This is a genomic window from Pseudomonas sp. GW822-FHT02D10, assembly GCF_058802345.1.
This window is the reverse complement of record NZ_JBXAOB010000011.1, coordinates 57,324-172,666: the sequence shown is the minus strand read 5'-3', so window position 1 is coordinate 172,666 and position 115,343 is coordinate 57,324. Positions and strand designations below refer to the sequence as shown.

The following is a 115,343-nucleotide window of genomic DNA, read 5'->3' as shown; positions in this document are numbered from 1 at the left end:
CAACCGTGGCAAGACTTACACCGCCGTACGTTACACCAACAAACAAGGCAACAGCAGCTACTACACGGCCGACGGTAACAGCATGCGCAAGGCGTTCATTCGTACGCCAGTGGACTTCGCCCGTATTAGCTCGCGCTTCTCCATGGGCCGCAAGCATCCAATTCTGAACAAAATTCGCGCGCACAAAGGCGTCGACTACGCAGCGCCTCGCGGCACGCCAATCAAGGCTGCTGGTGACGGTAAAGTGCTGCTGGCCGGGCGCCGCGGCGGTTACGGCAATACCGTGATCATTCAACACGGCAACACCTACCGCACGCTGTACGGCCACATGCAGGGCTTCGCCAAAGGAGTCAAGACTGGCGGCAACGTCAAGCAGGGTCAGGTGATCGGTTATATCGGCACCACCGGCCTCTCCACCGGTCCGCACTTGCATTACGAGTTCCAGGTCAACGGCGTTCACGTCGACCCGCTGGGCCAGAAGCTGCCGATGGCCGATCCGATCGCCAAGGCCGAGCGCGCGCGCTTCCTGCAACAAAGCCAACCGCTGATGGCGCGCATGGAACAAGAGAAAGCCACCCTGCTGGCTTCGAGAAAACGCTAAGCCATGGCGCTCTATATAGGTGTGATGTCCGGTACCAGCCTTGATGGCCTGGACATTGCGCTGATCGAGCACGCGGCGGCGATCAAGCTGATCGCCACGCACTACATTCCCATGCCCGAATCCTTGCGCGCCGAGCTACTCGGCTTGTGCGCCAGCGGACCGGACGAGATCGCCCGCAGTGCCATCGCCCAGCAAAACTGGGTGAAACTGGCCGCCCAGGGCATCAGTACCCTGCTCGCAGATCAACAGCTGAAACCGGACGATGTGCGGGCTATCGGCAGCCACGGCCAGACCATCCGCCACGAGCCTGCACGCGGTTTTACCGTGCAAATCGGCAACCCCGCCCTGCTGACCGAGCTGACTGGAATCACCGTCGTCAGTGACTTCCGTAGCCGCGACGTGGCTGCTGGCGGGCAAGGCGCGCCGCTGGTTCCAGCGTTTCATGAAGCCTTGTTTGAAGAGCGCAGCGGCAATCGTGCGGTCCTGAACGTCGGCGGTTTCAGCAATCTCAGCCTGATCGAGACCGGCAAGCCCGTCTCGGGCTTTGACTGTGGCCCAGGCAATGTCCTGCTGGACGCCTGGATTCACCAGCAACGCGGTGAAACCTTCGACCGTGACGGCCAGTGGGCTGCAAGCGGCACCGTAGAACCCGTTCTGCTGAAAGCGTTGCTCAGCGATCCGTTCTTCCTGACCAAGGGCCCCAAAAGCACCGGCCGCGAAGTGTTCAACCTGCAATGGCTAACACAACATCTGGCGCGCCTGCCTGCATTTGCAGCGCAAGATGTGCAAGCCACGTTGCTCGAGCTCACGGCGTTGACCATCGTCGAGTCGCTGCAAGCCGCACAAGCCGATTCGCAAGAGCTGCTGGTCTGTGGCGGTGGCGCCCATAACGCAACGCTGATGGCACGGCTCGCCAGCCTGCTACCAAACACCAAGGTCAGCAGTACCGCGGCTTACGGCGTAGACCCTGATTGGGTCGAAGCCATGGCCTTCGCCTGGCTGGCCCATTGCTGCCTCGAAAACATCCCGGCCAATCGTCCAAGCGTCACCGGGGCTCGCGGCTTACGCGTCCTAGGCGCCATCTATCCCGCCTGAACACCAGGCAGCAAAACGCCGCAGGGCCGTGAAGCCATGCGGCGCTTAGTGATGCTGTGAGGTGCGATCAGATCGAGAAGGACGAGCCGCAACCACAGGTCGTGGTGGCATTCGGGTTCTTGATCACAAACCGCGAACCCTCCAGACCTTCCTGATAATCCACCTCGGCACCTGCCAGGTACTGGAAGCTCATCGGATCGACGACCAGGCTCACGCCTTCGCGCTCGACGATGGTGTCGTCATCGGCCACTTCTTCATCGAACGTGAAGCCGTATTGAAACCCTGAACAACCGCCGCCCGTAACGAATACGCGCAGCTTCAAGCGATCATTACCCTCTTCATCGACCAGGCTCTTCACCTTGTGCGCGGCACCGTGGGTGAATTGCAAAGCCGTGGGGGTGAAGGATTCGACGCTCATGCTGACTATCTCCCGGCGTTACGCCGCCATAATGCGTGATGACGCGCATTATCCGCTTCTCCCAGAAAATCGGTCAACTATTGTTACGGTATATCAATCAACACAATTGTCAGCCCGGAATACAAAAAGGCCCGTTAAAAGGGCCTTTTTGCTGAGCAGGATAAAACCTTACGGCAGCATGCCTGCATGGGACAGGCCCAAGCGCTCGTCCAGACCAAACAGGATGTTCAGGTTCTGCACCGCCTGACCCGACGCACCTTTGACCAGGTTGTCGATCACCGACAGCACCACCACCAGATCGCCGTCCTGTGGGCGATGAACCGCAATACGGCAGACGTTGGCGCCACGCACGCTACGGGTTTCCGGATGGCTGCCAGCCGGCATGACATCGACGAACGGTTCGTTGGCATAGCGCTTTTCAAACAGCGCCTGCAAGTCTACAGAGCGGTCAACCACGGTTGCATAGAGCGTGGAGTGAATGCCGCGAATCATCGGCGTCAGGTGCGGAACGAAGGTCAGGCCAACGTCCTTGCCGGCAGCGCGACGCAGCCCCTGGCGAATCTCAGGCAAGTGGCGATGCCCTTTGACGGCATAGGCCTTCATGCTCTCGGACGTTTCGGAATACAGCGAACCGACACTGGCGCCACGGCCAGCACCGCTGACACCCGACTTGCAGTCAGCGATCAGGCGCGAAGTATCCGCGAGACCTGCTTCGAGCAATGGCAGGAAACCCAGTTGCGTGGCGGTTGGGTAGCAACCCGGAACCGCGATCAGGCGCGCTTGCTTGATCTGCTCGCGATTGACTTCCGGCAAGCCGTAGACCGCCTCCTTCAGCAGTTCTGGAGCACCGTGCGGCTGGTTGTACCACTTGGCCCACTCATCAGCGTCCTGCAGACGGAAGTCCGCCGACAGGTCGATGACCCTGGTCCCGGCCGCCAGCAGTTCACCCGCCAATGCATGCGCTACACCGTGCGGAGTGGCGAAGAACACCACGTCACAGGCACCGAGGGTTTTGATGTCCGGAACGCTGAACGCCAGGCCGTCGTAGTGACCTCGCAGGTTCGGGTACATGTCGGCAACAGCCAGGCCTGCCTCGGATCGGGAAGTGATCACTACCACTTCAGCTTGCGGATGCTGTGCCAACAGACGCAGCAATTCGACACCGGTATAACCCGTGCCGCCGACGATACCGACCTTGACCATAAACCTGCCCTCAACGAACCCACTGGAAAGCCGTCGATAATAGGGCGCGCACCGCCCTGCGACAACCGTCAAGGTGACGTACGGAGGCCCGAGCCTCTACTATTCGGGCTACCGTGAACCTGGGAATAACCAAAAATGCTTTATCTGTGGCTCAAAGCGCTTCACATCATCAGCATGGTCTGCTGGTTTGCCGGCCTGTTTTACCTGCCGCGCCTGTTCGTTTATCACGCACAGAGTGAAGACAGCATCAGCAAGGAACGCTTCAGCGTCATGGAGCGCAAACTGTACCGCGGGATCATGGGCCCGGCGATGATCGCCACGCTGGCCTTCGGCATCTGGCTGATCAGCCTCAACCCCAGCGCCTACTTCGGCCAGGGTGGCTGGATGCACGCCAAGTTGACTCTGGTAGTGATCCTCATCGGTTACCACCACATGTGCGGCGCGCAGGTAAAACGTTTTGCCCGTGGCGAAAACACCCGCAGCCATGTCTTTTATCGCTGGTTCAATGAAGTACCAGTTCTGATATTGCTGGCTATTGTCATTCTGGTCGTCGTACGGCCGTTCTAATCCTAATTAGTCGCAACTTATCGGGGTACTTCCAATGTCGTTGCCCGCTTTGCTCGAACAACGTTTGCGTTTGCCTGTCGTGGCAGCGCCGATGTTCCTGATTTCCAATCCGCAGCTGGTGCTTGCGTGCTGCCGTAATGGCGTGGTCGGCAGCTTTCCAGCGCTGAACCAGCGTGAAAGCAGCGGCTTCAAAGCCTGGCTGGAGGAGATCGAAGCGGGCCTGGCACTACTGGAGAACCCGGCTCCCTATGCAGTGAACCTGATCGTTCACCACAGCAACCCACGGCTGGAAGCGGATCTGGCGATCTGCATCGAGCATAAAGTGCCGATCGTCATCACCAGCCTTGGTGCGGTGAAGGAGCTGGTCGACGCAGTGCACAGCTACGGCGGCCTGGTATTCCATGACGTGACGACCCGTCGTCATGCGGAAAAAGCCGCCGAGGCTGGGGTCGATGGCTTGATCGCCGTTGCCGCAGGCGCCGGTGGCCACGCCGGGACCTGGAGCCCGTTTTCGCTGATTGCCGAGATTCGTCAATTCTTCGACAAAACCCTGCTGCTGGCCGGCTGCCTGAACCACGGCCATGAGATTCTCGCTGCGCAACTGCTCGGTGCGGATCTGGCCTACTTCGGCACACGCTTTATCGGCACCACCGAAAGCCATGCACCTGAAGCGTATAAGGAGATGCTGCTGACCTCCAGGGCCGCCGACATTGTCCACACACCAGCGGTGTCTGGCGTTCCGGCAAGCTTCATGCGCCAAAGCCTGATCAACGCCGGTTTTGACGTAGACGCGTTGCAAGGCAAGGGTGAAGTCAACTTCGGCTCCAAGCTCAAACCCTTGAGCGATGAAGCCAAAGCCTGGAAAACCGTCTGGTCCGCCGGCCAGGGCGTGGGCAAAATCGACGACCTGCCGAGCGTCGATCAACTGGTCGCACGGCTGGACGCCGAATACCGCAAGGCGCAAGAACTCGCAGCCCAACTGCCCAAACGCTGGCCGCGATAACGCACAAGGTTTGGCCAGCCGATTCCGGCTGGCTTAAACTACAGAGCACCGACCAAAGACTCGCGACAAGGATGCCCGGCATGAGCGAAAGCCGTTTCAAGATCGTCTTCGACGGAGCCCTGCTTCCGGGTGTCGACACCACCACTGCGAAACTCAATCTCGCCCAGCTGTTCAAAAGCGACGTCTCGGCCATCGAACGCCTGTTCAGCGGAAAGCCTGTCGCGCTTAAGCGCGACCTGTCCCACGCAGACGCTCAGACTTACCTGAATGCCCTGTCGAAAACCGGCATCGATGCACGCATCGAAGCCGAACCGTCGATCGAGCTCAATCTGACCGACGTTCACGAATCAACGCCTCCCCCTTACACGCCCTCCACACTCGGCGACAACGAATCACCTTATAGCCCTCCTCGCGCACCCGTTGGCGAAGCCCTGCCAGAGTTTTCCGAACTCAAGGTGTTCGGTGTGCAGGGGCGTATCGGCCGCCTGCGTTATCTCGCCTGGTCATTGGTAGCGCTGCTGATCATTGGTGCTATCGCTGGCATTTTTGGACTCAGCCTGTTGGCCGGCAATCAAATGGTGCTGAGCGCAATTGTTTGTGTCGTCGCGTTCGTGGCGTACCTCTACATAAACATCACCATCAGCGTGCAACGGCTGCACGATCTTGGCTGGTCCGGCTGGCTGTGGTTTCTGAACCTGGTGCCCTTTATCGGTAGCCTGTTTCCGATCGCGTTGGCAGCGCTGCCAGGAAACATCGGCCCGAATCGCTATGGCGCGCCGCAGCCACCTAACAGCACGGCCGTTAAAGTCCTTTGCGGGCTGTGGCTGGTGGTGATCGCAGTGGTCGTGGTCGGTGCGCTTGCCGGTGGCCTCAGTACTATTACCGAAGAATACGAAAGCACCTCGACCAGCCGTTATGAAAGCAGTGAGTCGGCTGACGCGATTGAAGCAGACGATGCGGCGAAAGCAGCTCAGCCCCCTGTAGACTATGAGAAACAATAAACGCGCTCGGTTCCTGTGACATCTCTGTCCACAGGCCGCGAGCCGTTGCGATGGAGAACTGCATGACCCGTTACGCTCTGATCACTGGCGCTTCCAGCGGCATCGGCCTGGCCATGGCCGAAGCGCTGGCGCGACGTGGCCGCAGCCTGATTCTGGTGGCCCGCCAACGTGATCAGTTGGAAAGCATCGCAATCGAACTGACCCAGCGTTTTGGCGTCGAGGTACTGTTCCGCGCCTGCGATCTGGGCGAACCGCTGCGCCTGTCCGGCTTTCTGCTGGAACTCGAAGAGGGTGACCGCGAGATCGACCTGCTGGTCAATTGCGCCGGCATCGGCACCTGCGGCCCGTTTCTGGCTCAGGACTGGATGACCGAACAAGACTTGATCGAAGTGAATATCCTGGCCCTGACTCGCCTGTGCCACGCCATTGGCAACAGCATGGCTTTGCAGGGCGGCGGACAGATTTTGAACGTCGCATCGATGGCGGCCTTCAATCCAGGCCCGTGGATGAGTACCTACTACGCCAGCAAAGCGTATGTACTGCACTTCTCCGAAGGTTTGCGGGTAGAGCTGAAAAAATGCGCGGTCAAGGTTTCGGTCCTTTGCCCCGGCCCGACACGCACGGCGTTTTTCCGCACCGCACAACTGGACGCCGACAAACTGGCCAACAGCAAACTGCTGATGAGCCCCGAGGAAGTGGCCCTTTACACGGTGCGTGCGCTGGAGAAGAACCGCGCGATCATTATTCCCGGGCGCCGCAATCGCTGGCTCGCACTCTTGCCGCGCTTCGGCTCGCGCTGGCTGACCCGAACCATCGTGGGCATGGTCAACAAGGCGTATTGCCCGCGCTGAGCGCTCAACCACGTAAAAGTCTGGGCTCGGGACTGCTCCCTTCAGTACACTCAGCCCGGACCAACACAATGGAGAAACAGCTGTGGATACTCTGTTCACCAAGATCATCAACAGAGAAATACCTGCCAGGATCATTTACGAGGATGACCAGGTCCTGGCCTTCCACGACATCGCCCCGCAGGCACCGGTGCATTTTCTGGTAGTCCCGAAAAAACCGGTACGCACCCTCAACGACCTCACCGAGGACGACAAGGCACTGGCCGGACACATTCTGTTCACCGCCCAACGCCTGGCGCTGGAACTGGGCTGCGAAGAAGGCTTTCGCGTGGTCATGAACTGCAATGAATTGGGTGGGCAGACCGTCTACCACATTCATATGCACGTGCTGGGTCAGCGTCAGATGCACTGGCCGCCGGGCTGATTGCCAGATAGCTAAAAGATCGCAGCCTTCGGCGGCTCCTACGGACGGATGAAGTGTAGGAGCTGCCGAAGGCTGCGATCTTTTGCTTTAGGTGCAAACAACCGACATGACCCAGCGCAAACCTTCCCCGGCCGATTGCGGTAAACTGGCCGCCGAGATTCCTCCCGGAGGTCAGCATGACTACCCAACGTCACTACTCGCCGATTGACCGTCTTCTGCTGCAAGCCGACACCGCGATGCGTACTTTACTGCCCTTCAGTGGCCAGCCTTATCGCCCGTCGCCGGCCATCGTGCAGCCAGAGGCGAAAATGAGCGACGAAGACACCCGCCACGTCGCCGGCCTGATGCGCATCAACCATACCGGTGAAGTCTGTGCCCAGGCGCTGTACCAGGGCCAGGCACTGACCGCCAAGCTTGCGCAAGTGCGGGAGGCCATGGAACATGCGGCCGAAGAAGAGATCGATCACCTGGTCTGGTGCGAACAGCGCATCCGCCAACTGGGCAGCCACACCAGCATTCTCAATCCGCTGTTCTACGGCATGTCGTTCGGTATTGGCGCTGTCGCCGGGTTGATCAGCGACAAAGTCAGCCTCGGTTTCGTTGCCGCAACCGAGGATCAGGTGTGCAAACACTTGAACGAACACCTTGAGCAACTGCCGGCCGAAGACGAAAAGTCCCGGGCCATTCTCAAGCAGATGCGCATCGACGAAGAGCAGCACGCCGAAAGCGCGCTGGACGCTGGAGGTTTTCGCTTCCCGGCGCCGGTGAAATTCGGCATGAGCCTGATGGCCAAGGTCATGACCAAGAGTACTTACCGGATCTGACGGTTACGTCGTTCGATAGGGCCTCTTCGCGAGCAAGCTCGCTCCCACAAGGGTTCTGCGACAGCAATAAAAAAGGCGACTACCGCAAAGTAGTCGCCTTTTTTGTACTCGAAAATCTTAGCTCGACATGTTGCGAGCGTAGAAGATCTCAAGCATTTCGTGTTTCACGCGCTCAGTAACCTGAGTGCGTTGTTCCGTCGACAGATTGCTGGTGGCGTCACCGAACAGGTAGTTATCCAGTTCGAAGTTCTTCAGCAGCATTTTGGTGTGGAACAGGTTTTCCTGGAGCACGTTCACGTCGGTCATCTGGTAAGCGTCGCAAGTGTCGTCGGAGAGGTAGTTCTGGATCGAGTTGATCTCGTGGTCGATGAAGTGCTTTTTGCCTTCAACGTCACGGGTGAAACCGCGCACGCGATAATCCACGGTGACGATATCCGAATCGAACTGGTGAATCAGAAAGTTGAGCGCCTTAAGCGGTGAAATGACTCCGCACGTCGACACGTCAATGTCCACACGGAACGTCGCGATACCATCCACCGGATGGATTTCCGGGTAGGTATGCACCGTGATGTGGCTCTTGTCGAGGTGGGCCAGGATGATTTCGGGTATCGGCCCCGGAGATTCTTCGATCTGACTGTCGGTCGGCGTCACCGGCTCTTCAGAGATCAGAATCGTCACGCTGGCGCCCTGGGGTTCATAGTCCTGACTGGCGATGTTCAGGATGTTGGCACCAATGATATCGACAACTTCTGTGAGGATCTGCGTCAGGCGCTTGGCGTTGTACTCTTTATTGATGTACTCAACGTAAGCCTGCTGGTCTTGCGGGGTTTCCGCGTAGCAGATGTCATAGATATTGAAGCTCAAGGTCTTTGTCAGGTTATTGAACCCATGGAGCTTGAGTTTGCTTTTCACCGTTTAAGAACTCTCTATGTATGCGGCCGGGCCGCGTGATCCAGCATGCCCGTCAAATGCGAACAACGCACCTGCGTAGGACGGTTAACACCTCTTCGCGATGGCGATTTTGGTTGTCTGTTCGGGTGGGCGATCTGTCGGCTGACCGATCACTGCCCTGAAAAAAGTGGCGCATTATGCAGACCTGGGCCAGTGATCGCCAGAGTCTGCACTGCATTTATGATAGTTGAATGTCGATTCAACCGAGTTCGATGATTTCGTAGTCGTGAGTGATGGCCACACCGGCCGCACCGAGCATGATCGACGCAGAGCAATACTTCTCCGCCGAGAGCTCAATGGCCCGCTTGACCTGGGCTTCTTTCAGCGCCCGGCCCTTGACCACAAAGTGCATGTGAATTTTGGTGAAGACCTTGGGATCTTCGGTCGCACGCTCGGCTTCGAGGAACGCCTCGCAGCTTTCCACGGCCTGCCGGGACTTCTTCAGAATGCTGACCACGTCGAAATTGCTGCAACCGCCCACGCCGAGCAGGAGCATTTCCATCGGCCGTACACCCAGGTTCCGACCGCCGGCATCAGGCGGACCGTCCATGACCACCACGTGACCGCTGCCGGATTCACCGAGGAACATGGCTTCGCCAGCCCATTGGATGCGTGCCTTCATCGCCAAGACTCCACTGTTAAAAAAGGGTCGCCAGCTTAGCACAGGGCTTTCGATTGACAGTGGCTGGCAACAGCGCAAGCAACACACTTACAGCATTGATAAATTCTCGAATAACGACGGAATGTGTCTGCTAAGCTGGCGCCAATTCCATGGCGCATGGCCAGCTTTATATCGAAGAAAAAGATCGCAGGCTTCGCCAGCTCCTACAAAAAGCCAAACCACACCGTGCAGTCTTTTCGGGATACAACCATGGTTGCTATTACCCCAACACCCAAAATCAAGAACCTCGACAAGTTGTTGATGCATTGCCAGCGTCGTCGTTATCAGGTCAAGAGCAACATCATTTGCGCAGGAGATCGTTCGGATACGCTGTTTTTCATCATCAAGGGTTCTGTCACCATCCTCATCGAGGACGACGATGGCCGGGAAATGATCATCGCCTACCTCAATGCCGGGGACTTCTTCGGCGAGTTGGGCCTGTTCGAACAAGCCGGGCAGGAACAGGAGCGCAGCGCCTGGGTTCGCGCCAAGGTCGAATGCGAGGTGGCCGAGATCAGCTACTGCAAGTTCCGCGAGCTCTCCCAGCAAGACCCGGACATTCTCTATGTGCTCAGCGGCCAGATTGCCCAGCGCCTACGCAATACCACACGCAAGGTCGGCGACCTGGCGTTCTTCGACGTCACCGGCCGGGTTGCGCGCTGTTTGCTGGAGCTGTGCAAACAGCCTGATGCCATGACGCACCCGGACGGCATGCAAATCAAAGTTACCCGTCAGGAAATCGGCCGGATCGTCGGTTGCTCGCGGGAAATGGTCGGTCGCGTGCTCAAGGACCTGGAAGAACGCAACCTGGTCGACGTCAAAGGCAAGACCATGGTGGTGTTCGGTACTCGTTAAGCCGACATGACCTCGGCGAGCATTTGCCGATACAACGTGTCCAGCCGCTCGATGGCGTCCGGGGCGGCGAATTGTTCATGCAGGGCGATGTGGCTCTGCGCGCGAACCCGCTGCTCCAGACCGCAAGCCTCGTTAAACCGATTGACCGCCTCAACCATCGACTCCCGCTCGTCGTCCAGCAACAGTGCTCCGTGCACCAGCCCCACCGGGCGCTGACCACCCTTGCTCTGGCGCCAGCGCTGAGCGGTGCCGACCATTTTTCGGCCGTCGAGATTGACGTTGAAACGCCCATCACAGAAAGCACCCTCGACTTCACCCAATGAAGGCTTGCCGCCGAGCTCCGTCAGCAGCGCACAAATCGGATCGCACAGACGCCGATAAGCGGTTTCGATCCGACCGTGATCGCCTTCACTACGCGGAGGTGCATATACCAACGCGATATTGATCGTCGCTGCTGACTGCGGCACCGGCTCACCGCCGGTTTCACGCAACAACACCGGCCAGCCATTCGCCGCCGACGCCTCGCAGGCAGCCTCGAATCCTGGCAAACGGCTCAAACGCCGTGGCATGACCAGCGCGCGATCGCTCGGTTGCCAGAACAACAGGCCAAACTCCTGGTCGCCGGCACATACCGTCGCCAACAAATCCTGCTCGGCGCGCAGACCGGCTTCGACGGTCAAGGCTATGGGTTGAGTCATGGCAGTGCGAATCCTTTGCGGTGGATACAAAAAAGCCGGCAACGCCGGCTTCTTCATTGAGTCAGGTTCAATCGAGTGTAGAACCGCTGACCGCTACGCCACGCTCTGGAAAGAACAAGCGTTGCAGTTCAGCTCCCGGATTCTCGGCGCGCATGAAGGCTTCGCCGACCAGGAACGCATACACCTCGCTGATTTCCATCAGCTCGACATCGGCACGATTGAGGATGCCACTTTCAGTGATGACCAGGCGGTCGCGCGGGATGCGTGGCAGCAGATCGAGCGTGGTTTCCAGGCTGACATCGAAGGTGTGCAGATTGCGGTTGTTCACGCCGACCAGCGGAGTATCGAGGGTTTTCAAGGCCCGCTCCAGCTCGTCACCGTCGTGGACTTCTACCAGCACATCGAGCCCCACACTTTTGGCGACGGCTGCCAGCTCGGCCATTTTCACGTCATCCAGCGCGGCAACGATCAACAGCACGCAATCGGCGCCCAGCGCCCGGGCTTCGACGATCTGATAAGGATCGATCATGAAGTCCTTGCGAATCACCGGCAGCTTGCACGCGGCACGCGCCTGTTGCAGGTAGAGGTCGGCGCCCTGGAAGTAATCGATATCGGTCAGCACCGAGAGGCAAGTCGCCCCGCCCTTCTCGTAGCTTTTGGCGATTTCGGCCGGGACGAAGTTCTCACGAATCACGCCTTTGCTCGGCGAAGCCTTCTTGATTTCAGCAATCACCGCCGGCTGCTTGAGTTTGGCCTGGGCCAGCAGCGCCTTGGCAAAACCACGCGGTGCATCGGCCGCCTTGGCCAGTGCTTCCAGTTCGGCAAGCGTTACGCGAGCGCTGCGCTCGGCCACTTCCTTGACTTTGCGGGCGAGAATCTTTTCCAGAACCGTCGGTACACTCATGCCTCATTCTCCACTCTGAATACCGCGGTAAACGCACCCAACTCTTCAAGTTTTTCCCGCGCAAGGCCGGTGTGCAGCGCGTCATGCGCCAGGGCAACACCCTCTCTCAGGCTGCTCGCATGATCAGCGGCGTACAGCGCCGCACCGGCATTGAGCACAATCATTTCTGCGGCTTTCTGACCGTACTCGGTTTTGCGGCGCCCCAAGGCATCGCGAATCAGTTCGAGCGAGGCCGCCGGGCTTTCCACCGCCAGACCGTGCAGGCTCTGGCTCTTCATGCCCAGATCTTCAGGCTCGACCCAATACTCGCTGATCTGGTCATCCTTCAATTCCGCGACAAAGGTTGGCGCCGCCAGACTGAACTCGTCCAGACCATCCTTCGAATGCACCACCAGCACATGTTTGCTGCCCATACGTTGCAAGACTTCGGCCAGCGGCCGGCACAACGCCTGACTGAACACGCCCACCACCTGATGCTTCACGCCGGCCGGATTCGTAAGCGGGCCGAGCATGTTGAACAAGGTGCGCAGGCCGAGATCACGGCGCGGGCCGGCAGCGTATTTCATTGCACCGTGATGGGCCTGGGCGAACATGAAGCCAATGCCGACGTTGTCGATGCAACGCGCCACTTGAACCGGCGTCAGGTTCAGGTAGATCCCGGCCGCTTCCAGCAAATCGGCGCTACCGCTTTTGCCCGATACTGCACGGTTACCATGCTTGGCCACGGTGCAACCGGCCGCCGCCACCACAAACGAAGAAGCCGTCGAGACGTTGAAGATGTTTGCACCGTCGCCACCGGTGCCGACCACATCGACAACACCGTCGAGGGTTTTCAGCTCGACCTTGTCCGCCAGCTCACGCATGACCGAGACGGCGCCGACGATCTCGTCGATGCTCTCGCTTTTCATGCGCATGGCCATCATGAACGCGCCGATCTGCGCGTCAGTGCATTGCCCGGTCATGATTTCGCGCATCACATCGCGCATTTCATCAGTACTCAGGTCCAGGTGGCCGACGATACGGCTCAGGGCAGTCTTGATATCCATGGAAAGTCCTTAGCGCGTGCCGCCGGTTTGTTTGAGGAAGTTGGCGAACAGCTCGTGGCCCTGCTCGGTCAGGATCGACTCGGGGTGAAACTGCACCCCTTCGATGTTCAGTGTCTTGTGGCGCAGGCCCATGATTTCATCAACCGAGCCGTCTTCGAGCTGAGTCCAGGCGGTCAACTCCAGGCAATCAGGCAAGGTTTCGCGTTTAACGATCAGCGAGTGATAGCGGGTGACCGTCAGCGGACGGTTAAGACCTGCGAACACGCCCTTGTCCTCGTGGAATACCGGGCTAGTCTTACCATGCATAACCTGGCGGGCACGCACGACATCGCCGCCAAACGCCTGGCCGATGGACTGATGGCCCAGGCAGACGCCGAGAATCGGCAGTTTGCCGGCGAAATACTTGATGGCTTCGATGGACACGCCGGCTTCGGTCGGGGTGCATGGACCGGGGGACACGACGATACGCTCGGGTTTGAGCGCTTCGATTTCGGCAATGGTCAGCTCATCGTTGCGCACAACCTTGACCTCGGAGCCTAGCTCACCGAGGTACTGCACAACGTTGTAGGTAAAAGAGTCGTAGTTATCGATCATCAGCAACATGGTTTGAAACCTCTTGAATTCACTGACTTTTGAGACGGCCTTCGAATGATTTACCCGCAGTCTTGCTGCGCTCAGTCAGTTGCTGGAATGGAACCGGCAAAAGCGGCATTTCATACGGGTAAAGAAGGCAAACGGGTACAGGTCCGGCCGGGCCGGCAGAGAAAGTTCAGGCGCGCCAACGCCAACGGGCGTGGGCCTTGATGACTTGATCCAAGAGTTTGCTGACGATCAACACGGGGAAGGTCTCATTCATACGTTCCCGCACAGTAACTTAGCTGAGCAGAGGGTGCAATATGGCGCAGCGCAAGCAATCGATGCGGCCTTTAGCCATAGCTAAAACGCAAAAGTTTTTGGTACTGTCGTTCCGCCCACTACAACAATAAATAAATGGACTTGCTCATGATCAAACAGACGAAGCTTGTACCGCTCGCCGGTTGCCTTCTTGCAATGGCCTGCGCCCAGGCGACTGCAGCACCCGCCCCCTATTCGAAATTCATTGTCTTTGGCGACAGCCTGAACGACGCCGGGCAGTTTACCGATACCGGGGGGCCCGCCGGCTCTACATTGCGCTACACCAACCGTGTCGGCCCGACTTACATGGATGGCAGCGGCGAGGTAAAAGCCGCCAACTCGACGCAATTGCTGGGGGGTAAACTGGGATTTTCGCCTGACCAAACGGCCGCTTCCACCTCGGCAGCCCGTGCCAGCCAAGGCCTGCCAGACGGCAACAACTGGGCGACGGGCGGCTACCGCACCGATCAGATCCTCGACTCGATCACCACCACATCGGACACCGGTGAGCGCAGTCGGCCCGGTTATCTGCCGAGCAACAATTTTCGCGCCGACCCGAACGCGCTCTACTACCTCTCCGGTGGCGGCAACGACTTCCTCCAGGGCCGGGTAACGAGCCTCGACCAGGCCAACGCCGCAGCCGACCGTTTGGTCAGCAGCGTGCAAACACTGCAACAGGCCGGCGCCAAATACATCATGGTCTGGCTGCTCCCGGACATTGGCCTGACCCCGGCGATCAACGGCAGTCCGCTCCAGGCCTTTACCTCCCAACTCAGCGCCCAGTTCAACACCGAGTTGGTCAGCCAGTTGCAGCACGTCAATGCCGAAGTCATCCCGCTCAATATTCCGGTACTGCTCAAAGAGACCTTTGCCAACCCGGCGCAGTTCGGCCTGGCCACCGACCAGAACCTCACCGCGACCTGCTTCAGCGGTGACAGCTGTACCGAAAATGCCAAGTACGGGATCAACAGCGCCACGCCGGATCCGACCAAGTTGATCTACAACGACTCGGTCCATCCGACCGAAGCCGGGCAACGCCTGATCGCCGATTACGCGTTTTCCATACTGGCAGCCCCTTGGGAACTGACACTGTTGCCAGAAATGGCCCACGCCACCCTACGCGCGCACCAGGATGAACTGCGTAACCAATGGCAATCCGACTGGGAAAACTGGCAAACCGTCGGTCAGTGGCGTGCGATTGTCGCCGGTGGCGGCCAGCACCTGGATTTCGACGATCAGCGCAGCGCAGCCAGTGCTGACGGCAACGGTTACAACCTGAACATCGGTGGCAGCTATCGTCTCAACGAGGCCTGGCGCGTTGGCGTTGCCGCCGGTTTCTATCGCCAGAAGCTGGAAGCGGGCAACGACGACTCGGAGTACAAACTCAACACTTACATGGGCACAGCGTTCGCCCAGTATCAGCAAAACCGCTGGTGGGCTGACGCGGCAATGACTGCCGGGCATCTGGACTACGACAATCTCAAACGTAAATTCGACCTGGGCGTGAACGAGCGCAGTGAGAAAGGCGATACCAGCGGCACTGTGCTGGCCATCACCGGTCGCCTGGGTTATGACATTGCCCAGCAGGCAAGCAGCCCTTGGCACTTGTCGCCATTTATCAGCGCCGACTACGCCAAGGTGCAAGTCGATGGCTACTCGGAGAACGGTAACGACTCTACTGCTCTGACGTTCGCTGACCAGAAGCGCACCTCCAAACGCCTCGGCGTCGGCTTGCAGGGCAAGTATCAAATCACCCCGCAGACTCAGGTGTTCGGTGAATTCGCCCACGAACGCGAATATAAGGACGACACCCAGGACCTGACCATGAACCTCAACAGCCTGCCCGACAACCATTTCACCCTGCAAGGCTATACCCCGCAAACCAACCTGAACCGCCTGAACCTGGGTGTCAGCCAGAAGCTGACCGCAGACCTGGCGCTACGGGCCAGCTACAACATTCGCAAGGATGACGACTTTACCCAACAGGGCATCAACGTGGGTCTCAGCCTGGACTTCTAAACCGCAGGCAATAAAAAACGCGGCGCCCTCACAGGCGCCGCGTTTTTTATGGTGGTGAATTCCTTGTGGGACCTCAGGCGTCTGGGGTTTGCTCAGCCAGGGCCACGGCGCGGAACATGGCGCGGCGCTTGTTCAGGGTTTCTTCCCATTCCAGCGCGGGCACCGAGTCCGCCACAATGCCGCCACCGGCTTGCACATGTAGCTCGCCGTTCTTGATCACCGCGGTGCGGATCGCAATCGCGGTGTCCATGTTGCCGTTCCAGGCGAAGTAACCGACCGCACCACCGTAGACGCCACGTTTGACCGGCTCCAGTTCGTCGATGATTTCCATCGCGCGAATCTTTGGCGCGCCCGACAACGTACCTGCCGGCAGAATCGCCCGCAGCGCGTCCATCGCCGTCAGGCCGGCTTTCAACTGGCCAGTGACGTTGGAGACGATGTGCATCACGTTGGAATAACGCTCGATGACCATTTTCTCGGTGAGTTTCACCGAACCGATCTCCGATACACGGCCGGTGTCGTTGCGGCCCAGGTCGATCAGCATCAAGTGCTCGGCGATTTCCTTGTCGTCCGACAGCAGGTCTTCTTCAAGCGCCCGGTCAGCTTCCTCGGTGGCACCGCGTGGGCGGGTGCCGGCGATCGGGCGCACGGTGATCAGGTTGTCTTCGACCCGCACCAGCACTTCTGGCGAGCTGCCAACGACGTGGAAGTCGCCGAAGTTGAAGAAGTACATATAAGGCGTCGGGTTGAAGCAGCGCAGCGCGCGGTATAGATCGATCGGCGCAGCCTTGAAGTCGATGGACATCCGTTGCGACGGCACTACCTGCATGCAGTCACCGGCGAGGATGTACTCCTTGATGGTGTCCACCGCCCGCTCGTAATCGTCCTGGGTGAAACTGGAACGGAACACCGGGTCAGCCGCTTGCTGCTTGCTGAAGTCCAGGCCGCGACGCGGGGTGATCGGCTGGCGGAGTTTTTCCAGCAGTTCTTCCAGACGCGCCTGACCTTGCTCAAAGGCGTCTTCCTGCGACGGGTCGGCCAGCACGATCGCGTGCATCTTGCCGGCCAGGTTGTCGAACACTACTACCGCATCGGAGACCATCAGCAGAATGTCCGGCACGCCCAGCGGGTCCGGGTTCGGGCACTTGCCCAGACGCTTCTCCACGTATCGCACACAGTCATAACCGAAGTAACCCACCAGCCCGCCATTGAAGCGCGGCAAACCGGCAATGGTCGGCACGTTATAGCGCGCCTTGAACGCTTCGACGAAGGCCAGCGGGTCTTCGACATCGTGGCTTTCCACCTCGGTGCCATCGACGGTCACGCTGACGTGGTGATCATGCACCCGCAGCACCGTGCGGCACGGCAGCCCGATAATCGAGTAACGGCCCCATTTCTCGCCGCCCTGCACCGACTCCAGCAGATAGGAGTTGGGCTCGTCGGCCAGTTTCAGGTAGATCGACAACGGCGTGTCGAAGTCGGCAAGGGTTTCGCAGGCAAGCGGGATGCGGTTGTAGCCGGCAGCGGCCAAACGCAGGAATTCTTCGCGGATCATGAGGTGCCTCGTGGCTTGAGGGTCAAACGGTCAGGTGTGCAAACGCGCCGGATAGCCGGCCAGGATCATGTCAGGCGCGCCAACGCCAGCGGGCCAGGGCCTTGATGACTTTCATCCAGAGTTTGCGAGTGACCACCACGATGGAATTTCCAGGAGGGGATTGAACAGCGTCGGGCAACGTTATCTCAGCGGCCGGATCCAGGCAACCGGGAATTAGCTTGCGCAGATCGTCGATCACCAGCGCCGGCGACTCTTCGGCAATCGGCCGGCCATGGTTATACCCATAGCTCAGGGCTACGCACTTCACGCCTGCCGCCTTGGCCGCCAGCACGTCGCTGCGCGAGTCGCCAATGAACAACGATTGCGACGCCGGAATGTTGGCCATTTTCATCACGAAAAACAGCGCCGCCGGGTCAGGTTTTTTCTGCGGCAAGGTGTCGCCGCCGATGATCCAGCGAAAGTAGCGGCCGATTTTCAGCTGATCCAGCAACGGCGCGACAAAGCGCTCCGGCTTGTTGGTGATCAGCGCCATTTCGACGCCCTGCTTGTGCAGCCACTTCAGGGTATCGCGTACGCCGGGGTAGACCACCGTCAGTTCATGGCCGTCCGCGTAGGCTTCCATGAAAATCTCCAGCGCGTGCTCGGCCTCGACATCATCGACACTCGCGTGGTCGATACTGCCCGCCAGAGCGCGACGGACCAGCACCGGCGCACCGTTGCCGACCCACTCGCGCACCGCGTCGAAACCGGCCGGGGCACGCCCGAGTTTGAGCAGCATGTTATCCACAGCCACTGCGAGGTCCGGAACCGAATCGATCAGCGTGCCATCCAGATCGAACATCACCAGCCGCGGCAGACACCCCGGGAACAGCTGCTCAAAACCACTCATGAGCGAGCCAGAGCCAGTTCGGAACGCATCTTTTCAATCACTTCCTGGTAGTTCGGCGCATTGAAGATGGCCGAGCCGGCGACAAAGGTGTCAGCGCCAGCAGCAGCGATTTCACGGATGTTGTTCACGTTCACGCCACCGTCGATTTCCAGACGAATGTCGCGGCCCGACGCATCGATCATCGCACGCACTTCACGCAGCTTGTCGAGGGTACCGGGAATGAACTTCTGCCCGCCAAAACCCGGGTTGACGCTCATCAGCAGGATCATGTCGACCTTGTCCATCACGTACTTGAGCACGTCCAGCGGGGTCGCCGGGTTGAACACCAGGCCAGCCTTGCAACCGCCTTCGCGGATCATTTGCAGGGAACGGTCGACGTGCAGCGTGGCTTCCGGGTGGAAGGTGATGTAAGTCGCGCCGGCGTCGATGAAGTCGCCAATGATGCGGTCTACCGGGCTGACCATCAGGTGCGCGTCGATCGGCGCGGTGATGCCGTACTTGCGCAATGCCGAGCAGACCATCGGCCCGATGGTCAGGTTTGGCACGTAGTGGTTGTCCATGACATCGAAGTGAACGATGTCGGCGCCAGCGGCCAGGACGTTGTCCACTTCCTCGCCCAGGCGGGCGAAGTCAGCGGAGAGAATCGACGGAGCAATAGCGAAGGGCTGCATGACGCACCTTTTTTGAGCAGAATCACGATGGCGCGCATTGTATACCTCATGCTTTGACGCGCGCACGGTAACCGCGATGATTGGACCAGGCCCTAATAGGCCGCTCGATAGATCTTCTCGATATCGGCGGTGCTCAATTTACGCGGATTGTTGCGCATCAATCGCTCGATTCCCGCGGCCTCCACGGCCATCGCCGGGATGGCGTCTTCCGGTACGCCGAAGCTGCGCAGGCCCTGGGGAATTTCCACTGCGGCACAGAGTCGCGCCATCGCCTCGACGGCTTTATCCGCCGCCTCATCAGCGCTCAACCGCGCGGTTTTCACCCCAAAAGCTTCGGCGATATCCCGCATGCGCTCGATGCACGCCATCTTGTTCCAGGTCATGACATACGGCAGCAGCAAGGCGTTACTCACACCGTGCGTAATGTTGAAACGTCCACCCAGCGGATAAGCCAAGGCATGCACCGCGCCGACCCCGGCGTTGCCGAACGCCATGCCGGCCATAAGGCTGGCGGTGGCCATGTCTTCACGGGCCTGCACGTTCGAAGGGTTGGCGTAGGCCTTGGGCAATGCCGTGGCGATCAGCTTGATGGCGCCGAGGGCCAGCGCGTCGGTGATCGGCGAGGCGTTCAGCGACAGGTAGGACTCGACAGCGTGCACCAGCGCATCGATGCCAGTGGCGGCCGTCACGCTGCGGGGGCAAGTCAGGGTCATTTGCGGGCTGACCAGTGCTACGTCCGGCAGCAGGTAATCACTGATGATGCCCTTTTTCAGCTGCGCGACCTTGTCGGTAAGCATCGCTACGTTGGTGACTTCCGAACCGGTGCCGGCGGTGGTTGGAATCGCAATCAGTGGCGGACCTTTGCGCGGCACCTGATCGACACCGAACAAGTCCTCGAGCGCACCGTGGTAACCGGCATAGGCTGCAACGCTTTTGGCGATGTCGATGGCACTGCCGCCACCGAGGCCGATCAGACCGTCATGCCCGCCGTCGCGGTAGACGCGCATGCAGTCCTCAACGATGGCGATTTCCGGGTCTGGCAACACCCGATCGAAAATCTCGTACGTGCGTCCACCCAGTTGCGCCAGCGCCAGCTCCACAGTGCCGGACTTGACCAGCGCCGCATCGGTGACAATCAGAGGGTAATCAACATCCAGACGGGTCAGCTCGGCGGCCAGCTGCTCGATGGCACCTGTGCCGGTGAGCAATTTGTGAGCGATTTTGAAAGAGGAAATACCCATGTGCGCAGCCTCTTATAAATAGGGGAGCTGGGCACAATAGTAGCTGGGGATTGGGGTTTGTCTGTTATTGCGCAAATGAATAGACGGAAACACGCGTAGGAGCTGCCGCAGGCTGCGATCTTTTGACTTTGTTTCTTGAAGATCAAAAGATCGCAGCCTGCGGCAGCTCCTACAGGAAGCCGGTTTTGCCAATCGTTCCCAAGCGCGCGGGAACGATCATTACCGACGGTCAGACCTGCGCGGTACGCAGTTTCTCGCTGCGGCCACGCAACCATTCCAGGGTCAGCAGCAGGAACACCGAGAATGCGATCAGCAGCGTCGCGGCGGCGGCGATGGTCGGGCTGAGGTTTTCGCGAATACCGCTGAACATCTGCCGCGGCAACGTCGCCTGCTGGGGGCCGGCAAGGAACAACGTGACCACCACCTCATCGAACGATGTCGCGAAGGCAAACAGCGCCCCTGAAATCACCCCCGGTGCGATCAACGGTAACGTCACACGGCGGAACGCCGTCAGTGGTGAAGCCCCAAGGCTCGCGGCAGCACGCACCAGGTTCTGGTTAAACCCCTGCAACGTCGCCGACACGGTAATGATCACGAACGGCACGCCCAGCACCGCATGCACGACAATCAGCGAAACAAAGCTGTTGCCAAACCCCAGCGGAGCGAAGGCCAGGTAACTGGCCACACCGATGATCACCACCGGCACCACCATCGGCGAAATCACCAGCGCCATCACCAGCGCCTTGCCGGGGAAGTCGCCACGGGTCAGGCCAATCGCCGCCAGCGTACCGAACACCATCGCCAGCACCGTCGCCGCCGGGGCGACAATCATGCTGTTCTTCAGCGAGCGCATCCATTCGGCCGACGCAAAGAAGTCCTGGTACCAGTGCAACGAGAACCCTTGCAGCGGGTAGACCAGAAAACTCCCTGAGTTGAACGACAGCGGGATGATCACCAGCACCGGCAAAATCAGGAACAACAGGATCAGCCCGCAGAGCGTGCGCAAGCTGTAGAACCACACCCGCTCGACGGGCGACATATAAGGACTCAGCATTTCGATTCTCCCCTTAGCTCAAACGCAGGCGGCTCGCGCCTACCAGCCAGCTGTAAATCAGATAGAGCACGATGGTCGCCAACAGCAGCAGCCCACCGAGCGCGGTCGCCATGCCCCAGTTAATGCTGGTGTTGGTGTAGAAGGCGACGAAGTAGCTGACCATCTGATCGTTCGGGCTGCCGAGCAGCGCCGGGGTGATGTAGTAACCAATCGCCAGGATGAACACCAACAGGCAACCGGCGCCGACACCGGCATAGGTCTGAGGGAAATACACCCGCCAGAAGCTGGCGAACGGATGGCAGCCCAGCGAGATCGCCGCACGCATGTAGGTCGGCGAGATGCCTTTCATCACGCTGTAGATCGGCAGAATCATGAACGGCAGCAGGATGTGCACCATCGAGATGTAAACCCCGGTGCGGTTGAACACCAGTTCCAGCGGCTTATCGATGATGCCCATGGCCATCATCGCGCTGTTGATCAGCCCGCCCGATTGCAGCAAGACAATCCACGCCGCCACTCGCACCAGAATCGAGGTCCAGAACGGCAGCAGCACCAGAATCATCAGCAGGTTGCTTTGACGCGACGGCAGGTTGGCCAGCAGGTACGCCAACGGATAGGCCAGCACCAAGCAGATCGCGGTGATGATCAGGCCCATCCAGAAAGTCCGGGCAAAGATCTCGAGGTAGATCGCCTGATCGGGAGTCGCCGGGGCGATTTCGCCGAGGTCGTCGATTCGGTGGTCGACCGCCGCCAACAGATAATACGGCGTCAGGCTGCTGGTGTTGCGGCGGACCGCTTGCCAGTAGGCCGGGTCGCCCCAACGCTCATCCAGCGCTTCAAGCGCGTCTTTATACGAGGCCGGTTCAGTCTTGAACGGCAGCGCTCGCGCGGTTTTGGTCAGCAGGCTGCGATAGCCGGCCAACTCCATGTTCAGTCGCTTGGACAGATCGCCCAGGCTTTGATTCTTGCGGGCATCGGCAAGGTCCTCGCTGGCAGCCTTGAAGACCGGATCCGCCGGCAAGCCTCGACCATCCCAGGTGGCAATGGCCGCCACGGTGCGCGGCATACCGCCGACCACTTCCGGGTTACCGACACTTTTGTAGAGCAGCGCCACGATCGGCACCAGAAACACCAACAACAGAAACAGCACCAAGGGCGCTATCAAGGCCTGGGCCTTCCAGCGGTTGACCCGCTCGGCACGCGCAAGGCGCTGCTTCAAGGTGCGATTGGTGCCCTCGTTCAGGGGAACGGCGATGGCCATGGCGAACTCCGAAAATCTTTGATCAATCGTTAATGTGGGAGCGAGCTTGCTCGCGATGGCGCCTTAAAATTCAACATTGATGTTGACTGACACATCGCAATCGCGAGCAAGCTCGCTCCCACAGGTGGGCGAGCCCACCATCGCAGGGTTGTGGTTACTTCGCAGCCCACGAGTTGAAACGCTGTTCCAGTTGCTCACCGTTGTCAGCCCAGAAGCTGACGTCGATCTGTACCTGGTTGGCGATGTTTTCCGGGGTGGTCGGCATGTCTTTCAGAATGTCTTTGGACAACAGCGGTACGGCTTGGGTATTGGCTGGGCCGTAGGCGATGTTTTCCGAGTAGGTTTTCTGCTGCTGCGGCATGACCGAGTACGCGATGAATTTCTTCGCGGCTGCTGCGCGGGCCTTATCCAGGCCTTTTGGAATCGCCCAGGCGTCGAAGTCGTAGATGCCGCCGTTCCATACCACTTTCAGGTTGCTTTCTTTCTGCACGGCAGCGATCCGGCCGTTGTAGGCCGAGCTCATGACGACGTCGCCGGAAGCCAGGTACTGCGGTGGTTGAGCGCCGGCTTCCCACCATTGAATGCTTGGCTTGAGCTCATCGAGTTTCTTGAACGCGCGGTCCTGACCATCTTTGCTGGCCAGCACTTTGTAGACGTCTTTCGGCGCAACGCCGTCGGCCATCAACGCGAATTCCAGGGTGTACTTGGCGCCTTTACGCAGGCCACGTTTGCCCGGGAATTTCTTGGTATCCCAGAAATCCACCCAACTGGTCGGTGCGCTTGCCAGTTTGTCGGCGTTGTAGGCCAACACGGTCGACCACACGAAGAAGCCCACGCCACATGGCTGGATGGCGCCCTTCACGTAGTCTTCGGACTTGCCGAACAGCGCCGGGTCGAGCGGCTCGAACATGTCTTCGTCGCAACCACGGGACAGTTCTGGCGATTCAACTTCGACCAGGTCCCAGGACACGCTCTTGGTGTCGACCATGGCTTTGACCTTGGCCATTTCACCGTTGTATTCACCGGCGACGATCTTGCCGTTGCCCGCGGCTTCCCACGGTGCATAGAAAGCCTTGACCTGCGCCGCCTTGTTCGCGCCGCCAAACGACACCACGGTCAGGTCCGGGCCGGCCATTGCGTGCGCTGCGCCCATCATGCCCAGTGCGAGGGCGGTGAATTTCAGGGATCTCAACATTTATTGTTCTCTCCACGTGCAGGGTTGGTGTTGGTGAAACAGGGGGCGATCAGTTCGCCTCTAGAAGTGGGTCGAGCGCGCGAACGTGTTCGACCTGCCAGCCAAGCGGTACCACGTCTCCGACCGCCAGCGCCGGATCGAGCTCAGCGATGGGCTGTTTCACGAAGAAGTCGGTCTTGCCACAGACTTCCAGGCGAACACGGACGTGGTCGCCCAGATAGATGAATTCCGCCACCCGCCCTGAGAAGCGGTTGACGCACGATTCGCTGGAACCATTAAGGCTCACACGCTCTGGACGAATGGACAGCGTCACTGGCTCGCCGGTCTTGCCGACATTCACCGCCAGCGCTTCGACCTTTTCACCACGCCCCAGCTCAACCACGCAGCGGTCGCCGGTGTGGCTGTGCAAACGGCCGTTGAGACGGTTGTTTTCGCCGATGAAGTTCGCGACGAAGGTGTTTTTCGGCTTTTCATAGAGCTCGCGCGGTGGCGCGATCTGCTGGATTTCGCCTTGATGGAAGACCGCCACGCGGTCGGACATGGTCAGGGCTTCGCCCTGGTCGTGGGTCACGTAGACCACGGTCACGCCGAGGCGCTGGTGCAGGTGTTTGATCTCCATCTGCATGTGTTCACGCAGTTGTTTATCCAGTGCACCCAACGGTTCGTCCATCAGCACCAGTTGCGGTTCGAACACCAGCGCCCGGGCCAGTGCCACACGCTGTTGCTGACCGCCGGAAAGCTGCGCCGGATAACGCTGAGCGAATGCGTCGAGCTGAACCATGCTCAGCACGCGCTTGACCCGGTCACTGACGTCGCTTTTGTTCAGGCCGCGCACGGTCAGCGGGAACGCGAGGTTCTCGGCCACCGTCATGTGCGGGAACAATGCATAGTTCTGGAACACCATGCCAATGTCGCGCTTGTGCGGCGGCACGTTGTTGATCGCACGTCCGGCCAGCAGGATTTCGCCGGCGGTCGGCGTTTCAAAGCCGGCGAGCATCATCAGACTGGTGGTCTTGCCGGAGCCGGACGGCCCGAGCAAGGTGAGGAATTCGCCTTTGCGAATCTCCAGGTTGAGGTCTTTGACGATCAGGTTCTCGCCGTCGTAGCTCTTTTGCACTCCACGAAAGCTGACCAGAACATCACTCGCCCCAGCGCTTGAATCGACCTCGCTCATACCCACACCTTTTTTGTTGATGACTGCTGTGGACTAAGCCTAGTGGACGCTGGGGACCACGCAAATCGGGGTGCAGGAGAGAATCGCCTCAGCCGGATGGAAGGCTGGGGGTAGGGATTTCCCTACAAGGATGGCGGGCATGGATATGTCGATGAACGATAGCGGCAAGCATCAAGCTGCAAGCCACAAGAACCGGCAAAAGCCCAGTTGCAGACATGTCGCAAATGGATACGCGCCCCCGTAGGAGCTGCCGAAGGCTGCGATCTGTTGGCGGCCTCAAGATCGCCGAAGATCAAGATCAAAAGATCGCAGCCTTCGGCAGCTCCTACGGGGGCGGTGGTGTCAGAGGAGCTTGTGTTCCATCGCGTACTTCACCAGTTCGGCGAGGGAGGTGATGTTGAGTTTCTGCATCAGCCGCGCTTTGTGGGTGCTGATGGTTTTGCTGCTCAACGCCAGTTGCTGGGCGATGTCGTTGACGTTGGCGCCTTGGGCCAGGCGCTCGAACACCGAAAACTCGCGCTCCGAGAGCAACGAATGCAGTGGCCGCGAATCCGTCAGGCCGACTTCGAAGACCATTCGATCCGCCAGTTCCGGGTCGATGTAACGCCCGCCCGCCGCGACTTTGCGAATCGCCGTCAACAGCAACGCCGGGTCGCTGTCCTTGGTCGCATAACCGGCAGCGCCGACCTTCAGCGCACGCGCAGCCATTTGCGCCTCGTCATGCATCGACAGCACCAGAATTGCCGGCGGATTGTTCAGTGCGCGAATCCGTGGAATCGCCTCCAGCCCGTTAACCCCGGGCATGGAGATATCCAGCAACACCACCTCGCAGGGAATGTGGCGCAAGGTCTCGAGCAGTTGCTCGCCATTGCTCGCCTCCCCCACCACCAGCAAATCCTTGGCGAGGCCGATCAATTGTTTGATGCCTTCACGGACGATGGTGTGGTCTTCGGCTACCAGTACACGGATCACGCAGTCTTCCTCATCAAAGGGTTGAACGAGTTTTCAATCCAGCGGCACACGTACGCTCAAGGTCGTGCCTTCACCCGGTTCACTGTCCAGCGACAACTGGCCGCCCATGATCAACACCCGCTCGCGCATGCCGACCACACCAAAGGATGTCGGCCTGCCCGTGGGGGCGACAAAGCCTACGCCATCATCGCTGACCGTGAGGCACAACTCGTCGCCTTCCAGCACCAGTGTCAACTCAACAGTATGCGCCTGCGCATGGCGCATGACATTGGTCAGCGCCTCCTGAAGAATCCGGAACAGGCCGATGGCCTTGGCGTCGCTGAGGGTCGGCAGGTTGTCCGGCACTTGCACCAGACACGGGATCTGCGTGCGCGCCTCGAAACGCCGGGCCTGCCACTCGATGGCCGACGCGATCCCGGCGTCGAGAATAGGTGGGCGCAAGGCCGTGGCCACGTCCCGCACCAGCTGGAACAGCTGGGCGATCAGGCGCTTCATGCTATTGAGACGGTCACTCAAGCCCGGATCGAGCTCGGCGTAAGCCAGTTCGCACATCGAGGTTTCCAGCTTGAGCACCGTCAGCATCTGGCCCAACTCATCGTGAACTTCCCGGGCAATCCGGGCCTTTTCCTCTTCGCGCACACTTTCCAGGTGCGCAGACAGTTCACGCAATTGCTCGCGGGAGCTGGCCAGTTCCAGCTCGATGCGCTTGCTCTCACTGATGTCCCAGACAATCCCGTCCCAGACGAACGCACCATCGTCGAGCCGACGGGTGATGGCCTTGATCTCGGCCCAGCGCTGCTCGCCCTGACGGGTGAGAATCCGGCCTTGCCACGACCAGTCACTGTCGGTGTCCAATGCGTGATCCTGGGTCTGGTGATAACTCGCCTTGTCGTCTGGATGCACCAGACTGCGCAGGCCCATGTCGCGACGGCTCAAGGTTGCCGGTGAATACCCCACCAGACCCTCACTGCCCTCACTGATGTAGGCAAAGTCGATTTGCCCGGTCACCGGCGCCCGCTCCAGGCGAAAGACCAGGCCCGGCACGTTGGCGGCAATCCCTTGTAAGCGCGCCTCGCTTTCCTGCAAGGCGGCCAGCGCCCGACGGCGTTCGGTGACGTCGTTGAGGTAAACCACCAGGTATTCGCTGTCGCGAAAACGCAGAAAACTCAACGACACGTCGGCCGGCAGAATGCTGCCATCGGCGCGCACGCAGTTGGTTTCAAAACTTTGCGGCCCATCCTCGCTGGCCCGGGCGCGCTTCCACAAGCTCAACCAACGGTCCATGTGCAGACCGGGCTCGAAGTCGATCAGTGGCCGATCAATGACACCGCCCGGCGCATAACCGAGCATGTCCTCGGCCGCACGGTTGGCGTAACGTACATGGCTGTCCCAATTGACCCAGAGGATCCCGACGGTACTTTGATCAATCGAAAACTGCGTCAGGCGCAACGCTTCTTCGCTGGCCTCGCGCAGGGCAATGTCTTCGCGGGCCGCCAGTAAACGCTGCTCAAGGGTATGTTGCTGACGGCGCTGCCACAGCACGATGGCCATGCTGCTGAGGAACAACACGGCCAACAACAGGCAAAGGTTTTTCCAGAACCCCGGCGACTCGGCCAGACGCGGGTACTTGGGTTGCAGCCAGCGCGCGCTCAACTGCTCAAGATCCTTGGCGGGAATGGCATGCAAGGCGCTTTCGACGATGCCGGCCAACTCCGGCCAGTCGCGGCGAGTCGCCACCCGTAGCAACTGTGGCAGGCCAATGTCCCCGACCACCACCAAGTGTGCGAATTCAGGCTCGGACGACAAACGGCTGAACTGGGCTTCATCGACGACTGCGTAGCGGGCCTGCTGAGTCAGCAGCAGTTGCAGCGCCTCACGCTCCATCGGCACGCCCTGCACGTTGAGATTGCCGTAGTTGCTACGCAGATAATCGGCGATGGCGCTGGGCATGCGCACGGCGACCCGCGACTGGCTGTCGAGTTTTTCCAGCTCGACGACACCCGCGCCCTTCTGTTCGCCGACCACCAGTTGCGGCACGCGCATGTAGGGGTCGGTGAATTGCCATAGTCGCAGGCCGGCGGGAGTTTGGGTCAGGCCCGGCGCGAGATCGACCTCACCCTCGCGCACCGCTTCTTCCAGCTGCGCCACATCGGGAAAGTTACGCCACGTCAGCTCGATATTCAGCGCACTGGCCAGCCATTGCATCAATTCGATATTGGCCCCGGACAACCGCTGCAAGCGCCGGTCGTACTGTGCGAAAGGTGCTTGCAGCACCACCCCCACGCGCAGTTCGTTGTGCTCCGCGAGCCACTGGCGCTGCGCGGCGTTCAACGGCGCACCATGCGCAGGCAATACGGGCGCCGCCCATGCCATCAAGGGAAACCAACAGCAGCCGATAACCAACAGGCAGCGAAAACGCATCATCCGAAGTCTCACACACTGACAAATACTGACCAACCTATTAGGCTGCCGGGATTACTTCTGGCCTGGAATATCCGATGCCCCCTGTCTACCGCTTGGCACTGCCAGCATTGTGCCTGTCGCTGATCCTGCCTTGTACCTTTTCAGCCCAGGCCGCCGACCCGGCACCCGCCACCGCGGAAAAATCCGCCGCAGCAAAACCGGTCGAGCGCCAGCCTCTGCCAGAGCGTAGCCAGGAAGAAGCCACAGCCCTTGAACGGACCGTCCCCGCCCAAGAGCAACAGCCATTGCAGGCCGGCAGTGACAGTTTTCTCGCGCTCTGGAAACCGGCGAACACCAGCGATCCCAAGGGCGCGGTGATTATCATCCCCGGTGCGGGTGAAACCGTTGACTGGCCTCAAGCAATCAGTCCATTGCGGCAAAAATTGCCCGATGCCGACTGGGGCAGCCTGAGTCTTACCCTGCCGGACCTGCAAAGCAATGCCCCGCACGCGCGGGTCGTCGAAGTCGCACCCACACCGGCCAAAACCGCAACCGGCAGCAAAGACGCCAGCACTGCGCCCCCCATCGAACAGGTGGCCGGAGGTGAAGGAGAGGTCGCCGACCGTGCGATCGCAGAGACCAGCGAAGAGCAAGCCAAGGCCGACGCCGAGCGCATCTACGCACGAATCGACGCAGCCATTGCTTTCGCCGAACAACAAAGCGCTCGCAGCATCGTTTTGCTCGGTCACGGTACAGGGGCCTATTGGGCCGCGCGCTACCTGAGCGAAAAACAACCCTCACAAGTCGCGAAATTCGTGATGGTCGCCGCGCAGACACCCGTGTCCGCCAAACCGGGACTGGCCGAACTGACCACCACCTTGAAGCTGGCCACCTTGGACATCTACTACAAGGACAAGGCGCTGGTGCAGAGCGCTGCTCTGGAACGCTTGCAGGCCAGCAAACGCCTGAAGGCTTCGACGTTCAGTCAGCTCGCACTCAAGACCTTGCCCGGCAACAGCGCTGCCGAACAGGAGCAATTGTTCCGGCGAGTGCGCGGTTGGTTGAATCCGCAGAAGGCGGACTAAGCAAAAGCAAAAGCAAAAGCAAAAGATCGCAGGCTGCGATCTTTTGACCTTCCAGGCCGCTATCGAAAATCCCGCCGCTCGCGAATCAACGTATAGGCGCTGTGCAACTCGCGAGTCTTGTCAGTCGCTTCGCGCACCTGGGAAGGCGTCGCCCCGCTGCCGGCAATCTTGTCCGGGTGATGGCGACTGAGCAGACGTCGATACGCACGCTTGATTTGCGACGGTTCACTGGTCGCTGACACGCCGAGTACCCGCAGCGCCTCCTGATAAGCCGCGGCACTGTTAACCAGTATTTTTTTATGTGGCTCGTAATCACTGGCCAGGGCCTGCACCTGCTCCGGCGTCCAGCCCAGCCACTTGCCCCACTGCGCAATCAGCTCACGCTCACTACTTCCGGCACGCCCGTCGGCCCAGACCATCCGCCAACAAGCGCGCAAGACACCTTCAGCGGCATGCGGTTGCGCGCTTAAGCGGCGCAAGTAACCGCGCAGTCGATCATGACCGGACTTGCCACGGTTGAATGCCGCGATCGCGCGCTTTTGCGCCGGCTCGCTCATTTCCAGCGAACGCATTTCCTGACGCGCCTGGTAGATATGACCATCCACCACCCGGCCATCACACTTGGCCAGACGCCCCAGCAATACAAACAACAATTCATCGTTACGCAACATCGGCCGACCACCGAGTCGCTCACGCAAATGCCCAAGGCTTTGCAGCTGCAAGCGCCGGTCCAGCGCCTGCCCTAACAATGCGCCGAGCATGGCCCCCGGAATGCTGGCTATGGCAAAGCCCGCTCCGGCTCCGATCAGAGTCCCTGGCCACAACATGTCAGTAGCTCGCTTCTATCAATTGTTCAACTTCGGCCAGACGTTCGTGAGTGCCGACATCGACCCAGTGTCCGTGTAGTCGCTCGCCGCTCACCTGCCCTCGCGCCATGGCATCGCGCAATAGCGGAGCCAGTTTGAAGGCGCCGTCCGCGCACGCCGCGAAGAGCTTCGGATGCAACACGGCAATGCCACTGTAAGTGAGGGTCTGCGCACTTGGCTGACCATCACGCACCTGGCCATCGATCAGACTGAAATCGCCGCTCGGGTGATGGTCCGGGTTGTCGACCAGCACCAGGTGGGCCAGACCCGCCATCGGTTGACGCAGTGCCGTGAAGTCGTAATCGGTCCAGATATCACCGTTGACCACCACGAACGCATCATCCCCCAAGAGCGGCAAGGCGCGGAATATCCCGCCGCCCGTTTCCAGCGGCTCGCCTTCCGGCGAGTACTGGATGCTCAAGCCATAGCGCGAACCATCGCCCAGGTAATCTTCAATCTGCTGCCCCAGCCAGGCGTGATTGATCACCACCTCGGTGAAACCTGCCGCCGCCAACGCGCGCAGGTGATACTCGATCAGCGGCACCCCGCCAACGCGTACCAACGGTTTGGGAGTGGTCAGGGTCAGTGGGCGCATGCGCTCACCTTTACCTGCCGCCAGAATCATTGCCTTCATGCAGAGACTCCGACCGACTGGCGCAGACTGGCCAGCAACACATCCAACTCCACCAGTTCAGGACGACGAGCGACCACTGCCTCTATATAAGCAAAGAAGCGCGGCACATCGCCGAGGTAGCGCGGTTTGCCGTCGCGGTGGCAGATACGGGCGAAAATGCCGATGACTTTCAGGTGACGCTGCACCCCCATCAAGTCGCTGGCACGCAGGAAGTCTTCGAAATCAGGCTGAACCGGAATGCCGAGAGCGCCTGCTTGCTGCCAGTAGTCCGCCAGCCAACCACGTACACGCTCCTCGGGCCAACTGAGGAAGGCGTCCTTGAACAGGCAGGTCACGTCATAGGTCACCGGCCCGTACACCGCGTCCTGGAAATCCAGCACGCCGGGGTTCGGCTCGCTGAGCATCAGATTGCGCGGCATGTAGTCGCGATGCACCAGCACTTTGGGCTGGGCCAGAGCGCTGTCGATCAACCTGTCGCTGACTTGCTGCCAGAGCATCTGCTGTGCCGAATCGAACTCGATGCCCAACTCGCGTTTCACGTACCACTCGGGAAACAGTTCCAGCTCGCGGCGCAACAGGGCCACGTCATAGCTGGGCAGTGGCGCCACCATCGGCAACTGCTGAAAAGCCAGCAACGCTTGCAGGGCATCCTTGAACAAATTGTCAGCATTTTGGCTGTCGATCACGTCCAGGTAGGTCTTGTTGCCCAGGTCATTGAGCAAAAGAAAACCGCGTTCAAGATCTTCTGCGTAGATTTTCGGTACGTTAATTTCGGATTTCGCCAGCAAAAAGGCGATATCCACGAAGGGTTTACAGTTTTCCTGAGGCGGCGGAGCGTCCATCACGACGAAGCTGCGGCCGGCGCCTTCCCAACGGAAGTAACGGCGGAAACTCGCGTCGCTGCTGGCCGCGGTCAACGTGGCCGGGGGCACGGCACCCCATCCTTGTGCAGCAAACAGCGTTGCCAATTGCTCATCGAGCCAAACTTTCAGGTGTTGCAAGCGTACATCTTGGTCAGGCATTACAAGGGTCTCCGACGGCGCTAGCCGTCAAGCGGGTCATGCTTTATTATCCAGCATCTTTTTCAGACCATCGAGAGGCGTGCGGCCCACACCGCGGGCAGATGGCACGCAGGAAGCCCGGACTAATAAGATGGCATTGAAATCCCCCGCGTTTCGTAAAAAATTTCCGTTGTTGGTAACCGGCAGTTTGCTGGCCCTGCAACCTCTAGCCACTTCGTTCGTGGTCGCCGCGGAACAGTATGACTGCTCAGTCTCTGCTTCGGGTGCCTGGGACTGCGCGCCAAAAGCCAACGCAGCCCAATTACCACCGCGCCCTGTACATGACGGCAGCGCGGTCAGTTCGAACAACGAGTCAGCGGCCGAGAGCAGCACTGCTGGTGGCGAAACCGCCAACAAGCCGGTGCTGGTCACCGAAGCCAAGGGCCGCGGCCTGAAGTCGCGCAGTGCCGACTACAGCCACCTCGACTGGGTCCCGCGCGAGAAGCTCACCGCAGCCCAATTGGCCGAAACAGGTCCTTATTGCTCTGGTTCCTATATCGAACCGATTCGTCCTGGCATGAATGACAAGACGAATAAAAGTGACGCTCCGACCTTTGTTGGTGCCAAAGCCTCCCGCTATCAGCAGGAAGAACAGGTGGCGACCCTCGCCGGTGACGTGGTCATGCGTCAGGGCAGCATGCAAGTCGAGGCCGATGAGGCCAACCTGTATCAAGCCGAAAACCGTGGTGATCTGAACGGTAACGTTCGCGTGCGCGACAACGGCGCGCTGATCGTCGGCGACCACGCTGAAGTGCAACTCGATACCGGCGAAGCCCAGGTCGACAACGCCGAATACGTGATGCACAAATCCCGTGTCCGCGGCAGCGCGCTGTATGCCAAACGTGCGGAAAACGCGATCATCCGCCTCAAGGATGGTACGTACACCACGTGCGAGCCGAACAGCAACGCCTGGCAGCTCAAGGGCAACAACATCACCTTGAACCCGGCGACCGGTTTCGGTACCGGGACCAACGTGACACTGCGGGTCAAGGACATTCCGGTGTTCTACACGCCGTACATCTATTTCCCGATCGATGACCGTCGCCAGTCCGGCTTCCTGCCGCCAAGCTTTGGCACCAGCACCAAGACCGGCTTCATGCTGGTCACACCGTACTACTTCAACCTGGCACCGAACTACGATGCCACGTTGTATCCGCGCTACATGAGCAAGCGCGGTCTGTTGATGGAAGGCGAGTTCCGTTACCTGACCCAGTCCAGCGAAGGTCAATTCGGCGCCGCGTACCTCAACGACGACGACACCGAACGCAGCAAGCAGACCGACTACGAAAAAACCCGCTACCTGCTCAACTGGCAGCACAAAGGCGGGCTGGATTCGCGGGTAATGACCGAGGTCGACTACACCAAAATCAGCGATCCGTATTACTTCCAGGATCTGCAAAGCGATCAGATCGGTGTTCAAAGCCGCGACTACGTGAATCAGCAAGGTGCGGTCACCTACCGTGGCGATACGTTCTCCGCCCGCGTGAATGCACAGGCGTATCAGCTGGCAACGGTTTCCAACATTACGCCGTACAACCGCCTGCCGCAGATCACCTTCAATGGTTTCCTGCCGCAACACCCCGGCGGCCTGGACATGACTTACAACACCGAGCTGGTGCGTTTTGACCGGAACCTGAGAACCGGCAACTTCACTGACGAAAACGGTGTCGAGTCACCTTTCCTGGATACCAACGTTCAAGGTCTGGCACGTGCCACCGGTGATCGTCTGAACCTCGCGCCTGCAATCAGCCTGCCGCTGAACTGGACCTACGGTTTCCTGAAGCCGTCGCTCAAGTATCAGTACACCCAATATGACCTGGACCTCGACGGTACCGGTAAAAGCCAGATCGCCGCACAAAGCGCGGACGCAGATCGCCTGAATGGCACTTACAGCCGCAATCAAAATCGCGGCGTGCCGATCGCCAGCATCGACAGCGGCCTGTACTTCGACCGCAATACCCAATGGTTCGGCAAGAACTATCGCCAAACCCTGGAGCCGCGCCTGTACTATCTCTATGTCCCAGAGAAAGATCAGTCTGACATTCCGATATTCGACACCAGCGAATCTACGTTCAACTATTCCTCGCTGTTTCGCGACAACCGCTTCACCGGTTCCGACCGGGTCGGCGACGAGAACAAACTGTCGCTGGGCGTGACCAACCGCTGGATCGAAGACAACGGCTTCGAACGTCAACGCATCAGCGTCGGCCAGGCCGTGTACTTCAAGGACCGCGAAGTCCAGTTGCCGGGTATCGATGCAAAAACCCGCGCCGATGCGAACTCCAACGTTTCGCCGTACGCCCTGGAATACGAATATCGCTGGAACCGCGATTGGCGCACCACGGCCGACTACAACTGGGACCCGGACACCCGCCACCCTCGCTCGGGCAGCGCGATGTTCCACTACCAGCCGGAAGACAACCCGAACAAGGTCATCAACGCTGGTTATCGCTATCGCAATGACCAGGTTCGATACGACCAGACTACGGGTAAATGGGCAGTGGGTGGTGGTGACTACGGCACCCCAGGCACACCTGGTTTCGTGAAGGATTACTACAAGATCAAACAGCACGACTTCTCGGTCATCTGGCCAGTCGTGCCGCAATGGAATGCCATCAGCCGCTGGCAGTACGACTACAACCGCAACCGTACCCTGGAAGCCTTTGGTGGTTTCGAGTACGACAACTGCTGCTGGAAACTGCGCCTGATCAACCGTTACTGGGTTTCGTATGACGAGTTCAGTCAAGAAGCCCCGCAAAACGAAAAAGGCGACCATGGCGTCTTCCTCCAAATTGTTCTGAAGGGACTCGGTGGTGTCATGGGCACCAAGGTAGAGAGCTTCCTCGACAAAGGCATTCAAGGTTATCGTGAACGTGAAGACCAAGCTTTCTGATTGTCTGCGCCCGCTGATGCTGGGCGCGCTGTTCCTGGGCACCGCGGCTAACGCCGCGGTACAGTCCATCGACAAAGTGGTGGCTATCGTCGACAACGACGTGGTCATGCAGAGCCAGTTGGACCAGCGGGTTCATGAAGTTCAGCAAACCATCGCCAAACGCGGCGGCGGCACACCACCTGCCGGCGTACTGGACCAACAGGTGCTCGAACGCCTGATCGTCGAAAACCTGCAGCTGCAGATCGGCGAGCGCTCCGGCATTCGCATAAGCGATGAAGAGCTGAACCAGGCGATCGGCACCATTGCCCAGCGCAACAACATGACCGTGGACCAGTTCCGCGCCGCCCTGACTCGCGACGGTCTGTCTTATGACGACACCCGCGATCAGGTTCGTCGCGAGATGATCATCAGCCGTGTTCGTCAGCGTCGTGTGGCCGAACGGATTCAGGTGTCCGAGCAGGAAGTGAAAAACTTCCTCGCCTCAGACCTGGGCAAGATGCAGCTCTCTGAAGAACTGCACCTGGCAAACATCCTGATCCCGACCCCGGAAAGCGCCAATTCGCAAGCGATCCAGAACGCTGCGCGCCAGGCCATGGAGATCTATCAGCAACTCAAGCAGGGTGCTGACTTCTCTCAATTGGCCATCGCCAAATCCGCGAGCGACAACGCACTGGAAGGCGGCGACATGGGCTGGCGTAAAGCCGCTCAACTGCCACCACCGTTTGATCGCGAACTGAGCGCCATGGCGGTGGGTGATATCACCCAACCGGCACGTACACCCGGCGGTTTCATCATCCTGAAAGTGCTGGAAAAACGCGGCGGTGGTAATCAGGTACGTGACGAAGTACACGTTCGCCACATTCTGATCAAACCAAGCGAAATCCGCAGCGAAGAAGAAACCAAGCGTCTGGCACAGAAACTCTACGACCGCATTTCAGCGGGCGACGATTTCGCTGAACTGGCGAAAAGCTACTCGGAAGACCCGGGTTCAGCCCTTAACGGCGGCGACCTCAACTGGGTCGACCCGAACGCACTGGTGCCGGAATTCCGCGAAGTAATGGCCAAGACCCAACAAGGTCAGCTGTCCAAGCCGTTCAAGACTCAATATGGCTGGCACGTCCTGGAAGTCCTTGGCCGCCGCGCCACTGACAGCACCTCCCAGGCCCGTGAACAGCAGGCCATGACCGTACTGCGTAACCGCAAATACGACGAAGAGCTGCAGACCTGGTTGCGTCAGATCCGTGACGAAGCCTACGTTGAAATCAAGCTCCCTGGCGTCGACCAGGCGGCGAAGTGAACCCCAAGCGTTTTGCGCTGACACCCGGCGAGCCGGCCGGCATAGGTCCTGACCTGTGCCTGCTACTCGCCTCGCAAGCCCAGCCACACCCCCTGATTGCCATTACCAGCCGCGACCTGCTTCTTGAGCGGGCCGCGCAGCTGGGTGTGGTCGTTGAGTTGCTGCCGGTAACGCCGGACAACTGGCCGGACGTTCCTGCGCCAGCCAATAGCCTGTATGTCTGGGATACACCGCTCAGTGCGCCGGTTACCGCCGGTCAACTGGACAAGGCCAATGCCGCCTTTGTCCTGGAAACCCTGACCCGCGCGGGTCAAGGCTGCCTGGACGGGCACTTTGCCGGGATGATCACCGCCCCTGTGCACAAAGGCGTGATCAATGAGTCGGGCATTGCCTTCTCCGGACACACCGAGTTTCTCGCAGACCTGACCCACACCCCGCAAGTGGTGATGATGCTCGCCACACACGGCTTGCGGGTTGCGCTGGTCACCACGCACCTGCCGCTGCGGGAGATTGCCGATGCAATCACCCCCGAGCGCCTGGAGCGGGTCACGCGGATTCTGCATACCGACCTGCAACAAAAATTCGGCATCGCCCAGCCACGCATCCTCGTCTGCGGACTCAACCCGCATGCCGGCGAAGGCGGACACCTGGGCCACGAAGAAATCGACATCATTGAACCAACCCTGGAGCGTCTGCGCGCTGAAGGCATGGACCTGCGTGGTCCCCTGCCCGCCGACACTCTGTTTACCCCCAAATATCTGGAGCACTGCGACGCGGTGCTGGCGATGTACCACGACCAGGGCCTGCCCGTATTGAAGTACAAAGGCTTCGGCGCGGCAGTCAACGTGACCCTCGGCTTGCCGATCATCCGCACCTCAGTCGACCACGGCACCGCCCTGGACCTCGCTGGCAGCGGAAAAATCGACACCGGCAGCCTGCACGTCGCCCTGGAAACCGCCTACCAGATGGCCGAGACCCGTTTATGACCGAGCATTACCAACACAAGGCGCGCAAACGCTTTGGCCAGAACTTTCTGCACGATGCTGGCGTTATCGACCGCATCCTGCGCGCCATCCGCGCCAAGCCCGAAGACCGCCTGCTGGAAATCGGCCCGGGCCAGGGTGCACTGACTCAAGGCCTGCTCAATAGCGGCGCGCAACTGGACGTGGTGGAGCTGGACAAGGACCTGATCCCGATCCTCAACCAGCAGTTCGCCGGCAAAAGCAATTTCAACCTGCATCAGGGCGATGCACTGAAGTTCGACTTCAACAGCCTGAATGCCGCACCCAACAGCCTGCGCGTGGTCGGCAACCTGCCGTACAACATCTCCACGCCACTGATTTTCCACCTGCTGAACAACGCAAGCATCATCCGCGACATGCACTTCATGCTGCAAAAGGAAGTGGTCGAGCGTCTGGCGGCAGGTCCTGGCGGTGGCGATTGGGGCCGTCTGTCGATCATGGTTCAGTACCACTGCCGGGTCGAACACCTGTTCAACGTCGGCCCGGGTGCGTTCAACCCGCCACCGAAAGTCGATTCGGCCATCGTGCGCCTGGTGCCGCACGCCGTGCTGCCGCACCCGGCCAAGGATCACAAACTGCTGGAGCGCGTCGTTCGCGAAGCCTTCAACCAGCGCCGCAAGACCCTGCGCAACACCCTCAAATTGCTGCTGAGCAATACCGAAATCGAAGCCGCTGGCGTCGACGGCAGCCTTCGCCCTGAACAACTCGACCTGGCCGCTTTTGTTCGTCTGGCTGACAAGCTCAGCGAACAAGTCGCACAAACGCCTGCCGTCGGCTGACAGGCGACGAGCGTTATCGGGTAGGACACCAGCGCCCATGTCTGGTTTACTATCCGATACTTGGCCTAGACTGACTTCAATCAGTTACGCCCCGCGTCCCGCTTTGCTTTTAAGGCCTCTTGCATGTCCGATCCTCGTTATCAGGTCGACGTCAGCGTCGTCACCCGCTATCTGGCAGAACAATCGCAACCCGAGCAAGACCGCTTTGCCTTCGCCTACACCATTACCGTACAGAACAACGGCCTGCTACCGGCCAGGTTGCTCTCGCGGCACTGGGTGATCACCGATGGCGACGGGCATGTCGAAGAGGTTCGCGGTGCCGGCGTGGTGGGTCAGCAACCGCTGATCGGCGTCGGCCAAAGCCACACCTACAGCAGCGGCACGGTGATGACCACCCGCGTTGGCAACATGCAGGGGACTTATCAGATGCTCGCCGAAGACGGTAACCACTTCGACGCGATCATTGCGCCTTTCCGCCTGGCGGTGCCCGGAGCCCTGCACTGATGGCGACGTACGCCGTCGGCGACCTGCAAGGCTGCCTCGAACCCCTGCAATGCCTGCTAAAGCGGGTTGCCTTCGACCCTGCAAAGGATCATTTGTGGCTGGTTGGCGACCTGGTCAACCGGGGGCCGCAATCGCTGGAAACCCTACGCTTCCTCTATAGCATTCGCGAATCGCTGGTGTGCGTCCTGGGCAACCATGACCTGCACCTGCTGGCCGCCGGCTACAACATCGAGCGCCTGAGGAAAGCCGACACCCTGCGTGAGATCCTCGACGCGCCGGATCGCATAGAACTGCTTGAGTGGCTGCGTCAGCAAAAGCTCATGCACTACGACGAACAGCGCGACATTGCGCTGGTCCATGCCGGCATACCGCCGCAGTGGTCCCTGCGCAAAGCCTTGAAGTACGCCGCGGAAGTCGAAGAAGCATTGCATGACGACAACCGCATCGCGCCCTACCTCGATGGCATGTACGGCAACGAGCCGGTGAAATGGGACAGCAATCTCAAAGGCGTGACCCGCCTGCGGGTAATCACCAACTACTTCACCCGCATGCGTTTCTGCACCCGCGACGGCAAGCTTGATCTCAAGAGCAAGGAAGGTCTCGGCACCGCGCAACCGGGCTACGCGCCATGGTTTGCACACTCGGAACGCAAGACCCGTGGCCAGAAAATCATTTTCGGCCACTGGGCAGCCCTTGAAGGTCAATGTAACGAGCCTGGCCTCTTCGCCCTCGACACCGGTTGCGTCTGGGGTGGCTCGATGACCTTGATGAACGTCGACACCGGCGAACGCCTGCGTTGCGAATGCGATGCACAGGGCCACACCCGGCCGCACGTCACCCCAACCACCCCCGATCTATTGTCGGCCAGCGCCAAGCGCTAGGCTGCGCATTCAGCCAGACTACAGGAGCCCGCCATGAGCGAATTCAAACGCATCCCCCCAGAACAGGCCCAGGCCCTGCGCGAACAAGGCGCCGTGGTGGTCGACGTCCGCGATCCACAGACGTTTGCCTTGAACCACATCAGCGGTTCGAAGCACCTGGACAACCACTCCATCTCCGACTTCATCCGCGCTGCCGACCTCGACGCACCGACCGTGGTGGTCTGCTATCACGGTAATTCCAGCCAGAGCGCAGCGGCTTACCTGATCAGCCAGGGCTTTTCCGACGTCTACAGCATGGACGGTGGTTTTGAGCTGTGGCGTACGATTTATCCTTCGGAAATCGCGCAAGGCACTTCCGAATAATTTTTTTCACCCGCTCAAGCCCACGCCCGCCGTGGGCTGACGAACGGTCAGTCATAACAAATTACGCATTGCCCCTTTACCTCCCGGATTCCGAACTATCCTTAGCCTCAGGCCATCCAAAACAGGGGAGAGCCGGTACACCGGCGCGCGGATCATCGGGAGTAGCTTTCAGGGTTGATAGCTTTGAAGGTGTTCTGGGGGGTAAAGGCAGCTGCACTTTCAGTTGCTTGCCAGCATCGACTGACTGATCCGACGTCGGCTCCACGTATCGAGCGAGGTGACGTCATGAGTATCTTTAGCCACTTCCAACAACGCTTCGAGTCCACACGCCAGGAAGAGCTCTCTCTGCAGGAGTATCTCGAACTGTGCAAAAAGGACCGAAGCGCCTATGCGTCCTCCGCCGAGCGTCTACTGCTGGCAATCGGCGAGCCCGAACTGCTGGACACCTCGACCAATTCGAGACTGTCGCGCATCTTTTCCAACAAGGTGATCCGTCGGTATCCGGCCTTTGAAGACTTCCACGGGATGGAAGAATGCATCGACCAGATCGTCTCCTACTTCCGCCATGCGGCTCAGGGCCTGGAAGAGAAGAAACAGATCCTCTACCTGCTCGGCCCCGTCGGTGGCGGTAAATCGTCCCTGGCCGAGAAGCTCAAACAGCTGATCGAAAAAGTGCCCTTCTACGCCATCAAGGGCTCTCCGGTGTTCGAGTCTCCGCTGGGGCTGTTCAACGCCACGGAAGATGGCGCGATCCTCGAAGAGGATTTCGGCATTCCGCGGCGCTACCTGAACACCATCATGTCGCCTTGGGCAACCAAGCGTCTGGCCGAATTCGGCGGTGATATCAGCCAGTTCCGGGTGGTCAAACTCTACCCGTCGATCCTCAACCAGATCGCCGTGGCCAAGACCGAACCGGGTGACGAAAACAACCAGGACATTTCGGCGCTGGTGGGCAAGGTCGATATCCGCAAACTGGAAGAATTCCCGCAGAACGACGCCGATGCCTACAGCTACTCGGGTGCCCTCTGCCGCTCCAACCAGGGGCTGATGGAATTCGTCGAAATGTTCAAGGCACCGATCAAGGTGCTGCACCCATTGCTGACCGCCACCCAGGAAGGCAACTACAACAGTACCGAAGGCCTGGGCGCGATTCCGTTCACCGGGATCCTGCTGGCGCACTCCAACGAGTCGGAGTGGCACACCTTCCGCAACAACAAGAACAACGAAGCGTTCATCGACCGGATCTACATCGTCAAAGTGCCGTACTGCCTGCGGGTCAGCGACGAAGTGAAGATCTACGACAAGCTGCTGTTCAACAGCTCCCTGGCCAAGGCTCACTGCGCACCCGACACCCTGAAGATGCTCGCTCAGTTCACTGTGCTCTCGCGCCTCAAAGAGCCGGAAAACTCGAACATCTACTCGAAAATGCGCGTGTATGACGGCGAAAACCTCAAGGACACCGATCCGAAGGCCAAATCGATCCAGGAATACCGCGACACCGCAGGCGTCGACGAAGGCATGAACGGTCTTTCGACCCGGTTTGCCTTCAAGATCCTGTCGAAAGTCTTCAACTTCGACCCGCACGAGATCGCCGCCAACCCGGTGCACCTGCTGTACGTGCTGGAACAACAGATCGAGCAGGAACAGTTCCAGGCGGAAACCCGCGAGCGCTATCTGCGCTTCCTGAAAGAGTACCTGGCACCACGCTATATCGAGTTCATCGGCAAGGAGATCCAGACCGCTTACCTGGAGTCTTACAGCGAATACGGGCAAAACATCTTCGACCGCTATGTGCTCTACGCGGACTTCTGGATTCAGGATCAGGAATACCGCGATCCGGAAACCGGCGAGATCCTCAACCGCGTAGCCCTCAACGAAGAGCTGGAGAAAATCGAAAAACCGGCGGGCATCAGCAATCCGAAGGATTTCCGCAACGAAATCGTCAACTTTGTTCTGCGTGCCCGGGCCAACAACAATGGCAAGAATCCAACCTGGCTCAGCTACGAGAAGCTGCGGGTGGTCATCGAGAAGAAAATGTTCTCGAATACCGAGGATCTGCTGCCGGTCATCAGCTTCAACGCCAAGGCCAGCAAAGAGGACCAACAGAAACACAACGACTTCGTTACTCGGATGGTCGAGCGCGGCTACACCGACAAACAGGTACGACTGCTCTCCGAGTGGTACCTGCGGGTCAGGAAATCGCAGTAACCTGCTGCCGGACCCGTCGATGTAAAAACGTAGCGAGCGAAGGAAAGACAAGGCAAAAACAGGCGAGGACGCGGAGTCTACGGGTTGTAAATGAGCATTCCGAGCCTGTTTTTAACGCAGTATTTCCGAGCGCAGTAGTTTTTACATCGACGGTAGACCGGTTGTCGTTAGCCCGGAGCCTGTGCCGAGAATTTCTGTTACACAGGTTTCAGGAAGGTGTTTGGAAATCGACAGCGAAGTCCAGGCAACGCGCAGGTGGTACGGGAGGCGCAAAACCGCACCTCCCCTGCCCCGCGCCCATTACAGCCAGACTCGCTCACGATTTCTCAAGACAGCTTCTAAGGAGCAGTCATGAGCTATGTGATCGACCGACGTCTCAATGGCAAGAACAAGAGCACGGTAAACCGTCAGCGGTTTCTGCGGCGTTACCGTGATCACATCAAGAAGGCCGTCGAAGAGGCGGTCAGCCGGCGCTCCATTACCGATATGGAACACGGCGAGCAGATCAGCATTCCCGGCCGGGATATCGACGAGCCGGTGCTTCACCATGGTCGCGGTGGCAAGCAGACCATCGTGCATCCCGGCAACAAGGAGTTCACCAGCGGTGAGCATATTGCTCGTCCGCCGGGAGGTGGTGGCGGCAGAGGTCCTGGCAAGGCCGGCAACTCTGGCGAGGGCATGGACGAGTTTGTCTTCCAGATCACCCAGGAGGAGTTTCTCGAGTTCATGTTCGAGGACCTGGAGCTACCGAACCTGGTCAAACGTAACCTGAGCGGCACCGACACCTTCAAAACCGTGCGCGCCGGTATCAGTAATGAAGGTAACCCTTCGCGGATCAATATCATCCGCACCCTGCGTTCTGCCCATGCGCGGCGAATCGCACTGTCGGGCAGCAGTCGGGAGAAATTGCGGGTAGCGAAAGAGGAACTGGCACGACTTAAACTGGAAGAACCAGACAACTTCGGCGATATTCAGGAAATCGAGGCAGAAATCGAGCGTTTGAGCGCGCGCATCAATCGCGTCCCGTGGCTCGACACCTTCGACCTCAAGTACAACCTGCTGATCAAGCAGCCCAACCCCAGTTCAAAAGCCGTCATGTTCTGCCTGATGGACGTTTCGGGCTCCATGACCCAGGCCACCAAGGACATCGCCAAACGGTTCTTCATCCTGCTGTACCTGTTCCTCAAGCGTAACTACGAGAAAATCGATGTGGTGTTCATCCGTCACCACACCAGTGCGCGGGAAGTCGACGAGGAAGAGTTCTTCTACTCTCGCGAAACCGGCGGCACCATCGTTTCCAGCGCCCTGAAACTAATGCAGGAAATCATGGCCGAGCGTTATCCGAGCAACGACTGGAACATTTACGCCGCGCAGGCTTCCGACGGTGACAACTGGAACGATGACTCGCCGATCTGTCGCGACATCCTGATCAACCAGATCATGCCATTCGTGCAGTACTACACTTATGTGGAGATTACCCCGCGCGAACATCAGGCCCTGTGGTACGAATACGAACGTATCAACGAAGCCTTTTCCGACACGTTTGCCCAGCAACAGCTGGTTTCGGCCGGGGATATCTATCCGGTCTTCCGTGAACTCTTCCAGCGCAGGTTAGTAACATGACCGCCAAAGAGCAGAAGCGCCAACCCATATCCACCGGTTCGGAATGGACGTTCGAGCTGATCCAGGCCTACGACCGAGAAATCAGCCGTATTGCGGCCCGCTACGCGCTGGATACCTACCCTAACCAGATCGAGGTGATTACCGCCGAGCAGATGATGGACGCCTACGCCTCCGTCGGCATGCCGCTGGGTTACCACCACTGGTCCTATGGCAAACACTTCCTCAGCACCGAGAAGTCCTACAGCCGCGGCCAGATGGGGCTGGCCTACGAGATCGTAATCAACTCGGACCCGTGCATTGCCTACCTGATGGAAGAAAACACCATCTGCATGCAGGCATTGGTGGTGGCCCACGCCTGCTACGGCCACAACAGTTTTTTCAAAGGCAACTACCTGTTCCGTACCTGGACCGACGCCAGCTCGATCATCGATTACCTGGTATTCGCCAAGCAGTACATCATGCAATGCGAGGAGCGCCATGGCATCGACGCCGTGGAAGACCTGCTGGACTCCTGCCACGCCCTGATGAACTACGGTGTCGACCGCTACAAACGCCCTTACCCGATTTCCGCGGAAGAAGAGCGGCGCCGGCAAAAGGATCGTGAAGAACACCTGCAAAAGCAGATCAACGACCTGTGGCGCACCATTCCAAAAGGCGCAGACAAGTACAACGAGAAGGACAACGCACGCTTTCCGGCAGAGCCGCAGGAGAACATCCTCTACTTCATCGAAAAGCACGCCCCGCTGCTGGAGCCATGGCAACGGGAAATCGTGCGGATCGTACGCAAGATCGCGCAGTACTTTTATCCACAGCGTCAGACTCAGGTCATGAACGAGGGCTGGGCGACATTCTGGCACTACACCCTGATGAACGACCTGTACGACGAGGGGCTGGTGACCGACGGTTTCATGATGGAGTTCCTGGCTTCCCACACCAGCGTGGTCTTCCAGCCTGGGTTCGATAGCCCTTACTACAACGGCATTAACCCCTACACCCTGGGTTTTTCCATGTATCGCGACATTCGGCGCATGTGCGAAGCGCCCACTGAAGAGGATTACCGCTGGTTCCCGGAAATCGCCGGGACCGACTGGCTGTCGAGCATCAAGTTCGCCATGAGCAGCTTCAAGGACGAAAGCTTCATCCTGCAGTACCTGTCACCCAAAGTGATTCGTGACCTGAAACTCTTCAGCATTCTCGATGACGACCAGAAGGACGACCTGCTGGTGCCAGCCATTCATGACGAGGAAGGTTATCGAACCATTCGTGAAACCCTGGCAGCGCAGTACAACCTGGGTAACCGCGAACCGAACATACAGATCTACAGCATCGACCGCCGTGGCGACCGCTCGCTGACGCTGCGTCATCAGCAACACGATCGCAAACCACTCGGGGACTCCACCGAAGAAGTGCTCAAGCACCTGCACCGCCTCTGGGGCTTCGATATTCACCTGGAAACCCTGCAAGGTGACCAGATCATGAAAACCCATCATGTCCCGCCCAAAGGCGAGCATAGCGAGAGCGAATACGGTCGGCTGGACCTGGCTGTCATTCATCTTTGATGCCTCCCGGACCTCCGGAAGTTCGACGCAAAGGTTATCCTGTCGAGCTAACGGAGGTTTTTTATGCAGATTTATAAAGTCGGCGGCGCGGTCCGTGATCGCCTGCTCGGCAAGCCTGTTACCGACATCGACTGGGTTGTGGTGGGCGCCAGCACCGAAGAAATGCTCGCCAAGGGCTATCGCCCGGTAGGCGCCGATTTTCCGGTGTTCCTTCACCCCAAAAGCGGCGAGGAATACGCGCTTGCCCGCACCGAACGCAAAAGCGGACGTGGCTACGGCGGCTTCACCTTCCACGCCAGCCCCGAAGTCACTCTGGAAGAGGACCTGATTCGTCGCGACCTGACAATCAATGCCATGGCCGAAGACGATCACGGTCAATTGACCGATCCCTATCACGGCCAGCGCGATCTTGAGGCTCGCCTGCTTCGGCATGTTTCCCCCGCGTTCGCCGAAGATCCTCTCAGAGTCCTGCGCGTTGCCCGTTTCGCCGCGCGCTATGCCGGGCTCGGCTTCACGGTAGCCCCAGAGACTCTGGAGCTGATGCGTGAGCTCAGTGAATCAGGCGAGCTTGAGGCGCTGACCGCAGAACGCAGCTGGAAAGAAATATCCCGCGCCCTGATGGAAGATCAGCCACAAGTTTTCATCCAGGTTCTGCGCGACTGCGGCGCCCTGAAAGTCTTGATCCCCGAAATTGACGCACTGTTCGGCGTACCGCAACCCGAAGCCCACCACCCGGAAATCGACAGCGGCGTGCACACCCTGAGCGTTCTCGAACAGGCTGCCCTGCACAAACAACCGCTGACCGTGCGCTGGGCCTGCTTGCTGCACGATCTGGGCAAAGGCCTGACACCCCAGAGCCAGTGGCCCAAACACATCGCTCACGAGCACAAGGGCCTGAAGCTGATCAAAGCGGTCAACGAACGCTTCAAAGCCCCGCGTGACTGCCAGGAGCTGGCGTTGCTGGTAGGCGAATACCACACTCATGGTCATCGCGCACTGGAACTGAAACCGTCGACATTGCTGGAGTTGCTGCAAAGCTTCGACGTTTACCGACGGCCGCAGCGTTTTGAAGCGTTCATTGTTGCCTGCGAAATGGACGCGCGGGGCCGCAAGGGCCTTGAACAGAGAAGTTATCCACAAGCGGATTATTTACGAGGCGCGGCAACCGCCGCACGAACCGTGGCGGTTCAGCCACTGCTTGAGCAAGGATTCAAAGGCCCTGAGCTGGGCGAGGCATTGAAACGCGAACGCCTTAAAGCACTGAAGGCTTACAAGGAACAGCCCCTTCCGTAGAAAAGCCCCCTACAGCATTGCTGTGGGGGTCAACTGCTCACCACGCCACTCGAAAGCCACCGGCGCCAGGACCTGATCGATCTGCGCCTCGCTCCACAGTGTCGCAAAACTTTTACCCACGCCAGGATGCACCCTGTCCGGCGCTATCAACGACAACGGCCACAGTACAAAGGCATTTTTCAGGATTTCCGCTCGCGGCAGGATCAATCCATCGAAATTGCCCACCAGATCGCCATACAGCAGCACATCGATATCCAACGGCAAGCCTTTGCGATCGGGAGCATAACGACCGTTGTCGGCCTCGATAAACTTCAACCGACGGTCCAGTTCCATCAATGGCAGATCGGTAAACGCCGACACGACAAAATTGAAAAACGGCCCGCTCTTGATCCCTACCGGCTGGCTTTCGAACACCGCAGAGCAGTGCATATCCACCAGAAAACCGGCAAGCGCTTCCAGTCCTGCCTGCAAATGAGCTTCGCGCTCGACATTGCTACCGAGCCCAAGAAATACCTGAGTTAGCGACATCCGCGCTCGATCTCCACGCCCACGCCCGTTGCAGCCGGGATAGCCCCCGGCTTGGTCAGCTTGAGGCGCAGCCAGGTAATCCTGAACTCACTCATCAAGACTTCGGCCAGACGCTCGGCAAAGGTTTCAACCAGCTGGTACTGCGCCTGCTCGGCGAACGCCTGAATACGTGCCGTCACGCTGGCGTAGTCGAGCGCCAGGGTCAGGTCATCACCCGCCGCTGCCGGGCGATTATCCCAGGCGAAACTCAGATCAAGACGCAGGCACTGACGGATGCCACGCTCCCAGTCGTAGGCACCGATCACCGTGTCGACTTCCAGCCCCTCGATAAACACTCTGTCCAAGCACTCTTCTCCGCAGCACGACAAGGGCGCAATGCGCCGTTAGAATCAGGGCGTCCTCGCCCGGAATAGTTAGCATGTTTTGGTTACTGGCGATCCTCGCCTACCTGCTTGGCTCTCTGTCCTTTGCCATTTTGCTCAGCCGCCTGACCGGAAGCCCCGATCCGCGAATGAGTGGCTCGGGTAATGCCGGCGCCACCAACATGTTACGCCTGGCCGGCAAAAAACTCGCCGTCCTGACCTTGCTCGGCGACCTCTGCAAAGGCCTGCTGCCCGTGTTGATTGCAGGGCTTGCAGGGCTCTCGGTACAGCAACAGGCCTGGGTCGGCGTCTATGCCGTCATCGGCCATCTGTTTCCACTGTACTTCCGCTTTCGCGGTGGCAAAGGTGTTGCAACGGCCGCTGGCATGCTGCTGGGGCTTTACCCGCCGGCAGCGCTTCTGGCCATCAGCGCCTGGCTACTGACCTTCTACCTCACCCGCACCAGCTCGCTGGCGGCCCTGATCGCCACGCCCCTGACCCTGCCACTGCTGGCCTGGCAGGAACCGGGAGCATTGCTGCCCATGAGCGCACTGACAGCGCTGATCGTCTGGCGTCATCGCGGCAATCTACGCGACCTGCTTGCCGGGCGCGAACGGCATTTTTAAATATTGTTGCCGAGTACGACCCTGGATCATCCGTCTTTACAACGGCGACAACTGCTCCATCGGCCAGCGCGCCTGCACACTGATCGCCAGGCTTTCCTTCTGGCCGGCCTGTAGCCGCTGACACCCGGCAAAAGCGATCATCGCGCCGTTATCAGTGCAGAACTCGGGACGTGCGTAGTAAACGTCGCCCTTCATGTCGCCGAGCATTTTCTCCAGAGAAGCGCGCAATGCCTTGTTGGCGCTGACGCCACCAGCGATCACCAGACGCTTGAGACCCGCCTGCTTAAGGGCACGCTTGCACTTGATGGTCAAAGTCTCCACCACCGCCTGCTGGAAGGCCAGCGAGATGTCGCTGCAGGTTTGCTCGCCGTCGTCCCCAGCGTTGACGCACTGCTGCCACGTGTTCAAGGCAAAGGTTTTCAAGCCACTGAAGCTGAAATCCAGGCCTGGCCGATCACACATCGGACGCGGGAAGACGAAACGTCCGGCAACGCCCTGCGCAGCCAGTCGTGCGATTTCCGGACCACCGGGATAATTGAGACCCATCATCTTCGCGGTCTTGTCGAACGCCTCACCGGCAGCGTCATCAAGCGTCTCGCCCAACAACTCGTATTGGCCGATTCCATCGACCCGAACCAGCTGCGTATGGCCACCGGACACCAACAAAGCGACGAACGGAAATTCGGGTGGTTGCGGCTCCAGCATCGGCGCCAGCAAGTGGCCTTCCATGTGGTGCACACCCAAGGCCGGAATGCCCCAGGCAAATGCCAGCGCCTGAGCGCAGGAAGCCCCCACCAGCAAGGCACCCACCAGGCCAGGACCCGCGGTGTAGGCGATGGCATCGATCTCGGTCGGCACGCAGCCAGCTTCGGCCAACACCTGACGAATCAAGGGCAACATGCGTTTGACGTGGTCACGCGAAGCCAGCTCCGGCACCACGCCACCATAGGCGCGATGCAGGTCGATCTGGCTGAACAGTGCATCGGCCAGCAGGCCTCTTTCACTGTCGTAAAGTGCGACGCCGGTTTCGTCGCAGGAGGTTTCTAATCCCAGTACTAGCATGGGTTTGCGCCTTGTTTAGGCTAAATTCGAAGGCGCGCATAATAGTCGCCACGTGATGCCCCTACCAGCGGTTTTCGATCAGAGGCTTTGCATTCCGAGCGATGAGGGGTTAACATCCGCAACCCTTAAAAACCGACGTCTTCAAGTGCATTTTTGCCGCGAGGATGTTGACCCCGGTAATGAATGAAGGTAGCTCTGGATGCCAGCCGTCAAAGTTAAAGAGAACGAACCCTTCGACGTAGCTCTGCGTCGTTTCAAGCGCTCCTGCGAAAAAGCCGGTGTTCTGGCTGAAGTTCGTAGCCGCGAATTTTACGAGAAGCCGACTTCTGAGCGTAAGCGTAAAGCAGCAGCCGCTGTTAAGCGTCACGCCAAGAAAGTTCAGCGCGAACAGCGCCGCGCCGTTCGTCTGTACTAATACACAGACGTTCGTAGCAAGCTTCTGCCAAGCCCGGCCCTCAGCCGGGCTTATGGCATTTGCGGATATCGCTTGATGCTTCACCGTCAAAGCCGCAGACGCGACCGAGACGAATCTGCTTCACACGTCAGACCTGGCTCTTTTGCCAGCGGTGCACGTCTCTTCTGACGAGCCTTCCAAGGCTACTGACGAGCACACCTTTTACTGATTCCTCTCACGACGATCAGCCCAAGGCACGATTTTGCGTGCCCGCTTATGAGCTATCCGAGGCCTATCATTGGCCATTGGGACTCAGCGCAACACTTTCAAACAGTCGAATACCGATGAGTACTAACGTCAGCGGATTTTCGGCAGATACACTTCCCGACAACGAATACGCAGACGATACCTGGTCGAGCCGCACATCTGCCGCGCCTCAAAACAATGACCAGCATCAGGCCGCCCTTTGGGTGGGTCAAATTTTCAGCGCAGTGATGACGAGAACGCCATGGCCGGGCTAATTCCCCAGAGCTTTATTGACGACCTTCTGAACCGCACCGACATCGTCGATGTGGTCAGCTCGCGCCTGCAAATGAAAAAAGCCGGCAAGAACTACACCGCCTGCTGCCCGTTTCACAAAGAAAAAACCCCTTCCTTCAGCGTCAGCCCGGACAAACAGTTTTATTACTGCTTTGGCTGCGGCGCTGGCGGCAACGCCCTCGGCTTCATCATGGACCACGACAACCTGGACTTCCCCCAGGCCGTCGAAGAACTGGCCAAAGCCGCTGGCATGGAAATCCCCCGCGAGGAAAGCGGTCGCCCGCATAAACCGCGACAACCGACCGACTCGCCGCTTTACCCGCTGCTGACCGCCGCCGCAGACTTTTACCGCCAGGCGCTGAAAAGCCATCCTGCGCGCAAAGCGGCTGTCGACTACTTGAAGGGTCGCGGCCTGACCGGCGAGATCGCCCGCGATTTCGGCCTCGGCTTCGCACCACCAGGCTGGGACAACCTGTTCAAGCACCTGAGCAGCGACACCCTGCAACAAAAAGCCATGATCGATGCCGGCCTGCTGATCGAGAACGCCGAAACCGGCAAACGCTACGATCGCTTTCGCGACCGCGTGATGTTCCCGATTCGCGACAGCCGCGGGCGCATTATCGCGTTTGGCGGCCGGGTACTGGGCGACGACAAACCGAAATACCTGAACTCACCGGAAACCCCGGTATTCCATAAAGGCCAGGAACTCTACGGCCTGTATGAAGCACGCAAGAACAACCGCAATCTTGACGAGATCATCGTCGTCGAAGGCTACATGGACGTCATCGCCCTGGCCCAGCAAGGCCTGCGCAATGCCGTTGCCACGCTCGGCACCGCCACCAGCGAAGAACACTTGAAGCGGCTGTTTCGCGTGGTGCCCAACGTGCTGTTCTGCTTCGACGGCGACCAGGCTGGCCGCAACGCCGCGTGGCGCGCCCTGGAGTCAACGCTTTCGAGCCTGCAGGACGGACGGCGTGCGCGCTTCCTGTTCCTGCCCGAAGGCGAAGACCCGGACACGCTGATCCGCTCTGAAGGCACCGACGCCTTCCGCGCACGCATCCACCAGCATGCGCAACCGCTGGCCGATTATTTTTTCCAACAACTGACCGAAGAAGCCGATCCGCGCTCCCTCGAAGGCAAGGCCCATATGGCCACCCTCGCCGCACCGCTGATCGACAAGGTTCCCGGTGCCAACCTGAAAGCGTTGATGCGCCAGCGCCTGCTGGAAATCACCGGATTGAGCGGCGAAGCCGTCAGCCAACTAGTGCACAGCGCACCGCAGGATGCACCGCCGACCTACGACCCGAGCATCGATTACGACTCCATGCCGGACTACGGCGACTACCACCAACCCCAAGAGGTCTATGCACCTCAACAGGAGTGGACACAGAAAAAACCCGGCGCTGGCGGCAAGAAATGGGAGAAGAAACCGTGGAGCAAGAACGGCAAACGTGGTGATCGCGATGAACCGCATGCCCCACGCACACCGCTTGCGGTAGAAGCCCCGACACTTATCGCCCTACGCACGCTCATCCACTACCCGCAACTGGCGGGCAAGGTTGAGAGCGCTGATCACTTTGCCAACGAGAGCAATACCTACGCGCAGGTGCTAATCGCCCTGATCGAGGCCGTACAGAAAAATCCTAAGCTAAACTCTATTCAGTTAATGGCGCGTTGGCACGGAACGGAGCAGGGACGTCTTTTGAAAGCTCTCGCAGAAAAGGAGTGGTTAATTGACGGCGATAACCTTGAACAACAGTTTTTAGACACCATTACTAGGTTATCCGCGGGTCAGCACACGCAGACCCTCGATGAACTGATCAAAAAAGCCCGGCAGCCAGGATTGACTGCCGAAGAGCAGATTCAGATAGCAAAGCAGATGCGCGACCTCTTAAAACAGAATGTTTCCGCATCAAACCCGACCTCAAGTGGCGCGTGAGGTCATAGCTAAGGTATAATCCTCGGCTTGTTTTTTGCCCGCCAAGACCTTCAGTGGATAGGGTGTTATGTCCGGAAAAGCGCAACAGCAGTCTCGTATCAAAGAGTTGATCACCCTTGGTCGTGAGCAGAAGTATCTGACTTACGCAGAGGTCAACGACCACCTGCCGGAGGATATTTCAGATCCGGAACAGGTGGAAGACATCATCCGCATGATTAATGACATGGGGATCCCGGTACACGAGAGTGCTCCGGATGCGGACGCCCTTATGCTGGCCGACGCCGATACCGACGAGGCTGCCGCGGAAGAAGCGGCTGCAGCGTTGGCAGCGGTTGAGACCGACATTGGTCGCACTACCGACCCTGTGCGCATGTACATGCGTGAAATGGGTACCGTAGAGCTCCTCACACGTGAAGGCGAAATTGAAATCGCCAAACGTATTGAAGAGGGCATCCGTGAAGTGATGGGCGCAATTGCGCACTTCCCTGGCACGGTTGACCACATTCTCTCCGAGTACACTCGCGTCACCACCGAAGGTGGCCGCCTGTCCGACGTCCTGAGCGGTTATATCGACCCGGACGACGGCATTGCGCCGCCTGCTGCAGAAGTACCGCCGCCTGTCGACCCGAAAGCCGTGAAAGCGGACGACGATACCGAAGACGACGACGCTGAAGCCAGTGATGACGAAGAAGAAGCCGAAAGCGGTCCGGATCCGGTCATCGCGGCACAGCGTTTTGGCGCTGTGGCCGATCAGATGGAAATCACCCGCAAGGCGCTGAAAAAGCACGGTCGCGAAAACAAGCAGGCGATTGCCGAGATGTTGGCGCTGGCTGGGCTGTTCATGCCGATCAAACTGGTTCCGAAGCAATTCGAAGGCCTGGTCGAGCGTGTACGTAGCGCCCTGGATCGTCTGCGTCAGCAAGAGCGCGCGATCATGCAGCTCTGCGTTCGTGATGCACGCATGCCGCGTGCCGACTTCCTGCGCCAGTTCCCGGGCAACGAAGTTGACGAAAGCTGGACCGAAGCCCTGGCCAAAGGCAAAAGCAAATACGCTGAAGCCATTGGTCGCCTGCAGGCCGACATCGTTCGTTGCCAGCAGAAGCTGACCGCACTTGAAGCCGAAACCGGCTTGAAGATTGCCGAGATCAAGGACATCAACCGTCGCATGTCGATCGGTGAGGCCAAGGCCCGCCGTGCGAAGAAAGAGATGGTCGAAGCGAACTTGCGTCTGGTGATCTCCATCGCCAAGAAGTACACCAACCGTGGCCTGCAATTCCTCGATCTGATCCAGGAAGGCAACATCGGTTTGATGAAAGCGGTAGACAAGTTCGAATACCGCCGCGGCTACAAATTCTCGACTTATGCCACCTGGTGGATCCGTCAGGCGATCACTCGCTCGATCGCCGACCAGGCCCGCACCATCCGTATTCCGGTGCACATGATCGAGACGATCAACAAGCTCAACCGTATTTCCCGCCAGATGTTGCAGGAAATGGGTCGCGAACCGACCCCGGAAGAGCTGGGCGAACGCATGGAAATGCCTGAGGACAAGATCCGCAAGGTATTGAAGATCGCTAAAGAGCCGATCTCCATGGAAACCCCGATCGGTGATGACGAAGACTCCCATCTGGGTGACTTCATCGAAGACTCGACCATGCAGTCGCCAATCGATGTTGCTACCGTTGAGAGCCTTAAAGAAGCGACTCGCGAAGTTCTCTCCGGCCTCACTGCCCGTGAAGCCAAGGTTCTGCGCATGCGCTTCGGTATCGACATGAATACCGACCACACCCTTGAGGAGGTTGGTAAGCAGTTCGACGTTACCCGTGAGCGGATTCGTCAGATCGAAGCCAAGGCGCTGCGCAAGCTGCGCCACCCGACGAGAAGCGAGCATTTGCGCTCCTTCCTCGACGAGTGATCACAAAACCCCCGGCCCTGCCGGGGGTTTTGCTTTCTGTAGATTAAATCCCCCTCGCTTCGCCCCCTTCGCATAGCCCGTCTACACTCGAAACATTCCCTCGAGCCATAACGAGACCGTTATGCCCAGACTACCGGCCATGCTTTTGCTATTGCTGATGACCTGGACCGCAACGGCTGGCGCGCTGACTCTGACCGACGAAGAACGTGGCTGGCTTGCGGCTCACCCGGAACTGCGTCTGGGTGTCGACGCCTCTTGGCCACCATTCGAGTTTCGTGATGAACAAGGCCGCTATCAGGGCCTCGCGGCTGACTACATCAACATCGTGCGTGATCGTCTGGCAATCAAGGTCACGCCCATTGAGCCTGTCAGCTGGACCGAAGTCCTGGCGCAGGCCAAACAGGGCAAACTGGACCTCTTGCCCGGCGTCATGTCGACGCCCGAACGGCAAAGTTACCTCGCGTTCACGCGGCCTTACCTGGACTTTCCGATCGTCATCCTGGCCCATGTGAGGGGCGCACAACCGCACAAGCTGGAAGATCTTTACGGTCTGAAAGTCGCCGTCGTGGAAAACTACGCCCCCCATGAACTGCTGCGCACGCACCATCCCGACCTCAATCTGGTCCCCATGCCCAATGTCGCCTCAACCTTGCAGGCTCTGGCCACCGACGAGGTGGACGCGGTAGTCGGTGATCTCGCCTCAAGCGTCTGGAGCCTTCGCCAGCTCAAGCTTGACGGGCTCTACGTCAGTGGCGAAACACCCTATCGCTACCAACTGGCGATGGGCGTACCGCGAGACGACAAAATGCTGGTCGGCATTCTGGATAAAGTGCTGGCGGACATGAGCCCGGGCGAAATAAGCGCCATCCAGGAACATTGGGTCGGAAACGTCCTCGACCACCGCACCTTCTGGTCCGACCTACTGATATACGGCCTGCCGGGCGTACTGCTGCTGGTCACCGTGCTGGCCGTGGTGATCCGCATCAATCGCCGCTTGAGTTCGGAAATCTCTCGCCGGGTCGCGCTGGAACAGGAACTGCGCACCAGCGAATACCATTACCGCGGGTTGGTGGAGAGCCTTTCGGCGATAGCCTGGGAAGCGCGAATCAGCGACTTTACGTACAGCTACGTCTCACCCCATGCCGAAGGCCTGCTCGGTTACCCCCTGTCCCATTGGCTGATTCCGGGCTTCTGGCGCAACATCATCCACCCCGCCGACCTCACACGCGCCCAGGCATTTTGCGATCACGAAGTGCTCGCCGGACGCGATCACAGCCTCGACTACCGGGTGATCACTGCCGACGGGCGCTGCCTCTGGGTACGCGACATCGTCAGCCTGATAGAACACGGCCATGAGCCGATAATGCGCGGGCTGATGATCGACATCAGCGAAACCAAAAGAACCGAAGAAGCCTTGCGCCTCTCCGAGCAGAAATTTGCCTCGGTATTCCAGCAATGCCCGGACATTCTGGTCATTGCACGCCTGTCTGACGGTTGCCTGTTGGAGGTCAACGAGGCGTTCGAAGAGCAAATCGGCCTCAGCGCCGAAGACGTGATCGGGCGGACCGCCACCGAGCTGAACATCTGGGGCATCGCTGGCGTCGGCCCCGGCCTCTTGCAACGTTTGCAGGCCGGCAGCATTCGCAACCTGGAGATGCCCTTTCGTCGCAGCAATGGCCAGGTGTTCACCGGCCTGATCTCAGCCGAACCCTTCGAGCTCGACACCACCCCGGCGCTGGTCGTGGTGGTGCGCGACATCAGCCAGCTCAAGGAAACCCAACAACAACTGCAAACCTCTGAAGAGAAATTTGCCAAAGCCTTCCATGCGTCCCCTGACGGCTTGTTGCTGTCACGCGTGAGTGACGGCCTGCTGATCGAGGTCAACGAGGGCTTCAGCCGCATCACCGGCTTCAACAGCGCGATGTCGCTGGACCGCTCGACCTTCGACCTCGGCATCTGGGTCAACCTCAATGAACGCAGGCAGATGCTCGACCTGTTGAAACGCGATGGCTTTGTACGTGACTTCAGTTGCCATATCCGTCGCAACGACGGGCAGATCCGCCTCTGCGAGATGTCCAGCCGGCCGCTGCCGATTGGCGACGACGATTGCATGCTGACCATCGCCCGGGACATTACCGAGCGACATCTGATGCAGGAAAAACTGCAACAGGCCGCCACGGTATTCGAGAGTACTGCAGAGGGCGTGTTGATCACCGACACCCAACAGCACATCAGCGCCGTTAACCGTGCATTTACCGAGATTACCGGTTACAGCGAAACCGAAGCCCTGGGCCACACGCCAAGGCTGCTCGCTTCAGGCCTGCATGACAGCGCTTTCTACGCTGCGATGTGGCATCAACTGACCGCCGAAGGGCATTGGCAGGGCGAAATTTCCAACCGGCGCAAGAATGGCGAGCTGTACCCCAGCTGGCTGACCATCAGCGCTGTGCGCAACAAAGACCGGTTCATCACCCACTTCGTTGCAGTATTTGCCGATATCTCCAGCCTCAAGCACGCCCAGGCCAAACTCGACTATCAGGCCCACCACGACCCGTTGACAGGCCTGCCGAACCGGACGCTGTTCGAAAGCCGGCTGCTGACCGCACTCAACAGCCAGCAAGGAAACGGTAGCCAGGGCGCAGTGTTGTTCCTGGACCTCGATCGCTTCAAGCACATCAACGACAGCCTTGGGCATCCGGTCGGCGACCTGCTGCTCAAAGGCATCGCGGTGCGACTCAAAGAGCAACTTCGGGACATCGATACCGTGGCGCGGCTGGGGGGTGACGAGTTCATCATCCTGCTGCCGGGCCTGCAGCAGGCCAGCGACGCCGACCATATCGCCAACAAGCTGCTGAACTGCTTCACAGCGCCCTTCCAGGCGGGCGAGCACGAGTTCTTCATCAGTGCCAGCATTGGCACCAGTCTCTACCCCAAGGACGGCTGTGACGTCGCTACGCTGGTTAAAAACGCCGATGCGGCGATGTACCGCTCCAAAGCCAAAGGTCGCAACCGGGTTGAAAGCTATACCCGCGACCTGACCGCACAAGCCAGCGAACGCGTGGCACTGGAACATGAACTGCGTCGCGCTATCGAGCGCAATGAGCTGACGCTGTTCTATCAACCCAAAGTCAGCCTCAACCATCCGCGCCTGGTAGGTGCCGAAGCTCTGATTCGCTGGCGTCATCCAGCCTTCGGCGACGTGCCGCCCGAGCACTTCATCCCGCTGGCCGAAGAAAACGGCATGATCCTGCAAATCGGTGACTGGGTGCTGGAACAGGCCTGCCTGCAGATGCATGAGTGGAACAACTGCTATGAAGGTTTCGGCCCGCTGTCAGTCAACCTCGCCGGCGCGCAGCTACGCCAGCCGAACCTGCTGGTCCGCATCGAACAACTGCTCAAGGACAACCGCCTCAAACCAGACTTGCTGCAACTGGAAATCACCGAAAGCTTCATCATGAGCCAGGCCGAAGAAGCGCTTGAAGTCCTGCACCAACTCAAACGCCTGGGCGTGCAACTGGCCATCGACGACTTCGGCACCGGCTATTCCTCGCTGAGCTACCTCAAACGCCTGCCTCTGGACTTCCTGAAGATCGACCAATCGTTTGTCCGCGGCCTGCCGGATGATCCACACGATGTCGCCATCGTCCGTGCAATCATCGCCCTGGGCCGCAGCATGCAATTCACGATCATTGCCGAAGGTGTCGAAACCCAGGCGCAGCAGCAATTCCTGACTGCCGAAGGCTGCGAACAGATCCAGGGCTACATCGTCAGCCTGCCCCTGCCCGCCGACGAATTCGCCGCGGCCTTTCTTCGTATCGCAGTTTCAGACTTTTCGGATAGCACAGCCGAGAAACCGTCGCTATAATCCGCGGCCTACTGAGGGCCTATAGCTCAGTTGGTTAGAGCAGAGGACTCATAATCCTTTGGTCCACGGTTCAAGTCCGTGTGGGCCCACCAAACTCAAAGCCGCGCATTGCGCGGCTTTTGTGTGTCTGGCGAACGTGTAACATGCTCCTCCACCGCAACGTGCCGCCGGAGATGACCTTGCCTGACACCCGCCCTCCCGTCCTCGACGAAATCGACCGCCAGCTGATCGCAGCCTTGCAGATCAATGCCCGTGAAAGTGTGGCCATGCTCGCCCGACAGTTGGGGATTGCGCGCACTACCGTGACGTCACGCCTGGCGCGGCTGGAGAAGGCTCGGGTGATTACCGGTTATGGCGTGCGACTCGGGCAGCGGGTGGTCGATGGCGGTTTGCAGGCGTATGTCGGGATCACCGTACAGCCGCGCTCCGGCAAGGAAGTGCTGCGTCGGCTCAGCGCGATGGCGCAGGTCCAGCAGTTGTGTGCGGTCAGTGGCGAATTCGATTACGTGGCCTGGCTGCGTACTGATTCACCGGAACAGCTCGACCAGTTGCTTGATCAGATTGGCAGCGTCGACGGCGTCGAAAAAACCACCACCTCGATCATCCTCAGCAGCAAAATTGACCGCGGCCAGCCAGTTTGATCGATTCGTTCGTCATATCGCATCAACAACATGCAAAACGACGACACATTGCGTCTTATTAACGTGCTCTACGCTCCCTAGAATGGCGACAGTCTTTTCCTATACTCAGCACCGAGTGCGAGTCGCCAGCAAGGTCAGCCATGAACAAGAACAATCGCCATCCAGCAGACGGTAAAAAACCAGTCACCATTTTCGGCCCGGACTTTCCATTCGCCTTTGACGACTGGATCGAGCACCCGGCCGGTTTAGGTAGTATTCCTGCGCACAACCACGGCGCGGAAGTGGCGATTGTCGGCGCGGGTATCGCAGGGCTGGTGGCCGCTTACGAGTTGATGAAACTGGGCCTCAAGCCGGTCGTCTATGAAGCCTCGAAAATGGGTGGCCGCTTGCGCTCCCAGGCCTTCGAAGGTGCTGAAGGGATCATCGCCGAGTTGGGCGGTATGCGCTTTCCGGTGTCGTCCACGGCGTTCTATCACTATGTCGACAAGCTCGGTCTTGAAACCAAGCCCTTCCCCAACCCGCTGACCCCGGCTTCCGGCAGTACCGTCATCGATCTGGAAGGCCAGACCCATTACGCACAGAAACTCGCTGACCTTCCTGCACTGTTCCAGGAAGTGGCCGACGCCTGGGCCGATGCACTGGAAGACGGCTCGCGCTTTGGCGAAATCCAGCAAGCAATCCGCGATCGCGACGTGCCGCGCCTCAAAGAGCTGTGGAACACCCTCGTTCCGCTGTGGGATGACCGGACCTTCTACGACTTCGTCGCCACCTCCAAAGCCTTCGCCAAGTTGTCGTTCCATCACCGCGAAGTGTTTGGCCAGGTCGGTTTCGGCACCGGCGGCTGGGATTCGGACTTCCCGAACTCGATGCTGGAAATTTTCCGCGTGGTGATGACCAACTGCGACGATCACCAGCACCTGGTGGTCGGCGGCGTGGAACAGGTACCGCTGGGCATCTGGCGCCATGTGCCGGAGTGCTGCGCTCACTGGCCGCAAGGCACCAGCCTGAGCTCGCTGCACAACGGCGCGCCGCGCACCGGGGTCAAACGTATCTCGCGCGCCGCCGATGGCCGTTTCAGCGTGACCGACAACTGGGGTGACACCCGCGAATACGCGGCCGTGCTGACCACCTGCCAGAGCTGGCTGCTGACCACACAGATCGAGTGCGAAGAGTCGCTGTTCTCGCAAAAAATGTGGATGGCCCTGGACCGCACCCGCTACATGCAATCGTCGAAAACCTTTGTGATGGTTGACCGGCCATTCTGGAAAGACAAAGACCCGGAAACCGGTCGCGACCTGATGAGCATGACCCTCACCGATCGCCTGACTCGTGGCACGTACCTTTTCGACAACGGCGACGACAAGCCTGGAGTGATTTGCCTGTCGTATTCGTGGATGAGCGACGCGCTGAAAATGCTCCCGCAACCGATCGAAAAACGCGTGAAGCTGGCGCTGGATGCCCTGAAGAAAATCTATCCAAAAGTCGATATCGCTGCGCGCATCATCGGTGACCCGATTACCGTGTCCTGGGAGGCCGACCCACATTTCCTTGGTGCGTTCAAAGGCGCCCTGCCCGGCCACTATCGCTACAACCAGCGGATGTACGCGCACTTCATGCAGCAAGACATGCCCGAGGAACAGCGTGGGATTTTTATCGCTGGCGACGACGTCTCGTGGACACCGGCGTGGGTCGAAGGCGCGGTACAGACCTCGCTCAACGCGGTGTGGGGCATCATGAATCACTTCGGCGGTGAAACCCACGCCGAAAACCCTGGTCCGGGCGATGTGTTCCATGCAATCGGCCCGATTGCCTTGCCCGAGTAAGCGGAGTCTGAAATGCGTGTAGCTCTCTACCAATGCCCGCCGCTGCCGCTCGACGTTGCCGGCAATCTGCAACGCCTGCAAAAGCTCGCGACGCAGGCCTCGGGCGCCGATCTGCTGGTGTTCCCGGAGATGTTCCTGACCGGCTACAACATCGGTGCCGAGGCGGTTGGGGCATTGGCCGAGGCGCAAGACGGCGCTTCAGCGCAGTACATTGCGCGCATCGCCAAGGCCTGCGGCATCGCCATTGTGTATGGCTACCCGGAGCGCGCCGAGGACGGGCAGATCTACAACGCCGTGCAGTTGATCGACAGCCAGGGCCAGCGCCTTGCCAACTACCGCAAGACACACTTGTTCGGCGAGCTCGATCACTCCATGTTCAGCGCCGGGCCGGATGAGTTTCCACTGGTGGAGCTGAACGGCTGGAAGCTTGGCTTTTTGATCTGCTACGACCTGGAGTTCCCGGAAAACGCTCGACGCCTGGCGCTGGCCGGTGCCGAGCTGATTCTGGTGCCGACGGCGAACATGATTCCCTACGACTTCATCGCCGATGTCACCGTGCGCTCGCGGGCCTTCGAAAACCAGTGTTATGTGGCTTACGCCAACTACTGCGGGCACGAAGGAGAAATCCATTACTGCGGCCAGAGCAGCATCGCCGCGCCGGACGGCAGTCGCATTGCCCAGGCCGGCCTGGATGAAGCATTGATCGTTGGCACGCTGGATCGGCAGTTGATGCTCGATTCTCGCGCCGCCAATCGCTACTTTCTCGATCGCAGGCCAGAGCTCTACGGCGAGCTGAACAAGCGCTGACCCACGGTTTTCGCTAGCATGAGCGCTTCTTCAGTAGCGGAAGTGCTCATGCCTGCGCCGACCCACCTTCACCCTCACGTCGAAACCCTGGCCAACGGCCTGCGGGTTTCGCTTCGTCATGCGCCCGGTTTGAAACGCTGCGCCGCTGCTTTACGGGTTGCCGCCGGCAGCCACGACGCCCCGCTGGCCTGGCCTGGGCTGGCGCATTTTCTTGAACACTTGTTCTTTCTCGGCACCGAACGCTTTCCTGCTGACGATGGGTTGATGGCCTACGTTCAACGTCACGGCGGGCAACTGAACGCGAGTACCCGCGAGCGCACCACCGACTTCTTCTTCGAATTACCGCCTCAGGCTTTCGCCGGTGGGCTTGAGCGTTTGTGCGACATGCTCGCCCGCCCGCGTCTGAATCCGGACGATCAGTTGCGCGAACGAGAGGTGTTGGAAGCGGAATTCATCGCCTGGTCTCAGGATGCCGAGGCGCAGCGACACCTTGCCTTGTTCAACGGGCTCTCGCCAGATCATCCCTTGCGCGGTTTCCACGCCGGCAATCACGACAGCCTGACGGTGCAGCAGCCTGAGTTTCAACAGGCGTTAAACACCTTCTATCAGCACTTCTATCAGACCGGGCAAATGACCTTGAGCCTCGCCGGGCCGCAGTCTGTGGATGAATTGCGCTGCCTGGCGCAGCGCTTGTGCACCGACTTCACCGTCGCAGAGCAACAACCGCAAAACGCCCCACCCACGTTGATGGCAACCGCAAATAGCAGTTATCAACAGACTGACGAACGCCGACTCAACCTGCTATTTGCATTCGAAGCATTGCCTGACGCATCCCGTGAAGCGCTGGATTTTCTCTGCACCTGGCTGAACGCTTCGAAACCGGGAGGCTTGTTCGCCGAATTACGCCATCGCCAATTAATCGACAGCCTGAAGGCGGCGCCGCTGTACCAATTCGCCGGGCAAGCGCTGCTACACATCGAGTTCAACCTGACGGCCAGTGCCGCAACGCAGACCGGGACAATCCGTGAGCTGCTGGGTAATTGGCTGGGTTTCTTCGCCGACCAGGCCGATTGGTCTGAATTGCGCGAAGAATATGCCCTGCTGCAACAGCGAAAACGTCAGGTCAGCAATGCCTTGGCGCTTGCCCGACTGGATAGCCAACAGTTGGCAGCAGAACTGTCGGAGTCTGGCGTTACGTCCCTCAAGGCTATCTTGCGGCAGATGAATCCGACGCCTGTGGATAACCTGACTGTCGCCTGGCAACTGCCGCCGTCCAACCCGCTCCTGCGCGCAGCAGAGGCGCCAGCGCCAGCCGGCTTGATCCGTGGGCAAACCAGCGCTCATCGTGGGTTGCGCACGTTCGCCCAGGATCGCACCCGCGGTCGCCGTGAACGTTCATCCATGCAGTTCAGCCCCGCACTGGCGGATAGCAGCGGCGAAGCGGCGATCTGCCTGCGTTGGCGCCTCGACTCGGCTGCGCCGGCCAACGTCCAGCCGACACTCGCCCGCAACCTGCAAGGCCTGTGCGACGACGCACTTCAGGCGGGCGTCGAACTGTCCCTCAGCGAAACGGGCAACCAATGGCTACTGAAAATGATCGGATGGCATGAGCCAATGCCGGCGATTCTCGAACAGGCGCTGCTGTGTCTGACGAAACCCACCGCCGACGCCTGGCAAAGCAGTGACTCGCCGGCGCCGCTGATTGCGATTCGGCAATTACTTAAGGCGCTACCGGTACATTGCCTGGGACAAGATTCGCGCCCGACATCGCAGCCGGGCGGCGCTGATGACCTACAGCAAATCTGGGCCGGCGCACGCTGGGACGGGCTGGCCGCAGGTCTGCCGGCAACCGTTCAAACGGCAATCACCCGCGCATTGAGCCGAGTGCCTGGCATTCCCGACAGCGAGATGACAGCGCCCAGCTCCATTGCCGGTCAGCACCTCTGGAGCGAAGTGCTTAGCGACGCCAACGAAAATGCGCTGTTGCTGTTTTGCCCGACGCCCATCCAGGCACTGGCAGACGAAGCCGCGTGGCGCCTGCTGGCCCAACTCTGCCAAACGCCTTTCTATCAGCGCCTGCGGGTCGAACTGCAATTGGGCTACGCGGTGTTCAGCGGTGTCCGTCAGATCAACGGTCAAACCGGACTGCTGTTCGGCGTGCAATCGCCGAACGCATCGGTGAAAGAGATCCTCGAACACATCGAAGTCTTCCTGAAGCAACTGCCCGAACTCATCTCGACGCTCGATGATGCGTCCTTGATCAATCAGCAACAGGTCCTGGCCGAACAACTCGACGGCCATGCCATGCCGCTTGCCCAGGCCTTTGAACTGCTGTGGCAGGGTAAACTGGGCGGCCATTCGTCGGATTACCTGCTTCAGTTGCAACAGGCTGTGTTGCTACTGGACCGCACCGCTTTGCTCGACGCGGCAAGGCGGTTGATTCACGCAGAAGGTGGCCGCAGATGCCTGGCCAGCAGTGCCTGCCCGGATGGCACCTGGCAACCGACAGCCCGATCATTACCGGGGCTGTAATGGGCTTTCTTCGAGAGATGTCTCCAATTAGCGGAAACGTTTCAGTAAGATAGCCCGGCAAGCATCTGCACATCTCCCGCGGGAGGTGGACTATATGTATAGAGTGAATTTTTCTCACCCGCCTGAAGGAACGTTTTTATGACCTGGTCCAAACCTGCTTACACCGACCTGCGTATCGGCTTTGAAGTCACCATGTACTTCGCCAGCCGTTGATTCTGCCTTTGGGTAGAACCTGCAGTGCAACGCCTCGGTCCGTCCGGGGCGTTTTTATTTTTAGTGTTGAAGTGATGGAGCAGCCATGTTTGTCCAGATTCTAGGTTCCGCCGCCGGCGGTGGTTTTCCGCAGTGGAACTGCAACTGTGTGAACTGCGCAGGTTTTCGCGACGGCAGCCTGCGGGCCGAGGCACGGACCCAGTCGTCTATCGCGATTTCCGATGACGGGGTGAACTGGGTGCTGTGCAACGCCTCGCCGGACATCCGCGCGCAGCTCCAGAACTTCGCCCCAATGCAACCGGGCCGCGCCCTGCGTGACACCGGCATCAGCGCGATCATCCTGATGGACAGCCAGATCGACCACACCACCGGCTTGCTGAGCCTGCGCGAAGGTTGCCCCCATCAGGTCTGGTGCACCGACATGGTTCATGAAGACCTGAGCACCGGTTTCCCGCTGTTCACCATGCTCACCCACTGGAACGGCGGGTTGAACTGGAACCGCATCGAACTCGACCAGAGCTTCAGCGTCCCGGCCTGCCCGAACCTGCGCTTTACCCCATTGCCACTGCGTAGCGCCGCACCACCCTACTCGCCACACCGCTTCGACCCACACCCGGGCGACAACATCGGGTTGATCGTCGAAGACCTGCAAACGGGCGGCAAGTTGTTCTACGCGCCGGGGTTGGGCAAGGTCGATGCGCCGCTACTGGAGATCATGGCGGGCAGCGATTGCCTGCTGGTGGACGGCACGCTGTGGAATGACGATGAAATGCAGCGCCGTGGCGTCGGCACCCGCACCGGTCGGGAGATGGGCCATCTGGCACAGAACGGCCCCGGCGGCATGCTCGAAGTGCTGGAACAACTGCCCAGGCAACGCAAAGTGCTTATCCACATCAACAACACCAATCCGATCCTCGATGAGGACTCGGCCGAACGTGCCGAGTTGGTTCGGCGCAACGTTGAAGTGGCTTACGACGGCATGAGTATTTTGCTGTAGCAGATGCCCTCATCGCGAGCAAGCTCGCGATGAGGCCAGAGCAAACACCCCAGAATCCACCGGTTATTCCCCGGAGAACCGACATGACTGACACACCACTGTCCCCCGCCGAGTTCGAACAGGCTCTTCGGGCCAAGGGCGCCTACTACCACATCTACCACCCGTATCACGTGGCGATGTACGAAGGCCGGGCGACCCGCGAGCAGATCCAGGGCTGGGTCGCTAACCGCTTCTACTATCAGGTGAACATCCCGCTCAAGGACGCCGCGATTCTGGCCAACTGCCCGGATCGGGAAGTGCGCCGCGAGTGGATTCAGCGCCTGCTTGACCACGACGGTGCACCCGGTGAAGACGGCGGTATCGAAGCCTGGTTGCGCCTCGGCCAAGCTGTCGGCCTGGACCCGGATCAACTGCGTTCCCAGGAACTGGTGCTGCCCGGCGTGCGCTTCGCCGTGGACGCCTACGTCAACTTCGCCCGTCGGGCCAGTTGGCAGGAAGCCGCCAGCAGCTCGCTGACCGAACTGTTCGCCCCGCAAATCCACCAGTCGCGCCTCGACAGCTGGCCGCAGCACTACCAGTGGATCGATCCGGCCGGTTACGAGTATTTCCGCACCCGGCTGGGCCAGGCGCGGCGCGATGTCGAGCACGGTCTGGCGATCACCTTGCAGCACTACACCACGTATGAAGGCCAGCAGCGCATGCTGGAAATTCTCCAGTTCAAACTGGACATCCTTTGGAGCATGCTCGATGCCATGAGCATGGCCTATGAACTGAACCGCCCGCCTTATCACAGCGTGACCGAGCAACGGGTCTGGCATAAAGGGATCGCCTTATGAGTTTCGACCGCAGCAAGACCCCGAGCTGGCGTCCCGGCTACCGCTTTCAATACGAACCAGCGCAAAAAGGCCATGTGCTGCTGTACCCGGAAGGCATGATCAAACTCAACGAAAGCGCCGCGCTGATTGGTGGCCTGATCGACGGCGAGCGTGACGTCGCGGCGATCATTACCGAACTGGACGCGAAGTTTCCCGGCGTGCCCGAGCTCGGTGACGACATCGAGCAATTCATGGAGGTCGCCCGTGCTCAGCACTGGATCGAACTCGGCTGATTCAATGGTTATGCCGCCCAAACCCGAGATCGGCCTGCCGCTGTGGCTGCTCGCCGAGCTGACCTACCGCTGCCCGCTGCAATGCCCTTACTGCTCAAACCCGCTGGACTTCGCCGAACAAGGCAAAGAGCTCAGCACCGAGCAGTGGCTCAAGGTGTTTCGCGAGGCACGGGAGATGGGCGCGGCGCAGCTGGGCTTCTCCGGCGGCGAGCCGCTGGTGCGCCAGGATCTCGCAGAGCTGATCGCCGAGGCGCGCAAATTGGGCTTCTACACCAACCTGATCACCTCGGGCATTGGCCTCACCGAGCAGAAAATCAGCGACTTCAAGAAAGCCGGACTCGATCACATCCAGATCAGCTTCCAGGCCAGCGATGAACAGGTGAATAACCTGCTGGCCGGTTCGAAAAAAGCCTTCGCCCAGAAGCTGGAGATGGCCCGCGCGGTGAAAGCCCACGGCTACCCGATGGTGCTGAACTTCGTCACCCATCGGCACAACATCGACAAGATCGACCGCATCATCGAGCTGTGCATCGCCCTGGAAGCCGACTTCGTCGAACTCGCCACCTGCCAGTTCTACGGCTGGGCCCAGCTCAACCGCGTCGGCCTGCTGCCGACGAAGGAACAACTGGTGCGCGCCGAGCGCATCACCAACGAATACCGCGCCAGGCTCGAAGCCGAAGGGCATCCGTGCAAGCTGATCTTCGTCACCCCGGACTACTACGAAGAACGCCCCAAAGCCTGCATGAATGGCTGGGGCAGCATCTTCCTGACCGTGACCCCGGACGGCACCGCCCTGCCGTGCCATGGTGCACGACAGCTGCCGGTGCAATTTCCGAACGTGCGTGATCACAGCATGCAGCACATCTGGTACGACTCGTTCGGCTTCAACCGCTTTCGCGGTTACGACTGGATGCCCGAGCCGTGCCGCTCCTGCGACGAGAAAGAAAAGGACTTCGGCGGCTGCCGTTGCCAGGCGTTCATGCTCACCGGTGACGCGAGCAACGCCGACCCGGTGTGCAGCAAGTCGGAACATCACGGCGTGATTCTCAAGGCCCGCGAAGAAGCCGAGCACGCCACCCAAACCATCGAACAGTTGGCCTTTCGCAATGAACGAAACTCACGCCTCATCGTTAAAAGCTGAGCCCTTGAGCGCCCTCAAGGCCGTAGCGGCCGGCGTCGATTTCGCTGACTTGCGCGTCGGCGCTCATGGCTTGTTCTGGAATGAATACCGCCCCGAAGATGCCGCCTGCCGAATCTGGCACTGGCGCGACAACACCGCCCATTGCCTGACTCCGCCGGGGTTCAGTGCGCGCAGTCGGGTCTATGAATATGGTGGCGGGGCGTTTTGCTTGAGCGATGACGGCGTGGTCTTCGTCAACGAGGCGGATCAGCAGCTGTATCGGCAATCGTTGGCAGGCGAAATGCCTCAGGCGCTGACCTCGGGTGAATGCCGTTACGGCGATCTGCAATTTGCCGATGGACAGGTTCTCGCCGTCGAAGAACAAGGCAATCAGCATCGTCTGGTTGCCATTGATCTGGCAGACGGTAAACGTCACCTGTTGGTTGAAGGCGCGGACTTTTACTCGGCGCCGACCTTGAGTCCAGAGGGAGGGCGGTTAGCCTGGATCGAATGGAGCCGGCCGCACCAACCCTGGACCGCGACACGTTTGATGGTCGCCAAGCGCGACGCCAGTGGCAGTTTCGGCCAGCCGCGTTGTTTGGCCGGGGACACCTCTGAAGAATCCTTGCAACAACCCCGCTTCGATGCAGTCGGTCGCCTGTATTGCCTGACCGATCGTGCCGGTTTCTGGCAGCCATGGGGCGAAACCGAATCAGGCTTGCAGCCATTACCCAGCAGCGATGCCGATCATGCGCCGGCGCCGTGGCAGCTGGGTGGTTGCACCTGGTTGCCGCTTGGCGAAAAGCGTTATTGGGCGAGTTGGACCGTGGATGGCTTTGGCCGCCTCGGCTTGTGCTCTGACGATTCCATTCAGGATTTCACCGGCGACTACAGTCGCTTCCGCAATCTGGCGCTGGATCAGCAATTTGTTTACTGCATCGCGGCTTCGCCGGTCAGCCCTTCTGCGGTGATTGCCATCGACCGCAACAGCCATCAAGTCCGGGTGTTGGCTGGCGGGGCTGCGCTATTGCCCGCCGAACAGATCAGCCAGCCGCAAACACTGCGTTACCCAAGCGGTGCCGGCGAGGCCCATGGTTTCTTTTATCCGGCCATGACCGATGCCGCCAAACCACCGTTGCTGGTGTTCATTCATGGCGGGCCAACGTCGGCGTGTTATCCGATGCTTGATCCGCGTATCCAGTACTGGGCACAACGGGGCTTCGCGGTCGCCGACCTCAACTATCGCGGCAGCAGCGGTTACGGTCGAGCCTATCGGCAGGCGCTGTACCTGAGCTGGGGCGAAGTGGATGTCGAAGACGCCTGCGCCGTGGTCGCCTACCTCACCGGGCAAGGTTTGATCGACGGCGATCACGCGTTCATTCGCGGCGGCAGTGCCGGCGGTTACACCACACTCTGTGCGCTGGCATTTCGGGACGTCTTCAGCGCGGGCGCCAGTTTGTACGGCGTCAGCGACCCGGCTGCTCTGGGCCGCTCCACTCACAAATTCGAAGGTGATTACCTGGATTGGCTGATCGGCGATCCGCAGCAGGATGCCGAGCGCTACGCTGCCCGCACGCCGTTGCTGCACGCGAGCGAAATCCGCGTGCCGGTGATCTTTTTTCAGGGCGAACTCGACGCCGTGGTGGTGCCGCAACAGACTCGCGACATGCTCAAGGCTCTGCAAGACAACGGCATTCCTGCCCAGGCCCATTACTATCCGGATGAACGCCACGGCTTTCGCAAGGCCAACAATCAGGCCCATGCACTGGAGCAGGAGTGGTTGTTTTATCGTGGGGTGATGGGTCAGAAGAACCCGTGAGACAAAAAAACGCCCCATGCCAAAAGGATCAGGCATGGGGCGACGCGTTATACCGCAAGACGGTTAGGGCATTAGAAAACTGGCGATCTATTCAGACCGCGATGCCTTTGCGGCATTGGAGTTGGGCCGTGCGCACCCGGGAGAAAGTTCGGGCCAGGCGCAGGAGCATTTCGTCGATATTGGCCTTACTGACTGTCAGCGCCGGCGTGAACCGTAGGCAATCGGGTTTCGGAGCGCTCAACAGCAAACCTTCGTACAGCGCCGCCTTCACTACTGCGTCAGCCGAATCGTCACTCAGGGTCAGACCCCAGAGCAGCCCCTGGCCACGCAGTTCACCGTGTCCGTAACGGTTGGCCAATCGGCTCAAGCCTTCACGCAGGTGTTGAGCGCTTTCGCGAACGTGCTCAAGGAAGCCGTGATCCAGCACGCGATCGAGGACCGCCAGCCCCGCCGAGGCCATCAACGCGTTGCCATGATGGGTGCCATCCAGCTCGCCCGATTCAAAGCAGCAGGCTTTGCCGCGAGCCAGTAACGCCGCCACTGGAACCCCGCCACCCAGACCTTTGCCCAGCACAACAATGTCGGCCCACACACCGTAAACCTGTTCGGCGAGCAAACTGCCGCAACGGCCCATCCCGGTTTGCACTTCATCGAGAATCAGCAGAATCCCTAACTCACGGCACAGGCGTTCGACACCTTTGAGGTAATGCTCGGTCGCCGGAACGACGCCGGCGGAACTCTGGATAGGTTCGAGCATGATGGCGACAGTCTGCGCATCCACTGCCGCATGCAACGCCGGTAAATCATTGAACGGAACGTGGCTGAAACCCGGAAGCTGCGGCTCAAAGCGATTGTTCTGACAGTCCGATGCGGACATTGCCGCAAAACCGTGGCCATGGCAGCTACCACTGGCGGTGATGATTCGCGAAGCGCCACCGCGATGCAGTTGCCCCCATTTACGCGCCAGTTTGATCGCCGCTTCGCAGGCTTCACTGCCACTGTTGAGCAAATAAGCCTGATCGCTGCCGGTACTGACGCACAGCCGCTCGGCCAGGTTGAGCTGGCCACGGTTAAGCAATGCCGAACCTGGATTGATCAGCGTTTGCGCCTGAGCGGCGATGGCGTTGACCAGCACTGACGGGCTGTGACCGAGACTGTTGGCTGCGCCGCCCTGGGTAAAATCCATATACGCGCGATCGTCACTGTCCCACAGCCAGGAACCCTGACCTCGAACGAAAATTTGCTGGGGTCGCTTGACGCTCGGCATCAGGCACTCGCTGGAAAGGTTGTCGTGCCTTGAAGGCGGAACATGCTCCGCTGCCAGATCATCCAGGCTCGGCTGATGGCGACGCAGGTTGAACAGGTTCATGCGCGCAGTCCCTCAAGCGGCAAGCCCAGCAGACGTGACGACCAATCCTCGACGCGCCCGGTACGCATGCGCTTGATTGCGATATCGCGCCAGCGCGAGGACAGTGCAGGGCAGTCGACGAGTTTTTTCAAACCGGCATGCTCAAGTGGTTCACGATAAAAACAGCGCAAGGCCCAGGCCACGGTCAGGCCGGGGTAGCTGCGCTGGATCAACTCGAACGGCTGGTCGGCACTGACAAAACCGGGTTTGAGAACGCGATAGAACCAGCCGCAGCGTCCCGTGTCCTGGGCCAGTTGCGGCAAGACCGCCAAGCCCCAGCGATGGCTCAACCGATAACACGGCGAGCGCGGTTGACTGACCTGCAACAACGCACCGCCCCAGCGAAACATATCGCCGAGGCACACCTGCTCTTCGGTCAGGCCGCGGGTTGAAAGGTTTTCACCGAAGGCCGGCGCGCTCCATTCGATCTGTGGATAACGTTCGCGCCAGTAGGCGTAGTGCTCGGCCGGATAGTGATGCAGGGCGCGTTCGGGGCCGGTATGAAAACGCGGATCGCCGTGCTCATCGCTGCCCAGGCCTTGCGGCCATAACCAGAGTCGATTGGCAATCCGCTGTTTGTCGGTATCGCTGATCAAACCCTGTCCGAGGTTTTTTGCCTTGCCTATGTAAACACCATCAACGTAAACGGTATTCATCGCGCTTTCTGGCCCTGTAAGCCTTGTGAATGCGGTTAGACTAGGCTTCTGTCAGGCACTGAGCCATTTCGATTTTCCAGCTTTTTCGATAAGAATTACTTATGGATTTTAAGCAACTGCGTTATTTCGTCGCGGTGTATGAAGAAGGCCATGTCGGGCGTGCCGCCGAACGCCTGTCGATCTCCCAGCCGGCGCTGTCGCAACAGATCCGCCAACTGGAACAAAACCTCGATGTGAGTCTGTTCGAACGCAGCAGCAAGCGTCTGCTGCCCACTCTCGCCGCTCACACTTTGTACAACCACGCCCTGCCCTTGCTCGACGGTATGCAGCGGGCGCGCGAGGCCTTGGGCAACTTCAAGGGCCAGGCGCTGCGTACCTTGGCTATCGGTGTGCTGCAGACTGTTCACACCAGCCTGGTGCCGAAAATGCTGGAACGTGTGCGCACCGCGCAACCACATCTGGTGGTACAGATCTACGAACTCACGGGTCTGGAAATCGAACGTCGATTGCTCAATGGCTCACTCGACATCGGTATCAGCTATCTGCCGCCGCGCCAGCCCGGACTGCATGGTGTTCTGCTGTATGAAGATGAACTGACCCTGGTCATCCCGGCCGACCATCCGCTGCGTGAATTCAAGAAAGTCTCCATGAGTCAGGCAGCGGAGTTGCCGATGCTGCTACTCGGGGAAGAGTTTCAGCTCCGGCAGATCTGGCAGGGACAACTGGCCAATCTCGGACGCCGCCCGCAAGTGCAGGCGGAACTGAACAACATGGCGGGGATCCTCGACAGTTTGCCTCACACCAGACTGGCCACTGTCCTACCCGGCCGCTCGCAGCAGGAACACGGGAACAAGGCACTTTTGTGGAAGCCCTTGAGTGAGCCGCGGGTCCCCCTGAAAGTAGGATTGGTCTGTCGCGATGTGCAGCGTCAGCAAGCAACACTGGAGTTGCTGCACAACCTGCTGGAAGACGTGATGAATGGCCCGGACAGGCGTATGACGAGCCCGACGGTACTGGATGTACAGGGCTGAACGGCAAAAACATAAATCGCAGGCAAAAGAAAACCCCGCCGAAGCGGGGCTTTGCAGACTGTTTCCCTGACATCCATTTCACTCCGCCATCCTGGCAGAATCCTACGTGTCCGTGTTGTTGCTTTGCGCTTCCTGCGCGACGTCCATGTGAAGTAGATTAGCTCTGGATCCAATCCTGGAACAGGGGAAAACAGCAGCACGTCACGTAAGCAAATGCTTACATGAGGTTACATTCCTCAGAACTGCGCCGCATCCAGCAGGAACAACGACTCACTACCGGCCTTGACCGAAGCGCTGAGCGAATGAATCCGCGGCAGCAGGCGAGCGAAGTAGAAACGTGCAGTGCCCAGTTTGCTGGCGTAGAAGTCGTCCTGCGCCTCTTTACCGAGAGCCGCCTTGGCCATTAGTGCCCACATGTAGGCGTAGGACACATAGCCGAACACTTGCAGATACTCGACCGAGGCCGCACCGATTTCGTTCGGGTTATTTTTCACACGGTCCAGCACCCAGGCGGTCAGTTCGTCCAGCGTGTCGACAGCGTCGTTCAACGGTTTGGTGAACTCGGCCAGATCAGCACTGGCGGTTGCGGTGAAATGACGGATCTCGTCAGCGAACAACGTGTAGTACGCCCCGCCGCTACCGACGATCTTGCGCCCGACCAGGTCCAGCGCCTGAATGCCGTTGGTGCCTTCGTAGATCTGGGTAATCCGCACGTCACGAACCAGTTGCTCCTGGCCCCACTCGCGGATGTAGCCATGACCGCCGAATACCTGCTGACCGTGAATAGTGGTTTCCAGACCCAGATCGGTGAGGAACGCTTTGGCGACCGGTGTCAGCAAGGCCACCAGGTCTTCAGCGCGTTTGCGCGTGGTCGCGTCCTCGCTGAACTTGGCGGTGTCCAGTTGCATGGCCACGTAGGTTGAGAATGCACGACCGCCTTCGTTCGAGGCTTTCATGGTCAGCAGCATGCGCCGCACGTCCGGGTGAACGATGATCGGGTCGGCGACCTTGTCTTTGTTCTGCGCTCCCGTCGGCGAACGGCTTTGCAGGCGATCACGGGCGTATTCAACCGCGTTCTGGTAAGAGCGCTCGCCAGTGGCCAGGCCCTGGATACCGACGCCCAGACGCTCGTAGTTCATCATGGTGAACATCGCCGCCAGGCCTTTGTTCGGCTCACCAACGAGGTAACCCACGGCTTCGTCGAAGTTCATCACGCAGGTAGCGGATGCCTGAATGCCCATTTTGTGTTCGATCGAACCACAGTTTGCCGGGTTACGCGCGCCGAGGCTGCCGTCGGCGTTGACCATGAACTTCGGCACCAGGAACAGCGAAATACCTTTCGGGCCCGCCGGTGCGTCCGGCAGTTTGGCCAGTACCAGGTGAATGATGTTTTCGGTCAGGTCGTGTTCACCGCCGGTGATGAAGATCTTGGTACCGCTGACCTTGTAGGAACCGTCTGCTTGCGGTTCGGCCTTGGTGCGGATGATCCCCAAGTCAGTACCCGCGTGCGGCTCGGTCAGACACATGGAGCCTGCCCAGACACCGGCGTACATGTTGGGCAGGTAAGCGGCTTTCAGTTCTTCGCTGGCGTGAGCGTTGATTGACAGGCAAGCCCCGGCAGTCAGCATCGGGTACAGACCGAACGACAGGCTGGCGGAGTTGACCATTTCTTCGACCTGAGCCGAAACCGCTTTCGGCATGCCCATGCCGCCGTAGGCCGGATCACCACCGACGCCAACCCAACCGCCTTCAGCATAAGTCTGATAAGCCTGTGGGAAACCTGCTGGCGTGGTGACGGCGCTGTCGCTCCAGTGGCAGCCTTCTTCATCGGCGGCACGGCTCAGTGGCGCGATGCTTTTGCTGGTGACTTTGCCGGCTTCCTCAAGGATTGCCTCGACGGTCTCGGCATCGACGGTGTCGGCCAGGGCGGGCAGTTCAGCCCACAGTTTGGCAACCTCGAAAACTTCATTGAGGACGAAGCGCATATCGCGCAGGGGCGCTTTGTAGTCAGCCATGGCAAACCTCGTGAGAACTTGAAAAGTGATTCGTAGGATCGGGTTTCAGCAAGGTCTTGAGTGTACCCGAACAACTTTTACGACACATAGGGTCGACTCGTGACTTGTTTGTAATTTTTAGTCACCAACAAAAAGATCGCAACCTGCGACAGTTCCTACAGGTTCACCTGAATTGTAGGAGCTTGCGCAGGCTGCGATCTTTCAGAGGCAGCGCTTATGTCAGAGCGCAAACAACTCCGCAGGTAGCTTCATCAGACAATCACTGCCCGCCTCCACCGCCGCCTGATGCGTAGTCGTACGCGGTAACAAGCGCTTGAAGTAGAACTCGCAGGTGGCCAGTTTGCCCCGGCAGTAGTCGGCATCGCCACTGCCCGCCGCAAGCTTTGCCTGAGCCACCAGCGCCATGCGCAGCCACAGGTAAGCCAAAATGATGTAGCCGCTGTACATCAAGTAATCCAGCGCGGCCGCGCCGACCTCGTCGGGATTTTTCATGGCGGCCATGCCGACCTTGGTGGTCAGTTCGCCCCACTGTTGGTTCAACCCGTTGAGCTGCGCCACATACGCCTTGAGCTGCGGGTGTTCGGCATTGACTTCGCAAAACGTGTGAACAATTTTGGTGAACCCGCGCAGCAGTTTGCCTTGGCTACCAAGCACCTTGCGCCCTAGCAGGTCCAGCGCCTGAATGCCGTTGGTGCCTTCATAGATGGGCGCAATACGGCAGTCACGTACCAATTGCTCCATGCCCCATTCGCGGATGAACCCGTGACCGCCGAACACCTGCATGCCATGGTTGGTCACTTCCAGACCGGTTTCGGTCATGAAGGCTTTGCAGATCGGCGTCAGGAACGCCAGCAGGTTCTCGGCATCCTGGCGCTGGGTTTCATCCGCCGAAAGGTGCGCGACATCCAGCAATTGCGCGGTGAAATAAGTCAACGCGCGATTGCCTTCGTTGAAGGCTTTCATGGTCAGCAGCATGCGCCGTACGTCGGGGTGAACGATGATCGGGTCGGCGACCTTTTCCGGCGCTTTGGGGCCGGTCAGCGAACGCATTTGCAGACGATCGTTAGCGTATTTGATCGCGCCCTGGAAGCTTGCTTCGCCCAGACACAAACCCTGCATCCCGGTGCCGAGCCGGGCGTGGTTCATCATAGTGAACATGCAATTCAGGCCCTTGTTCGCCTCGCCAATCAGGAAGCCCTTGGCACCATCGAAGTTCAGCACACAAGTGGCCGATGCCTTGATGCCCATCTTGTGCTCGATCGAACCGCAGGAAACCCCATTGCGCTCACCGGCTTCGCCCTGGGCATCAGGCAGGAACTTGGGCACGATGAACAGCGAGATGCCTTTGGTCCCGGCCGGCGCATCCGGCAGTTTGGCCAGTACCAGGTGAATGATGTTGTCACTCATGTCGTGCTCGCCGGCAGAGATGAAAATCTTGCTGCCAGTGACCGCATAACTGCCGTCTGCCTGCGGCACCGCGCGGGTCTTGATGATCCCCAGGTCCGTGCCGCAATGCGCTTCGGTCAGGCACATGGTCCCGGTCCACTGCCCGGCCGTGAGTTTGCGCAGGTAAGTCTGCTTTTGCGCCTCGGTACCATGGGCATGGATCGCCGACATCGCGCCGTGGGTCAAGCCTGGGTACATGCCCCAGGAAGTGTTGCTGGAGCCGACCATCTCGCTGATGACCAGACCCAGAGAGCTCGGCAAACCTTGGCCACCGTAGGCAGGATCGGCCGCAAGACCATGCCAGCCGCCCTCGACGTACTGCGCAAATGCCTGCTTGAAACCTTTGGGTGTAGTGACCACGCCATTGTCAAAATGGCAGCCTTCTTCATCACCCGAACGGTTCAGCGGTGCCAGTACGTTCTCACAGAATTTCGCCCCCTCTTCAAGAATCGCATTGACCATATCCGGGCTGGCGTCGGTGGCACCGAGAGCCGCGTAATTGGCGTGAAAGTCGAAGACGTGGTCAATCAGAAAGCGCATGTCGCGCAGGGGAGCTTTGTACTCGGGCATGGTCGGTTCTCCGTCAGCAGATCATCCAAACCTACTGCCGCGAATCGCCCCGAACAATCACAGTCCAGACGCTGAATGCGCCATCATCACTCAACCCGTAGCGCCGTCCATGCGCAACGCACCGCGGCGGTTTTGACCGAATGCCATCACGCAGTTTCGTCCCGCGCCCTTGGCACTGTAGAGCGCCTGGTCTGCGGATTTCAGGACTTCTTCCGGGGTTCGCTGTTCCAGTCGCTCGGCGACGCCAATGCTCACCGTGACCGAAACGCTTGAGGCGCCAGAACCTGCACGGCGTTGCCGACCTTGCTGATCGTCTTGCGGGCGGTTGTCCTGGTTGCGCAACTGAATGTTGTACGTGGCAATCGACTCGCGGATGACTTCCAGGTGTGGCATGCACTCTTCGAGGGTTTTCGCGGCGAACACCAACGCGAACTCCTCGCCCCCGTAACGATACGCCCGGCCACCGCCGCCGATCTTCGACAATTTGCTGGCCACCAGCCGCAACACCTGGTCGCCGACATCGTGACCGTGGGTGTCGTTGAATTTCTTGAAGTGGTCTACGTCGCTCATGGCCAACACATAGTTGCGGCCCAGACGCTGCATGCGCTCGTTCAAGGCGCGACGCCCCGGCAGACCGGTCAGCTCATCACGAAAAGCCATTTGATAGGCTTCGTGAGCGACCGCTGCGGCAATCATCAACATCACCTGACTGCACATGATGTTCAGGGTGAACGGCAGAATGAAGGTCTTGGGCAACATCCAGAACAACCCGAGCAAGCCCACCAGTTGCGCCGCATGTAGCGGCCGTGGGTTGCGCCAGTATTGAAACGCCAACAACAGAAAGGACGCGCAGAACACCGGGTAAGACAACTGGATCAAACTCATCCAGGCCCCATGCAACGCCGGCCAGCGTATTTCCGACAGCCACATCAACAACGCCTGTGGGTAACTTTGCTCAAGCCCCAGTGCAACACTGCCGAATGCCAGCAGCACGGCAAAGCGCGCGACCATGTCCTGAAACAGATGGGTACGTTCCTGCCAAGCGGCAAACAACCCGTACAGCAAGGGCAGCAGCAAACAACAAAGATGGAACACCACCGCCGCGTCGTCACGCACCTTGCCGTAATCACGGTAGTAGTCGGTTTGAGTGTCGAGCAGGAAGTAGGCGATGTACACCGTGACCATCAGAAACAGTTCACGTTGACGTCGGTAAACCGCGCAGTACGAACCGCCGAGCAACAACACCAGAGTCGGCAGCACGTTGAACAAAGAGGTGAAGAAGACGCTGAGGTCCTTGACGTAGGCAGCCGCAAGCCCCGCAAGCAACAACAGTAATGAGGGCAAAAAGTGACTGAGACGTACAGCGGAAGAACGCGGCAAGGGTAAAGCTCCAGCCCGGCAGATCAATTGATGGCATTGTGCCTGCATTTCTGGCAGTTAAGCACATGCAATGTGACGCGCATCACACTGCACACTCTTTAACGGCAGCAAAAGCGTTCTACTTAGCGTTTTAGTCGGGAATATTTGCAGCCCTTTGTGCTGGGCGCAAAAAAGCCGCTGCTCCCGAAGGAACAGCGGCTTTTTGAAGAGCTGCGAGGGACTTAGTAACCCAGTGCGAAGTCTTCTTCTTTCATGTCCATCAGGTTGTTAGCGCCCGACAGCATGGTTACAACGTGAGTACGGGTACGCGGCAGGATGCGCTGGAAGTAGAAGCGCGCAGTCTGCAGCTTGGCGGTGTAGAACGCCTCTTCGGTGGTGCCGGCAGCCAGTTTCTCGGCAGCCAGGCGCGCCATGTCAGCCCAGAAGTAGGCAAGGCAGGCGTAACCGGAGTACATCAGGTAGTCCACCGACGCAGCGCCGACTTCTTCGCGATCTTTCATCGCGGCCATACCGACCTTCATGGTCAGCTCGCCCCATTCCTTGTTCAGTGCAGCCAACGGCTCGACGAACTCTTTGACCGCTTCGTTGCCTTCGTTGGTCTGGCAGAACTTGTGGACGATCTTGGTGAAGCCTTTCAGAGCCTCGCCTTGAGTCATCAGCACTTTACGGCCCAGCAAGTCGAGAGCCTGGATACCGGTGGTGCCTTCGTACAGCATGGAAATGCGGCTGTCGCGAACGTTCTGCTCCATGCCCCACTCGGCGATGAAGCCGTGGCCACCGTAGATCTGCACGCCGTGGTTAGCGGATTCGAAGCCGACTTCAGTCATGAAGGCTTTGGCAATCGGAGTCATGAAGGCCAGCAGTGCGTCGGCTTTCTTTTTCTCTTCTTCATCCACACCGTACTTGACGATGTCGACCTGCTTGGCAGTGAAGTAAACCATCGCACGGTTGCCTTCGGCGAATGCCTTCATGGTCAACAGCATACGACGTACGTCAGGGTGAACGATGATCGGGTCAGCGGCTTTGTCCGGCGCTTTCGGACCCGTCAGGGAACGCATTTGCAGACGATCGCGAGCGTATTTCAGACCGCCCTGGAAGCCGATCTCGGCGTGAGCCAGACCTTGCAGAGCAGTCCCCAGACGCGCGGTGTTCATAAAGGTGAACATGCAGTTCAGGCCTTTGTTCGCCGGGCCGATCAGGAAACCGGTGGCCGCGTCGAAGTTCATCACGCAGGTGGCGTTACCGTGGATGCCCATTTTGTGTTCCAGGGAACCACAGGTCACAGCGTTGCGTGCACCGATGCTGCCGTCAGCGTTCGGCAGGAACTTTGGAACGATGAACAGCGAAATGCCTTTGGTGCCAGCAGGCGCATCCGGCAGGCGAGCCAGAACGATGTGGACGATGTTGTCGGCCATGTCGTGTTCACCGGCCGAGATGAAGATCTTGGTGCCGGAAACTTTGTAGGAGCCATCAGCCTGAGGTTCGGCCTTGGTGCGCAGCATGCCCAGGTCGGTGCCGCAGTGCGGTTCGGTCAGGCACATGGTGCCGGTCCATTCGCCGGAAACCAGTTTGGTCAGGTAAGCCTCTTGCTGCTCAGGCGTACCGTGCTCGGAAATGGTGTTCATCGCGCCATGAGACAGACCTGGGTACATGCCCCACGACCAGTTGGCTTCGCCGACCATTTCGCTGACAGCCAGACCCAGAGACTCCGGCAGCCCTTGGCCACCGTGCTCTACGTCGTGGGCCAGGCTTGGCCAGCCGCCTTCGACGAATTGTTTGTAGGCTTCTTTGAAGCCAGTCGGAGTCTTAACGCCGGACTCGCTCCAGGTACAGCCTTCGGTGTCACCCACGCGGTTCAGCGGAGCCAGCACCTGCTCACAAAACTTGGCGCCTTCCTCGAGAATGGCGTCAACCATGTCCGGGGTAGCGTCCTGGCAAGCCGGAAGGCTCTGATAGTGCGCTTCGTAGCCGAGCAGTTCGTCACGAACGAAGCGAATATCACGCAAGGGGGCCTTGTAGTCAGGCATAGCGATAAACCTCTGCTGATGTAACCGGGAATGAACGACCGCAATGATTTGTTGTGACGGTCAAACAGTTGTTTGAAACATACGTTTACGCCGAAATCTTGTCAAGCGTCGATCCTTTTCCGTTCGTCATCACCCACATAAATAGCGCGCACGCAATGGCCCGCAGCTGGTGCGCAAGGCAACAAACCGTGTAGGAAAGATTAGTTGAACGAGAAGGACATGCCCGACAGAACCCCGCGCCCAGGGCGGCGTTCTGGCAAAAGGCTCAGCGAGGGATCAAGCGAAAGTATCGATCAACGTACCGAGCATTTCGTCAGAAGCCTTGGCGACTTTGGCACCCAGTTCTGCCTGGATCTTGCCTTGGGACATATCGACCATATTACTGGCCAGGTCTGATTGCTGGCTGCGATCGACCGAGCGCAGTCGGTCGACTTGAGCTTCGGAAGACTGGCTGGTGGCGGAGCGTTCGACAGTAGTGTTGGCGATCTGGCTGGCGGCCTGATCGACACGGTTCTGCCCAGACTGAAGGGTGCTCAGACCGGCATAAAAAGCGCTGCTTCCCGAGATTTCCATGGGACAACTCCACCCTGCAAAGGATAAACAGCGCTCATTGAACCAGAGACACCGACAAAAGGCCCGACAAAAACACTAATGGCACAATGCCTTGTCATAGGCAAAATCTAGTCGAGCAAATCCAGTTGAAGATGCTCTGCCACCGCTTCTGCCGTGACCAGTTTGAGTTTCGGCACGCGCCCCAGACACGGCGCTGGCAGGCGCTCGGCCAACGTGGCCAGGTTCTCTTCCAGCCGCGACGTCCTGGGCTCAATGATGTTGGCCACCCAACCGGCCAGTTGCAAACCATCCCGGGCAATCGCCTCGGCCGTCAGCAACGCGTGATTGATGCAACCCAGACGCACACCCACCACCAGAATCACCGGCAGACCCAGCGCCATCGCCAGGTCCGAAAGATTGTCCTGATCGGCCAGCGGCACCCGCCAGCCACCCGCACCTTCGATCAAGGTGAAATCGGCCTGCTTGTCCACTATATGCCGCATCGGCGCCAGCAACGACTGGACCGTCAGCGCGATACCCGCCTCACGCGCGGCCAGATGCGGTGCGATGGCCGGTTCGAAGGCTACTGGATTGACCTCGGCATAGGTCAGCGGCAACGAACATTGAGCCAACAGCGCCAGCGCGTCGACATTGCGCAAACCGTTGGGCGTCACCTCGCAGCCAGATGCCACTGGTTTCCCGGCCGCCGTGCTCAACCCCGCCGACCGCGCGGCGTGCAACAGGCCAGCGGCGATGGTGGTCTTGCCGACGTCGGTATCGGTGCCGGTGATGAAATAGGCTGCGCTCATTGTGGCTTCTCCAACACGGCATAGACCACCTGATAAGTCGCGGGCAGCCCTTGCACCTGACGAAACGGCTCATAGGCGTCGATCAAACCCATGATCCGCGCCCGACCTGTCAGCCCGCCCGGCCGACCAGGATTGAGATTATGCGCGCCCAAGGCCTTGAGTTCGTGAGTCAGACTACGCACATCCGGGTAATGCAGCACGTGCGAAATATTTTGCAGACTGATCACCTTCAAACCACTGTCCGCACACAGCTGTTGATACGTGCTGAACTCGCGGAAGCGGTTGACGTGCACCAGGCCATCAACCTGACGCCAACTGTCGCGCAATTCATGCAGCGTACCCACGCAGAGACTGGCAAACGCTAACACACCGCCAGGTTTCAGAACCCGATAAGCCTCGCTCAGCACCGCCCGGAAATCGGCGCACCACTGCACCGCCAGGCTGGAAAACACCAGATCGCAACTTGCATCCTGCAACGGCAAGCGCTCGGCATCGCCGGCAATGAAATGTGTCGCGCCGCCCAAGGGCCGTGCGTGATTGAGCATGCCTTGTGCGATATCCAGCGCCAGCCCTTCGCTGGCGCTGAATCGCTCACCCAGCGCACGGCTGAAATACCCCGTGCCACAGCCCAGATCCAGCCAGCGAGCAGGTGATCGATCCGCCGGCAAACGCCCCAGCAATTCACTGCCAACAGCCCGCTGCAATTCGGCAACGCTGTCATAGCTGGCCGCTGCGCGGGAAAAGGATGCCGCGACCTGACGCTTGTCGGGCAAACCGCCGGGCAGGTTGGGAAGGGACAAATCAGTCATCACCGGACTCATGCAAAAAGGCCTGGATGGCCCCCGCCACACCGTGGGGGTCTTCCAGAAGAAACGCGTGACTGGCCTGTTCAATCAGACCAATTTCGACATCAGGGAGTAACGCCAGCAACTCACTGGCGGCTTCGGCCGGAACCAGCCCGTCGAGCCCGCCGAACACATGCAACTGCGGCCCCCGAAAGGCTTGCAAGGCTTGCCGGTTGTCCAGTTGCGCGAGCAGTTCCAGCCCGCTCATCAACACGGTTGGCGGAGTATTCGGCGCACCCGCGAGCAACAGACGCGACAACCCGCGCGGGTCTTCGGCACCTTGGGCGCAAAGCAGGCTAAAGCGCTTGAGCGTCATGCGCGGGTCAGCGCGGCACCCGGCCAGAAACGCATCGAAGGTCTCGCCCGACATGGCGCTCGACCACTCGGCGTGAGCCACAAAAGAAGGGTTACTCGCCAGTGTCAGCAAACCGCAGCAGCGCTCGCCACGCCGAGCCGCCAGCTCTGAGGCGAGCATCCCGCCGAGCGACCAGCCGCCGAGCCAGGCATCTTTTGGCAAGGTTGAGTCCAGCTCGTCGAGCCATTCATCGAGGTCGCTTGACTCCAGTTCCGGCAGCGGTTCGATTTCAACGCGCAGGTGTTCGTCCAGCCCTTGCAAAGCCGCCGCCAGTGGCTCCAGCGGCGAAATGCCGAGCCCCCAACCGGGCAACAAAATCAGACGATCACGCATGGTTCGGCTCCGCTCCCAACTGCTGAAAACAATCGGCCAGACCGTCTAACAATAGCTGCACCTGCGCCTCGCTGTGCGCCGCCGTCAGGGTCACGCGCAAACGTGCGCTGCCGGCCGGCACGGTCGGTGGGCGGATGGCGGTCACCATCAGTCCGCGCTCACGCAGCATCTGCGAAAAGCGCACTGCGCGTCCGGCGTCGCCAATCATGATTGGCTGGATCGGCGTAGCGCTGTCCATCAACTCGAGACCAATCTGCTCGGCGCCTTTTCGGAATTGGCGGATCAGCACCTTCAAATGCTCGCGGCGCCAATGTTCGCTGCGCAGCAACTCAAGACTTTTCAGGGTCGCGCAGGCCAGGGCCGGTGGCTGGCTGGTGGTGTAGATGTATGGCCGGGCGAACTGGATCAGGCTTTCGATCAGGTCATCACTGCCCGCGACAAACGCTCCTGCGGTGCCGAACGCTTTACCCAGGGTGCCGACCAATACCGGCACATCTTCCAGACTCAAACCGAAGTGCTCGACGATCCCGCCGCCATTGGCGCCCAAGGGACCAAAGCCGTGGGCGTCATCGACCATCAGCCACGCGCCTTTGGCCTTGGCCTCCCGAGCCAGTGCTGGCAGATCGGCGATGTCGCCGTCCATACTGAACACCCCGTCGGTCACCACCAGCGTATTGCCGGTGGCCTTTTCCAGACGTTTGGCCAAGCTCACCGCGTCGTTGTGCAAATAGCGGTTGAAGCGCGCCCCCGACAACAGCCCCGCATCGAGCAATGACGCATGGTTGAGTCGGTCTTCGAGCACCGTGTCACCCTGCCCCACCAGCGCAGTGACGGCGCCCAAATTGGCCATATAACCGGTGGTAAACAGCAGCGCACGCGGGCGCCCCGTCAGATCGGCCAAGGCTTCTTCGAGCGCGTGATGCGGGCTGCTATGACCAATCACCAGGTGCGAAGCACCGCCACCGACACCCCAGCGGGCGGCGCCGGCACGCCAGGCTTCGATCACTTGCGGATGATTGGCCAGACCCAGGTAATCGTTGTTACAGAATGCCAGCAATGGCTGGCCGTCGACCACCACCTGCGGACCTTGCGGGGTCTCAAGCAATGGACGCTGGCGATAGAGGTTTTCGGCACGACGAGCAGCAAGGCGTGCGGCGAGATCGAAAGACATGCAGGCCTCACGGGTCAGAATTCAGAAGCGATGTCGCATTACCTTGTGGGAGCGAGCCTGCTCGCGATGAGGTCATAACATTCAACATCGATGCTGGCTGTTACATCGCAATCGCGAGCAGGCTCGCTCCCACAGTGTTTTTGCATTCCTTCAGAAGGATCGGTGGAGACTTCAAACAGCGGCGTTATAGAACTGCTCGCTGCTTTTCTGTTCGACCAGCGCTTGCTCGATGGCGGCCTGATGCACTTCGTCGGCGTGCTCTTCGCGCGCTTCCGGCAGGATCCCTAAGCGCCCGAACAGTTGCATGTCCTTGTCGGCCTGCGGGTTGGCGGTGGTCAGCAGTTTGTCACCGTAGAAAATCGAGTTGGCACCGGCGAAGAACGCCAGGGCCTGCATCTGTTCGTTCATGGCTTCGCGGCCAGCGGACAGGCGCACGTGGGATTGCGGCATGAGGATACGTGCGACGGCGAGCATGCGGATGAAGTCGAACGGGTCAATGTCGTCGGCATTTTCCAGCGGCGTACCGGCGACTTTCACCAGCATGTTGATCGGCACCGACTCCGGATGTTCCGGCAGATTGGCCAACTGGATCAGCAGATTGGCACGGTCGTCGAGGGACTCGCCCATACCGAGGATGCCGCCCGAGCAGATCTTCATCCCCGACTCACGCACGTAGGCCAGGGTCTGCAGGCGCTCACTGTAGGTGCGGGTGGTGATGATGCTGCCGTAGAACTCCGGCGAGGTATCGAGGTTGTGGTTGTAGTAATCGAGGCCGGCGTCTGCCAACGCAACGGTCTGGTCCTGATCAAGGCGACCAAGGGTCATGCAGGTTTCCAGGCCCATGGCCTTCACGCCTTTGACCATCTCCAGCACGTACGGCATGTCTTTGGCCGACGGATGCTTCCAGGCGGCGCCCATGCAGAAACGGGTCGAACCGATGGCCTTGGCGCGGGCAGCCTCTTCGAGGACCTTCTGCACTTCCATCAGCTTTTCTTTTTCCAGGCCGGTGTTGTAGTGACCGGACTGCGGACAATATTTGCAATCTTCCGGGCAAGCGCCGGTTTTGATCGACAGCAGGGTCGACACCTGGACGCGATTGGCGTCGAAGTGCGCGCGGTGCACCGTCTGCGCCTGGAACAACAGGTCGTTGAATGGCTGAACGAAGAGTGCTTTGACTTCAGCCAAAGACCAGTCATGACGCAGGGTTGCAGTGGTGCTGGCGCTCATGGGCGTTTCCTTGTTTATGCTTGGCAAGCGGCTGTGGAACGGAATATCCACAAGCGCGACACGGATGTTTGGCATATTTAAGGAAGAGCTATGCGCTGTCAACCACGCTACGTAGGACAGGTCTACATCTGGTTAAACAATAAACAACTTTGTTTGCTTTGTTCAGAGTCGGCCGACGGCAACACGCCAATCTGCACGGCCTGCGAAACCGAGTTGCCCTGGCTCGGCGATCATTGCCAGGTCTGCGCCCTGCCCTTGCCTATGGCCGGTCTCACCTGCGGCCAATGTTTGAACGATCCACCGGCCTTCGAACAGGTCATCGCGCCCTGGACCTATAACTTCCCGCTCGACAGTTTGATCACTCGCTTCAAGCACGCGGCAAAGTGGCCGTATGGCCGCCTGCTTGCCGAACTTCTTGCACAATCCCTGCAACATCGCTTCGATGAAGGCCTCAAGCGTCCCGACGCATTGGTGCCGGTGCCCTTGGCCCGCAAACGGCTGCGCGAGCGGGGTTACAACCAGGCGGCGATGCTCGCCCGTTGGCTCAGCGACAGCCTGGAAATCAGTTGCGATGAAAACCTGTTGCTACGCACCCAGGACACTACCGCGCAACAGGATCTGGACGCCAAGGCCCGCAAACAAAACCTGCGCAGAGCTTTCGCACTCACGCCGGGGGCACAGATCGAGGGTCGCCACCTGGCGCTGGTCGACGACGTGCTGACCACCGGCGCCACCGCGCAAAGCCTGGCTCGCTTGCTGATTCAGGCAGGCGCAGCACGGGTGGACGTTTATTGTCTGGCGCGCACACCAAAACCCGGGGAGTTGACTTGACTCTCACGCCCCAAGCCGCCAACGTCCCAATCCATCACTACCCGCTTGCAGCCCCTCATCATGTCCTTGCCCACTTTGTTGTCCCAACACATAGTCCGTCGTCCGCAGCGCATCGCCCTGCTGCAACACATCGCCGAACAGGGCTCGATCACCCGCGCCGCGAAAAGCGCCGGGTTGAGCTACAAAGCCGCGTGGGATGCGATCGACGAGCTGAACAATCTGGCGCAAAAACCACTGGTGGAACGCAGCGTCGGCGGCAAGGGCGGCGGTGGCGCAAAGCTGTCCAGTGAAGGTGAGCGGGTGCTGCGACTTTATCAGCGCCTGCAAGCCTTGCAGGCACAGGTGCTGGAAGCCGCCGAGGATGCCAGTGACCTCGATTTGCTCGGACGCCTGATGCTCAGGACCAGCGCGCGCAATCAGTTGCACGGCAAGGTCGCGACTATCGACACTCAGGGGCGCAACGATCTGATCAGCCTGGAACTCGCCGCCGGGTTGATCATTCAGGCACAGATCACCCACGACAGCACCCTGCGTCTGGACCTGGAAACGGGCACTGAAGTGGTGGCGCTGATCAAGGCCGGCTGGCTCGATTTGCTCGGTGCCGATCAACCCGCAATACCTGGACACAATTGCTTGAAGGGCACTATCGAGGAGATTCTCGACGCCGAAGATGGCCCCAGTGAAGTCCGAATTGCCCTGCCCAACGGTCAGACGTTATGCGCCCTGGCCGAGCCGCCGCACCTCAAAACCCTGGGTTTGAGCGCCAAAAAGGCTGTTCAGGTGCAGTTCTCGCCCTCCAATGTTTTGCTCGGCACACCACTCTGACTCAAGGCTGCGGCTACGGATTGGCGGCGTTCCTCAGCCGCGCAACTGCAACATTTGTGTCATAGACGCTCCTTAAGGTGACTGCAAAAACCAGCAGGGAGCCTGATGTGAGCCTATTAGAAGAAAACCAAGCCACCGACCTTGAAAAAATCGTCGGCCTCAGTCGTCGTGGTTTTATCAGTGCTGGCGCCCTTTGCGGTGCGGCGATGTTCCTCGGTGGCAACCTGCTGAGCCGCAGCGCGCTGGCTGCCAGTGTCAGCGCTGCGTCGAGCAAGTTGCTGGGCTTCGAGAGCATTGCGGCTGCCACCAGCGACACCATCACCCTGCCGCCGGGTTACACATCCTCGGTGTTGATCAGTTGGGGCCAGCCGCTGCACAAGAACGGTCCGGACTTTGATCCGAGTGGCAATGGCAGCGCCCAGGCTCAGGAAGTCCAGTTCGGCGACAACAACGACGGGATGAGTCTGTTCACCTTCCCCGGCGACGACAATCGCGCGCTGATGGCGATCAACAACGAATACACCAACTATCGCTACCTCTACGCCCACGGCAGCATTCCGCAGTCGGCCGAAGAAGTGCGCAAAGCGCTGGCCTGCGAAGGCGTTTCGGTGATCGAAGTGCAGCGTAAAAACGGTCAATGGCAGTTCGTTCAGGGCTCGCGCTACAACCGCCGAATCCACGGCAATGCACCGCTGCAGTTGAGCGGCCCGGCCGCAGGCCATGAGCTGATGAAAACCGCCGCTGACAAGACCGGCAAAAAAGTGTTCGGAACCTTCCAGAACTGCGCCAATGGCAAGACGCCTTGGGGTACTTATCTGACCTGCGAAGAGAACTTCACCGACTGCTTTGGCAGCAGCAATCCCGAGCACAAGTTCGACGCCGCACAAAAGCGCTATGGCGCATCGGTCGCCAGTAAAGAGATCAACTGGCATCAACACGACCCGCGTTTTGACCTGGCGAAAAACCCCAACGAACTCAACCGACACGGCTGGGTGGTAGAAATCGACCCGTTCGACCCGCAATCGACTCCGCTCAAACGCACCGCCCTCGGTCGTTTCAAACACGAGAACGCAGCCCTGGCCGAGACGCACGACGGTCGCGCAGTGGTGTACATGGGCGACGATGAGCGCGGTGAATTCATCTACAAATTCGTCAGCCGCGACAAGATCAATCACACCAACCTCAAGGCCAACCGTGACCTGCTGGACCACGGCACCTTGTACGTCGCACGCTTTGATGCGGGTGATAGCAACCCCGACCATCCAAAAGGTCAGGGCCAGTGGATCGAGCTGACTCACGGCAAGAACGGCATCGACGCCAGCAGCGGTTTTGCCGATCAGGCCGAGGTGCTGATTCACGCACGTCTGGCCGCCAGCGTCGTCGGCGCCACGCGCATGGACCGCCCGGAGTGGATCGTCGTCAGCCCGCAAGACGGCCAGGTCTATTGCACCCTGACCAACAACGCCAAACGCGGTGAAGACGGGCAACCGGTGGGCGGGCCGAACCCTCGGGAGAAGAACGTCTATGGGCAGATTCTGCGCTGGCGCACCGATCGCGACGACCACGCAGCTCTGACGTTCGCCTGGGATCTGTTCGTGGTGGCGGGCAACCCGAGCGTACACGCCGGGACAGCGAAAGCCGGCTCCTCGAACATCACGCCACACAACATGTTCAACAGCCCGGATGGGTTGGGCTTTGACAAGGCTGGTCGACTCTGGATCCTCAGCGACGGGGACTACAGCAACGCCGGGGATTTCGCCGGCATGGGCAACAACCAGATGCTCTGCGCCGACCCTGCGACCGGTGAAATCCGCCGATTCATGGTCGGCCCGGTGGGCTGCGAAGTGACCGGGATCAGCTTTTCACCGGACCAGAAGACCTTGTTTGTCGGCATTCAGCATCCGGGGGAAAATGGCGGATCGAGCTTCCCGGAGCATTTGCCCAATGGCAAGCCGCGCTCCTCGGTGATGGCAATTACCCGAGAAGATGGCGGGATCGTCGGCGCCTGATCGGGCCTCTTCGCGAGCAAGCTCGCTCCCACATTGGATCTGTGAACACATGACCCTGTGGGAGCGAGCTTGCTCGCGATGGCGTCAGTAAAAACAACACTCATCTCAAGCCCAACCACTAAAGTCGCCCCGTCTGCGCTACCATGTTTGGCCGGACGCGGCAGCCTGCTGCGCGCAGGAGTCAGCATGTCTCACCCGTTTGAAACACTTACCCCCGATCTGGTGCTCGACGCCGTAGAAAGCATCGGCTTTCTCAGCGACGCCCGCGTCCTTGCGCTCAACAGCTATGAAAACCGTGTCTATCAGGTTGGCATCGAAGATGGCGAGCCGCTGATTGCCAAATTCTACCGTCCGCAACGCTGGACCAACGCCGCCATTCTCGAAGAGCACCGCTTCACCTTCGAACTCGCCGAGTGCGAGGTGCCGGTGGTTGCGCCGATGATTCACAACGGTGAAAGCCTGCACGAACACGCCGGGTTCCGCTTCACCCTGTTCCCGCGCCGTGGTGGCCGTGCGCCGGAACCGGGCAATCTCGATCAGCTCTACCGTTTGGGCCAATTGCTTGGCCGCTTGCACGCGGTTGGCGCCACCCGCCCCTTCGAGCACCGCGAAGCGCTGGGCGTCAAAAACTTCGGCCATGATTCACTGACCACCCTGCTCGAAGGCAATTTCATACCGCGCAGCTTGCTGCCAGCCTACGAGTCGGTCGCCCGCGACCTGCTCAAGCGCGTGGAAGAAGTCTACAAAGACACCCCGCACCAGAACATTCGCATGCATGGCGACTGCCACCCCGGCAACATGATGTGCCGTGACGAAATGTTCCATATCGTCGACCTCGACGACTGTCGCATGGGGCCGGCCGTGCAGGACCTGTGGATGATGCTCGCTGGCGATCGTCAGGAATGTCTCGGTCAGTTGTCGGAATTGATGGACGGCTACAGCGAGTTCCACGACTTTGACCCGCGCGAACTGGCGCTGATCGAGCCGCTGCGCGCCTTGCGCCTGATGCACTACAGCGCGTGGCTGGCCCGTCGTTGGGATGACCCGGCGTTCCCCCACAGCTTTCCGTGGTTTGGCACCGAACGTTATTGGGGCGACCAGGTGCTGGCATTGCGTGAACAACTGGCGGCGCTCAACGAAGAACCGTTGAAGCTTTTTTGATTCACCACTATCCCCCTTGTGGGAGCGAGCTTGCTCGCGATGGCGGCTGCGCATTCAGCACATCAGTTGCTGACCAACCGCTATCGCGAGCAAGCTCGCTCCCACAGGATTTGGTGTTCACAAATGCCCTACCAATTCAGATACGACATCCGCTGACAAATCTCCTTACAATCCCCCCTTTGTTAGCTGCCTAAGCAAGGATTCTGCATGCAAGCCGCCAACCCGCGTCGTGGGTACCTATTGGGCCTGAGTGCCTACATCATCTGGGGATTGTTCCCGCTCTACTTCAAAGCCATCGCCGACGTACCTGCCGTGGAAATCATCATCCACCGTGTCCTCTGGTCGGCGCTGTTCGGTGCCTTGCTGCTGACGGTCTGGAAGCACCCTGGCTGGTTCCGTGAACTGCGCGAGAACCCACGGCGGCTGGCCGTTCTCGCGCTGAGCGGCACGCTGATCGCAGCCAACTGGCTGACCTACGTCTGGTCGGTGAACAACGGACGCATGCTCGAAGCCAGCCTCGGTTACTACATCAACCCGCTGGTGAACGTGCTGCTGGGCATGCTGATCCTCGGCGAACGGCTGCGACGCCTGCAGTGGTTCGCCGTCGGGCTGGCCACCGCTGGCGTCGCGCAGCAGGTCTGGCAAGTCGGCAGCCTGCCGTGGGTGTCGCTGGTGCTGGCGCTGACCTTCGGCTTCTACGGATTGATCCGCAAACAGGCTCCGGTCAAAGCGCTGCCCGGGCTGGTGGTGGAAACCTGGATGCTGGTGCCGATTGCTCTTGCCTGGTTGCTCTTCAACCCGACAGCCACCAGCGCCCAAGCCGCGTTCTGGAGCACGTCCGAAGCGTGGTGGCTGGTCGCCGCCGGTCCGATAACGCTGGTGCCGTTGGTCTGTTTCAACGCTGCTGCACGGCATCTGCCGTACACCACCCTCGGCTTCCTGCAATACCTGGCGCCGACCCTGGTGCTGCTGCAAGCGGTGCTGTTGTTTGGTGAACACCTGTCATCCACCACGCTGGTGGCCTTCATGTTTATCTGGGCCGGTCTGGCGGTTTACAGCATCGACACCTGGATGAGTTTGCGCCGTCGCCGCTGATCAAAAAACGTACAAACCCTTGCAGGCCACGGCCACTGTGGCCTGCAAGCATCCTTCCCAAGGTTATCCACAGCGTGATCCCCGCCGTTTGTGCACAAGCCCTTGAAACTGCTGGTTTTTTGAACAACTCCTGAAGAGCCACGGCCGACAAGGGCTGGCGCTGTATCTCTACAGGTTATCCACAGGCGGGTGCACGCTTTACTTGGATAACCCTAGCCTCATGGCTCGCTGCGCAGCACCAACTCCACCATCAAATCATCGGCCAGGGTTTCCAGCCGCGACTGCAACACGTCAAGAGACAACGTCAGCGGCACCGCAAGAATCGCTTCGGCGTGGAACAGCGGCTCGCTGCTCATCGGCGCAGGACGCACGTCGGTCACCAGGCGTTCAAGGCTGACCCCTTGCTCACTGAGCAAGCGAGTAATGTCACGGACGATCCCCGGTCGGTCGTTACCGACCAACTCCATGGCAATCGGCTTCCAGGTGCAGGATTGCTCAATACTGCTCTCGGCGATCAGCACCCGAATCCCTTGGGAAGACAGCGCCTGAAGTGCATCGACCAGTTCATCATAGGCCTCGGCCGGCACGCCCACCCGGAGGATCCCGGCAAACTGCCCGGCCATTCGTGACATGCGGCTCTCCAGCCAGTTACCACCATGCTCGGCGATGCATTGGGCGATGCGCTCGACCTGGCCGGGCTTGTCCGGGGCAAATACGGTGAGTACGAGGTGGTCCATGGCGCAGCCCTCTTGTCATGACTTTTGTTATAGAAAGGCAAGTATAGGCAAGGGACTCAATTCAGCGCGGCGCCGCTTTTGTGGCGTGGAAACCAGAGCCCCATAGCAGTGAAATGAAGATTATGTGTACAAGTTTTTAGATTTATCTGGAACAATCCAATAGTTTTTTGAGAACATCCCATTCCCCGGCGTGACCGCAATGCGTCATGGGGTCGCAGAACGACGTAATTAGTCTAATTTTCACAAGCGCAATTCATCATGTAGTATGCCGCAGCGCGCACTACATAACGTTGGATCGATGTCTGCCCAGGCGCCATCGCAACCCTCAAAGCCCCGTCAGCAAGGCGCTACGCCGTTGATTGGAACCACCCAGCCGCCCGCAATGGCATGTACTGGTAGAGAGGTTTGTGGTTTAAATGGCCAGAGGCTTCATTATCAAATTGAAGAGCTGAAAAGCGAAATAGCTGAGCAGAGTGAGGCAAGCAATGACTGAACACGTTCAAGTCGGTGGCCTGCAGGTCGCCAAAGTCCTGTTCGACTTCGTGAACAACGAAGCCATTCCCGGTACCGGCCTCACCGCCGATAAGTTCTGGGCCGGTGCCGACAAGGTCATTCACGACCTGGCGCCGAAGAACAAAGCCCTACTCGCCAAACGCGACGACCTCCAGGCGCGTATCGATGCCTGGCACCAGTCCCGTGCCGGCCAGGCGCACGACGCCGTGGCCTATAAAGCCTTCCTGCAAGACATCGGTTATCTGCTGCCAGAAGCGGCCGATTTCCAGGCAACGACGCAAAACGTCGACGACGAAATCGCCCGTATGGCCGGTCCACAATTGGTGGTTCCGGTGATGAACGCCCGCTTCGCCCTCAACGCCTCGAACGCTCGCTGGGGTTCGTTGTACGACGCGCTGTATGGCACTGATGCCATCAGCGAGGCCGACGGCGCGGAAAAAGGCAAAGGCTACAACAAGGTTCGCGGCGACAAGGTCATCGCCTTCGCTCGCGCCTTCCTCGACGAAGCGGCGCCATTGGCTGCCGGCTCTCACGTCGATTCCACTGGCTACACGATCGTTGATCGCAAGCTGGTTGTCAGCCTCAAGGGCGGCACCAACAGCGGTTTGAGCAACGACGCCCAACTGATCGGTTTCCACGGCGACGCAGCGGCACCGACCGCGATTCTGCTGAAAAACAACGGTCTGCATTTCGAAATCCAGATCGACGCCAGCACCCCGGTCGGTCAGACCGACGCCGCCGGCGTCAAAGACCTGCTGATGGAAGCTGCGCTGACCACCATCATGGACTGCGAAGACTCCGTTGCCGCCGTCGATGCCGATGACAAAGTGGTGATCTACCGCAACTGGCTCGGCCTGATGAAGGGTGATCTGTCGGAAGAAGTCATCAAGGGCGGCAAGAGCTTTACTCGTACCATGAACGCCGACCGCACCTACACCGCCCTCGACGGTAGCGAACTGAGCCTGCACGGCCGCTCGCTGTTGTTCGTGCGTAACGTTGGCCACTTGATGACCATCGACGCGATCCTCGACAAGGACGGTAACGAAGTGCCGGAAGGCATCCTCGACGGTCTGGTCACCAACCTCGCGGCGCTGCACAGCCTCAACGGCAACACCACACGCAAGAACAGCCGCACCGGTTCGGTCTACATCGTTAAACCGAAAATGCACGGTCCGGAAGAAGCGGCGTTCACCAACGAGCTGTTCGGTCGCATCGAAGACGTGCTGGAGTTGCCGCGCAACACTCTCAAAGTCGGCATCATGGACGAAGAGCGGCGCACCACGATCAACCTCAAGGCCTGCATCAAGGCTGCAAGCGAGCGAGTGGTATTCATCAACACCGGCTTCCTCGACCGTACCGGCGATGAAATCCACACGTCCATGGAAGCCGGCGCGATGGTGCGCAAGGCTGACATGAAGGCTGAGAAGTGGATCGGCGCCTACGAAAACTGGAACGTCGACATCGGTTTGAGCACCGGCCTGCAAGGTCGCGCGCAAATCGGTAAAGGCATGTGGGCCATGCCCGACCTGATGGCCGCCATGCTCGAGCAAAAAATCGCTCACCCGCTGGCCGGCGCCAACACCGCCTGGGTCCCTTCACCGACCGCCGCGGCACTGCACGCGCTGCATTACCACAAGGTTGACGTGTTCGCCCGTCAGGCCGAACTGGCCAAGCGCGCGCGTGCGTCGGTAGACGACATCCTGACCATCCCGCTGGCCAGCAACCCCGACTGGACGGCGGAACAGATCCAGAACGAACTGGACAACAACGCTCAGGGCATCCTCGGTTATGTGGTGCGCTGGATCGACCAGGGCGTGGGCTGTTCGAAAGTGCCGGACATCAACGACGTCGGCCTGATGGAAGACCGTGCAACGCTGCGTATCTCCAGCCAGCACATCGCCAACTGGCTGCGCCATGGCATTGTCAGCGAAGCCCAGGTGCTGGAAACTCTCAAGCGCATGGCGCCGGTGGTTGACCGCCAGAACGCCAACGACCCGCTGTACCGTCCGCTGGCACCGAACTTCGACAGCAACATCGCCTTCCAGGCGGCGGTCGAACTGGTGATCGAAGGCACCAAACAGCCGAACGGCTATACCGAGCCGGTCCTGCACCGTCGCCGTCGCGAGTTCAAGGCTGCCAATGGCCTTTGAATAAGCGTTAGCGACATGAAAAAGCCCTGATCGAGAGATCAGGGCTTTTTTATTTGAAACAGGATCAAAAGATCGCAGCCTGCGGCAGCTCCTACGTGGGATCGCGTACACCTGTAGGAGCTGCCGAAGGCTGCGATCTTTTCAGCGGCTCACACATCCATTCCCAACTCATGCTTGACCAGCGCCAGCAACGTTTGGGGATCGAAAGGCTTGAGCAGAAAATCCACCACGCTCAAATGCATGGCATCGATAACATCACGGGCCTTGGCATCACCGGAAACGATGATGACGGGCAACGCCGCCCGCTCCGACTCCCTAACCTTGGTGACCAGCTCCAGGCCGCTGAGCTGCTGCATCCGCAGATCCGTGATGAGCAAACCGATCGACTTGTTCGATTTCAACAGCTTGAGAGCACTTTCACCACTGTCTGCCGTCATGCTGCGAATGCCATCAAGGGCAAGAATCTTCGAAAGCAGCTCCCGCGCGCCTTTGTCATCATCGACAATCAGCACCCGCTGCGGCGGCAAATCCGGTTCGAGCATGACCGCATGCAGCGCTTCACGCTCGGCATCGCTCAAAATATCGTGATCGGGCATAAGTCTCTCTACACATGTTTAGATCAATCCCCTAGCACCATAGTCGGACATCGCTAAGCAGAGCTCAAATGTGCGCTTCGTCGGATAGTTTTCCAAGTGGGCTAACCAGCGGTTTTGCGCACTTACAGCGTAGGGCATTTCCGAAATCTCGCTTTACCTAGACTTACGTCCAATGGGCACTCTGCGCGCAGGAGCCGACGATAGTAGACACTCCGACAACAACAAATCGAAAAAGACTGCGGTCATGGTTATGAGTAAAGCGGATGCTTTCACCCAGGCAGGGAAAACCGCGGTGTTGCAGAACATCCAGGGCACCTTGCAGTTCCTTCAGCGTTTCCCGCCGTTCAATCAGATGGAACACGCGCACCTGGCCTACCTGGTCGAACAGTGCCAATTGCGCTTCTACGGCCCGGGCGAGAGCATCATCAAGCCCGCGGACGGACCGGTTGAGCACTTTTACATCGTCAAGCAAGGCCGAGTGGTCGGCGAACGTCCGCACACCGCCAAGGGCGGCACCGAAACCACCTTCGAAATCACCACCGGCGAGTGTTTCCCCCTCGCCGCTCTGCTGGGTGAGCGCGCGACCCGCACCGAACACCTGGCCGCCGAAGACACCTTTTGCCTACAGCTGAACAAGCTGGCCTTCATCAAGCTGTTCGCCCTTTCCAGCACGTTTCGCGACTTTGCCCTACGTGGCGTCAGCAGCCTGCTCGATCAGGTCAATCAGCAAGTCCAACAAAAAGCCGTGGAAACCCTCGGCACCCAGTATTCGCTCAATACCCGCCTCGGCGAATTGGCGATGCGCCATCCCGTGACCTGTAGTCCGACGACCCCACTGCGCGCAGCCGTGACCCTGATGCACGAACAACAGGTCGGCAGCATCGTGGTGGTCGATGAACAGAAGGCCCCGCTGGGGATTTTCACCTTGCGCGACTTGCGTCAGGTGGTCGCCGATGGCACCAGCGACTTCAGCCAGAACATCGAGCAGCACATGACCCAGGCGCCGTTCTTCCTGACGCCGGACCACAGCGCGTTCGATGCGGCCATCGCCATGACCGAACGGCATATTGCCCACGTCTGCCTGGTGAAGGATCAACGGTTGTGCGGCGTGGTTTCGGAACGCGACCTGTTTTCCCTGCAACGCGTCGATCTGGTGCACTTGGCACGGACCATTCGCAGCGCACCACGGGTAGAAAACCTGGTGGCGATGCGCGGTGAAATCGGTCAACTGGTCGAGCGCATGCTCGCCCACGGCGCGTCCTCGACCCAGATCACCCACATCATCACCTTGCTCAACGATCACACCGTTTGTCGGGTCATTGAACTGACCCTGGCCGACAAGGGTGACCCCGGCATAGCGTTCAGCTGGTTGTGCTTCGGCAGCGAAGGCCGCCGTGAGCAGACCCTGCACACCGATCAGGACAACGGCATTCTCTTTGACGCGCGCGATGCGGCGCATGCGGCCGAAATTCGCAGCAAGCTGTTGCCGATCGCCCAGCAGATCAACCAGAGCCTGGCGCTCTGCGGCTTTACGCTGTGCAAGGGCAATATCATGGCCGGCAACCCCGAGCTGTGTTTGTCCCGTGCCGAATGGGCGCGCCGTTTCGCAGCATTTATTCGCGAAGCAACGCCCGAGAATTTGCTGGGGTCGAGTATCTACTTTGACCTGCGGGTGGTCTGGGGCGATGAGCACGGCTGCGAGCAGTTGCGCCGCGCGATTCTCGATCAGGTGGCGGACAATCGACTGTTCCAGCGCATGCTGGCCATGAACGCCCTGCGCCAACGCCCGCCCGTCGGGCGATTCCGCGAGTTCGTGCTGGCGAAAAAGAACGGTGAGAAAGCCACCCTCGACCTGAAAGTCCAGGGGCTGACACCCTTTGTCGACGGCGCCCGGCTATTGGCGCTGGCCAATGGCATCGGAGTCAACAATACCCTGGAGCGCTTTCGCCAACTGGTGGCCAAAGAAGTCATCGATCCGTTGGACGGCGCGGCCTATGAGGAGGCCTACCACTTCATCCAGCAAACCCGCATGCAGCAGCATCAGCGACAGAGCCGCGAAAACTTGCCCTATTCCAATCGGGTCGATCCGGAGAGTTTGAATCATCTGGACCGGCGAATCCTGCGTGAATCCCTGCGCCAGGCTCAACGCCTGCAAAGCAGCCTGACCCTGCGGTATCAGTTATGAAGCTGTTTTCCTGGCTGCGCTGCGCAGGTCCGACATTGACGGCCGCGCAGCAACAACGCCTGGACCAACTGCCGAGTGCCCCGACGCTGGGCGAATGCAGCCTGCGCGAGCAACGCTGGGTGGTGGTCGATCTGGAAACCACCGGGTTGAACCTGAACAAGGACGTGGTGCTGTCGATCGGTGCCGTGGTGATCGAAGACGGCGCGATCGATTTCAGTCAGCAGTTCGAGCGAACCTTACAACGCCGCGACCATAAACTCGGGCCTAGCGTGTTGCTTCACGGCCTCGGCCCGAGCGCGATTGCTGCTGGCTGTGATCCGCTGGACGCTTTGCTGGAGTTCATGGAATTCGTCGGTGACAGTCCGTTGCTGGCGTTTCATGCGCCGTTCGACCAGCACATGCTCGGGCGCGCCTTGAAGGACAGCCTGGGTTATCGCTTGCAGCATCCGTTCCTCGACGTTGCCGACATGGCCCCGCTGCTGTGTCCACAGGCGAACATCCGTGAAGCCGGGCTGGACGACTGGATCGACTGGTTCAAGTTGCAGGTCTTCGAGCGTCACAACGCCAGCGCCGATGCCATGGCCACCGCCGAGTTGGCGTTGATCCTGTTCAACCGCGCGCGCGCGCAGCAGATTCACAGCCCACTGAACCTGCAACAGCGGTTGAGCCAGTGGAAACGCCGGCAGCAGGCCCCTTCGTTTTAAAAAACCAACACCATCAAACCCCTCGCCAGCCGCATCGGAACTTACTAGGCTAAGCCTCTGCTCCCTGATGACCGCCGAGGAATGTCCATGTCCGCCCCCAGCATGACCTTGTTCCACAACCCTGCCTCGCCTTACGTGCGCAAAGTGATGGTGCTGCTGCACGAAACCGGTCAACTGGACCGCGTGACGCTGCAACACAGCCAACTGAGCCCGGTCAGCCCGGACGCTGCGTTGAACCAGGACAATCCGCTGGGCAAAATCCCGGCGCTGCGCCTGGCCGACGGCAATGTGTTGTATGACAGCCGGGTGATCCTCGATTACCTCGACCAGCAACATGTCGGCAACCCGCTGATCCCTCGCGAAGGCTCGGCACGCTGGCGGCGCCTGACCCTGGCCGCGCTGGCCGACGGGATCATGGACGCGTCGGTGATGATCCGTTACGAACTCGCCCTGCGCGCCCCGGAGAAACACTGGGACCAATGGCTCGACGCCCAGCGCGACAAAATCCGCCGTGCCCTGGCGGTGCTGGAAGCCGATGCCATCGCCGAGCTGAGCAGCCATTTCGACGTCGCGGCCATCAGCGTCGCCTGCGCCCTGGGTTATCTGGATTTCCGTCACCCGGACCTGGAATGGCGCAAGACCAACCCGCAACTCAGCACCTGGTTTACCGAGGTCTGTCAGCGGCCGTCGATGCTCGCGACTCAGCCACCGGTTTGAATCTGCGGTAGTCGCGCCAATTAGCAGTCAGGCTTATCCGCGACAAAGCGTCTGGCCGGGTTCACCGCCGCACCAAACTCACGCAAGGCCTTGGCGCCGATCAGCAATGGGTAGTTGAAGCTGCTGCGGTCGGTCAGGTTGACCTCGACCGTGCGCTTGATGCTGCCCAGGCACAGCTCCAGCTCGACGACCGGACGCTTGGCGACGTCCGCCGCGTCCTTTTCATCGTCCTCGTCGGCGCGGCTTTTGATTTTGCTGATCCGCAAGACTTTGTGTTCGAAAACCTTGTTGCTCGCATCCTTGGTCCCCAGACGGAAGCGCACCCAGTCTTCGCCATCGCGGGTGAAGGTCTCGATGTCCTTGGCCGACAGGGAAGCCGTCAGCGCGCCGGTGTCCATCTTGGCCTTGAGGACCTGGCCACCGATTTCCGGCAGTTTGATGTATTCGTAACGACCATACAGGGTCGGCTCGGCCGCCATGACCGGCAGGGCCAGAAGGGACAACAATGCGAGGACGGATTTCACGTAATGGATTTCCTTCGGAAGAGGGGCAGCGGAATTTCAGACCGCCGCCGTGCAATGGGTTCGTTGTCCGTCAGAATCAAAAGATCGCAGCCTTCGGCAGCTCCTGCGCCGCGGCTGCGATCTTTTCCCGGTCAACAAAATCTTAAGGGAACGAACATAACCCGAGACAAGTGAAACATTCGTCAGCCACCCGGAGTTGCAAGGCAAGGATCTGGAGATGGACCGAGAAAGACTCTCGCATCGACACCTTGTGCGCCGAGCGGGCTGAATCAGCCGTCGGCGCCCCAGATCCCGCCGAGGCTATTGAGCAGTGATCCGCCAACACCCTGCTGACCAAGGTATTGCAGAAGAATCGGCGCAAACTGGCCGATCATGCCGCCATCCATGCCCAGCGCGCTGAAGGCACTGTTCAGGTCATTGGTGTTCTTCACGTTGTCCAGGTTGCCCAAGACACTGTCCAGAGGCGACGACTTGCCGGACGAGCCACCGAGCAGTCCGCCCAGCAAACCCAGACCACCGTTACCCGACAGCATGCCCAGGCCCGGCGCGTCTTTGGTCAATTGTGAATAATCGGTCGAGTTCAACTGGTTCTTCGCCAGGCCCAACATGGCACCCGCGCCGCCGATGGCCTGTTCCGGGGTCACGTCCAGCGAACTCAACGCAGTCAGCAAACCCGCTGTTTGCGAAGTTGGCGCTGTCGTCGCGTTATCGCCGCCCTGCATGCCGGATACGGCACCGGCCACGTCGTTCAGACTGAATCCGGCGGCGAAGACCGGGCCGGTCGCCAGAGTCAAGAGCGAAGCCAAAGCAAAACCGCGTGAAATCTTCATCGAGACGAACTCCTGAACCCTGAAAGCCACCTGCAATCAAGTGGTGAAAACCAGCCGTTTGACTGGTCGTGACACTAATCGTTCCCGGCCATTGTGCAGCGCACCGCCCCGTCTGAAATCCAGTTCAGAAATATTTTTCCGGCGCTGCATCCACTGTTTGCCTGGCTGCGTATATCAAGCACGGACAGACATTCCTGGCCGATTCCTCAACTAGGACAATCACCATGAAGCGCACTTCGATTAAAGCTCCGTTGATCGCCAGCCTGCTGAGCCTGGCCGTGACCTGCGGTTTAGCCCTCAACACTGTGCAAGCGGCAGACATGAGCCACGACACTGTGATGGTCGGCGGCCAAGCCATGATGCCGAGCAAAGACATCATCGATAACGCCGTGAACTCGGCGGATCACACCACCCTGGTCGCTGCCGTGAAAGCCGCTGGCCTGGTCGACACGCTCAAGGGCAAGGGCCCGTTCACCGTGTTCGCACCGGTCAACTCGGCGTTCGCCGCCCTGCCCGCCGGCACCGTCGACACCCTGCTCAAACCCGCCAACAAAGCCACGCTGACCCACATCCTCACCTACCACGTGGTCGCCGGGAAACTCGACATGGCGACGCTGGCCCAGCAGATCAAGGCCGGCGGCGGTAAAGCCGAACTCACCACCGTCAGCGGCGGCAAGCTGTGGGTGACGATGAACGGCCCGCACAACATCACCCTCAAGGACGAAAAAGGCGCCACCGCCGACATCACTACCTACGACGTGTACCAGTCCAACGGCGTGATTCAAGTCATCGACAAAGTGCTGATGCCGAAAAGCTAAGCGCTGACGCCGGCCCTGTGCATCGGGGCCGGCGTTGCCTTGAGGTCTGTCGCCGTGAATGGAACAACTGCGCGCCGTGAACTAACCTCTGCCTGCAACCCTGCCTGCAACCGACAACGCATGCCGACTGACATTGCCTGGAGAATGGTCATTTCCACCGCCGACACCGAACCGCTCAGACAGCTACTCGCCCAATGCTCACTGGGCGACCGCCGTGCATTCGAGACGCTCTACCGCAGTGTTGCACCGCGCCTGCATGGCGTGGCCCTGCGCTTCATGGGGCGCAGCGACCTGGCTGAAGAAGTGCTGCAGGAAAGCTTCGTGCGTATCTGGAACAACGCCTCGCGCTACCAGGCGCATTTGTCGGCGCCGATGACCTGGATGATCAACATCACCCGCAACCAGGCCATCGACCAGTTACGCAAACACCGCGACCGGCGTCTCAGCGAACGGGAAGAACAGGCGCTGGTCGACGAAGCGCCCTCGGCCCATGAATTACTCAGCAGTGGCCGCGAAGCCAACGCGCTGAAGCGCTGCCTGGAGACCCTTGACGGTATGCAGCGCCAATCAATTACCGTGGCCTACTTTCAGGGGTTGTCCTGCTCTGAACTGGCCGACCATTTGGCGGCGCCACTGGGCTCGGTCAAGTCCTGGATTCGCCGCGGTATGGAGCGCCTGCGCAGGTGCCTTGAATCATGAACTATCAAAACAGACGCCTGCGCCGTGCCCTCGCCGCCGACTACGCCATTGGCCTGATGCCCGCCGCCGCCCGCCGACGCTTCGAACAGCTGCTGCTGGACGACGCCGAGCTGCGCGTTGAACTGGCCAAGTGGCAAGAAAGCCTGGCCAGCCTCAACGAACCGTGGGTGGAAGTGCCCGTACCCGATCGGGTGTGGGCGGCCATCAACGCGCGCATCGAGCCGCAAGAACTGCACGTGCCGACTAAACGTCCATTCTGGAACGGGTTGCGCGTAACGGTCGCGGCCTGCTCGCTGCTGGTGGCGGTGACCCTGGGCATTTTCTATAACCGCGACAGCGCCCAGTACAGTGCAACGTTGCTCAGCGCCAGCGCGCAGCCTGCCTTGCGGATCAAGGCTCACGACGATTATCTGCAAATCGAACCGTTGACCCTGGCCGCCGTCGACCCAGGACGCAGCCTCGAATTGTGGGCGATTCCAGCGGATGGCAAACCGATCTCGCTGGGTGTCATCCCAGTCGGTGGTAAAGGTCGAGTTGTGTTGAGCGATGAACAGCACGCGCTGCTGGGTAAACCGATAGCGCTGGCGGTCAGCCTTGAACCTGAAGGCGGTTCACCGACCGGACAACCGACCGGGCCGGTGTTGTATCAAGGGGCGTTAGCGGGGTTGTGAATCTGTTAACCCATCAACCATAAAAAAGGGCGACATCACTGTCGCCCTTTTTTCCGTCTTGCCCTAAGCCTTACGCCGCGCTGAACAACTTGTGCGGGTCAATCACAAACTTCTTCGGTACACCGGCATCGAATTCGCCGTAACCACGTGGCGCGTCGTCGAGGCTGATGACCTCAACACCCACGATGTCGGCAATCTTGATGCGGTCCCACATGATCGCCTGCATCAGCTGGCGGTTGTACTTCATCACCGGGGTCTGGCCGGTGTGGAAGCTGTGGGATTTGGCCCAGCCCAGACCGAAGCGGATGCTCAGGCTGCCCATTTTTGCGGCGGCATCGACTGCACCCGGATCTTCAGTCACGTACAGGCCAGGGATACCGATTTTGCCGGCAACCCGAACCACGCCCATCAGCGAGTTGAGCACGGTGGCCGGTGCTTCGTGTTTCACGCCGGCATGCCCGTGACCACGGGCTTCGAAGCCCACGGCGTCGACGGCGCAATCCACTTCTGGCTCGCCCAACAGCGCGGCGATCTGTTCGTGCAGCGGGGTGTCTGTCGACAGGTCGGCGATTTCAAAACCCTGAGCCTTGGCGTGAGCCAGACGGATCGGATTGACGTCACCGATGATCACCACCGCAGCACCCAGCAGGCGAGCGGAAGCGGCAGCTGCCAAGCCAACCGGACCCGCGCCGGCGATGTAAACGGTGCTGCCCGGGCCAACGCCTGCAGTCACTGCGCCGTGGTAACCGGTCGGCAGAATGTCCGAGAGGCAGGTCAGGTCACGGATTTTTTCCATGGCCCGATCGCGATCCGGCAGTTTCAGCAGGTTGAAGTCGGCATACGGCACCATCGCGTATTCGGCCTGGCCGCCGGTCCAGTCACCCATGTCGACATAACCGTAAGCACCGCCCGGACGCGCCGGGTTAACGCTCAGGCAGACACCGGTGTGCATTTCCTTGCAGGAACGGCAGCGCCCGCAAGCAACGTTGAACGGCACGGAGACCAGGTCGCCGATTTTCAGGTTTTCGACATCGCTGCCCTTCTCGATCACTTCACCGGTGATCTCGTGGCCCAGCACCAGACCGGTTTGGGCCGTGGTACGACCGCGCACCATGTGCTGGTCCGAACCACAGATGTTGGTGGAAACCACACGCAGGATGACACCGTGTTCGATCTTCCTGCCGCGCGGGTCCTGCATTTTGGGATAGTCGATTTTCTGTACTTCGACCTTGCCATTGCCGAGATACACCACACCACGATTACCAGACATGCTTTCACCTCGCTGTTGTTTTTATGTAGCGGTCGCGTCGCCCTGGATCGGCGGCGCGTTGATTGCTCGGGTTATTGCCTGTGAGTCTTGTGTTGTCTGTAAGGGCCTCATCGCGAGCAAGCTCGCTCCCACAGGGTTTTGTGTCATGCACAGATCTCAGTCACACCCTGAATCCAATGTGGGAGCGAGCTTGCTCGCGATGGCGATCTATAGAACTACTGTTCTGTTGGCGTTCAAAAACACTCGTCTTTCAATGTGATACCCAACGGCCCTTGCCAACGTCAGCCCTTCGATATCCCGGCCTTTGGCAATCAGGTCTTCGGGGTAATGGCTGTGATCCACTGCTTCCACGCCTTGGGCGATGATTGGACCTTCGTCGAGGTCGTTGTTGATGTAATGCGCCGTGGCGCCCACCAGTTTCACGCCCTTGTTGTAGGCCTGGTGATATGGCTTGGCGCCTTTGAAACCGGGCAGCAACGAGTGATGGATGTTGATCGCTTTGCCATCGAGCTTGCGACACAGCTCCGGCGACAGCACTTGCATGTAGCGCGCAAGCACCACCAGCTCGGCGCCGGACTCTTCGATCACCTGCCAGACCTGCCGCTCTTGCGCGGGCTTGTCGTTCGGGTCGAGCGGGAAGTGGTAATAGGGAATGCCATGCCAGTCGGCCAGCGGCTTGAGGTCCGGGTGGTTGGACACCACCGCGACCACATCCATCGACAATTGACCGATGCGCTGGCGATACAGCAAGTCGTTGAGGCAGTGATCGGCCTTGGAGACCATGATCACCACTTTGGGCCGGTGGTGCGGCGGGGTCAGTTCGAAAACCATACCGAACGCATCGGTCCGCTCGGCCAGACCTGCGCGAAACGCCTGTTCGTCGAAGGCGCCGGGCTGACGGAACTCCACGCGAATGAAGAAGCGGCCGGACAGCCGATCATCGAACGAGTGGTGCTCGGTGACGTAGCAACCCTGTTCGAACAGAAAACGGGTCACCGCATCCACCGTGCCCAAGACACTTGGGCAATCGGCGGTCAAAATCCATGTGTCTGGTGCGCGGCTCATAGTGCGGTGACTCCTGTTCGTGGGTGACCGGTGACGTCTCTGTGTTACGCCTGAACGCTTAGGCCATACTCAGCCGCCGCATCCTGCAACCACAGCCACCAGTAATCCGAAAAGCTGCGGCGAATCAGCAGCTCCCAAGTGTCTTCTGCGGTATGGCGAATCACCAGTTGCGACTTGGCGAACACCGTGCCCACCGCTTTGCCCACCGGGAAGTTGTTGGGGTGCACGTCGTAGCTGGTGGACTTCATCAGCACTTCGCGGACTTTCGGGCCGCTCAGCTCGAGAATCTGCTGACCGCCGCTGACGTTGACGATGGAGATGTGCAGATCGCCCAGCGCTTCGCGCAGTTTTTTCTCGGCGGCGAATTCTTCACCGCTCGGCACGATCAGCAGCCACTCGTCCGGGCCCATCCATTGCAGGCTGGTTTCGCCTTTGGCGACCACGGTCAGGGCGACTGGCAGTTCCAGGCCCAGGGCCTTGTGCACGCCAGCGGCGAAGGCCGGGTTGTGGGCATCGCCACGAAGGGTCAGGTGACCCAGGAGTTTTTTCTCACGCACGGTGACACCGGCGTTTTTACGGCCCTTGCCCACCAGGCTTTGCAGGCCCGCGTGGTGCAACGACGACTCGGCCTTTGCCCCAGTGGTTGGGCGCTGTTGGTAAACGTTGGCTGTGGTCATAAAGCACCTGTCTTGAATTCTGTTGGTTCCGGCCCTGGTGGTGGCAACTCTGCCGCCATCGCGAGCAAGCTCGCTCCCACAAGGGTTACGCGATCTCCTGTGGGAGCGAGCTTGCTCGCGATGCAGTCAACGCGGTGCAGCTGCCACCCCACAGGATTCGAGGCCACTAGATGTTCTGGCGATCGCCTTTCGGATCGAAGAACACCGAAGAAACGATTTCCGCTTCGATCACGCTGCCGTCGGCCAACGGCGCGAACACACGCTCGCCGATACGCTTCAAGCCGCCTTTGACCACACCCATGGCAAACGAATAGCCAAGGGAGTTGTGGGCGTAGCTGGAGGTCACGTGACCGACCATGCTCATCGGGATCGCTTGCTTGGTGTTGAACACCAGTTGCGCACCTTCCGGCAGCCATTTGGTCGGGTCGATCGGCTTGAGGCCGACCAACTGTTTGCGCTGATCACGCACACAGTCTTCACGGTTCATGCCACGCCAGCCGATCCACGAGAACGGTTTGGTGCGACCGACGCACCAGCCCATGTTCAGGTCGTCCGGGGTCATCGAGCTGTCCGTGTCCTGGCCGACGATGATGAAACCCTTCTCGGCCCGCAGGACGTGCATGGTTTCAGTGCCGTACGGCGTCAGGTTGTACTTCTTGCCCGCCTCGACGATTTTTTCCAGGACGCCCATGGCGTAGTCGGCCTGCACGTTGACTTCGTACGACAGCTCACCGGTAAACGAGATCCGGAACACCCGCGCTGGCACACCGCCCACCAGACCTTCTTTCCAGGTCATGAACGGGAAGCCGTCCCTGTCCAGGTCGATGTCGGTGACTTCGCTGAGCAGCTTGCGGCTGTTCGGCCCGGACAGGGTCATGGTCGCCCAGTGGTCGGTGACCGAGGTGAAGTACACCTTCAGGTCTGGCCATTCGGTCTGGTGATAGATTTCCAGCCATTGCAGTACGCGTGCAGCGCCGCCGGTGGTGGTGGTCATCACGAAGTGGTTGTCGGCCAGACAGGCAGTGACGCCGTCGTCGAAAACCATCCCGTCTTCTTTACACATCAGGCCATAGCGAGCCTTGCCCACGTCGAGCTTGGTCCAGGCATTGGTGTAGATGCGGTTGAGGAACTCACGCGTATCCGGGCCTTGAATATCGATCTTGCCGAGTGTCGACGCATCGAGCAGACCGACGCTTTCGCGCACGGCCAGGCATTCGCGTTTGACCGCGGCATGCAGGTCTTCACCGTTTTTCGGGAAGTACCAAGGACGTTTCCACTGACCGACGTCTTCGAACTCGGCGCCGTTCTTCACGTGCCAGGCGTGCAGCGCGGTGTAACGCACTGGCTCGAAGATGTGCCCACAGTGACGACCGGCTACCGCACCGAAAGTCACCGGCGTGTAGTTCGGGCGGAACATGGTGGTGCCCATCTGCGGGATGGTCACGTTCAGCGAACGGGCGGCGATGGCCAGACCGTTGACGTTGCCGAGCTTGCCCTGGTCAGTACCGAAGCCCAGCGCGGTGTAGCGTTTGACGTGCTCGACCGACTCGAAGCCCTCGCGGGTCGCCAGTTCGATGGCGGCAGCGGTGACGTCGTTCTGCAGGTCGACGAATTGCTTCGGCGCCCGTGCGGTAGCCTTTTCGTGTGGCACCTGGAACAGCGCCAGCGTCGGCTCTTCCAGACGGCTCAGGGCTTTTGGCAATACGCCTTCGACCGCTTTGAAACCGGCTTCGCTGGCTGCGCGCACGCCGCCTTCAAAACCGTCGGCCAGAGAATCGCCGAGGCTGTAGACACCATTGATGCCGCCAACGCATACGCGTTTTTGCGGTGCTTCACCCGGGATGAAACCGAGGATGTCTTCACGCCAGATCGGTTTGCCGCCCAAGTGCGACGCCAGGTGAACCACCGGGCTGTAGCCGCCGGAACTGGCGACCAGATCGCATTCAAGCCATTCGCCAGGGCTGGTAACTGTGTGCGCCTTGACGTCGATTGCTGCAACACGAGCAGCCGTCACGCGCTTGCTGCCGCGTGCTTCGATGACGGCACTGCCGGTCAGAATACGGATGCCTTTGGCGCGTGCTTCTTCGACCAGCGCACCGCGTGGATTGCTCCGCGCATCGGCAACGGCCACCACTTGCAGGCCGGCGTCGAGCCAGTCCAGCGCCACGCGGTAAGCGTGATCGTTGTTGGTGGAGAGCACCATTTTCTTGCCCGGCGCAACGCCGTAACGGCGCACGTAAGTCGAGACTGCACCGGCCAGCATGTTGCCCGGCACGTCGTTGTTGCCATAGACCAGCGGACGCTCGTGGCTGCCTGTCGCCAGCACGACGCGCTTGGCGCGAACCCGGTGGATACGCTGACGCACCTGGCCAATCGGGGCGCGGTCGCCGAGGTGATCGGTGAGGCGTTCGTGAATGGTCAGGAAGTTGTGGTCGTGGTAACCGTTGACAGTCGCACGAGGCAACAGCAGCACGTCCGGCAAGCCCTTGAGCTCAGCGATCACGCTGGCCACCCATTCGGTGGCCGGTTTGCCGTCGAGGCTCTCACGGGTATCGAGCAGGCTGCCGCCGAACTCTTCCTGCTCATCGGCCAGAATCACTCGGGCACCGCTGCGCGCAGCCGCCAGGGCAGCCGCCAGACCCGCCGGGCCACCGCCGACGATCAGCACGTCGCAGTGCTGGTTCATGTAGTCGTAGGTGTCCGGATCGTTTTCGGTCGGCGAACGACCTAAACCTGCGGCTTTACGAATGTACTTCTCGTAAGTCATCCAGAACGATTGCGGGTACATGAAGGTTTTGTAGTAGAAACCCGGTGGCATCAGCTTGCCGCCGACCTTGCCGAGAATCCCCATCATGTCGTTGTTCACGCTCGGCCAGCCGTTGGTGCTGGTGGCGACGAGACCCTGGTACAGCGCCTGTTGGGTGGCGCGTACGTTAGGAATTTGCGTGGCTTCGGTGGCACCGATCTGCAGCACCGCGTTCGGTTCTTCAGCGCCTGCGGCGAAGATCCCGCGAGGACGCGAATACTTGAAGCTGCGACCGATGATGTCGACGCCGTTGGCCAGCAGTGCAGCGGCCAGGGAGTCGCCTTCAAAGCCTTTGTAGATCTGACCGTTGAAGGTGAAGCTCAGGACTTTGTTGCGGTCGATCCGTCCACCGTTGGACAGGCGATTGATCTGGCTCATACCTTCGCTCCCAGAGCCTGCGCGGCCGCTTTCGGACTTTCAGTCTTGTCGGTGAACTGTGGCTTGGTGCCGATCTTGTAGGTTTCGAGAATCTCGTAGGTCACGGTGTCACGGGTGACGTTGAAATACTGACGGCAACCGGCGACGTGATCCCACAGCTCGTGGTGCAACCCGCGTGGGTTGTCACGGAAGAACATGTAGTCGCCCCACTCCTCGTCGGTGCAGGTGTTCGGGTCCAGTGGGCGCGGGATGTGCGCCTGGCCGGATGCATGGAATTCCTCTTCGGAGCGCAGTTCGCCGCAGTGAGGACAGAAGATGTGCAACATAGGGATTTCTCCTGTTAGTGGGCGACCGCAGCAGCGCCGTGTTCGTCGATCAGCGCACCGTTGTGGAAACGGTCGATGGAGAAGGGTGCAGCCAACGGGTGCATTTCACCCTTGGCAAGGCTTGCGGCAAACACGTTGCCCGAGCCTGGAGTCGCTTTAAAACCACCAGTGCCCCAACCGCAGTTGAAGAACATGTTCGGCACCGGTGTTTTCGAGATGATCGGGCACGCATCCGGCGTGGTGTCGACGATGCCGCCCCACTGACGGTTCATGCGTACGCGAGACAGCACCGGGAACATCTCGACGATGGCCTGGATGGTGTGTTCGATCACCGGGTACGAACCGCGCTGGCCATAGCCGTTGTAGCCGTCGATGCCGGCGCCGATCACCAGGTCGCCCTTGTCGGACTGGCTGATGTAACCGTGCACGGCGTTGGACATGATCACGCTGTCGATAATCGGTTTGATCGGCTCGGACACCAGCGCTTGCAGCGGGTGGGATTCGATCGGCAGACGGAAACCGGCCAGTTTGGCCATGTGCCCGGAGTTACCCGCCGTGACCACACCGACGCGCTTGGCGCCAATGAAGCCCTTGTTGGTTTCAACGCCGATGCACACGCCGTTTTCCTTGCGGAAACCGATCACTTCGGTCTGCTGGATCAGGTCCACGCCCAATGCGTCAGCGGCACGGGCAAAGCCCCAGGCCACGGCATCGTGACGGGCCACGCCGCCGCGACGCTGAACGGTAGCGCCCATCACCGGGTAGCGAGTGTTTTTCGAGCAGTCGAGGTACGGAATCTCGTCAGCCACTTGCTGAGCAGTGAGCAGTTCGCCGTCGACGCCGTTGAGGCGGTTGGCGCTGACCCGACGCTCGGAATCACGAATGTCCTGCAGGGTGTGGCACAGGTTGTAAACGCCACGCTGGGAGAACATCACGTTGTAGTTCAGGTCCTGGGACAGACCTTCCCAGAGTTTCATCGCGTGTTCGTACAGGTGCGCCGACTCGTCCCACAGGTAGTTGGAACGCACGATGGTGGTGTTGCGCGCGGTGTTACCGCCGCCCAGCCAGCCCTTCTCGACCACGGCCACGTTAGTGATGCCGTGCTCCTTGGCCAGGTAGTAGGCGGTCGCCAGACCATGCCCGCCGCCGCCGACGATGACCACGTCGTAGACCTTTTTCGGGGTCGGCGTGCGCCACATCTTCTGCCAGTTTTCGTGGTGGCTGAGGGAGTGTTTGAAGAGGCCGAAGCCTGAGTAGCGTTGCATAGTCATTTACTCCAAAACCGCGCTCAGCGATAAACCGGGAAGTCCGCGCACAGGGCCGCCACGTGCTTGGCAACGTTGGCCTCGACATCGGCGTCGCCGAGGTTGTCGAGGATGTCGCAGATCCAGCCAGCCAGCTCAACGCACTGGGTAACCTTGAAACCGCGCGTGGTGACCGCCGGGGTGCCGATACGCAGACCCGAGGTGACGAACGGCGATTGTGGATCGTTCGGTACGGCGTTCTTGTTCACGGTGATGTGGGCACGACCCAAAGCGGCGTCGGCTTCTTTACCGGTCAGGCCCTGACGGATCAGGCTCACCAGGAACAGGTGGTTGTCAGTACCACCGGACACTACATCGTAGCCACGTTTGATAAAAACGCCGGCCATCGCCTGAGCGTTGTCGATCACTTGTTGCTGATAGACCTTGAAGCCTGGCTCCAGCGCTTCCTTGAAGCACACCGCCTTACCGGCGATCACGTGCATCAGCGGGCCGCCCTGGGCACCGGGGAAGACTGCCGCGTTGAGCTTTTTCTCGATTTCTTCGTTAGCCTTGGCCAGGATCAGGCCGCCACGCGGACCGCGCAGGGTCTTGTGGGTGGTGGTGGTCACCACGTCGGCATACGGCAGCGGGTTCGGGTACAGGCCGGCAGCGACCAGACCGGCAACGTGCGCCATGTCGACGAACAGCAGCGCACCCACCTTGTCGGCGATCTGACGGAAACGTGGGAAGTCCAGAGTCTTGGAGTAAGCCGAGAAGCCGGCGACTATCATCTTCGGTTTGCATTCGACGGCCAGACGCTCGACTTCGTCGTAGTCGATCAGGCCGGTTTTAGTGTCGATACCGTACTGCACGGCGTTGTACAGCTTGCCCGAGGACGACACCTTGGCGCCGTGGGTCAGGTGACCGCCATGGGCCAGGCTCATGCCGAGAATGGTGTCGCCAGCTTGCAGCAGGGCCAGGTAAACGGCGCTGTTGGCCGACGAGCCGGAGTGCGGCTGGACGTTGGCGTAATCGGCACCGAACAGCAGTTTGGCGCGTTCAATGGCCAGCGCTTCGACCTTGTCGACGTGCTCGCAGCCACCGTAGTAGCGCTTGCCCGGATAGCCTTCGGCGTATTTGTTGGTCAGGCCGCTGCCTTGCGCTTCCATGACACGCTTGCTGGTGTAGTTCTCTGACGCGATCAGCTCGATGTGATCTTCCTGGCGCAGCTCCTCGGCATTCATCGCCGCCAGCAGTGCATCGTCGTAACCCTTGATCTGGTCTTGCTTGCTGAACATCGCGTCTCTCCCAGCGGCGGCTTGTGCGCCTTTCGTCTCGGTGAGGCACGTACCTTTCGGCAGTGCCCTTTGGATGCGATGGTATGGCCGGCGCAGACAGGTCAAATGCCTATGGACGCCACGCAAAGGTGCGTTTACGACATACGCCCAAAGAGCGACCACTGACCGGCGCTCGCGACACACTCGGCAGCGCCTGCGCAGGTTCAACACAACGTCGCGCGTGGACATGTGCATAATTGCCTAACGTCTTTGTATTTTTCTGACAGACACATCGCGTGTGCTCCCCCGCCCATCTTGGGTACAGTGCGCACCATCATCGACCACGGAGCCGGCCATGACCGACAAGAGCCAACAATTCGCCAGCGACAACTATTCCGGCATCTGCCCGGAAGCCTGGGCCGCCATGGAGCAGGCCAATCAAGGCCACCAACGCGCCTATGGCGACGATGAGTGGACTGCGCGTGCCTCGGACGATTTCCGCAAACTGTTCGAAACCGACTGCGAAGTGTTCTTCGCCTTCAACGGCACCGCGGCCAACTCGCTCGCGCTGTCGTCGCTGTGCCAGAGTTACCACAGCGTGATCTGCTCGGAAACCGCCCACGTCGAAACCGACGAATGCGGCGCGCCGGAATTCTTCTCCAACGGCTCCAAGCTGCTCATCGCACGCACCGAAAACGGCAAGCTGACCCCGGAATCGATCCGCGAAATCGCCCTCAAGCGTCAGGACATCCACTACCCGAAACCCCGCGTCGTGACCCTGACTCAGGCGACCGAAGTCGGCAGCGTCTACACCCCGGAAGAAATCCGCGCTATCAGCGCCACCTGCAAAGAGCTGGGCCTGAACCTGCACATGGACGGCGCACGCTTCTCCAACGCCTGCGCGTTCCTCAATTGCGAGCCCGCCGATCTGACCTGGAAAGCCGGTGTAGATGTGCTGTGCTTCGGCGGCACGAAAAACGGCATGGCGGTGGGTGAGGCGATTCTGTTTTTCAACCAGAAACTCGCTGAAGACTTCGACTACCGCTGCAAACAGGCCGGGCAACTGGCTTCGAAGATGCGTTTTCTCTCGGCCCCGTGGGTCGGTCTGCTGGAAAACGAAGCCTGGCTCAAACACGCCCGCCACGCCAACTACTGCGCGCAGCTGCTGAGCGAGCTGGTAAGCGACATTCCAGGCGTTGAACTGATGTTCCCGGTGCAAGCCAACGGCGTGTTCCTGCAACTGTCGGAATCGGCCGTCGCCGCCCTGACCGCCAAGAGCTGGCGCTTCTACACCTTCATCGGCAAAGGCGGCGCCCGCTTCATGTGCTCGTGGGATACCGAGGTAGAGCGCGTGCGGGAATTGGCGGCGGATATTCGCGAGGTCATGACCGCCTGAGCCTGACCCCGTAGGAGCTGCCGAAGGCTGCGATCTTTTGATCTTAAAAATCAAAATCAAAAGATCGCAGCCTTCGGCAGCTCCTACGGGGACCGCGCATACCGCTCTCCCTCGCGACAACAGCCATCCCTTCTTCCCTGATCGCTCGCCTTGAAAGACTTCGTCTACATTGACTGGCGAGCCGTTTCTATCCGTTCAGATAAAAACAATCAGGAGCGAACGCATGTCACTACAAGGCAAAACCCTGTTCATTACTGGCGCCAGCCGTGGGATCGGCCGCGAGATCGCGTTGCGAGCAGCAAAGGACGGGGCCAACATCGTGATTGCCGCCAAAAGCGCCGAACCCCACCCCAAACTGCCCGGTACCATCTTCAGCGTCGCGCAGGAAGTCGAAGCCGCGGGCGGCAAGGCCCTGGCCCTGCAAGTAGATGTGCGCGATGAAGTCGCGGTGCGAGAGGCAATGGCCAAAGCCAGCGAGCATTTCGGCTGTATTGATGCGCTGATCAACAATGCAGGGGCCATTAAGCTGACCGGGGTTGCGCACATCGAACTCAAGCGCTTCGACCTGATGCACCAGATCAACACCCGCGCCGTCCTGCTGTGCAGCCAGGTCGCCCTGCCCTATCTGAAAAAGACCGGTGGACACATCCTCAACCTTTCCCCGCCGCTGAATCTGGCGAGCAAATGGTTCGCTCAATACAGCCCCTACACCGTGACCAAGTACGGCATGAGCATGCTGACACTGGGCATGAGCGAGGAATTCAAGAATTACGGCATCAGCGTCAACTCGCTGTGGCCACAGACCATGATCGCCACCGCCGCTATCGAATTTCAGCTGGGGTCGCGTGAGTCGTTCAAGCATGCGCGTACGCCGGCGATCATGGCCGATGCGGCGCATGTGATTCTGAGCAGCGCCAACCGCAGCATCACCGGGCGCTTGCTGATCGATGAGGAAATACTTCGCGAACACGGCGTGACGGCATTTGAACATTATCGATTCGCACCCGATACAAACGACCCGCTGATGACGGATCTGTTTATCGATTGAGCCGCTGCCGTCGGCACCACCGATCCCACGCTGTGAACGGGATCGGCATGGGCTTGCACCGAACTCACTTCATTAGTCAATTTTCGGAATCGACCTACATAAATACTTGAAATCCTTGTCGTAGACTGCCCGTCCTGACTACAAGGAGTGGTACTTATGGCTAATCATGGTTACATGACCATCACCGGCAAGGCTCAAGGACTGATTTCAGCGGGGTGCTCAACCCCAGCGTCTATTGGCAACAAGTGTCAAACAGGGCATGCCGACGAAATCATGGTGCTGTCTTACAGTCATAACATGGCCAATGTTGGAAATATTAATAAGCCAACGCACAATCCAATTATTATCACAAAGAACGTTGATAAATCATCTCCCTTACTCAGTCAGGCACTCTCAAGTAGAGAAGAAATAAACTGCTCGATTAGTTTTTACCGGATTTCTTCATTTGGCTTGCAAGAGAAATTCTACACGGTAGAGATTAGGGGCGGCATTATTTCAGACCTGACGGTTGATATGCCCCATGTGGTTTTGCAAAATGACGTCGAACCTCAAGAGCATGTTGCTATTCGCTATCGTGACATTATCTGGACGCACCACCTGGCAGGAACCAGCGGGTACAGTTCAAGGGAAAGTAACGAATGAGGCGGCTAAAGGATAATGGCAAGCCAAGCAGCTGCGATTTTTGGAAGGTAAGCCATGCTGCGAATTATTTGGCAAATCAAGCCTGCACATTAGGTGCTCGACATATTAAAGATGGCACGCTGCGCTTGCAATTTAACCGAGAGGTTTCTTATTTCGCAAGAAGCATTGTTAATGACGTTGAACAGGGCAAAAAAAGCCCTGAACAGGGTCTGAAGGAAATAAAGAAATAGCAGAGCAACCTACTGATCCAGTCATTGGAAGTTGCTCAAAAAGGCGTCGGTGCAATTGCCGGAGCACTTCAATTCGCAGCAGGTGCAGGGATATGCTACGGCTCAGTCGGTACGCTGTGCCTTTTCGCTGGTGCGCCTTTGATGGCTCATGGGGCCAACAATGCGTATGAAAACGGACGAAACTTATGGGAAGGCCGCTCAGATACACAGGGGCTCGTCAGGAAGGGTTACCAGGAGGTCGCAAAAATGATGGGCGCCGGAGTATTTGAAGCGGATATGGCTTATGGGGCCGTTGACTTGGGAATGTCCGCATATGGCGTCGGTAGACTGGTATTAAAGCCAGATGCATGGCGCCTGTTTAGATATGTAAAAACAGATTATGTTCGCGGATATGTTAACGTAAGTAAAGCAGCACTATCGTTCGAAGTGCTATCTGATGGAGTGACAATAAACTCCATGTACTTAGAAGCTAAAGAACATGGAAAATAGCACGTCGATTACAACAACTTTTTATTTGTTTTTTTCACTAATCGGATTTTTAGCATTTCGCTCTATCTCCAAAAACTTTTCCGGAGCTAATTTTAAACCTAAATGGTTCTGGATTTGCTTTGCATTGTCCATGCTTTGGGGGGTGATTCAATTAAATGTAGCCCGTTACGGCTATATTTTATTTTTCCCATCATCCAAAGATTTTCTTGTGAGTAATTATTTGGTTCGGTGGATCGCATTTATAAGCGCTATTTTTCAAACTGTTTGTATTCCAAGCAAAGAAAAACCGAGACGCTGGTTTTCGCGAAAGTAATCCAGGGCGTGTGCGCTGAAGGCAATGCAGAGGCCTGTGAAAAGGTGAAATTCACAGAAACCGGGAGCTTTGTTGGTGGGATTGCGGGAGGAGCTATTACAGGATCAGGTTTAAGTTTAGCTGCTCCCGCTGTTGCGAAGCTGTGTGCTGGCTTAGGTCTATTGGGTGTACCAACGGGGGGAACTTCCTTACTTGTGTGTGGTGTTGTTGTGGTCGGAGCAGCGTCTTTTGCCGGAGGATATATTGGTGGAAAAGGCGGCGAACAAATGGCCGATAAAATTTATGAGGCCATCAAGTGAGCCTAAATACCGCAGATAAAATATTTCTAGTTGTCGGGCTGTTGGATTTTGGAGGAATTTTTATTTACATTGGAGTCGTATTGCATATGGGCTATTCCAAAATTGATTTTTTGCTTAGCTGCTTCAAGAGCAGCCCTGCGGCTACAACCTTGGCGCCTCTTAGACACGGTGGGCCGTGGGGAAAGATATTGGTGGTCGGTGGCATCG

The 115,343-nt window shown here is 59.4% G+C and carries 102 protein-coding genes, 1 tRNA gene and 1 pseudogene (2 of these 104 cut by a window edge); 57 read left to right on the top strand and 47 right to left on the bottom strand.

Annotated features, from left to right (window positions below):
- Window positions 1–601, top strand: the 3' end of a protein-coding gene (locus AC1RPZ_RS18890; RefSeq protein WP_493138461.1) for a peptidoglycan DD-metalloendopeptidase family protein. The gene continues 818 nt to the left of window position 1, outside the view; only the last 601 of its 1,419 coding nucleotides appear in the window; its start codon lies beyond the left edge, outside the window; it ends in the stop codon at window positions 599–601.
- A 3-nt stretch (window positions 602–604) separates the two neighbouring features.
- Window positions 605–1,696 carry an anhydro-N-acetylmuramic acid kinase gene (locus tag AC1RPZ_RS18885; protein WP_493138460.1) on the top strand — a complete coding sequence of 364 codons (1,092 nt, stop codon included), beginning with the start codon at window positions 605–607 and terminating at the stop codon, window positions 1,694–1,696.
- A 67-nt stretch (window positions 1,697–1,763) separates the two neighbouring features.
- Here AC1RPZ_RS18885 and erpA read toward each other — a convergent pair whose 3' ends face one another.
- On the bottom strand, window positions 1,764–2,114 hold the full coding sequence (gene erpA, locus AC1RPZ_RS18880) for an iron-sulfur cluster insertion protein ErpA (protein ID WP_007906865.1): 351 nt from the start codon (window positions 2,112–2,114) through the stop codon (window positions 1,764–1,766).
- 168 nt (window positions 2,115–2,282) lie between these two features.
- Window positions 2,283–3,317, bottom strand: a complete 1,035-nt coding sequence (gene argC / locus AC1RPZ_RS18875) for an N-acetyl-gamma-glutamyl-phosphate reductase (RefSeq protein WP_493138459.1) — start codon at window positions 3,315–3,317, stop codon at window positions 2,283–2,285.
- Between the two features lie 135 nt (window positions 3,318–3,452).
- On the opposite strand from argC, the gene hemJ reads away from it, so the two are divergent.
- From hemJ to coq7, 6 genes are all read left to right on the top strand, one after another.
- Window positions 3,453–3,884: a protoporphyrinogen oxidase HemJ gene (hemJ, locus tag AC1RPZ_RS18870; protein WP_493138458.1), complete on the top strand. Its 432-nt coding sequence runs from the start codon at window positions 3,453–3,455 to the stop codon at window positions 3,882–3,884.
- A gap of 34 nt (window positions 3,885–3,918) precedes the next feature.
- Window positions 3,919–4,887: an NAD(P)H-dependent flavin oxidoreductase gene (locus tag AC1RPZ_RS18865; RefSeq protein ID WP_493138457.1), complete on the top strand. Its 969-nt coding sequence runs from the start codon at window positions 3,919–3,921 to the stop codon at window positions 4,885–4,887.
- An 80-nt stretch (window positions 4,888–4,967) separates the two neighbouring features.
- Complete coding sequence (locus AC1RPZ_RS18860) at window positions 4,968–5,888, top strand: DUF805 domain-containing protein (protein WP_493138456.1); 921 nt, start codon at window positions 4,968–4,970, stop codon at window positions 5,886–5,888.
- A gap of 62 nt (window positions 5,889–5,950) precedes the next feature.
- The gene (locus tag AC1RPZ_RS18855; RefSeq protein WP_493138455.1) at window positions 5,951–6,739 is read left to right on the top strand and encodes an SDR family NAD(P)-dependent oxidoreductase; all 789 of its coding nucleotides are present in this window, start codon (window positions 5,951–5,953) and stop codon (window positions 6,737–6,739) included.
- Between the two features lie 82 nt (window positions 6,740–6,821).
- Window positions 6,822–7,160 carry a histidine triad nucleotide-binding protein gene (locus AC1RPZ_RS18850; protein ID WP_454187960.1) on the top strand — a complete coding sequence of 113 codons (339 nt, stop codon included), beginning with the start codon at window positions 6,822–6,824 and terminating at the stop codon, window positions 7,158–7,160.
- A gap of 176 nt (window positions 7,161–7,336) precedes the next feature.
- On the top strand, window positions 7,337–7,984 hold the full coding sequence (coq7, locus tag AC1RPZ_RS18845; RefSeq protein WP_493138454.1) for a 2-polyprenyl-3-methyl-6-methoxy-1,4-benzoquinone monooxygenase: 648 nt from the start codon (window positions 7,337–7,339) through the stop codon (window positions 7,982–7,984).
- A 117-nt stretch (window positions 7,985–8,101) separates the two neighbouring features.
- Here the strand turns inward: coq7 and speD are convergent, their stop codons facing one another.
- Both speD and AC1RPZ_RS18835 read right to left on the bottom strand, forming a co-directional pair.
- Window positions 8,102–8,896, bottom strand: coding sequence for an adenosylmethionine decarboxylase (speD, locus tag AC1RPZ_RS18840; protein ID WP_493138453.1), 795 nt, complete (start codon window positions 8,894–8,896; stop codon window positions 8,102–8,104).
- Window positions 8,897–9,134: 238 nt separating this feature from the next.
- Window positions 9,135–9,557 (bottom strand): OsmC family protein, encoded by a 423-nt coding sequence (locus AC1RPZ_RS18835; protein WP_017138086.1) that lies wholly within the window; start codon window positions 9,555–9,557, stop codon window positions 9,135–9,137.
- 249 nt (window positions 9,558–9,806) lie between these two features.
- On the opposite strand from AC1RPZ_RS18835, the gene crp reads away from it, so the two are divergent.
- Window positions 9,807–10,451, top strand: a complete 645-nt coding sequence (gene crp / locus AC1RPZ_RS18830; RefSeq protein ID WP_493138452.1) for a cAMP-activated global transcriptional regulator CRP — start codon at window positions 9,807–9,809, stop codon at window positions 10,449–10,451.
- On the opposite strand, the gene AC1RPZ_RS18825 is transcribed toward crp, so the two are convergent.
- From AC1RPZ_RS18825 to AC1RPZ_RS18810, 4 genes are all read right to left on the bottom strand, one after another.
- On the bottom strand, window positions 10,448–11,149 hold the full coding sequence (locus AC1RPZ_RS18825; RefSeq protein WP_493138451.1) for a lipoate--protein ligase family protein: 702 nt from the start codon (window positions 11,147–11,149) through the stop codon (window positions 10,448–10,450). The two genes, crp and AC1RPZ_RS18825, sit on opposite strands and share 4 nt — an antisense overlap.
- 67 nt (window positions 11,150–11,216) lie before the next feature.
- A complete protein-coding gene (gene trpC / locus AC1RPZ_RS18820; RefSeq protein ID WP_493138450.1) occupies window positions 11,217–12,053 on the bottom strand; it encodes an indole-3-glycerol phosphate synthase TrpC in 837 nt (278 codons plus the stop codon).
- Window positions 12,050–13,099, bottom strand: a complete 1,050-nt coding sequence (trpD, locus tag AC1RPZ_RS18815; protein WP_493138449.1) for an anthranilate phosphoribosyltransferase — start codon at window positions 13,097–13,099, stop codon at window positions 12,050–12,052. Before trpD ends, trpC begins: the two co-directional genes overlap by 4 nt.
- A 9-nt stretch (window positions 13,100–13,108) precedes the next feature.
- A complete protein-coding gene (locus tag AC1RPZ_RS18810; RefSeq protein WP_493138448.1) occupies window positions 13,109–13,702 on the bottom strand; it encodes an aminodeoxychorismate/anthranilate synthase component II in 594 nt (197 codons plus the stop codon).
- Window positions 13,703–14,101: 399 nt separating this feature from the next.
- Between AC1RPZ_RS18810 and estP the strand changes: the two genes are divergently transcribed.
- Entirely contained in the window at window positions 14,102–16,012 is a 1,911-nt protein-coding gene (gene estP, locus AC1RPZ_RS18805; RefSeq protein WP_493138447.1) for an esterase EstP, read from the top strand.
- A gap of 73 nt (window positions 16,013–16,085) precedes the next feature.
- Here estP and trpE read toward each other — a convergent pair whose 3' ends face one another.
- The 10 genes from trpE to AC1RPZ_RS18755 form a co-directional block, all read right to left on the bottom strand.
- Window positions 16,086–17,567: an anthranilate synthase component I gene (trpE, locus tag AC1RPZ_RS18800; protein ID WP_493138446.1), complete on the bottom strand. Its 1,482-nt coding sequence runs from the start codon at window positions 17,565–17,567 to the stop codon at window positions 16,086–16,088.
- Window positions 17,568–17,637: 70 nt separating this feature from the next.
- The gene (locus AC1RPZ_RS18795; RefSeq protein ID WP_493138445.1) at window positions 17,638–18,456 is read right to left on the bottom strand and encodes a phosphoglycolate phosphatase; all 819 of its coding nucleotides are present in this window, start codon (window positions 18,454–18,456) and stop codon (window positions 17,638–17,640) included.
- Window positions 18,453–19,127 (bottom strand): ribulose-phosphate 3-epimerase, encoded by a 675-nt coding sequence (gene rpe, locus AC1RPZ_RS18790; protein ID WP_493138444.1) that lies wholly within the window; start codon window positions 19,125–19,127, stop codon window positions 18,453–18,455. Before rpe ends, AC1RPZ_RS18795 begins: the two co-directional genes overlap by 4 nt.
- 92 nt (window positions 19,128–19,219) lie before the next feature.
- Window positions 19,220–20,368 (bottom strand): iron-containing alcohol dehydrogenase, encoded by a 1,149-nt coding sequence (locus AC1RPZ_RS18785; protein WP_493138443.1) that lies wholly within the window; start codon window positions 20,366–20,368, stop codon window positions 19,220–19,222.
- A gap of 229 nt (window positions 20,369–20,597) precedes the next feature.
- Complete coding sequence (locus AC1RPZ_RS18780; protein ID WP_493138442.1) at window positions 20,598–21,422, bottom strand: ABC transporter permease; 825 nt, start codon at window positions 21,420–21,422, stop codon at window positions 20,598–20,600.
- 13 nt (window positions 21,423–21,435) lie between these two features.
- A complete protein-coding gene (locus AC1RPZ_RS18775) occupies window positions 21,436–22,683 on the bottom strand; it encodes an ABC transporter permease (RefSeq protein WP_401124205.1) in 1,248 nt (415 codons plus the stop codon).
- A gap of 154 nt (window positions 22,684–22,837) precedes the next feature.
- Window positions 22,838–23,878 carry an ABC transporter substrate-binding protein gene (locus AC1RPZ_RS18770; RefSeq protein WP_493138441.1) on the bottom strand — a complete coding sequence of 347 codons (1,041 nt, stop codon included), beginning with the start codon at window positions 23,876–23,878 and terminating at the stop codon, window positions 22,838–22,840.
- A gap of 49 nt (window positions 23,879–23,927) precedes the next feature.
- Window positions 23,928–25,052: an ABC transporter ATP-binding protein gene (locus AC1RPZ_RS18765; protein ID WP_493138440.1), complete on the bottom strand. Its 1,125-nt coding sequence runs from the start codon at window positions 25,050–25,052 to the stop codon at window positions 23,928–23,930.
- 342 nt (window positions 25,053–25,394) lie between these two features.
- Entirely contained in the window at window positions 25,395–26,024 is a 630-nt protein-coding gene (locus AC1RPZ_RS18760; RefSeq protein ID WP_024265168.1) for a response regulator, read from the bottom strand.
- 33 nt (window positions 26,025–26,057) lie between these two features.
- Window positions 26,058–28,448: a PAS domain-containing sensor histidine kinase gene (locus AC1RPZ_RS18755; RefSeq protein WP_493138439.1), complete on the bottom strand. Its 2,391-nt coding sequence runs from the start codon at window positions 28,446–28,448 to the stop codon at window positions 26,058–26,060.
- A 74-nt stretch (window positions 28,449–28,522) separates the two neighbouring features.
- Between AC1RPZ_RS18755 and AC1RPZ_RS18750 the strand changes: the two genes are divergently transcribed.
- Window positions 28,523–29,512 carry an alpha/beta hydrolase family protein gene (locus AC1RPZ_RS18750; RefSeq protein ID WP_493138438.1) on the top strand — a complete coding sequence of 330 codons (990 nt, stop codon included), beginning with the start codon at window positions 28,523–28,525 and terminating at the stop codon, window positions 29,510–29,512.
- Window positions 29,513–29,571: 59 nt separating this feature from the next.
- Here AC1RPZ_RS18750 and AC1RPZ_RS18745 read toward each other — a convergent pair whose 3' ends face one another.
- From AC1RPZ_RS18745 to AC1RPZ_RS18735, 3 genes are read right to left on the bottom strand one after another with little or no spacing between them, the layout of a single operon-like run.
- A complete protein-coding gene (locus AC1RPZ_RS18745; RefSeq protein WP_493138437.1) occupies window positions 29,572–30,339 on the bottom strand; it encodes a TerB family tellurite resistance protein in 768 nt (255 codons plus the stop codon).
- A 1-nt stretch (window position 30,340) separates the two neighbouring features.
- Window positions 30,341–31,012 carry an N-acetylmuramate alpha-1-phosphate uridylyltransferase MurU gene (gene murU / locus AC1RPZ_RS18740; protein ID WP_493138436.1) on the bottom strand — a complete coding sequence of 224 codons (672 nt, stop codon included), beginning with the start codon at window positions 31,010–31,012 and terminating at the stop codon, window positions 30,341–30,343.
- Window positions 31,009–32,034: an aminoglycoside phosphotransferase family protein gene (locus AC1RPZ_RS18735; RefSeq protein WP_493138435.1), complete on the bottom strand. Its 1,026-nt coding sequence runs from the start codon at window positions 32,032–32,034 to the stop codon at window positions 31,009–31,011. Before AC1RPZ_RS18735 ends, murU begins: the two co-directional genes overlap by 4 nt.
- A gap of 130 nt (window positions 32,035–32,164) precedes the next feature.
- Between AC1RPZ_RS18735 and AC1RPZ_RS18730 the strand changes: the two genes are divergently transcribed.
- The 11 genes from AC1RPZ_RS18730 (at window position 32,165) to AC1RPZ_RS18680 (ending at window position 46,495) form a co-directional block, all read left to right on the top strand.
- Window positions 32,165–34,966, top strand: coding sequence for an LPS-assembly protein LptD (locus tag AC1RPZ_RS18730; protein ID WP_493138434.1), 2,802 nt, complete (start codon window positions 32,165–32,167; stop codon window positions 34,964–34,966).
- Window positions 34,947–36,263: a peptidylprolyl isomerase SurA gene (surA, locus tag AC1RPZ_RS18725; protein WP_493138433.1), complete on the top strand. Its 1,317-nt coding sequence runs from the start codon at window positions 34,947–34,949 to the stop codon at window positions 36,261–36,263. Before AC1RPZ_RS18730 ends, surA begins: the two co-directional genes overlap by 20 nt.
- Window positions 36,260–37,249, top strand: a complete 990-nt coding sequence (gene pdxA / locus AC1RPZ_RS18720; RefSeq protein ID WP_493138432.1) for a 4-hydroxythreonine-4-phosphate dehydrogenase PdxA — start codon at window positions 36,260–36,262, stop codon at window positions 37,247–37,249. The genes surA and pdxA overlap by 4 nt, the downstream gene beginning before the upstream one ends.
- Entirely contained in the window at window positions 37,246–38,064 is an 819-nt protein-coding gene (gene rsmA / locus AC1RPZ_RS18715; protein WP_493138431.1) for a 16S rRNA (adenine(1518)-N(6)/adenine(1519)-N(6))-dimethyltransferase RsmA, read from the top strand. Before pdxA ends, rsmA begins: the two co-directional genes overlap by 4 nt.
- Before the next feature lie 123 nt (window positions 38,065–38,187).
- Window positions 38,188–38,568 (top strand): Co2+/Mg2+ efflux protein ApaG, encoded by a 381-nt coding sequence (gene apaG, locus AC1RPZ_RS18710; protein WP_493138430.1) that lies wholly within the window; start codon window positions 38,188–38,190, stop codon window positions 38,566–38,568.
- Entirely contained in the window at window positions 38,568–39,449 is an 882-nt protein-coding gene (locus AC1RPZ_RS18705; RefSeq protein WP_493138429.1) for a symmetrical bis(5'-nucleosyl)-tetraphosphatase, read from the top strand. The genes apaG and AC1RPZ_RS18705 overlap by 1 nt, the downstream gene beginning before the upstream one ends.
- Window positions 39,450–39,482: 33 nt before the next feature.
- A complete protein-coding gene (glpE, locus tag AC1RPZ_RS18700) occupies window positions 39,483–39,812 on the top strand; it encodes a thiosulfate sulfurtransferase GlpE (protein ID WP_401120892.1) in 330 nt (109 codons plus the stop codon).
- A 285-nt stretch (window positions 39,813–40,097) separates the two neighbouring features.
- Window positions 40,098–42,020, top strand: coding sequence for a PrkA family serine protein kinase (locus AC1RPZ_RS18695; RefSeq protein ID WP_123424092.1), 1,923 nt, complete (start codon window positions 40,098–40,100; stop codon window positions 42,018–42,020).
- A 351-nt stretch (window positions 42,021–42,371) separates the two neighbouring features.
- Complete coding sequence (locus AC1RPZ_RS18690) at window positions 42,372–43,643, top strand: YeaH/YhbH family protein (RefSeq protein WP_493138428.1); 1,272 nt, start codon at window positions 42,372–42,374, stop codon at window positions 43,641–43,643.
- Window positions 43,640–45,202: a SpoVR family protein gene (locus AC1RPZ_RS18685; RefSeq protein WP_493138427.1), complete on the top strand. Its 1,563-nt coding sequence runs from the start codon at window positions 43,640–43,642 to the stop codon at window positions 45,200–45,202. Before AC1RPZ_RS18690 ends, AC1RPZ_RS18685 begins: the two co-directional genes overlap by 4 nt.
- Before the next feature lie 63 nt (window positions 45,203–45,265).
- A complete protein-coding gene (locus AC1RPZ_RS18680; RefSeq protein WP_493138426.1) occupies window positions 45,266–46,495 on the top strand; it encodes a multifunctional CCA addition/repair protein in 1,230 nt (409 codons plus the stop codon).
- A gap of 9 nt (window positions 46,496–46,504) precedes the next feature.
- Here the strand turns inward: AC1RPZ_RS18680 and folK are convergent, their stop codons facing one another.
- Window positions 46,505–47,023: a 2-amino-4-hydroxy-6-hydroxymethyldihydropteridine diphosphokinase gene (folK, locus tag AC1RPZ_RS18675; RefSeq protein ID WP_493138425.1), complete on the bottom strand. Its 519-nt coding sequence runs from the start codon at window positions 47,021–47,023 to the stop codon at window positions 46,505–46,507.
- A complete protein-coding gene (gene folB, locus AC1RPZ_RS18670; RefSeq protein ID WP_493138424.1) occupies window positions 47,014–47,367 on the bottom strand; it encodes a dihydroneopterin aldolase in 354 nt (117 codons plus the stop codon). The genes folK and folB overlap by 10 nt, the downstream gene beginning before the upstream one ends.
- 74 nt (window positions 47,368–47,441) lie before the next feature.
- Here folB and plsY point away from each other — a divergent pair, with 74 nt between their 5' ends.
- The gene (plsY, locus tag AC1RPZ_RS18665) at window positions 47,442–48,011 is read left to right on the top strand and encodes a glycerol-3-phosphate 1-O-acyltransferase PlsY (RefSeq protein ID WP_493138423.1); all 570 of its coding nucleotides are present in this window, start codon (window positions 47,442–47,444) and stop codon (window positions 48,009–48,011) included.
- Window positions 48,012–48,047: 36 nt separating this feature from the next.
- On the opposite strand, the gene tsaD is transcribed toward plsY, so the two are convergent.
- The gene (gene tsaD / locus AC1RPZ_RS18660; protein WP_493138422.1) at window positions 48,048–49,073 is read right to left on the bottom strand and encodes a tRNA (adenosine(37)-N6)-threonylcarbamoyltransferase complex transferase subunit TsaD; all 1,026 of its coding nucleotides are present in this window, start codon (window positions 49,071–49,073) and stop codon (window positions 48,048–48,050) included.
- A 199-nt stretch (window positions 49,074–49,272) separates the two neighbouring features.
- On the opposite strand from tsaD, the gene rpsU reads away from it, so the two are divergent.
- The 15 genes from rpsU (at window position 49,273) to AC1RPZ_RS18585 (ending at window position 68,786) form a co-directional block, all read left to right on the top strand.
- Window positions 49,273–49,488, top strand: a complete 216-nt coding sequence (rpsU, locus tag AC1RPZ_RS18655) for a 30S ribosomal protein S21 (protein ID WP_002551877.1) — start codon at window positions 49,273–49,275, stop codon at window positions 49,486–49,488.
- Window positions 49,489–49,975: 487 nt separating this feature from the next.
- The gene (dnaG, locus tag AC1RPZ_RS18650; protein ID WP_493138421.1) at window positions 49,976–51,946 is read left to right on the top strand and encodes a DNA primase; all 1,971 of its coding nucleotides are present in this window, start codon (window positions 49,976–49,978) and stop codon (window positions 51,944–51,946) included.
- 67 nt (window positions 51,947–52,013) lie between these two features.
- The gene (rpoD, locus tag AC1RPZ_RS18645) at window positions 52,014–53,861 is read left to right on the top strand and encodes an RNA polymerase sigma factor RpoD (protein ID WP_493138420.1); all 1,848 of its coding nucleotides are present in this window, start codon (window positions 52,014–52,016) and stop codon (window positions 53,859–53,861) included.
- A gap of 121 nt (window positions 53,862–53,982) precedes the next feature.
- Window positions 53,983–57,726 (top strand): bifunctional diguanylate cyclase/phosphodiesterase, encoded by a 3,744-nt coding sequence (locus AC1RPZ_RS18640; RefSeq protein WP_493138419.1) that lies wholly within the window; start codon window positions 53,983–53,985, stop codon window positions 57,724–57,726.
- 15 nt (window positions 57,727–57,741) lie between these two features.
- A tRNA-Ile gene (locus AC1RPZ_RS18635) sits at window positions 57,742–57,818 on the top strand.
- Window positions 57,819–57,905: 87 nt separating this feature from the next.
- Window positions 57,906–58,367 carry an Lrp/AsnC family transcriptional regulator gene (locus tag AC1RPZ_RS18630; protein WP_008067391.1) on the top strand — a complete coding sequence of 154 codons (462 nt, stop codon included), beginning with the start codon at window positions 57,906–57,908 and terminating at the stop codon, window positions 58,365–58,367.
- A gap of 140 nt (window positions 58,368–58,507) precedes the next feature.
- A complete protein-coding gene (locus AC1RPZ_RS18625) occupies window positions 58,508–60,190 on the top strand; it encodes a flavin monoamine oxidase family protein (RefSeq protein ID WP_493138418.1) in 1,683 nt (560 codons plus the stop codon).
- A 12-nt stretch (window positions 60,191–60,202) separates the two neighbouring features.
- Entirely contained in the window at window positions 60,203–60,997 is a 795-nt protein-coding gene (locus AC1RPZ_RS18620) for a carbon-nitrogen hydrolase family protein (RefSeq protein WP_493138417.1), read from the top strand.
- A gap of 48 nt (window positions 60,998–61,045) precedes the next feature.
- A complete protein-coding gene (pqqF, locus tag AC1RPZ_RS18615) occupies window positions 61,046–63,529 on the top strand; it encodes a pyrroloquinoline quinone biosynthesis protein PqqF (RefSeq protein WP_493138465.1) in 2,484 nt (827 codons plus the stop codon).
- A 138-nt stretch (window positions 63,530–63,667) separates the two neighbouring features.
- Window positions 63,668–63,742 carry a pyrroloquinoline quinone precursor peptide PqqA gene (gene pqqA, locus AC1RPZ_RS18610; RefSeq protein ID WP_003194766.1) on the top strand — a complete coding sequence of 25 codons (75 nt, stop codon included), beginning with the start codon at window positions 63,668–63,670 and terminating at the stop codon, window positions 63,740–63,742.
- Window positions 63,743–63,827: 85 nt separating this feature from the next.
- Window positions 63,828–64,739, top strand: a complete 912-nt coding sequence (gene pqqB / locus AC1RPZ_RS18605) for a pyrroloquinoline quinone biosynthesis protein PqqB (RefSeq protein ID WP_493138416.1) — start codon at window positions 63,828–63,830, stop codon at window positions 64,737–64,739.
- 83 nt (window positions 64,740–64,822) lie between these two features.
- Window positions 64,823–65,575 carry a pyrroloquinoline-quinone synthase PqqC gene (pqqC, locus tag AC1RPZ_RS18600; RefSeq protein WP_493138415.1) on the top strand — a complete coding sequence of 251 codons (753 nt, stop codon included), beginning with the start codon at window positions 64,823–64,825 and terminating at the stop codon, window positions 65,573–65,575.
- Complete coding sequence (gene pqqD / locus AC1RPZ_RS18595) at window positions 65,572–65,847, top strand: pyrroloquinoline quinone biosynthesis peptide chaperone PqqD (RefSeq protein ID WP_493138414.1); 276 nt, start codon at window positions 65,572–65,574, stop codon at window positions 65,845–65,847. Before pqqC ends, pqqD begins: the two co-directional genes overlap by 4 nt.
- A gap of 4 nt (window positions 65,848–65,851) precedes the next feature.
- Window positions 65,852–66,988, top strand: a complete 1,137-nt coding sequence (pqqE, locus tag AC1RPZ_RS18590; RefSeq protein ID WP_493138464.1) for a pyrroloquinoline quinone biosynthesis protein PqqE — start codon at window positions 65,852–65,854, stop codon at window positions 66,986–66,988.
- The gene (locus AC1RPZ_RS18585) at window positions 66,954–68,786 is read left to right on the top strand and encodes a S9 family peptidase (RefSeq protein WP_493138413.1); all 1,833 of its coding nucleotides are present in this window, start codon (window positions 66,954–66,956) and stop codon (window positions 68,784–68,786) included. Before pqqE ends, AC1RPZ_RS18585 begins: the two co-directional genes overlap by 35 nt.
- A gap of 91 nt (window positions 68,787–68,877) precedes the next feature.
- On the opposite strand, the gene AC1RPZ_RS18580 is transcribed toward AC1RPZ_RS18585, so the two are convergent.
- Together AC1RPZ_RS18580 and AC1RPZ_RS18575 are read right to left on the bottom strand one after the other, a co-directional pair.
- Window positions 68,878–70,155, bottom strand: coding sequence for an aspartate aminotransferase family protein (locus AC1RPZ_RS18580; RefSeq protein WP_493138412.1), 1,278 nt, complete (start codon window positions 70,153–70,155; stop codon window positions 68,878–68,880).
- A complete protein-coding gene (locus AC1RPZ_RS18575; protein WP_493138411.1) occupies window positions 70,152–70,850 on the bottom strand; it encodes an MOSC domain-containing protein in 699 nt (232 codons plus the stop codon). Before AC1RPZ_RS18575 ends, AC1RPZ_RS18580 begins: the two co-directional genes overlap by 4 nt.
- Window positions 70,851–70,951: 101 nt before the next feature.
- Between AC1RPZ_RS18575 and AC1RPZ_RS18570 the strand changes: the two genes are divergently transcribed.
- Complete coding sequence (locus AC1RPZ_RS18570) at window positions 70,952–71,881, top strand: LysR family transcriptional regulator (protein ID WP_493138410.1); 930 nt, start codon at window positions 70,952–70,954, stop codon at window positions 71,879–71,881.
- A gap of 236 nt (window positions 71,882–72,117) precedes the next feature.
- Here AC1RPZ_RS18570 and AC1RPZ_RS18565 read toward each other — a convergent pair whose 3' ends face one another.
- The 10 genes from AC1RPZ_RS18565 to bioB all read right to left on the bottom strand — a co-directional run bounded on the left by AC1RPZ_RS18565 (window position 72,118) and on the right by bioB (window position 84,611).
- Complete coding sequence (locus AC1RPZ_RS18565) at window positions 72,118–73,896, bottom strand: acyl-CoA dehydrogenase C-terminal domain-containing protein (RefSeq protein ID WP_493138409.1); 1,779 nt, start codon at window positions 73,894–73,896, stop codon at window positions 72,118–72,120.
- A gap of 219 nt (window positions 73,897–74,115) precedes the next feature.
- Window positions 74,116–75,912 carry an acyl-CoA dehydrogenase C-terminal domain-containing protein gene (locus AC1RPZ_RS18560; protein WP_493138408.1) on the bottom strand — a complete coding sequence of 599 codons (1,797 nt, stop codon included), beginning with the start codon at window positions 75,910–75,912 and terminating at the stop codon, window positions 74,116–74,118.
- 90 nt (window positions 75,913–76,002) lie between these two features.
- Window positions 76,003–77,292 carry a GGDEF domain-containing protein gene (locus AC1RPZ_RS18555; RefSeq protein WP_493138407.1) on the bottom strand — a complete coding sequence of 430 codons (1,290 nt, stop codon included), beginning with the start codon at window positions 77,290–77,292 and terminating at the stop codon, window positions 76,003–76,005.
- Window positions 77,293–77,513: 221 nt separating this feature from the next.
- Window positions 77,514–79,319 carry a phenylacyl-CoA dehydrogenase gene (locus tag AC1RPZ_RS18550; protein ID WP_493138406.1) on the bottom strand — a complete coding sequence of 602 codons (1,806 nt, stop codon included), beginning with the start codon at window positions 79,317–79,319 and terminating at the stop codon, window positions 77,514–77,516.
- Between the two features lie 276 nt (window positions 79,320–79,595).
- Entirely contained in the window at window positions 79,596–79,892 is a 297-nt protein-coding gene (locus tag AC1RPZ_RS18545; protein WP_493138405.1) for a pyrroloquinoline quinone biosynthesis protein PqqE, read from the bottom strand.
- A 107-nt stretch (window positions 79,893–79,999) separates the two neighbouring features.
- Window positions 80,000–80,680, bottom strand: a complete 681-nt coding sequence (gene bioD, locus AC1RPZ_RS18540) for a dethiobiotin synthase (RefSeq protein WP_493138404.1) — start codon at window positions 80,678–80,680, stop codon at window positions 80,000–80,002.
- Window positions 80,677–81,489, bottom strand: a complete 813-nt coding sequence (gene bioC, locus AC1RPZ_RS18535; protein WP_493138403.1) for a malonyl-ACP O-methyltransferase BioC — start codon at window positions 81,487–81,489, stop codon at window positions 80,677–80,679. Before bioC ends, bioD begins: the two co-directional genes overlap by 4 nt.
- Window positions 81,482–82,213, bottom strand: coding sequence for an alpha/beta fold hydrolase (locus AC1RPZ_RS18530; protein ID WP_493138402.1), 732 nt, complete (start codon window positions 82,211–82,213; stop codon window positions 81,482–81,484). The genes bioC and AC1RPZ_RS18530 overlap by 8 nt, the downstream gene beginning before the upstream one ends.
- Entirely contained in the window at window positions 82,206–83,384 is a 1,179-nt protein-coding gene (gene bioF, locus AC1RPZ_RS18525) for an 8-amino-7-oxononanoate synthase (RefSeq protein ID WP_493138401.1), read from the bottom strand. Before bioF ends, AC1RPZ_RS18530 begins: the two co-directional genes overlap by 8 nt.
- 171 nt (window positions 83,385–83,555) lie before the next feature.
- Complete coding sequence (gene bioB, locus AC1RPZ_RS18520; protein ID WP_129440595.1) at window positions 83,556–84,611, bottom strand: biotin synthase BioB; 1,056 nt, start codon at window positions 84,609–84,611, stop codon at window positions 83,556–83,558.
- Between the two features lie 90 nt (window positions 84,612–84,701).
- Between bioB and AC1RPZ_RS18515 the strand changes: the two genes are divergently transcribed.
- From AC1RPZ_RS18515 to rarD, 5 genes are all read left to right on the top strand, one after another.
- The gene (locus tag AC1RPZ_RS18515) at window positions 84,702–85,442 is read left to right on the top strand and encodes a ComFC family protein (protein WP_493138400.1); all 741 of its coding nucleotides are present in this window, start codon (window positions 84,702–84,704) and stop codon (window positions 85,440–85,442) included.
- Between the two features lie 60 nt (window positions 85,443–85,502).
- Window positions 85,503–86,267 (top strand): TOBE domain-containing protein, encoded by a 765-nt coding sequence (locus AC1RPZ_RS18510; protein WP_493138399.1) that lies wholly within the window; start codon window positions 85,503–85,505, stop codon window positions 86,265–86,267.
- Window positions 86,268–86,374: 107 nt separating this feature from the next.
- Window positions 86,375–88,276 (top strand): PhoX family protein, encoded by a 1,902-nt coding sequence (locus AC1RPZ_RS18505; RefSeq protein WP_493138398.1) that lies wholly within the window; start codon window positions 86,375–86,377, stop codon window positions 88,274–88,276.
- A gap of 186 nt (window positions 88,277–88,462) precedes the next feature.
- On the top strand, window positions 88,463–89,437 hold the full coding sequence (locus AC1RPZ_RS18500; RefSeq protein WP_493138397.1) for a serine/threonine protein kinase: 975 nt from the start codon (window positions 88,463–88,465) through the stop codon (window positions 89,435–89,437).
- A 207-nt stretch (window positions 89,438–89,644) separates the two neighbouring features.
- A complete protein-coding gene (gene rarD / locus AC1RPZ_RS18495; RefSeq protein WP_493138396.1) occupies window positions 89,645–90,532 on the top strand; it encodes an EamA family transporter RarD in 888 nt (295 codons plus the stop codon).
- A 218-nt stretch (window positions 90,533–90,750) separates the two neighbouring features.
- Here the strand turns inward: rarD and AC1RPZ_RS18490 are convergent, their stop codons facing one another.
- Entirely contained in the window at window positions 90,751–91,269 is a 519-nt protein-coding gene (locus AC1RPZ_RS18490) for a glycine cleavage system transcriptional repressor (RefSeq protein WP_493138395.1), read from the bottom strand.
- 485 nt (window positions 91,270–91,754) lie between these two features.
- Here AC1RPZ_RS18490 and AC1RPZ_RS18485 point away from each other — a divergent pair, with 485 nt between their 5' ends.
- Complete coding sequence (locus AC1RPZ_RS18485) at window positions 91,755–93,932, top strand: malate synthase G (RefSeq protein ID WP_493138394.1); 2,178 nt, start codon at window positions 91,755–91,757, stop codon at window positions 93,930–93,932.
- Between the two features lie 149 nt (window positions 93,933–94,081).
- Here AC1RPZ_RS18485 and AC1RPZ_RS18480 read toward each other — a convergent pair whose 3' ends face one another.
- Window positions 94,082–94,528: a response regulator gene (locus tag AC1RPZ_RS18480; protein ID WP_493138393.1), complete on the bottom strand. Its 447-nt coding sequence runs from the start codon at window positions 94,526–94,528 to the stop codon at window positions 94,082–94,084.
- A gap of 244 nt (window positions 94,529–94,772) precedes the next feature.
- Here AC1RPZ_RS18480 and AC1RPZ_RS18475 point away from each other — a divergent pair, with 244 nt between their 5' ends.
- The 3 genes from AC1RPZ_RS18475 to AC1RPZ_RS18465 all read left to right on the top strand — a co-directional run bounded on the left by AC1RPZ_RS18475 (window position 94,773) and on the right by AC1RPZ_RS18465 (window position 98,134).
- Complete coding sequence (locus tag AC1RPZ_RS18475) at window positions 94,773–96,713, top strand: putative nucleotidyltransferase substrate binding domain-containing protein (protein ID WP_493138392.1); 1,941 nt, start codon at window positions 94,773–94,775, stop codon at window positions 96,711–96,713.
- Entirely contained in the window at window positions 96,710–97,417 is a 708-nt protein-coding gene (locus tag AC1RPZ_RS18470; RefSeq protein WP_493138391.1) for a 3'-5' exonuclease, read from the top strand. Before AC1RPZ_RS18475 ends, AC1RPZ_RS18470 begins: the two co-directional genes overlap by 4 nt.
- An 87-nt stretch (window positions 97,418–97,504) precedes the next feature.
- Complete coding sequence (locus tag AC1RPZ_RS18465) at window positions 97,505–98,134, top strand: glutathione S-transferase N-terminal domain-containing protein (RefSeq protein ID WP_493138390.1); 630 nt, start codon at window positions 97,505–97,507, stop codon at window positions 98,132–98,134.
- 20 nt (window positions 98,135–98,154) lie between these two features.
- On the opposite strand, the gene rloA2 is transcribed toward AC1RPZ_RS18465, so the two are convergent.
- Together rloA2 and AC1RPZ_RS18455 are read right to left on the bottom strand one after the other, a co-directional pair.
- Window positions 98,155–98,658 carry a retropepsin-like aspartic peptidase RloA2 gene (gene rloA2, locus AC1RPZ_RS18460; protein WP_493138389.1) on the bottom strand — a complete coding sequence of 168 codons (504 nt, stop codon included), beginning with the start codon at window positions 98,656–98,658 and terminating at the stop codon, window positions 98,155–98,157.
- Window positions 98,659–98,927: 269 nt separating this feature from the next.
- The gene (locus tag AC1RPZ_RS18455) at window positions 98,928–99,488 is read right to left on the bottom strand and encodes a DUF2780 domain-containing protein (RefSeq protein ID WP_493138388.1); all 561 of its coding nucleotides are present in this window, start codon (window positions 99,486–99,488) and stop codon (window positions 98,928–98,930) included.
- A 224-nt stretch (window positions 99,489–99,712) separates the two neighbouring features.
- Here AC1RPZ_RS18455 and AC1RPZ_RS18450 point away from each other — a divergent pair, with 224 nt between their 5' ends.
- From AC1RPZ_RS18450 to AC1RPZ_RS18440, 3 genes are read left to right on the top strand one after another with little or no spacing between them, the layout of a single operon-like run.
- Window positions 99,713–100,306, top strand: a complete 594-nt coding sequence (locus AC1RPZ_RS18450) for a fasciclin domain-containing protein (protein WP_493138387.1) — start codon at window positions 99,713–99,715, stop codon at window positions 100,304–100,306.
- Between the two features lie 54 nt (window positions 100,307–100,360).
- Window positions 100,361–101,005, top strand: a complete 645-nt coding sequence (locus AC1RPZ_RS18445; protein WP_493138386.1) for a sigma-70 family RNA polymerase sigma factor — start codon at window positions 100,361–100,363, stop codon at window positions 101,003–101,005.
- Complete coding sequence (locus tag AC1RPZ_RS18440; protein ID WP_493138385.1) at window positions 101,002–101,676, top strand: anti-sigma factor; 675 nt, start codon at window positions 101,002–101,004, stop codon at window positions 101,674–101,676. Before AC1RPZ_RS18445 ends, AC1RPZ_RS18440 begins: the two co-directional genes overlap by 4 nt.
- 70 nt (window positions 101,677–101,746) lie before the next feature.
- On the opposite strand, the gene fdhA is transcribed toward AC1RPZ_RS18440, so the two are convergent.
- From fdhA to glyA, 7 genes are all read right to left on the bottom strand, one after another.
- Window positions 101,747–102,946, bottom strand: coding sequence for a formaldehyde dehydrogenase, glutathione-independent (fdhA, locus tag AC1RPZ_RS18435; protein WP_019693988.1), 1,200 nt, complete (start codon window positions 102,944–102,946; stop codon window positions 101,747–101,749).
- Between the two features lie 207 nt (window positions 102,947–103,153).
- On the bottom strand, window positions 103,154–104,011 hold the full coding sequence (purU, locus tag AC1RPZ_RS18430; protein ID WP_493138384.1) for a formyltetrahydrofolate deformylase: 858 nt from the start codon (window positions 104,009–104,011) through the stop codon (window positions 103,154–103,156).
- Window positions 104,012–104,055: 44 nt separating this feature from the next.
- On the bottom strand, window positions 104,056–104,688 hold the full coding sequence (locus AC1RPZ_RS18425; protein ID WP_216743916.1) for a sarcosine oxidase subunit gamma: 633 nt from the start codon (window positions 104,686–104,688) through the stop codon (window positions 104,056–104,058).
- A 166-nt stretch (window positions 104,689–104,854) separates the two neighbouring features.
- On the bottom strand, window positions 104,855–107,872 hold the full coding sequence (locus AC1RPZ_RS18420; protein ID WP_493138383.1) for a sarcosine oxidase subunit alpha: 3,018 nt from the start codon (window positions 107,870–107,872) through the stop codon (window positions 104,855–104,857).
- On the bottom strand, window positions 107,869–108,198 hold the full coding sequence (locus AC1RPZ_RS18415) for a sarcosine oxidase subunit delta (protein WP_123426519.1): 330 nt from the start codon (window positions 108,196–108,198) through the stop codon (window positions 107,869–107,871). The genes AC1RPZ_RS18420 and AC1RPZ_RS18415 overlap by 4 nt, the downstream gene beginning before the upstream one ends.
- A 14-nt stretch (window positions 108,199–108,212) precedes the next feature.
- The gene (locus tag AC1RPZ_RS18410; protein WP_262112936.1) at window positions 108,213–109,463 is read right to left on the bottom strand and encodes a sarcosine oxidase subunit beta; all 1,251 of its coding nucleotides are present in this window, start codon (window positions 109,461–109,463) and stop codon (window positions 108,213–108,215) included.
- A 23-nt stretch (window positions 109,464–109,486) separates the two neighbouring features.
- Entirely contained in the window at window positions 109,487–110,740 is a 1,254-nt protein-coding gene (glyA, locus tag AC1RPZ_RS18405; RefSeq protein ID WP_123426518.1) for a serine hydroxymethyltransferase, read from the bottom strand.
- Between the two features lie 334 nt (window positions 110,741–111,074).
- Here glyA and AC1RPZ_RS18400 point away from each other — a divergent pair, with 334 nt between their 5' ends.
- The 6 genes and pseudogenes from AC1RPZ_RS18400 to AC1RPZ_RS18375 form a co-directional block, all read left to right on the top strand.
- Window positions 111,075–112,115 carry a threonine aldolase family protein gene (locus AC1RPZ_RS18400; RefSeq protein ID WP_493138382.1) on the top strand — a complete coding sequence of 347 codons (1,041 nt, stop codon included), beginning with the start codon at window positions 111,075–111,077 and terminating at the stop codon, window positions 112,113–112,115.
- 223 nt (window positions 112,116–112,338) lie between these two features.
- The gene (locus tag AC1RPZ_RS18395; RefSeq protein ID WP_493138381.1) at window positions 112,339–113,163 is read left to right on the top strand and encodes an SDR family oxidoreductase; all 825 of its coding nucleotides are present in this window, start codon (window positions 112,339–112,341) and stop codon (window positions 113,161–113,163) included.
- 156 nt (window positions 113,164–113,319) lie between these two features.
- Window positions 113,320–113,805 carry an Hcp family type VI secretion system effector gene (locus tag AC1RPZ_RS18390; RefSeq protein ID WP_493138380.1) on the top strand — a complete coding sequence of 162 codons (486 nt, stop codon included), beginning with the start codon at window positions 113,320–113,322 and terminating at the stop codon, window positions 113,803–113,805.
- Window positions 113,802–114,524, top strand: a pseudogene (locus AC1RPZ_RS18385) (DUF4225 domain-containing protein). Before AC1RPZ_RS18390 ends, AC1RPZ_RS18385 begins: the two are co-directional and overlap by 4 nt.
- Window positions 114,525–114,752: 228 nt before the next feature.
- The gene (locus tag AC1RPZ_RS18380) at window positions 114,753–115,136 is read left to right on the top strand and encodes a hypothetical protein (protein WP_493138379.1); all 384 of its coding nucleotides are present in this window, start codon (window positions 114,753–114,755) and stop codon (window positions 115,134–115,136) included.
- Window positions 115,133–115,343 carry the 5' portion of a hypothetical protein gene (locus AC1RPZ_RS18375; protein WP_493138378.1) on the top strand. Its footprint extends 176 nt past the window's final position, so only the first 211 of its 387 coding nucleotides appear in the window; it begins with the start codon at window positions 115,133–115,135; the stop codon falls past the right edge of the window. Before AC1RPZ_RS18380 ends, AC1RPZ_RS18375 begins: the two co-directional genes overlap by 4 nt.

Coding starts and splice junctions, on each gene's coding strand:
- AC1RPZ_RS18885 (WP_493138460.1), top strand. CDS start 605: ATGGCGCTCTATATAGGTGTGATGTCCGGTACCAGCCTTGATGGCCTG.
- erpA (WP_007906865.1), bottom strand. CDS start 2,114: ATGAGCGTCGAATCCTTCACCCCCACGGCTTTGCAATTCACCCACGGT.
- argC (WP_493138459.1), bottom strand. CDS start 3,317: ATGGTCAAGGTCGGTATCGTCGGCGGCACGGGTTATACCGGTGTCGAA.
- hemJ (WP_493138458.1), top strand. CDS start 3,453: ATGCTTTATCTGTGGCTCAAAGCGCTTCACATCATCAGCATGGTCTGC.
- AC1RPZ_RS18865 (WP_493138457.1), top strand. CDS start 3,919: ATGTCGTTGCCCGCTTTGCTCGAACAACGTTTGCGTTTGCCTGTCGTG.
- AC1RPZ_RS18860 (WP_493138456.1), top strand. CDS start 4,968: ATGAGCGAAAGCCGTTTCAAGATCGTCTTCGACGGAGCCCTGCTTCCG.
- AC1RPZ_RS18855 (WP_493138455.1), top strand. CDS start 5,951: ATGACCCGTTACGCTCTGATCACTGGCGCTTCCAGCGGCATCGGCCTG.
- coq7 (WP_493138454.1), top strand. CDS start 7,337: ATGACTACCCAACGTCACTACTCGCCGATTGACCGTCTTCTGCTGCAA.
- AC1RPZ_RS18835 (WP_017138086.1), bottom strand. CDS start 9,557: ATGAAGGCACGCATCCAATGGGCTGGCGAAGCCATGTTCCTCGGTGAA.
- crp (WP_493138452.1), top strand. CDS start 9,807: ATGGTTGCTATTACCCCAACACCCAAAATCAAGAACCTCGACAAGTTG.
- AC1RPZ_RS18825 (WP_493138451.1), bottom strand. CDS start 11,149: ATGACTCAACCCATAGCCTTGACCGTCGAAGCCGGTCTGCGCGCCGAG.
- trpC (WP_493138450.1), bottom strand. CDS start 12,053: ATGAGTGTACCGACGGTTCTGGAAAAGATTCTCGCCCGCAAAGTCAAG.
- trpD (WP_493138449.1), bottom strand. CDS start 13,099: ATGGATATCAAGACTGCCCTGAGCCGTATCGTCGGCCACCTGGACCTG.
- AC1RPZ_RS18810 (WP_493138448.1), bottom strand. CDS start 13,702: ATGTTGCTGATGATCGATAACTACGACTCTTTTACCTACAACGTTGTG.
- estP (WP_493138447.1), top strand. CDS start 14,102: ATGATCAAACAGACGAAGCTTGTACCGCTCGCCGGTTGCCTTCTTGCA.
- trpE (WP_493138446.1), bottom strand. CDS start 17,567: ATGATCCGCGAAGAATTCCTGCGTTTGGCCGCTGCCGGCTACAACCGC.
- AC1RPZ_RS18795 (WP_493138445.1), bottom strand. CDS start 18,456: ATGAGTGGTTTTGAGCAGCTGTTCCCGGGGTGTCTGCCGCGGCTGGTG.
- rpe (WP_493138444.1), bottom strand. CDS start 19,127: ATGCAGCCCTTCGCTATTGCTCCGTCGATTCTCTCCGCTGACTTCGCC.
- AC1RPZ_RS18785 (WP_493138443.1), bottom strand. CDS start 20,368: ATGGGTATTTCCTCTTTCAAAATCGCTCACAAATTGCTCACCGGCACA.
- AC1RPZ_RS18780 (WP_493138442.1), bottom strand. CDS start 21,422: ATGCTGAGTCCTTATATGTCGCCCGTCGAGCGGGTGTGGTTCTACAGC.
- AC1RPZ_RS18775 (WP_401124205.1), bottom strand. CDS start 22,683: ATGGCCATCGCCGTTCCCCTGAACGAGGGCACCAATCGCACCTTGAAG.
- AC1RPZ_RS18770 (WP_493138441.1), bottom strand. CDS start 23,878: ATGTTGAGATCCCTGAAATTCACCGCCCTCGCACTGGGCATGATGGGC.
- AC1RPZ_RS18765 (WP_493138440.1), bottom strand. CDS start 25,052: ATGAGCGAGGTCGATTCAAGCGCTGGGGCGAGTGATGTTCTGGTCAGC.
- AC1RPZ_RS18755 (WP_493138439.1), bottom strand. CDS start 28,448: ATGATGCGTTTTCGCTGCCTGTTGGTTATCGGCTGCTGTTGGTTTCCC.
- AC1RPZ_RS18750 (WP_493138438.1), top strand. CDS start 28,523: ATGCCCCCTGTCTACCGCTTGGCACTGCCAGCATTGTGCCTGTCGCTG.
- AC1RPZ_RS18745 (WP_493138437.1), bottom strand. CDS start 30,339: ATGTTGTGGCCAGGGACTCTGATCGGAGCCGGAGCGGGCTTTGCCATA.
- murU (WP_493138436.1), bottom strand. CDS start 31,012: ATGAAGGCAATGATTCTGGCGGCAGGTAAAGGTGAGCGCATGCGCCCA.
- AC1RPZ_RS18735 (WP_493138435.1), bottom strand. CDS start 32,034: ATGCCTGACCAAGATGTACGCTTGCAACACCTGAAAGTTTGGCTCGAT.
- AC1RPZ_RS18730 (WP_493138434.1), top strand. CDS start 32,165: ATGGCATTGAAATCCCCCGCGTTTCGTAAAAAATTTCCGTTGTTGGTA.
- rsmA (WP_493138431.1), top strand. CDS start 37,246: ATGACCGAGCATTACCAACACAAGGCGCGCAAACGCTTTGGCCAGAAC.
- apaG (WP_493138430.1), top strand. CDS start 38,188: ATGTCCGATCCTCGTTATCAGGTCGACGTCAGCGTCGTCACCCGCTAT.
- AC1RPZ_RS18705 (WP_493138429.1), top strand. CDS start 38,568: ATGGCGACGTACGCCGTCGGCGACCTGCAAGGCTGCCTCGAACCCCTG.
- glpE (WP_401120892.1), top strand. CDS start 39,483: ATGAGCGAATTCAAACGCATCCCCCCAGAACAGGCCCAGGCCCTGCGC.
- AC1RPZ_RS18695 (WP_123424092.1), top strand. CDS start 40,098: ATGAGTATCTTTAGCCACTTCCAACAACGCTTCGAGTCCACACGCCAG.
- AC1RPZ_RS18690 (WP_493138428.1), top strand. CDS start 42,372: ATGAGCTATGTGATCGACCGACGTCTCAATGGCAAGAACAAGAGCACG.
- AC1RPZ_RS18685 (WP_493138427.1), top strand. CDS start 43,640: ATGACCGCCAAAGAGCAGAAGCGCCAACCCATATCCACCGGTTCGGAA.
- AC1RPZ_RS18680 (WP_493138426.1), top strand. CDS start 45,266: ATGCAGATTTATAAAGTCGGCGGCGCGGTCCGTGATCGCCTGCTCGGC.
- folK (WP_493138425.1), bottom strand. CDS start 47,023: ATGTCGCTAACTCAGGTATTTCTTGGGCTCGGTAGCAATGTCGAGCGC.
- plsY (WP_493138423.1), top strand. CDS start 47,442: ATGTTTTGGTTACTGGCGATCCTCGCCTACCTGCTTGGCTCTCTGTCC.
- tsaD (WP_493138422.1), bottom strand. CDS start 49,073: ATGCTAGTACTGGGATTAGAAACCTCCTGCGACGAAACCGGCGTCGCA.
- rpsU (WP_002551877.1), top strand. CDS start 49,273: ATGCCAGCCGTCAAAGTTAAAGAGAACGAACCCTTCGACGTAGCTCTG.
- dnaG (WP_493138421.1), top strand. CDS start 49,976: ATGGCCGGGCTAATTCCCCAGAGCTTTATTGACGACCTTCTGAACCGC.
- rpoD (WP_493138420.1), top strand. CDS start 52,014: ATGTCCGGAAAAGCGCAACAGCAGTCTCGTATCAAAGAGTTGATCACC.
- AC1RPZ_RS18640 (WP_493138419.1), top strand. CDS start 53,983: ATGCCCAGACTACCGGCCATGCTTTTGCTATTGCTGATGACCTGGACC.
- AC1RPZ_RS18625 (WP_493138418.1), top strand. CDS start 58,508: ATGAACAAGAACAATCGCCATCCAGCAGACGGTAAAAAACCAGTCACC.
- AC1RPZ_RS18620 (WP_493138417.1), top strand. CDS start 60,203: ATGCGTGTAGCTCTCTACCAATGCCCGCCGCTGCCGCTCGACGTTGCC.
- pqqF (WP_493138465.1), top strand. CDS start 61,046: ATGCCTGCGCCGACCCACCTTCACCCTCACGTCGAAACCCTGGCCAAC.
- pqqB (WP_493138416.1), top strand. CDS start 63,828: ATGTTTGTCCAGATTCTAGGTTCCGCCGCCGGCGGTGGTTTTCCGCAG.
- pqqC (WP_493138415.1), top strand. CDS start 64,823: ATGACTGACACACCACTGTCCCCCGCCGAGTTCGAACAGGCTCTTCGG.
- pqqD (WP_493138414.1), top strand. CDS start 65,572: ATGAGTTTCGACCGCAGCAAGACCCCGAGCTGGCGTCCCGGCTACCGC.
- pqqE (WP_493138464.1), top strand. CDS start 65,852: ATGGTTATGCCGCCCAAACCCGAGATCGGCCTGCCGCTGTGGCTGCTC.
- AC1RPZ_RS18585 (WP_493138413.1), top strand. CDS start 66,954: ATGAACGAAACTCACGCCTCATCGTTAAAAGCTGAGCCCTTGAGCGCC.
- AC1RPZ_RS18580 (WP_493138412.1), bottom strand. CDS start 70,155: ATGAACCTGTTCAACCTGCGTCGCCATCAGCCGAGCCTGGATGATCTG.
- AC1RPZ_RS18575 (WP_493138411.1), bottom strand. CDS start 70,850: ATGAATACCGTTTACGTTGATGGTGTTTACATAGGCAAGGCAAAAAAC.
- AC1RPZ_RS18570 (WP_493138410.1), top strand. CDS start 70,952: ATGGATTTTAAGCAACTGCGTTATTTCGTCGCGGTGTATGAAGAAGGC.
- AC1RPZ_RS18565 (WP_493138409.1), bottom strand. CDS start 73,896: ATGGCTGACTACAAAGCGCCCCTGCGCGATATGCGCTTCGTCCTCAAT.
- AC1RPZ_RS18560 (WP_493138408.1), bottom strand. CDS start 75,912: ATGCCCGAGTACAAAGCTCCCCTGCGCGACATGCGCTTTCTGATTGAC.
- AC1RPZ_RS18550 (WP_493138406.1), bottom strand. CDS start 79,319: ATGCCTGACTACAAGGCCCCCTTGCGTGATATTCGCTTCGTTCGTGAC.
- AC1RPZ_RS18545 (WP_493138405.1), bottom strand. CDS start 79,892: ATGGAAATCTCGGGAAGCAGCGCTTTTTATGCCGGTCTGAGCACCCTT.
- bioD (WP_493138404.1), bottom strand. CDS start 80,680: ATGAGCGCAGCCTATTTCATCACCGGCACCGATACCGACGTCGGCAAG.
- bioC (WP_493138403.1), bottom strand. CDS start 81,489: ATGACTGATTTGTCCCTTCCCAACCTGCCCGGCGGTTTGCCCGACAAG.
- AC1RPZ_RS18530 (WP_493138402.1), bottom strand. CDS start 82,213: ATGCGTGATCGTCTGATTTTGTTGCCCGGTTGGGGGCTCGGCATTTCG.
- bioF (WP_493138401.1), bottom strand. CDS start 83,384: ATGTCTTTCGATCTCGCCGCACGCCTTGCTGCTCGTCGTGCCGAAAAC.
- bioB (WP_129440595.1), bottom strand. CDS start 84,611: ATGAGCGCCAGCACCACTGCAACCCTGCGTCATGACTGGTCTTTGGCT.
- AC1RPZ_RS18515 (WP_493138400.1), top strand. CDS start 84,702: ATGCGCTGTCAACCACGCTACGTAGGACAGGTCTACATCTGGTTAAAC.
- AC1RPZ_RS18510 (WP_493138399.1), top strand. CDS start 85,503: ATGTCCTTGCCCACTTTGTTGTCCCAACACATAGTCCGTCGTCCGCAG.
- AC1RPZ_RS18500 (WP_493138397.1), top strand. CDS start 88,463: ATGTCTCACCCGTTTGAAACACTTACCCCCGATCTGGTGCTCGACGCC.
- rarD (WP_493138396.1), top strand. CDS start 89,645: ATGCAAGCCGCCAACCCGCGTCGTGGGTACCTATTGGGCCTGAGTGCC.
- AC1RPZ_RS18490 (WP_493138395.1), bottom strand. CDS start 91,269: ATGGACCACCTCGTACTCACCGTATTTGCCCCGGACAAGCCCGGCCAG.
- AC1RPZ_RS18485 (WP_493138394.1), top strand. CDS start 91,755: ATGACTGAACACGTTCAAGTCGGTGGCCTGCAGGTCGCCAAAGTCCTG.
- AC1RPZ_RS18480 (WP_493138393.1), bottom strand. CDS start 94,528: ATGCCCGATCACGATATTTTGAGCGATGCCGAGCGTGAAGCGCTGCAT.
- AC1RPZ_RS18475 (WP_493138392.1), top strand. CDS start 94,773: ATGGTTATGAGTAAAGCGGATGCTTTCACCCAGGCAGGGAAAACCGCG.
- AC1RPZ_RS18470 (WP_493138391.1), top strand. CDS start 96,710: ATGAAGCTGTTTTCCTGGCTGCGCTGCGCAGGTCCGACATTGACGGCC.
- AC1RPZ_RS18465 (WP_493138390.1), top strand. CDS start 97,505: ATGTCCGCCCCCAGCATGACCTTGTTCCACAACCCTGCCTCGCCTTAC.
- AC1RPZ_RS18455 (WP_493138388.1), bottom strand. CDS start 99,488: ATGAAGATTTCACGCGGTTTTGCTTTGGCTTCGCTCTTGACTCTGGCG.
- AC1RPZ_RS18450 (WP_493138387.1), top strand. CDS start 99,713: ATGAAGCGCACTTCGATTAAAGCTCCGTTGATCGCCAGCCTGCTGAGC.
- AC1RPZ_RS18440 (WP_493138385.1), top strand. CDS start 101,002: ATGAACTATCAAAACAGACGCCTGCGCCGTGCCCTCGCCGCCGACTAC.
- fdhA (WP_019693988.1), bottom strand. CDS start 102,946: ATGTCTGGTAATCGTGGTGTGGTGTATCTCGGCAATGGCAAGGTCGAA.
- purU (WP_493138384.1), bottom strand. CDS start 104,011: ATGAGCCGCGCACCAGACACATGGATTTTGACCGCCGATTGCCCAAGT.
- AC1RPZ_RS18425 (WP_216743916.1), bottom strand. CDS start 104,688: ATGACCACAGCCAACGTTTACCAACAGCGCCCAACCACTGGGGCAAAG.
- AC1RPZ_RS18420 (WP_493138383.1), bottom strand. CDS start 107,872: ATGAGCCAGATCAATCGCCTGTCCAACGGTGGACGGATCGACCGCAAC.
- AC1RPZ_RS18415 (WP_123426519.1), bottom strand. CDS start 108,198: ATGTTGCACATCTTCTGTCCTCACTGCGGCGAACTGCGCTCCGAAGAG.
- AC1RPZ_RS18410 (WP_262112936.1), bottom strand. CDS start 109,463: ATGCAACGCTACTCAGGCTTCGGCCTCTTCAAACACTCCCTCAGCCAC.
- glyA (WP_123426518.1), bottom strand. CDS start 110,740: ATGTTCAGCAAGCAAGACCAGATCAAGGGTTACGACGATGCACTGCTG.
- AC1RPZ_RS18400 (WP_493138382.1), top strand. CDS start 111,075: ATGACCGACAAGAGCCAACAATTCGCCAGCGACAACTATTCCGGCATC.
- AC1RPZ_RS18395 (WP_493138381.1), top strand. CDS start 112,339: ATGTCACTACAAGGCAAAACCCTGTTCATTACTGGCGCCAGCCGTGGG.
- AC1RPZ_RS18390 (WP_493138380.1), top strand. CDS start 113,320: ATGGCTAATCATGGTTACATGACCATCACCGGCAAGGCTCAAGGACTG.